Origin of the sequence: Sphingorhabdus sp., from assembly GCF_023910635.1 — a bacterium.
In the GTDB taxonomy this organism is placed as follows: domain Bacteria; phylum Pseudomonadota; class Alphaproteobacteria; order Sphingomonadales; family Sphingomonadaceae; genus Sphingorhabdus_B.
The window spans coordinates 55,029-170,371 of record NZ_JAAVVZ010000006.1 but is presented as its reverse complement, the minus strand read 5'-3'; the positions used below and the strand labels follow the sequence as shown (position 1 = coordinate 170,371).

The window sequence follows — 115,343 nt, the reverse complement described above, 5'->3', positions numbered from 1 at the left end:
CCCGATGGACCATGAAACAAGTTCAGGGTGACGGCGTGGAGGTTTGAATTCATGCGGAACAATTTACCAGAATTTACGTCACCCTGAACTTGTTTCAGGGTCCATTTTGCGGCACTATCCAGCGTGTGAGAGACGAAAAAACTCCATGCGTATATATACTTGCAAGCAAGCATTATGGTTCGCTTTATATCGGTGTCACGTCTGACCTGCTCAAGCGGCTTTCGCAACATCGGGGCGGTGTGACACCCGGACATGCTTCCAAATATGCGATTTACCGGCTGGTGCATTTTGAGGTTTTTGGCACGATGGAGGCCGCGATTGCGCGCGAGAAGCAGTTGAAAAATTGGCATCGGGCGTGGAAAATCAATCTGATTAACGACGCGAATCCGCACTGGATGGATTTGGCTGTCGGGCTGGGTTTGCCTCCGGTGGGGAAGGGTTAACCTCCCGATGGACCCTGAAACAAGTTCAGGGTGACGAATGTTGCGATGGCAGGTGATTTTGTGATGACAGGTGATATTGCGATGGCATGTGACAGTCATTCTCCCTCCACCGTCACCCTGAACTTGTTTCAGGGTCCATTTAGAGGCGCCAGACTTACAGGGGCGCGTAGCTGGAGCAGAGAGTAAACTCACCGCGCATCCCCCTTCAACGCCTGCTTTGCGTCTACTGCATGGTGCAAAATGCGCACAATCAGGACCATCTCATCACATTCGTCAATGGCACACAAGTCAGCAACGGCAGCATTCGAAAATGAAACTTTAGCCACGCCTTGCACGCCGTCTGGCGATAATGTTTTCGATAATCTTTTCCGGCTCTTCGTCTGAAGTTCCGGAAGCCATGCCTTCCGCAAGCATGGCTTTAACCCATTCGATATCATCGGGCTCAGATTCCTGATCGCGACGAACGAGATCACGCATATAGTCGCTCGCGCTTGAATATCGACCTTCCGTAACGCGGTGATCAATCCAGCTTTTAAGCGCAGGTGGAATAGATATGTTTAATTGGGCCATAGCATCCTTATACATTTCTGTAGGAATTTGTCTATTACTCACCGCGAAGCCCGTTTCAACGCCAGCCGGACCAATGCATCCAAGGTCGCATCGGGGCCAAGTTCCTCGACGGCTTGCGCCACGGCGCTTCCTGCCTCGCCGGGCTTGAAGCCCAGATTGCCGAGTGCGGACATCGCGTCTTGCGCGTGGTTCCCAGCCGCTGCGCCGGTGGACATCAGCTTCGCGCCGCCACCGAGACCGGCCAAAGCGCCGACCTTGTCCTTCAATTCATTGACGATGCGGCTGGCAAGCTTTGGCCCGACGCCATTGGCGCGCGCGACCATCGCGGCGTCGCCGCTGCCGATGGCGAGGGCCAAGTCCTGCGGTTCAATTGCGGACAATATGGCGAGGCCAACCTTGCCGCCGACGCCCTGCACGCCCGTCAACAGGCGGAACCAGTCGCGTTCTTCGCGGGTGGCAAAGCCGATGAGGCGCATGTCGTTTTCCGACACTTGCATTTCGGTGAAGACGGTCGCGAAATCGTCGGTCTTGCCCAAGGCCGATAGCGTCCGCGCACTGGCCTGCACCAGATAGCCGACGCCGTTGACGTCAATCACCAGATGGTCAACGCCGGTTTCATCAATGCGGCCATACAGCTTTGCAATCATATTCGCGGGTTAGCCGTTCGATTTCAAATCGGCAAGCAAAAGAGAACATCGCGGGAACAGGGCAGGATTTTTTCACGCAGAGGCGCGAAGGTGGATTTAATAGGTCCTGACCCTAAAATAGGTAACTTGGTGAGCCAGATACTCTGTGCCCTTTGCGCCTCTGCGTGCACCCATCAACCGCGCATATGGTGCGCATGGGTGATCGCCACCGCCAACGCATCGGCCGCGTCTGGTCCGGCGAGCTTCAACCCCGGCAATAGGATGCGCAGCATGGCCTGAACCTGCTCCTTTTCCGCTTTGCCAGTGCCGACGACGGATTTCTTTACGAGCCGCGTGGCATATTCGGTCACGGGTGTGTTGTTGCGCGCCGCCCCCAAAAGCACCACGCCGCGCGCTTGCCCAAGCTTTAGCGTCGATTGCGGGTTTTTGTTGACAAACACCTCTTCGACCGCGGCATAATCCGGGCGAAATTGGTCAAGCACTGCGCTCAATTTTTCATCCAAAAGCACAAGGCGGTTGGCCAATGGCAATTTGGCGTCGGTTACAATCTCGCCATTGTTGATATGGGAAAGGCGATTGCCTTCCTTGCGGATAACGCCCCAGCCTGTTGTCCCAAGGCCGGGGTCTAATCCCAATATAATCACAGCTTGTTCCCCTCCCGCAGGCGGGAGGGGTTAGGGGAGGGGCGAGCCGAAGGCGAGCTTGTAACTTTGCGGTCACAGGCCCACCCCCTCCACGCGCCTGCGGGAAGGAAGAAATACCTCATCCCAATTTCGCCATGACCTCGTCGGACACATCGTAATTGCCCCATACGGTCTGAACGTCGTCATCGTCTTCCAAAGCATCGATCATCTTAAGCAAGGTTGCGGCATTGGCTTCGTCAACTTCGACCAAAAGCTGGGGTTTCCACGCGAGTTTTGCGCTTTCTGCCGCGCCAAGCATGGTTTCAAGTGCTTTGGCCACTTCGTGCAGCGCGTCCATGCTGGTCCAGATGCTGTGTTCGTCTTCGTTCGACTCCACATCTTCGGCGCCGGCTTCCAATGCGGCCTCAAAAACGCTGTCGGCATCACCCGCGCTGGCGGGATAGGTGATCAGGCCCATACGGTCGAACCCATGGCTCACCGCGCCCGACGCGCCGAGATTGCCGCCATTTTTGCTGAAGGCGGTGCGCACATTGGTCGCGGTGCGGTTGCGATTGTCGGTCAGTGCCTCAACGATGATGGACACACCACCGGGGCCATAGCCTTCATACCGCATTTCATCATAGCTTTCGGCGTCCCCGCCGATTGCCTTGTCGATGGCGCGCTGGATGTTATCCTTGGGCACCGACTGCGCCTTGGCGGCATTGACCGCAAGGCGCAGGCGCGGGTTCATGTCCGGATCGGGCATCCCCATCTTCGCCGCCACGGTAATTTCGCGCGAAAGTTTGGAAAATTGCGCCGAACGCTTCTTGTCCTGCGCGCCCTTACGATGTTGTATGTTCTTGAATTTGCTATGGCCTGCCATGGCTCTGCTCTTCTCTGGCTAAAGGATAGGATGCCGCGCCCTTACATCAGGCACGCGCCATTGGGCAAGTCATGTAGACCAACATCGTTCAACAGGTTTATCCCGCCGTCGTCGCAGCTAGGGTCAGGACCTATTAAATCCACCTTCGCGGTTTGAGGCCATTTTGTTCAGTGCAAGGCGGCAAGCGCAGGGCTTAGTGGTTCTAAGTCCAAGCTTGCCAACGCGGCAATGGACAGTATGGGTCAAATCCGAAGGACGCCAAAATGGCTTCGATCTCAAAGCAAAATGCCCTTGCAGGCAGAATGACTGCCTGCGGCGGACATTTTACTTCGATATCTTTGCCATTTTGACGCCGCGATGGTGGATTTAAGTGGTCCTGACCCTAGATCGCGTTCAGGAATACCAAGGAGATTTAAATCGCCTCATGTTGCTGTTGCGAAACTTTAGACCAAGCAACTGTCGTGAGCGCCGTCAAAAGGATAAAGGCAATAAAATGGAGTAATGCAGACCCAATTGTGAGCAGGATTGATTGCGCGTTGATGATACCGGGTTCAACAAAGGACACAAGAACGTCCGCTGCTCCCCACAGCCCCGCCAAAACCAAGGCATATGGCAATACGAGTTGAAGGTAAAATGGGCGACAGCCGTCAAGAGTTTTTCCAAATGAAATTCCGTTTGCACCTATTACTTGGCCGGTAGTGTGTACCAACATAGGCGAAACCAGCGAGGCCATTATCGCAAATGTAATCAACAGCAGTGGGGTGGCAGATAGCTGGTCCAGGGCATCAACACCCCAAATCCCAACCACGATGGCGATCGGAATTCCGAAATAAATCAGACAGCTCAAGATTGACCAGCTTATCCAGCCGCCTAAGCTACCGCGTTGTGAGTCAGGGGCGCCACTCATTGATCGGGTCACCCTCCATTGCGCGATCATAATAGCAACGAACAGCGCAAGCGATAAAATCAACAATGCTAATCGTGACCCATCTTCGGTCTCACTGAACAGCAAAGCGATGTCTGATGCTATATAAGCGGCAAGCGCTGCAAGCCAAAGCTTGGGCGCAACGCGCGCTGAAAGCAAACGATCAACAGCTTCAGAATACAAGGTCATACGTCCTCCAATTCCATCCGGACGAGGTGTTGTGGCAGAATTGGGGCGTCGTGTTAAGTCTCTATGAGTAAATGTAAAAAAATTTACAAACTGCAGCTATGCTGATTCAATTTCACCGCAGTCCCCAAAGCGGTGATCATAAGCACCGAGCCTTCTCTGCCCAGCACTTTATAATCAAGGTGAATGCCCGTGACGGCGTCTGCGCCCCTGTTGCGGGCGTCGGCGGCAAGTTCAGGATGACGGGTCTTTTTTAACCTTCACGCGCGGCCAAAAATCCTTTTTGTCATTACGCCAGACCAAGCGCCGATTTATAGGTATCGAGGATCGCTTCCATTTCCTGACGGTCGTCTTGGCTCATTTTGCGCAAGCGGACGATCTGGCGCATGATTTTTGCGTCATAGCCTTGGCTCTTGGCTTCCGAATATACGTCACGAATGTCGTCAGCGATGCCTTTTTTCTCTTCTTCCAAACGCTCAATACGCTCAATGAACAGACGCAGTTGATCGGCGGCGATATTGCCCTCGGCCATGATATTTCCCCTATGTGTCGAATGGGGCATCACGCCCCGAATCAGAATGGCACCCGCTTAGAACATGAACCCCGCGGCGTCACCCTGAACTCGTTTGCGGCTTTTGCTTTTCGGTTCGCTATTCATGCCCCGCATTCTTCTTTACGCTTTCTTTCATGCGCTCTAACTGTTCGGGGGTTGCCTCGCTTTGATATTTTTCCTTCCACGCTGCGGCGGGCATGCCGTGGATCAACTCGCGGGCTTGATCCTTCGTCAACTGCCCGTCTGCCTCCATCACCCAATCGGCTAGGCAATTACGGCAAAAGCCCGCAAGGCCCATGAGGTCGATATTCTGCGCATCATGTCGGTGCTGCAAATGCGCGATGAGGCGGCGAAATGCGGCGGCAGCGGCGGAGTCTGAAATGTGCGTTTCCTGTTGCATAAATATGCGCCCTTTTCGTTACTGACTTGCCTCGTTATGGGGAGGGCGACATTCAAAATCCATATCGCGGAGCCATTTTCATGCAATATCATAAACCACGCATGCGCAAGGTCCGCATATTGGCAACCTTGGGCCCCGCGAGCGATACGCCCGAGATGATCGAAAAACTGTTCCGCGCTGGCGCCGATGCTTTCCGCATCAACATGAGCCATGGCGATCAGGCCGACAAGGCGCAGTTGATTGCCAATATCCGCGCGCTTGAAAAAGCATATAACCGGCCAACGACGATATTGGTTGACCTGCAAGGTCCCAAATTACGGGTCGGAACCTTTGCCGATGATAAGGTCGAATTGCACACGGGCCACAATTTCCGGCTCGACACCGACAAGACACCGGGCGACGCCCATCGCGTCTATTTGCCGCATCCGGAAATTTTTGCCGCACTTGACGTCGGCGCACGGCTGTTGCTCGACGACGGCAAGCTTGTCTTGCGCGTGACCGAGATTGGCCCTGAACATATCAACACCAAAATTGAGGTTGGCGGGACGCTATCGAACCGCAAGGGGTTGAATGTCCCTGACGTTGTGGTGCCAATCGCTGCGTTAACCGAGAAGGATCGTTCGGACCTTGCCTTTGCGTTGGAGCAAGGCGTTGACTGGATCGCGATGTCGTTCGTGCAGCGGCCTGAGGATGTGGCCGAAGGTAAGAAACTGATCGGGAACAAGGCGGCTTTGCTTGCCAAAATCGAAAAGCCTGCGGCGATTCGACGGTTGGAAGAAATCCTTGAGCTGGCCGACGGTGTTATGGTTGCACGCGGCGACCTGGGCGTGGAATTGCCGCCGGAACAAGTGCCGCCGCTGCAAAAGAAGATTGTGTCCACCGCACGGCGCATGGGCAAGCCCGTCGTGGTGGCAACGCAAATGTTGGAATCGATGATCGTTTCACCGTCACCAACGCGGGCGGAGGTGTCAGACGTGGCCACCGCGATTTACGATGGCGCGGACGCCGTGATGCTGTCTGCCGAAACCGCAGCGGGGGCGTGGCCGATTGAGGCGGTGTCGATCATGGACCGCATCGCGCAACAGGTCGAGGGCGACCCGGATTTTTTCAAACGCATCCATTTCACCGAAACCCCCGCAGACGGCACGACCGCCGACGCCCTGGCCGAGGCCAGCGGGCGTATTGTTGACACCGTCGAAACAAGCGCCATCGTGTGCTTCACATCATCAGGGTCAACCGCACGCCGCATTTCACGCGAGCGCCCTGCTGTGCCGTTGTTGGTCCTAACCGCAAGCCAGACGACCGCGCGTCGCTTAGGGCTATTATGGGGCGCTTTTGCCGTGCGCACGCGGGACATTGGCTCGTTCGAAGAAATGGTTGCCAAGGGCAAGCGTATGGCATTGCGGTACCATTTGGGCGTTGCAGGCGGCCGGATCATCATCATGGCGGGTGTGCCGTTTGGGACGCCGGGGTCAACCAATGTGCTGCATATCGTCCGCCTGACGGGTGACGAATTGAAGGGGCATTAGGGGCAGGGCAGGAGCAAGCTGCTGTCGCCATAGCTGTAGAAACGATATTCATTGGCGATGGCATGCGCATAAGCCGCCTGCATGGTCTCGCGCCCCATTAATGCGCTGACGAGCATGAACAAAGTCGATTTGGGCAGATGGAAATTGGTCATCAGGCCGCCAATCGCCTTGAAACGATAACCGGGCGTGATGAAAATATCGGTGTCGCCTTCAAACGGGTGCACGATGCCAACTTCGTCCGCCGCGCTTTCAACAAGGCGTAGTGACGTTGTGCCAACCGCAATCAACCGCCCGCCATTTGCGCGGATGCTATTGAGCCGATGCGCTGTGTCTGCGTTGATGCTGCCCCATTCGCTGTGCATGCGATGTTCGGTGGTGTCATCGGCCTTCACCGGCAGGAATGTGCCCGCACCGACATGCAACGTCAGTGTTGCCGTTTCGATGCCTGCCGCGTGCACCGCGGCCATCAATTCGGGCGTGAAGTGCAGGGAGGCTGTTGGCGCCGCCACCGCGCCATCCTTTTGCGCGAACATCGTTTGATAATCTTGCGCATCACGCGCGTCGGTTGCCCGCTTACCCGCGATATAGGGCGGTAGAGGCATGGTCCCGGCGCGTTGCAGCAGGATTTCGACCGGCTCATCGCCTTCGAAAAACAAAGTGAAGCTGCCGTCGTCATGGCGTTCTTCGGATATGGCCATAACGCCTTCGCTAAAATCGATGCTATCGCCGGGATGCAGGCGTTTGGCGTTGCGGATAAACGCCTGCCAACGGCGCAGGTCGATCCGTTTGTGCAAGGTCGCGCCGATGGAGGCATTGCCGCGCTTGCCCTGAAGCTGCGCCGGAATGACTCGTGTATCGTTGAAGATCAGGCAATCACCCTTGCGCAACATCGCCGGCAGGTCGCGCACCGAGCGGTCCGCCAGTGCAGCATCGCCGCCCACGCACAACATACGCGCAGAATCGCGCGGCGAGACGGGACGCAGCGCAATCCGCTCGGGCGGAAGCTCGAAATCAAATAGATCGACGCGCATGGCGGAGTGTTTCGCGCTTATTCAGCGTTTAACTGGTCAACAGTGATGGGGGCTTGCGCTGGCGGCGGCGTAAACGCAGGCGGCGGAACATTGTCGGCCGCGATAGAGGCCTGAAGCACCTTGCTCGGGTTCAAAGGCGGCTCGCCACGTTCAATGGCGTCGACAAATTGCATGCCCGATGTCACGCGGCCAAAGACAGTATATTTGTTATCCAGGCTAAAGCGCGGTTGAAAGCAGATGAAGAATTGGCTGTTCGCCGTGTCAGGCTCGTTCGTCCGCGCCATCGACACCGTCCCGCGCAAATGCGGAATTCTGTTAAATTCGGCCTTCAGGTCGGGAAGTTCCGACCCGCCTTGGCCCGTGCCCTTTGGATCCCCCGTCTGCGCCATGAATCCATCGATCACGCGGTGAAAGATCACGCCGTTATAAAAGCCCTGCCGCGTTAGCGTCTTGATACGCTCAACATGGGCAGGGGCGTCGGTTGGGAACATTTGAATCGTAACCCGCCCACCGGTGGAAAGATCCAAGACCAGCATGTTTTCAAGGTCCGGCGCGGCGGGCGCAGGTGCAGGCGTCTGCGCAAAGGCGGGCGACAAGGCAAAGGCAAAAATGCCGACCAAGAGCAAACTGAGCTTCGAAAAGAAAGAGCGTACGGACATTAATGATGTGCCTCTGAAAACCGGATGAGGCCTCTTTAACGAAGCGCGCTGTCGCTGTCATGAACGATTTTTCTAACTGCGACGCAGCCCCGGCCAATGCAAATGACTGCGCGCCAAGGCACTGTTGCGCAAATGTTACATATGTAAACTAATAGTTACATCTTGATACAATTTGTTGCGCAGACTTGGCATCTCCGCCAAAGTGAAGCCAATCGGCAGCACTTTTTTCGGTTTATTTTCTCCGGCGAGTGCAGCGATGTTTGAAAAGTCAGGGATTTTAACAGCCTTTGAATGGTGGAAGTCCACCGGACTTCGGCTTCATTAAAGAGGGTGTATCGTGAAAAACACACGTATCAGCAATTTGAAATATGCCGCTGCATTGCAGGCGCTATCAATCATGGGTGCAGGCGTCGCCGTAACGGCGATCGTCGCAACACCAGCAATGGCTCAGGATTATACCAACGTTAGTGCATCGGGACGTGTTGTAAGCACCGACGGACAGGCGATCTCAGGGGCGACTGTTGCCATTAAATCGAATGATCAAGGGTTCGAGCGGTCGGTGACAACCGATTCAAATGGTAGCTATCGAATTCCCCAGTTGCCGACCGGTAGCTACACCTTCACGATTAGCGCTGACGGTTATGATACTTTCAGCGATGACTCTGTGAACCTTGGATCAGACAGCTCAGCGAACCAATTTTCGCTCGTTGCACAGGGCGGTAGCGGTGATATTGTTGTTAGCGGAGGTCGGTCGGTTATTGTAGATTTCACACGGAACACAACTGGCTCTGTTATCGAAATCGGAGAGCTGGCCACACGCGTGCCTGTCGCGCGCGACATTACGTCCGTGGTATTGCTAGCTCCTGGCACGACACAGGGTGATTCGGCTTTCGGCAACTTGCCGAATATTGCTGGCGCGTCGGTGGCTGAAAATGCTTATTACGTGAACGGTCTGAACATTACGGAATTCCGTGAGGGATTGGGCGCAGTTGCCATACCATTTGAATTTTATGAGACGGTTGAAGTCAAGAATGGCGGTTATAGCGCAGAATTCGGTCGCGCTACCGGTGGTATTATAAACGCGGTCACCAAGTCCGGATCAAATGATTTTCATGCTGGCGTGTTGGTAAATTATGAACCAAACTGGTTGCGTTCAAACGCAACGGACACAGTGTTCAGCGAAAATAGTCGTGAGTCCGCCCACCGCATAAACTCAACATTCTATGCTTCGGGTCCGATCATTAAGGACAGGCTTTTCGTTTACGGCCTATATGAAACGCGCAATGTGACATCAACTGACACCGTTACCAGTCTCTCGCGGGTCGGAACCACCGATGTGCTGAATCAGGTTGGTTCACGTTTTGACAGAAATAGGTCAAGCAGTCCTTTTTACGCGGTCAAGGTCGATGCCATTCCGCTGGATGGGCATCGTTTCGAGGCTACTTACTTCAATACGACAGGCAGGACGGTTTCGGACAGCTATGGCTATGTAGCCTTCAATGACGTAGTGACAACTCTGACGCGCGGTCAAGGTGCCGGCACTGGCCAAACGGTATTCGGTTTTGGCGGAGAAAACTATGTTGGCCGTTACACGGGTCAATTCACCGATTGGCTGACAATTTCTGCCGCTTACGGAAAAAATAAAAACCGGGACACGACTGGTTCGTCAGACGATACCTATCCAAATGTGTTTGACTCACGTACTGGGCAATCTCTTGCAAACTCGGTTGCAGGCATATCGTTGAGCAATGACACTCGGGAATTTTATCGAGCCGATGCGGGGTTGAGCTTTGATCTTCTCGGTTCGCATAGCATTAAGTTCGGTTATGACCGTGAAAAGTTGACGACAAATACCGTTAACACGCGCACGGGCGGTGCCAACTTCACTATTTTCAATTCAGGTCTTTCGGGCGACTCTGACGTTACTGCGCCTAATGTGAACTATGTGACGGCCCGAACATTTGTAAACGGCGGTTCGTTTGATTCGCAAAATGAAGCCTTCTACATTCAGGATAGCTGGAGTCTCTTCTCCGACCGGTTGGTGTTGAACCTTGGTTTGCGGAATGACCGTTTCCAGAACAGTAATGTTGTCGGTGACGTTTATTACAAGTCAGGCGATAACTGGGCCCCGCGTACGGGTTTCTCATTTGACGTTTTCAATGACTCAACGACGAAACTGTACGGATCTTTTGGTCGTTATTATCTTCCAGTTGCAGCAAACACAAACATACGTCTTGCGGGCGCTGAGCTTGATTTTACCCGTTTCAACGTTTTGAATGGTATTAATGCAGACGGAACGCCGATTATCGGAGCAGCCATCAATACTGTACCTGGCGCCACAGCTTGTCCAAGTGGCGGCGGCACCAATTGCACTATACTTTCTGATGGTATCGCAACACCGACGGAATCGACTGTTTCAAAGTCACTGCAGTCACAATCGGTTGATGAATATATCATTGGTGCTGAGCGTAAATTCGGCGGTGGCTGGAGTGCCGGACTTTACTATACGCGCTCTCGTTTGAACGCGGCCTTGGAAGACGCTGCAATCGATGCTGCAATCAATAATTATTGCGCCGCCGAAGGTATTTCAGGATGTAGCAGTATTTGGTCAGGATTTCACCAATATGTGTTGTTAAATCCGGGTCAGGGCGCAACGGTAACCTTGTCCGATCCCATCAATGGTGAGACAGGCCTGCGCACAGTTGACTTTACCGCAGAAGAGTTGGGCCTGCCTTCCGCCAAGCGTAATTATGATGCGGTTACCTTGAAAGTAGACCGTGCATTCGACGGCTTGTGGAGCCTATCCGGTTCGTACACTTGGTCGAAGCTATTTGGAAACTACGAAGGATCAGTGAAGTCTGACAATGGCCAGACTGATGCTGGTTTGACGACTGACTTTGATCAGCCAGGTCTGACGAATGGTACATTGGGACTTTCACCGAACCATCGTCGCCATAACTTGAAACTATACGGCAGCTACAAACTCACCGACTGGCTAACAGTGGGTGCAAATTTCAGTGCTACGTCACCGCGTAAATTCGGTTGTATCGGAAGAATTCCGGCATCAATTGACCCCTTTGGTCAATTTTATGGGGCGGCGGGTTACTATTGTAATGTGGATGCAAGCGGCAGTGTCATAACCGACGAGCGTGTCCCGGTGAATGTGAATAGTCCGGTAGCTGCGCTTACACCGCGTGGCAGTGTTTTTGAGAGCGATTGGCAAACGCAAACCAATCTGAGCTTTGTGTTCAGATTGCCAACTGATAGCTTTCAAGGTGATTTCCGGCTCGACGTGTTTAACGTCTTCAACGAAAATGCCGCGCTTGATTTTGAAGAGCGGGGCACGCTCAACAACGGACGTCCACGCAATACATTCGGGGAAGCAACCCGATATCAGGGGCCACGTTCAATCCGTCTGCAATTCGGATTGCGCTTTTAACTGCTGACATGACCGATAAAAGAGGGGAAAAGGGGCTGGAGACAGCCCCTTTTCTCTTTTTCGAGGGCAAGGAACTACGGTGGTGTATGATACCGAAGTATTGATACACAAGCTTGGCGATGCACTGCGTCGGAATAGCCGCGCAGAATCGGCCCAGCTGGTAAAAGATATCATCAGGGCAAAGCCGCCTCTTGCCGGAAGGTGGCGGTCAATGGCCGCTATTGCAAAAAAAAATGGTGAAGTTGAGGATGCCCTGGCCGCAATGGACTATTATTGCGCCTCTGCTGGAGACACTCCACCGGTTCAGTTTGAAAGGGCTGCGTTGCTGGCTCAGCTCGGCCAACTTGAAGAAGCGGACCGCATTCTTGCAAAGCTTCCTCCCGGAACGCCGACGATGGCGGAATATTATTATAGCTCAGGCACTCTTTCGCTCAACCTTGGCAGAGTTAGTGAGGCGCGTGAGAAGCTGCAGCGTGCTTGTAAGGCAGCGCCGTATTCGGGCCAAAGCTGGCTTGCACTCTCGATCGCCGGACCGATGCAAGCAGCTGATATAGACGCTTTAATGGCAGTAGATCCGGGATTATTCCAATCCAATATGACTGAATTAAGCGCCTATCATTACGCGCTCGGAAACATGTTCCACGAAGCGGGTGATTATCGAAAGGCTTTTGCAAGCTTTTCCGTTGGTGCCCAAAAGAAGCAGGGCGTCACGCCATATAAATTTTCGGCAGACAAAGCTGATGCGGTTAGGGTAGCTTCGGGTTGGCAAATGGACAAGGCGTCGCGTCCGGATGATATTCGGACACCAACTAAAGCATTGCATCCAATATTTGTGTCTGGATTACCCCGCTCAGGTACGACGTTGGTTGAGCAGATTCTAAATAGCCATAGCAAAGTCGTTGGCGGAGAAGAATTAGGGTTGATGCAGCTCGTCACCCAAGACTCAGGTAACGCAGCGGCTGATTTTGCAAGATTCAGGTTGCATGGCGGGTCATCCTCGGAGCTTGCAAATTTATATTGTTACCTGCTCAGACAGCGTCATGAGGGCAATGGATTCTTTGTAGATAAGTCGTTAGACACAAGCCGTTTCGCCGGTTTGATTGCGGCAATATTTCCTGCATCGCCTATAATATGGCTTCGCCGCGATCCGTTGGATTGTGCTTGGTCGGCCTATCGCACTTGGTTTCTTCGGGGCATGGAATGGTCGTGGTCGCTCTCGAATATTGCATATCATTTTGCCGTCGAAGATGCGCTATTTACCCACTGGAGTAGCTTGCTTGGCGAAAAATTATTGGTGGTAGATTACGCAGATCTTGTTCAAAATCCTGAAATTGAGATCGATCGGATAACGCGCTTTTGTGGATTACAGATTGAACCGGCCCAATTGAGCCCGCATGAAAACAGGCGGCCAGTCAAAACGGCTAGCGTTATTCAAGTAAGGCGGCCCATATACACAACATCTGTGGGAAACTCAGCGCACTATCACGCGTATATGGACCAATTTGTGGAAGCTTATGAAACTGCGCGGTTGGAGTTTTGTACATTTGTTTGAAATTTAAGCAGTCCTGTTCGTCTTGAACCGACACCCTCGCAACATAAGGGATGCCATAGCGCAGAGCATGTTTGCCAGACTGTCCCGAACATGACGTCGAATAAGCTGAATGAGGCGCTTGAACCGGCATCCGCATTGTTCGGGGAAGACCCTGCACACAGGACGCCGAGCAGAGGCGCGTTGAGCTAAGAAAATATTGAGCAAAGATACATTAAGTGCGTGCAAGCGGAAATCGGTTGCTACCCCTTTGACCGACAATGTTGTCACTGAAATAAGTGGTTTTTCAGTAGTATATCCATACACCTGCAAATCCTATCAGCTTCGCTTTAACCTACTGTTGCAAAAATGCGACATTGGTCAAATATATTTGTAATTTCGTTCCAACTTATTGCGCAGGTCACGCGTATCCGCCAAAGCGCGGACAATCCGGAAGGTTTCCATCTCGGCGCGCAAACCATTTGCGCGCATTGCGGTCGTGGAAAAGCTAGGGAGTTGAACAGCCAATGGGGCGGCGAGTATACCGCTAAACCATGGCATTAAAGAAGGGGCTACACCGTGAAAAACACACGTATCAGCAAATTGAAATATGCAGCAGCGCCGTTGGCATTGGGCTTGGCGTTGATCTCAACGCCTTCGTTTGCCCAGGATGCCGATGTTGAAGAAGAAGCGGCAGGCGAAATCATTGTAACTGGTTCGCTAATCCAGAACCCTAATGTCGTATCGACGTCGCCTGTAACGGTCGTCGGCGCCGAAGAAATCAGCCTTCGGCAGAGCAACACAGCGGAACAAATATTGCGCGAATTGCCTGGCGTGACTCCAAACCTTGGTGGCAACGTCAATAATGGCCAAGTCGGCAGTGCTCGCGTCGATCTCCGCAACCTTGGTGCAGACCGTAACATCGTCCTTCTTGACGGCCAGCGTCTGGTTCCTTCCAGCTGGTTTGGTGCTGTTGACCTCAACAACATTCCGCTTGCACTTGTTGACCGCGTTGACGTGCTTACGGGCGGTGCTTCTACTACATATGGCGCAGACGCCGTTTCTGGTGTTGTTAACTTCATCACCCGCAAGGACTTTGCTGGCGTTGACTTTGCGGTCAGCCAGCAGCTCAGCGAGAAAGGTGACGGTAACGTATTTCGTGCAGACCTGACGGTCGGTGCGAATTTCGATGACGGCCGCGGTAATGCGGTGTTGAGCATTGGCTATCAGGAAGCTGACCCGATTTATTTTGGTGCGCGCGATACTGGTACATTCGTTATTGGGTCAACCACCGGCTTTGCAGGCGGCGACAGCCCGACATCTGCTCCGACAACATTTTCGTCCGCTGGTTTAGGTACGCTTCAAATCAACCCAACCGGCACGGGGCTTGTTGCTCCTTACGCGCCGTTTAACTTCAACCCATTCAACATCTATCAGACCCCGTTCGAACGGTTTAACTTTTTTGGACAGACAAGGTATGAAGTTTCGGACACTGTAGAGGTCTATTCGCGCGCATTGTTCTCCAAGAACACCGTCAGTTCAATCATCGCTGCTTCGGGTATCTTCGGAAACACGCTTACTATTCCCGGCAACAACCCATATCTGCCTGCGGCGCTTCGCGACCAATTTTGTGTCGCTGCTGGCCTGGCACCGGGCACCGGACCAACTTGCGGTGGAAATGCAGCCATCCCGTTGGGCGCTGTATATCGTCGCTCGGTTGAATTGGGCCCACGCATCAGCACGTATGTAACTCAAGTTTTCGACGTGATGGCCGGCGTACGGCTTAATGTCACCGATAACTTGAAGTTTGATGCTTATGGCTCATACGGTGAGAGTGAAAACGAAGAAACCCGTTCGGGTTATGTCGCTAACTCTCGCGTTCAGCAGGCACTTAATGCAAATAACACAACAACCTGCACGAACACTGCCAATTCCTGCGTACCGCTCAACATTTTTGGACCATCGGGTTCGATCACTAGCGCGCAAGGTGCTTTTGTTGGCGGCGTCACTAGCTCAGTCACAAACGCGGCGTCTTTGGCTCAAGTTCATGCTGTGTTGTCAGGTGATTTCGGGTTCACGATCCCGTCAGCTGCCGAAGCGGTATCGTTCGCAGTGGGTGGCGAGCATCGGGATTATGGTGCGCAGCGCCGTCCTGACAACCTTGCACAGGTTCCAGGTGAATTAGGCGGTGCCGGTGGCGCTGTATTGCCACTTAATGGCGGATTTAGCGTTTATGAAGCCTTTGGCGAGATTAACGTTCCGATCGTATCGGATAAGCCATTCTTCAACGATTTGAGCGTTGAAGCGGGTGTGCGTTATTCCGATTACAGCGTTCGCGCATCCGGAAATCCGTCGTTCACAGCAACTACCTACAAGTTCGGTGGTAACTGGGAGCCTGTCGAAGGCGTTAAGTTTCGTTCAAACTATCAGCGCGCTGTTCGTGCCCCTAACATCGGCGAGTTGTTTAGGCCGGTTGTAACGGGTCTTGATAATTTGTTGATTGACCCATGTGCAGGCGCAGCACCAACGACCAATGCAAATTTGGCCGCAGTTTGCCGGGCACAGGGTGCACCAGCATCATCCGTCACAGGAGGCACAATACTTAACCCAGCAGCGGCTCAAGCTAACGTAACTGGTGGTGGTAACCCGAATATCCGTCCGGAAAAGGCCGCTACCTATTCCTTCGGTCTTGTGTTGCAACCAACCGGCTTCCTGAATGGTCTGACCGCGTCGATTGATTATTATAACATCAAGGTGACCAATGCGATCAAAGAGGCGACGCCCGGCGACATTATCCAGGCTTGCTTCGGCAATATTACGGCGGCTTCGGCAACTGACCCTGCTTGTACCGGAATTCGTCGTAACGCGGTGAACGGTCGTTTGAGCGGAACATCGACCGCGGCAAACCCCATCCCGGGCTTGCCACAACCGCTTACAAACTTGGGTGAATTGGCGACCGACGGCATCGACCTGGTGCTGAACTACAAGGCTGACCTCGGCTTTGCCGATCTGAGTCTTGGTTTCAGCGGCAACTATGCCTTAAGCTCGAAGTTCCAAGCTGCGCCTACTTCAGTCGATCGTGACTGCGTCGGGTATTACAGTGTTAACTGTCTTTCGATCCAGCCCGAGTATAGCTGGAACCAGCGTACGACCTTGTCGTTCGAAAATGTTGATGTGTCGCTGTTGTGGCGTCACCTCTCCAGCGTCGAATATGAAGGTCAAGCCAGTGATGCAGTTACGCGCGGCTTTGCCACAGCGGCGCAGCAAAACTTGTTCGTCGGTGCAATCACCGGTGGCGGAGCGCTGGTCGGTCGTCAGGTGAACTTCAATCGAATCAAAGCGTATAACTATTTCGATCTAGCGGTACGTTTCGACGTCACCGAAAATTTCGAATTAGCTTTCAATGCGTTTAACATTTTCGACAAGCAGCCACCATTGGTTGGTTCGAGCGCAGGTTCGACAGCATATAATGGCGGCAACACTTATCCGTCGACATATGACACCATCGGTCGTCGTTATGGCGCATCGCTTCGCATGAAGTTCTAATAGAACCGATTGATTTAAAAAATGTAGAGGCGGTCCGCGAGGGCCGCCTCTTTTTTGTGACAACACACTTTCTTGCCACTCGGCTCCGTCAGGGTTAACATTCAACATGACATCCACAGAGCTTATCATTAATCGGCTTTTGAACGAGGCACATGAAGCGCGTCAGTCCGGCATGCATGACGTCGCTGCGCAGCGGTTGGCTGCTGCACGTGCGCATGCACCGCACAATGCCATGGTCCTTAATGCCAGCGGCATGCATGTGCTAGCGGCGCAGGATTTTGCCGCTGCAAAGACATATTTCGCTGCGGCCGCTGCTGCCGACCCTATGGCTCCGGCGTTGCTGGTCAACCTTGCTACAGCCTGTCGTGGATTGGGTGATGATCAGGGTGAACGGTTAAGTTTGAAGGCGGCACTGGCCCTTGATCGGCGCGATTTTATTGCCTTGCTACGCCTTGCTGAGCTTGATGAGCGCCAGGGTTTCAATGTGGAAGCTGCCCTGAACTGGAGCGGAATCGTCCAAATGGCGGCGTCAATGTCACAACCACCGCCACTGGTTGTAGACGCGTTGCAACGGGGAACAACCTATCTTTTAAAGCATAATGCGGAGCTCTCCCATCGCGTCGACGAGCAGCTCGGTGAGAAATTGATTGCGATGGGCACCGCTGCACGCCGGGTAAATGCGTGCATTGATCACAGCCTTGGACGCCGACAGATCTACGCCAACAATTGTGAAGGCGTGCATTTTCCCTTCTTGCCCGCAGACGAATTTTTTGACCGACACCATTTTCCGTGGCTAACCGAACTGGAAAAACACACGTCGGCCATCCGGCGGGAAGCGCAAGCACTTTGGGAAAACCGCAATGCTGCCATCAGACCTTATGTACAACTGGAGCCAGGCACGCCTGACAACAAATGGTCAGCGCTCGACAAGAGCGAAGATTGGAGCGCCTGTTTCTTGTGGGAATATGGTGAACGCAATGATGAGATTTGTAATCAATGTCCTGAAACTGCCGCAGCAATGTCTGCCATCCCGCACAACAGGATACCGGGTAAGGCACCAACGGTGTTCTTCTCAATACTCAAGCCTAAATCCCATATTCCAGCGCATACGGGCGTCACGAACACACGTGCTATCATTCATTTGCCATTAGTTATCCCCGACGGGTGCCGATTTCGCGTGGGTGGCGAAACTCGAGAGTGGATTGAAGGGGAGGCATTTGCTTTCGACGATACGATTGAGCACGAAGCGTGGAACGATAGCGATGCACACCGGATCGTCCTGATTTTTGACGTCTGGAACCCTCATATGACCATGGGCGAACGCGAATTGGTCGCTGACTTCTTAACGCTGACAGGCGAACGCGCCCCTAGTTAAGATCTCAGAACGATAACCAGTTACCATCCTCGTCAATTCCCGCCGCATGCATCACTGGCAACAGGTCGTGCTCGTAATTCCGCCAACGGCCTGACGATCGTTGATGCAAAGGTTGCCGAACCTGCCAGGCACTCGCTGTCTTTACAACATTGTTCGTAGACGGGGAACCTTCGCGCCATGTGAGACCGCAATGCTCGACCATGGCGCGCACTTCAGCTTCAGGGCTATGCACGGTCGCATCGTAGCTAAAATCGTGAATGTCGGTGCCATATAATGATTTCCAGTGGGTCATGATTTTGCGGTATTGCGCCAACCAGTGGCCAAGGTGGCCAAGATCCATACTGTAATTGATATCTTCGGAAAAATGCTGGAAAAAAAGCGATACGGCATTGTCTAGCGGCGCGCGATAGCTGTGGACAATTTTGGCATGAGGAAACAGAGTTTTTATGAAGCCGATGTGCAGAAAGTTATCGCATCTTTTGTCCGTGACTTGGCCGGAAACATGGCCATTTGCAGCAAGGCGCGACACGTAATCAAGGCGAATGCTCTCGAGTTCGGCGCGAGTGGCTGTCGCAAGCTTTTCTGGATAGGGCTGCAGATTGCCGCGCACAGTTTCTGGAATAAAGTCATGCTCACCGCCGGCGACTATATCACTGTGACGAGCGAGTAATTGCTCGGCGAGTGTCGAACCAGACCGAAACAATCCGCAGATAAAAACATTTGGTTCCAAACCCTTATCTGCCTTTAGGAGAGGAGGCGGAAGGGTCATGTTGCAAATTGAATCAATTAACTTTTCATGCGCCACTGGATCATATCGCGAAGCTTCCGGCAAAAATCGATGTTGTGCTTGATTGGCGGACGCCGCCAGCGCAAAAGCTTGTTCATGCCGCCCCATAGCATCATATAGGTTGGCCAATCCGAAGGCGATATCAACGGCATCATTGGGCGCTAGCGATGGCAAACGAAGGGCGGCTTCAAGTCGGCCCACTTCAGTCGATACTTTATTTTCAAATGTTGCAATCGCTGCCAGTCGGGACAATGCTCGGCCGCTTTGGGGGTCAATTTGCAGAGCACGTCCATATGCGTAACGAGCTTCCGCGATATTGCCGGTATCTTCGTAAAGTAAACCAAGATTGAGCCAACCTGCGACAAAGACAGGATTCCTCTCTAATGCCGCGTCCAGTTCAGTGCGTGCCTTGTCGTAAGCATTGAGCTGTTCAGTGAAGATTGCAGCGCGGTTCAGATGGGCCTCCTCAGGCCGCTGCACTTTGTGATCGAGTGCGTGCGAATAGCAATCGAGCGCCTCGGGAAATTTCCGCTGGATGCGTAGGGCGTAACCAAGGTTAAACCAAACATCTGCGAGCGAATTATCAATGCCCAGAACGCGGCGATATCCGCTGACAGCGGTTGTGATGTCCCCAGCGTTTAGTGCAGCATCTGCCTGGCGAATTATTGAATGTTTGTCGTCAGCCATTGCAAAATTTCATGCGCATTCTCAGTCTTAATTGCAATCGTTGAGAGGCCACCCTTAGCATATTTGTGGTCTAAGGCCACATTTCGAAGTGCCGCCTATACCGCCAAATTCAACCCCCCATCACCCTCTTCCACCGTCACCGTCGCGCCATCGGGGATGCCGCCGCGTAGCAGCATGTCGGCCAGCGGGTCCTGCAAATAACGTTGGATTGCGCGTTTTAGCGGGCGTGCGCCGTATACAGGGTCATAGCCGACGCGGCCAAGCCATGCTTTGGCTTCGTCTGACAAGGACAAAGTGATCTTGCGATCCTTGAGCAAATTTTGCACCCGCTGCACCTGAATATCGACAATCGGGGCCATATGTTGCGCGCCCAAGCGGTGGAACAATATGACCTCGTCCAGCCGGTTCAGGAATTCGGGCCGGAAATGGCCGCGCACGATTTCCATAACTTGCGGCTCGACCTCTTTCACATCCTGCCCGTCTTCCAACGCGGCCATATGCTGGCTGCCCAGATTGGATGTCAGGATGATGAGCGTGTTGGAGAAGTCCACTGTGCGCCCCTGACCATCGGTCAGGCGGCCATCATCCAAAACCTGCAGCAGGATATTGAATACGTCCGAATGGGCCTTTTCAACTTCGTCAAACAAGACGACTTGATAGGGGCGGCGGCGCACCGCCTCGGTCAGCACACCGCCTTCTTCATAGCCGACATAGCCCGGAGGCGCGCCGACGAGGCGGGCGACGCTGTGCTTTTCCATATATTCGGACATGTCGATGCGGACCATCGCATTGTCGTCGTCGAACAGGAATGATGCGAGCGCTTTTGTGAGCTCGGTCTTGCCGACACCCGTTGGCCCAAGGAACAGGAACGAACCAAGCGGGCGGTTCGGGTCCTGAAGGCCCGCGCGCGAACGGCGCACCGCCTTGGAGACGGCTTCCACCGCGTCCTTTTGGCCAATGACGCGCGCGCCAATAAGCTGTTCCATGTTGAGCAACTTGTCGCGTTCGCCCTCAAGCATCTTGTCCACGGGGATGCCGGTCCAGCGGCTGACGACGCTGGCAATATCTTGCGCGGTCACTTCTTCGCGCAACATCGCATTGCCGGCTGCGGCCACCGCGTCCTCTAGTTGCTTTTCCAGCCCGGGTATTGTGCCATATTGCAGTTCGCCCGCCTTGGCTAGGTCGCCAGACCGCTGCGCCTGCTCCAACTCGATGCGTGCACCATCGAGTAGTTCTTTGATTTTGGCTTCGGCAGAAATCTTGTCTTTTTCGGCCTGCCAACGCTGCGTCAGTTCAAGCGATTGCTGCTCCAGATTGGCCAGCTCACCCTCCAGATTGGTCAGACGGTCCTTGGACGCGGCATCGCTTTCCTTGCCCAACGCTTCGCGTTCAATCTTTAACTGGATGATCCGGCGGTCGAGCGTTTCAATCTCTTCCGGCTTGGATTCCACCTCCATCCGCAGGCGCGACGCCGCCTCGTCCATCAGGTCGATGGCTTTATCCGGCAGGAAACGGTCGGAAATATAACGGTGCGACAAGGTGGCGGCGCTCACCAGCGCACTATCGGTAATACGCACGCCATGGTGCAGTTCATATTTCTCCTTCAACCCACGCAGGATGGAAATCGTGTCCTCGACGGTAGGCTCACCGACAAAAATCGGCTGAAACCGGCGTTGTAGCGCCGGGTCTTTTTCGACATGTTTTTGATATTCATCCAGCGTGGTTGCACCAATGCAGTGCAGTTCACCGCGCGACAAAGCAGGCTTGATGAGGTTGGCGGCATCCATCGCGCCTTCGCCTTTGCCCGCGCCGACAAGCGTATGCATTTCGTCGATGAATAAGATGATGTCACCCTCGGCCTGCTTAACCTCGTCAAGCACACCTTTGAGCCGCTCTTCAAATTCGCCGCGATATTTTGCACCCGCGATCAACGCGCCCATATCGAGTGACAGCAATTTGCGATGCTTCAGGCTATCGGGCACGTCGCCATTGGCGATGCGCAAGGCCAGCCCTTCGGCAATGGCCGTTTTGCCGACGCCGGGTTCGCCGATCAACACGGGGTTATTCTTTGTACGGCGCGCAAGGATTTGGATGGTGCGGCGAATCTCTTCATCGCGACCGATGACGGGGTCCAACTTTCCAGCGCGCGCGACTTCGGTCAGGTCACGCGCAAATTTCTTCAGCGCGTCATAACGGTCCTCTGCGCCCGCAGTATCGGCTGAGCGGCCACCACGCAGTTCGTTGATCGCGGCGTTCAGCCCTTCGGCTGTGACGGCTGCTGCTGCCAACGCCTTGCCTGCTGTGCTGGTCTGCGCAAGCGCTAGCGCGAGCAACAGGCGTTCAACAGTGACATAGCTGTCGCCCGCCTTTTGCGCGACCTGTTCAGCAGCATCGAGCACGCGCACGGCGTCATTGTCGAGGCCGGGGGTCTGCTGCGCGCCGCCGCCGGACACCGCAGGCACCTTCGCAAGCGCCGCATCGGTTTCGCGCAACGCGGTCGCCGCGTCGCCGCCAGCGGCCTTGATCAGGCCAGACGCCATGCCCTGCTCATCCTCCAGCAAAGCTTTTAAGAGATGTTCAGGCCCGATCCGCTGATGACTCATGCGAATGGCAACGGTCTGTGCGCTTTGCAGAAAACCCTTGGCGCGGTCGGTGAATTTTTCGAGGTTCATGCGCTATTTCCTATATTGCCGATGGGGCCTTTGTTCACAAAGACTCCATCTCTACACAGAATGTAATGCGGCATTTTCGCAACACAAGTGCGACGGCCATTCAACGGAAATGCGCGGCTTCCGACATTATCTCCAATTGCGGGCAAGCGCATCCAACAACTGCACGCCCCAGCCCGATGCCCCCTTTGGCGTCACTGGCCCGGACGAGTCCGCCCAGTTGACGCCCGCAATATCAAGATGCGCCCAAGGCACATTTTTGTCGACGAAGAAGCCAACAAAGGTCGCGCCCAGACCTGCGCCCGGTCCGCCGCCCTCAACGATGTTTTTGATGTCCGCAATGTCGGATTTCATATCATCGAGATAGTTTTTGTGGAGCGGCATACGCCAAACTTCTTCACCCGTTGCTGTGCCCGCTGCGGCAATGGCTGCTGCCAACCGGTCGTCACGGCTGAACAGGCCAGCATATTCGTCGTTCAGTGCGCCAACGATGGAACCTGTCAGCGTCGCCATGTTGACCAAAGCGCCGGGTTTTTTGTTGGCGACGATATATTCATTGGCGTCCGCCAATACTAAGCGGCCTTCGGCGTCGGTGTTCAGTATCTCTATGGTTTTGCCGCTCATCGTGCGCACGACGTCGCCGGGACGCTGCGCATTGCTGCCGGGCATATTTTCGGACAGCGCGGCTACGCCGATGACGTTCACCGGTGCCTTCGACTTTGCGAGCGATAACAGTGCGCCCATGATATTGGCTGCGCCGGACATGTCCGCCTTCATTTCCCACATGCCCGCACCAGGTTTCAGCGATATGCCGCCGGTATCAAAAGTAATGCCCTTGCCGACCATCGCCAATGGCGGACCATCGCCAGCGCCGCGATATTCGACGATCATCAGGCGTGATGGGCGGCGCGAACCCTGGCCAACGCCGACCAGCGACCCCATGCCCAATTTGCGCATCATGGGTTCGTCCAACACTTCAATTTTAACATTGGCGGTATTACCAAATGCGGCACGTACACGCTCCACAAAGGTTTCCGGATAGATGACATTAGCAGGTTCAGTCGCCAGGTCGCGGGATAAGGCGACGCCTTCAGCCAAGGCCGCATGGCGCGACTGCCATAAAGCCTCTGCGCTGCCCGCATCGCTGCTGATGATGGTCACTGGGTTCGTGGGCGGCGCTTTACGGTCCACGGTTTTATACCGGTCGAACCGATATTGACCCATGGCATAGCCCAAAGCGGCTGCAGCGGCTTCGTCTTGGTTCAGGCCGCCGGTAATCGTGACCTGCTGGGCTTCATCGCGCAAATCCTGAGCCGCTTTGCCCGATGCGTTGCGGATATGGGTGATGCGGTCGCCCTCCGCGCCAACCCCGCTTAGGACGATGCGCGCATAACCGCCAATGCCGCGTAGCGACAAGGAACTACCCTCTTTGCCTTCAAACTTTGCCGAAGCGATAGCCGCGTTCAAGGCTTGCGTCGTTGCCGCATCAACCATGTTGGCTGGCAACGTCGCATTACGCATCAATATGACCAAAGCGCCGGACGTTGGCGCGGTCGTCGCGAAATTGATTGGCCGTGTTTGCGAATGCGCCGCCGCCGATGGCGATATGCCCGATCCAATCATGTCGGCTTGCGCAAAAGCGGGGGTGATTGTGGCGCTAGCCAGTGCAAGGGTTAAGAAACTGCGATGCATCGGGGGACTATCCTTTCTGAAAATCTTGGTTATGCCGGTTATGTAAGCAAATGAACCGATGTGACAAGGTCTCATTGCAGGGGGAGAGTATAATGCGGAAATTTTTGTGGGCGTCATTGGCGCTTGCGGGTGTCGTTGCGGGTGCAGGCGCTCTGTGGGAGCCGTTGGCGGCCACCGGATATGAAATGCCAGCCCGCACCTACGATGTGGAGATTGTCCGCGATAGCTATGGCGTGCCGCACATCAACGGCAAGACCGATGCCGACACCGCTTACGGCCTCGCCTTTGCCCATGCCGAAGATGATTTTTCGACGATACAGGATGTCGTTGCCATGACGCGTGGGCGCTATGGCGCGCTTGCAGGCTCCGATGGGGCCAAGGTCGATTATGTGCTGCATCTGTTGGGCGCGCGCGAGACGGCTGTGGCGCGCTATATGGAATTGTCGCCGCAGGTCCGCGCGGTGGCAGAGGCATATGCCGCTGGTTTGAACCATTATGTGTCAAAACATCCCGAAGAAGTCCGGCTGTCGAAGCTGTTTCCCGTTACTGGACAGGACATTGTCACAGGCTTCGTGCTGCGCGCGCCATTCTTTTATGGTCTGGATGGTGCCATCGGGGCATTGACCGAAGGCAAACCCCTGCCAAAGGAAAGTGCGCCACCTATGACGCCCATCGGGCGCGATCCAGAAATGAACGGTTCCAACGCCTTTGCAATTGCGCCCAAGCGTATGGCCGATGGCAAGACGTGGCTGATTTCCAATTCGCACCAGCCTTATGAAGGTCAGGTTGCGTGGTACGAAGCCGTTACGCATTCGGGTGAGGGGCTGGACATGGCTGGCGCCTTGTTCCCCGGTTCGCCCTTTGTCCTGCTTGGCCACAACCGTCATTTGGGTTGGACCAATACCGTCAACCGCCCCGACCTGATCGACGTCTATAAACTGGTGATGAACAAGGCTGGCGACCAATATCGTTATGACGGCAAATGGATGCCTTTGTCATCGAAGCGGGTTTGGCTGCCGGTGAAAATCGGTCCGTTCAATTTGCCAGTACCGCAAACGGTATATCGCTCCATCCACGGACCCGTCATCAAAAATGACAAGGGCTATTTCGCTATCCGCTATGCGGGCATCGACAATGTAAAAGTCGTTGAGCAATATTATCGCAATACCAAAGCGACGAATTGGGACGAATGGACCCAATCGATGTCGATTGGCGGCATTCCTGCGACGAATTTCATTTATGCCGACAAGACCGGCCGCGTTGCCTATATTTACAACGCCCTCTTCCCCGACCGTAAGCCGGGATATGATTATACCAAGCTGCTTCCGGGCGATACATCGGCGGCCATGTGGGAGGGGCCAGTTGGCTTTGACCGTTATCCCAAGATTGTGGATCCTGCATCGGGCTTTGTCCAGAACGCCAATAACACGCCGTTTCTGGCCGCAGGGCCGGGGTCGGAAATGGACCCGTCAGCTTATTCGCCGTATCTGGGTATTGAGCGTGGCATGACCAACCGTGGCTTGCGCGCAACCGAGTTGCTGGCCGCCGACACGTCAATCACGCCGTCGGAGCTGCTCGCGATCAAGATGGACATGATGTACAGCAAAAAAAGCTGGGTCGGGGCGTGGATGGCATCCTTTGCCGCGCTTGACCTAAAAGACGCGCCCGAGCTTGCCGAAGCGCAAAAGCTGCTCGCGAGCTGGGATTGGTCAAGCGATGGCAAGGGCCGTGCGGACGCCTTTGCCGAACGCATCATCCGCTTTGGCGCGCGGCCAAACTGGCGCGGGGACAAGATGCCCGATGCCCGTAATACGCTTCAGGAGGCTGTCACAGAGTTCAAAAAACGCTTTGGCCGCATCGACCCGCCGTTGGCCGATATTCAGCGCCTACGGCGCGGCGATGTCGATTTACCGATGCTCGGCGGCAGCGATGCCTTGCGTGCCACAACGATATGGGATGCAGAGCAAGCCGATGGCAAAGCGCGCGTCCGACATGGCGATAGTTACATCATGCTGATGCGATGGGACAAGGACGGCAAGGTGCAATCAGAATCGATCCAGCCTTATGGTTCGGCGACGACCCGCCCCGAATCGCCGCATTATACAGACCAGATGAAATTGTTCGTTGCAGGTGGTTACAAGCCAGTACATTTTGAATGGGCCGACGCCGTCAAAAATGCAAAGCGCCGTTATCGACCCTGAACGCCGTTTGTCGAAAATTCTTCGCTATTACATTGTGTTTGCCTGCGTCGTCGTTATTTCTAGCTGCATTGATTCTTAGCTATAGGAGCAGAATATGATACGTAAACTAACGCTCGCCCTTATGATGTCGGGCTCGGTGATCGCGGCGCAGGCACCCGCCTTTGCGCAATCAGCAGCGCCCGTTTCGAAATTGGTTGAGGCGGTAAATATTCCGCATGAAAAATTCACCCTCGACAATGGTCTGACTGTTTTGGTGCATGAAGACCGCAAGGCCCCCATAATTGCCGTGTCCATCTGGTATGGCGTCGGGTCCAAGAACGAGCCAAAGGGCAAAACGGGCTATGCCCATTTGTTCGAACATATCATGTTCAACGGCAGCGAAAATGCGCCGGGCGACTATTTTGAATATACCAAGAAAATCGGCGCGACCGACCTGAATGGCACCACATGGTTGGACCGCACCAATTATTTTCAAACCGTGCCAACCACGGCGCTGGAATCCGCATTGTTCCTCGAAAGCGACCGTATGGGCTTTTTGCTCAATGCTGTGACGAAGGAAAAACTGGATAACCAGATCGGCGTTGTTTCCAACGAAAAGCGTCAGGGCGACAATGAGCCATTCGGCTTGGTCGAGTACAAGCAGTCAGGGACATTGTTCCCCGTTGGTCATCCTTATCATCATAGCACGATCGGCAGCCTTGAAGACCTGTCGGCGGCTTCGCTGGATGATATGAAGACATGGTTTACCGACCATTATGGCCCGAACAATGCCGTCTTGGTTCTGGCAGGCGACATCAATGCGGCGCAGGCAAAGCCAATGGTGGAAAAATGGTTCGGCAGCATCAAGCGCGGCAAGGAAGTGGCACCCGTTAATGCGCCAATACCAACGCTCGAAAAAGACATCAAAATCGTCATGAAGGACAAGGTGCCGACCACGCGTATTTATCGCAACTGGGTGGTGCCGGGCCTTGCCGACCCCGATGCCAATGCATTGTTCATCGCGATGAGCGCGCTTGGCGGCCTGTCGAGCTCGCGTCTGGATAATATATTGGTGCGTCAGGAACAGAGCGCGGTAGCTGTATCTGCTTACCTCATCCCGTTCGTCCATAGCAGCCTTGTCAACATTCAAGCGGACGTAAAGCCCGGCGGTGATGCCGATGCGGTGGCGAAGCGTCTGGATGAAATCTTGGCCGATTATATCAAAACTGGCCCGACCGCCGAAGAAGTGCAGCGCGTTGCCGCGAGTAACATTGCCGCGCAAATCGACGGCCTTGAACAAGTTGGCGGCTTTGGCGGCAAGGCCGTCGCTTTGGCCGAAGGCGAATTATTTGTGGGGGACTCGTCCTTCTACAAAAAGGAACTCGAACGGCTTGCATCGGCAAAGCCAGAAACGGTGAAGGCCGCGATGCAGAAATGGCTGACGCGCCCGGTGCTTGAAATTCGCGTCGAACCCGGTGAGCGCGAGGCGTATCAAGAAGTCGCCGCAGGATCAGGTAGCCGGACAGGTACGCTGACGGCGCCCGCATTTTATACGCCTCCAGGGGCCGATTATGTATCGATGTCGGCACCCGTCGCCTTTCAGGATCGCAGCAAATTCCCTGAACCGACAGGCACGCCTGCGCTCGATTTCCCGACGGTTGAGGAAGCAACCTTAAGCAATGGCATCAAGATATTCTTCGCACGGCGCGCCGCGGTGCCAACGGTCCGCGTCGCGGTTAGCTTCAATGCCGGGTACGCAGCGGACCCAGCCGACAAGCGCGGCATAGCGTCGATGATGTCGACGATGCTGATGGAAGGCACAACGTCGCTGACCTCAACACAAATTGCCGAAACCGAAGAGAAATTGGGCGCTGACGTCAATGTTGGGTCTTCACTCGACCGGACGGTAGCCAGCCTGCGCGCGGTAAAGCCAAATCTTGGCCTTTCGCTTGATCTGCTTGCGGATGTTATCAAAAATCCGGCCTTTGCGCCCAATGAACTGGAGCGCGTTCGCGTGCAGCAATTGACCCAGATCAGTGCCGAAGACAACCAGCCACAGGGCATTGCCGTTCGCCGCCTGCCGCCATTGCTATACGGCAAGGGCCATCCTTATGGTGGGCCACAAACGGGCAGCGGATATGCAGAAACCGTGGCGAAAATCAGCCGTTTTGATGTTGCCAATTTCCATCAGTCATGGATGCATCCATCGAAGGCGGAAATTTTTGTTGTGGGTGACACCAGCCTGAAAGAAATCAAGCCCATGCTTGAACAGCGTTTTGGCAATTGGAAGCCCGCAGCCGCACCTGCGCCAGCGAAGAATTTCGCTGTGGCAGTGCCAGCGCCTGTATCAAAAATTCTGCTGATTGATCGTCCAAATTCACCGCAATCCTTGGTGCTCGCTGGCCTTGTTCTGGATGCAAAGGGATCGGACGATTTGCTAACCTTGCGCGCGGCGAACGAGATTTTCGGCGGTGACTTCCTGTCGCGTATCAACATGGACCTGCGGGAAACCAAGGGCTGGTCTTATGGTGTGGGCAGCCGAATCTCTGGTGCCGAAGATCGCGTACCTTTCTCCATAGTCGCGCCAGTGCAGACCAACCAGACCGGACCATCGGTCAAAGTGTTGATCGACCAGTTGAAGGACTTTAACGGTGCAAAGCCGGTTACGCCGGACGAACTTGAAAAAACGATCAAGGGCAACGTCCTTGAACTGCCCGGCAGTTATGAACAATCGTCGGCGGTGCTTGGACAAATGCAGGCGGATCGTTTGAACAAACGGCCATTTGATTATGCCGAAACGGTTGCAGCCAAATATACTGCGATGACGGCCAAGGCATTGAATGACGCAATGCGGGTCAAGGTGGATCCATCCAAGATTACTTGGCTTGTTGTCGGCGATGCGGCGAAGGTAAAACCCCAGTTGGAAGCGCTTGGATTACCAATTGAAATGGTGAAGGAAGCTGCTAACACCAGTGCAAGCAACAATGCTAAATAAGGAGCAAGGATATGGCAGCAGTTGATGGTGACTGGGACGTAACAATCAAAAGCCCGATGGGTGACCAAAAAGCAGTATTGACCGTCAACAGCGACGGCGGCAGCTTTTCGGGCCAGATGTCAGGTGGACTTGGTTCCATGGACATCGCCAATGGCACCGTTGATGGCGATACGTTGAGCTGGGGCATGGACATCACTGTGCCTATGCCAATGCATTTGAACGCCACAGCAACCGTGTCGGGCGATGCCATGACCGGCGAGGTGAAGGCTGGTGCCTTTGGTTCGATGGGCTTGACCGGCACACGCAAGTAAAAGGCCGCAGCGCGCGTCTTGCGCTGACACGCACATTCCAGGCCGTCTATCCGACTGGGTAGGCGGCCTTGTTCTATTTGGCGTCAATGCTTATGTTGAGGTTGAACGCGTTTCCTCCGAATCGCGATGATCAAGATCGGAGCCTCGTCATGAACCAGTTTGCACCTTCGTCGCAGTCGCGCACGTCCTTGGCGCGTTTGGCATTGTTCGTGATCCCGACGATCATGTTTCTCGGTTTTCTCTCAGGCACTATGTCGGGATCAACGGCCGACAACGCATGGTACCAAACATTGCTTAAGCCCGATATTCAGCCGCCGGGCTGGGTATTCGGCGTCGTTTGGCCCACTTTATATCTCATGATGGGCCTTGCATTTGCGATGGTGTTGAACGCGCCCGGCGCGCGGGACCGAAATGTGGCAATCGCACTTTTCCTTTCGCAATTCGTGATCAACCTCACGTGGTCGCCGATATTTTTTGGTGCGCATCAGGTGACAGCCGCATTTTTCATCATCCTCTTTATGCTCGGGCTAGCGATTGCCACTACCTTTGTATTTGCGCGGGTGCGCAAGGCTGCGGCGTGGCTGATGGTGCCGTATTTGGTGTGGATCAGTTTCGCTGCCATTCTGAATTTTCAGATCGACCAGCTTAATCCCGACGCGGAAAGCCTTTACGTTCCGGCCGCGACTTCCCAAATAGGGTGAACTGGTCCATCCCCTGACCGTAATGGAGTGAATGACATGCAAAGCGAAAAGCGCATTTTTGACGATTTGGCTAAGGTTTTGAACGGCGTTGCCGGAACCGTTGCGGGCATGGGCCGTGAGGCCGAGGCGAGCATGCGCGAACGTGCGCGCGAATGGGCGGGCGGCCTTGACCTTGTGTCACGCGAAGAATTTGACGCCGTCAAAACCCTCGCGGCCAATGCCCGCGCCGAAGCCGATGCCCTTGGTAGGCGCGTTGCCGCCTTGGAAGCGGCCTTGCAGACAAAAGGCGGCGCAGCAGCCGCCAAGACGAAGCCAGCGACCAAGCCGGCAAAAGGTCCATATTGAACTTTTCCACAGTTGGCCCACAGCCTAATGTTGCACGTTGACGCAAGCCCCTTGCGTGCGAGTCCGTCAGGGGGCAGACTCGAACCAACACGACAGGCGCAATCAATATGCACGATGCAGACGAACAATATGAGCAATTCGAGCGCGATGAATCCGCGCCCGTAGACATGCTCGCGGCTTTGTTTGAGGCGCGCGGCTGGTCATTTGAACTGGATGGTGAAGACGAAATCACCGCTGAATATAAGGGCAGTTGGGCCAGCTATCAGCTTCGCGCGATCTGGCGTGAGGAAGATAATGCGCTTCAACTGATCATATTGCCGGATATCACTGTGCCCACGGACAAGCGGGCGAGTGTTTACACAGCGCTTGGTCTTATCAATGAACAATTATGGCTTGGCCATTTTGACATGTGGTCGGCCAATGGCATATTGCTGTTCCGCCATGGCAGCCTGATGGCATCAAACGGCTTGTTGGGTGTTGACCAGGCGCAAACCATCATTGACGTCGCGATTGACGAATGTGAGCGTTTCTATCCGGTGTTCCAGTTCATCATCTGGGGCGACAAAACGCCTGAAGAGGCCATTGCCAGCGCGCTTATCGAAACGCATGGAGAGGCTTAACCCGCGAGCGTGAATTTACGCGGTCCTAGCCTTAATCAGATAATGCATATAGCCCATGGCGATGGGCTTATCCCGGTCTTCCTGCCATGCCCGCGCCTCAACATTGGCCATCGTCCGGCCAAGGCGTGTGACTTCGCCGACCGCATAGGTCATTTGGTTTAGGCCCCCACGCATGAAATCGACAGTGACATTGACCTGTTTGATATTGGAATCGCTGCCTTTGGCCCTAAGCGCCTGATGAATGGCGGCGATGGCGGCAATTTCGAGCAAGCCCGAAATCGCCCCGCCATGCAGGAAGCCTGGACGGCCCTGAACGCGGTCGGCAAAGGGCATGCCGATTACCGGCGCGCCGTGGATTTCGTCGACAATGTCCATATCGAGCGCGCGGGCATAGGGCGGAAGGGCTGGCTTATCGATCATGATATGCGGTCCCCAATGCGGATGAACGTGCCGGTCACATGCGCCAAGGGTTCGTCCGGGTTTCCATTATGCGCAAAGCCACGCACAAAGCCGATGCTGTTGGTCAAATGGTAGCAAATCCCCCGACCATAAACGCGTTCACCCGAGGGCGAGGGGCGCAGATAGTCGATCCGCAGGTCCATCGTCACTTGCGGACGGAATTCACCAAGCTTGGTCCAGATCGACATGCTGGTCGCGTTATCCATAAGGCTGATGATCACGGCAGAAGCCAATATGCCAGTGTCGGGGTCCGCAACAAGGTCTTCGCGCCAATCAATCGCAAGTTCAACCCAGTCGTCGCCATGGCCAACATATTCCATGTTGAGAAATCCGCCATGGCCGAATTTACCCATCATCTTGTTAACCAAGGCAGGGTCGAAGGCAGCGCCCTTTGGCGTGATGCTGCCCAGATCAGGTTTGCCAAATGCCATCTTATTTACGCGCGATCATTGCAGGGAATATAGGCGCGACCCGCGCCTTTGAAAGCTGCGCATACGCAAAGCCCGCTTTCAGAACATCATGGTCATGCCATTTTGGGCCAATGAAGCTGAGGCCAATCGGCAGCCCGCCAGACAGGCCCATGGGCACCGTCAGATGCGGGAAGCCTGCAACGGCGGGCAACTGGCTGGCGCTTGGCCCGGAAAAGGCATCGCCCTTACCCAAATTTGAAACCCATGCAGCGCCGTTGGTTTGCGCGATGATGACATCGACCTTATTGCTGGCAAACATATGGTTCAGCGCTTCAGTCGCCAGCCCGCGTGACGTGGCCAAGGCTTCCAGATAAGCTGGGTCATCCAGCCCTTTTTCCTTATCCGCCGTTTCAAATATGTCTTGACCGAAATACTGCAACTCCCTGTCGGCGTTCGCATTATTGAACGCGATAATATCAGCGAGCGTTTTGTGCGGGACCAGACCGTCGGGCAAGCCCTGCAAATAAGACGCAAGGTCGGCTTTAAGCTCTGTGAGCAATACCTTAAATTCGCCCTGTCCGATTTTTTGTTGGTCAATCTTGCTGGTGTCGAGAAGAATGACTTCCGCCCCGCCATCCTTGAACTTGGCAATGGCAGCGTCAAACAAGGTGGCATCGGCATCGGGTGCGCGGATGACGCCAATGCGCATAGCTTTTAGGCCGTTCACCGAAAGGTCGGTTGCATAATTGCCGCGCCAACGGTCGGCATCTGCTGTCGCTGTATCTTGCGGGTCGCTGCCGGCCATAAAGGTCAGCATGATGGCGGCGTCACGCACCGAACGCGTCATGGGCCCTGCGGTATCCTGACTGTGGCTGATCGGTACGACAAAACGGCGCGAGACCAAGCCGACGGTCGGTTTGAACCCGACCACGCCATTGACGCCAGCCGGGCAAGCGATCGATCCGTCGGTTTCCGTGCCAATCGTGCCTGCCGCCAAAGCTGCTGCCATCGCCGCGCCACTTCCGCTGGAGGAGCCGCAACTGTTGCGGTCAAGTGCATGCGGGTTCTTGGTTAGGCCACCAACCGCGCTCCAGCCGCTGGTGGAATTGTCAGACCGGATATTGGCCCATTCGCTTAAGTTGGTTTTGCCCAAAATCACGGCGCCTGCCGCGCGCAAGCGGGCAATTAGCGGCGCGTCGCGGTTGGTGATATTGCCCGCAAGCGCCAGTGATCCGGCGGTTGTCGGAAGCGGGCCTGCAACCTCGACATTGTCCTTCACCAAAATTGGGATGCCATGCATTGGTCCGCGATATGTGCCAGCGCGCAATTCGGCGTCCATCGCGCGGGCCTGGTCGAGCGCGTCGGGGAATGTGGCAATGACCGCGTTCAGCATAGGTCCGCTGTCATCAATGGCAGCAATACGCGCGAGGTAAGCGGCGGTTATCGCTTCGCTGTTGAACGCGCCATCATTAATGCCGTCCGCCAGTTGCGCCAGGTCCAGATTTTCAATTGACCCTGCTTTGGCCAGATTAACCTGCGCTTGCACGGTCGATGGCGGCATTGCGACCGATGCAACGGCTGGTTGCGCAAAAGCGCAAGATAGGGCCAATATCAATTTCAATTTCATTTGGCGTCTCCCTTTGCCAGTTCTGCCCCACGGTCGCACGCGGCGCGCAGCGTCTGCGTCATCAATCTGTCTAAAGCATTATCGGCATCCAGCACCGCAAGGCCAGCGGCAGTTGTGCCGCCCGGACTGGTGACGCGCGCGGCGAGTGCCTTTGGCGTTTCGGGGGACGTCGCGGCCAAAATCGCCGCCCCTTCGGTCATCTTTATGGCCAACTGCGCGGCCACCGCGTGCGGCAATCCTGATGCTTCCCCGCCTTTGGTCAGTGCATCAATGACGCGGTAGATAAAGGCTGGGCCTGACCCCGCCAGCGCCGTTACCGCATCCATATGGGCTTCGTCGTCGATCCAAATGACGGCCCCCAAAGGCGTTAGCCAAGCTGCGATGTCCGCCTTGACCAATTCCGTTTCATTTGGCGCAAACACGCCAAGGGGTGATTTGCCGATAGCGGCTGCCAAATTGGGCATCAGCCGGATAATCCGCGCGGAAGGAAATGCCTCCGACAGGGTTTGCGTTGTGGTGCCAGCGAGTATCGAAATAACCCATGCTCCGGGCGCAAGCAATGACGCAATGTCGGGTGCGAGCGATGACAAAAGCTGCGGCTTGATACCCAACACGAGCACATCAAATGGCCGCGCAACCTCTTGTGACGCGCGCGATACCGCAACGCCCGCAGGCAGGTTTTCGGCGACAGGGTCAACAACGTGGAAAGTGTCAGGCGACACGCCAGCGGCCACCCATCCGCGCAGCATTGCGCTGCCCATATTGCCGCAGCCGTAGAAACAGATTTGAGATGGAAAAGCGGACATGGCGACCTTGATAATGTTCAAGCCCACCTCATGCCCTATCCATGCGTGGACGGCAACCGTAGGAACAGTGACAAGCCCTCTGGCGCGGGTAAGGGCGGCGGGCCTGCATGGCGTACCGCATCGGCGCGCGCACGGTTTAGGATAGCCGCTGGCACATGGGCGTCATGAAAAACATGGTCCGCCTCACCCAATAACCGCGCGGTCAGCAAGGTCAGGTCATCGGGATTATCCGACAGCAACGCGATTTCGATTATGCGGTCGCCCTTTGGCTCTTCGGGGGCTTTCAACCAAACTTCGACGGTGTCGGGCGCGTGATTGCCAAACGGGTCCAGCAGGCCACCTGCGGCAAAGCCTTGATCCAGCGCGCGTCGGCGCTGTGGTCCCTCGGGCCAGCGTTCGCGGATGGCTGCGCGCGCAGCCGAAATCGCATTGGCCAGCGGGCCTAAGGTTTCGGGCAATAAGGTTTCAATGCGCTGGCGAATGGCCTTTGCCATGCCCGCCGACGCCCCACCGGTGCCCACCGCCACCAAAACGGGCGACCTGTCCACAATCGCTGGCGTCGTGAAATCGCAGTTTTCAGGCCTATCCACGACATTGACGAGCAAACCGCGCGCTTTTAAATCATCGGCGGCGGCGCAAGCGTCGTCTTCGTCCGCGATGGCCACAAAAGCAATCCGGGCGTCCTTATGACTCGCATCCACACACATGCCGCCCGCGCGTTCTATCAGGCGTCTTTTGGCATCCGCCATTTCGCCTTCACCGACCAAAATGACATTCCTGCCTTTCAGATTCACAAATATCGGCAACTGATCCAACGCGATTTCCTATTTCAGCCAGTCGGGCACATGCTCCGCCGCCAAGATCGTCTCCGGCGAAATCCGTTCCGCCACGACCGCGAACTTGTCGCCATCGACGAGGACTTCGGGCACAAGTCCACGGCTGTTATATGTGCTCGCCATCGTCGCACCATAAGCGCCAGCGGTGCGGAAAATGGCAAGGTCATTGGCCATAACAGGGTCAATCTCACGACCCATGGCGAAGGTGTCGCCGGTTTCGCATACCGGGCCGACGATATTGGCCAGCATCTTGTGCCCATTGGGTACAACCGCTTCAAAATCATGCCAGGCATCATAGAGCGCGGGGCGCGCCAGATCGTTCATTGCGGCATCGACGATAACGAACGGCGCATTGCCCGCACCGGGCTTCACGCGGATGACGCGCGTCAGCAAGACGCCTGCATTGCCAGCGATAACGCGGCCGGGTTCGAACATCAACCGCACGCCCCAATCCTTGGTCACGCGCGCGACCATCGCGCCATATTCGGCGGGGTCTGGCGGATTGTCGCCGTCGCGGTAGCGCACGCCAAGGCCGCCGCCCAAGTCCACATGCGTGACCACATGGCCCGCCGCACGCAATTCCTGCAGCAGCACGCCTACCTTTTGAAAGGCTGTTTCAAGCGGCTCAAGGCTCGTTAACTGACTGCCAATGTGCAGCGCGACACCGCGCATGTGCAGGTGCGGCAAGATGCTTAGCCGTGCGTAAATGCCCTGCGCGCGGTGGATGCCGACGCCAAATTTATTGTCCGCTTTGCCCGTTGAAATCTTGCCATGGGTGCCCGCGTCCACATCGGGATTAATACGCAGCACGGCCTGCGCGGTCAGGCCAAGCGCAGCGGCCAGCGCCGCCAGCTCCTGACCTTCTTCTTCCGATTCAATGTTGAACTGGCCAATGCCTATCTTCAATGCGCGGGTCATTTCTTCGGCGGTTTTACCAACGCCGGAAAAGACAATATCTTCGGCTGCCATGCCGGCGGCCAGCGCGCGGTCCATTTCGCCGCCCGAAACGACATCGGCGCCATAGCCCTGCCGCGCGAGAACTTTCAACACAGCAAGATTCGGGTTCGACTTTACCGCAAAGGCCAAATGCGGATTATCAAGCCCTGACAAAGCCGCACGAAACACCACTGCATGCCGTTCGAATGTGGCCCGTGAATAGACATAAACGGGCGTGCCAACGGCATCCGCAATATCGGCTAGCGATACGTTTTCGGCGTGCAAGACGCCATCGATAAGATCAAAATGGTTCATGATGGATACTTATTCGGGATCGGTTTTGGCAGGTGGCGTTTGTTCTTCGGGGTTTAAGGGCTTGGGCTCCTCCCCCGGTGCGACATCAAAGGGGTCATCCTCCCGCCTTTCCGAACGTTTCAGCAATTCATCGGTACGCCCGGGACGCGCCTGCACCGATGGCGTCGTTAATATCCGCGCGCTTTGCTCGGTCGTCTGGCCATAAGCCTGCGGCGGAAGGGCATTGCCCGAACGCGGTTCAAGGTCGCCAACCTTACCGCATGCGGTGGCGGCCAATGCGACGCCGATTACTAACAGGACGCGTTGCAATTTCATGCCTCAAGTTCCTTTTTTGCCGCAGCGATGGCTTCTTGTACACGCACGGGCGCGGTGCCGCCAGCGCTGGTGCGACTGGCGACGGAGCCATCAATCGACAGGTCTGGCAAAGTGCAGCCTGCGAGCATCGGGTTGATCGCTGCCAAATCCTCTGAGCTAATCTCCGACAGGCCAATGCCGCGTGCCTCGCAGTTTTTGACGATGCTGCCCGTGACATGGTGCGCCTCACGAAAGGGCATCGCAAATGCGCGCACCAGCCAGTCGGCCAAATCGGTTGCGGTGGAAAATCCGGTGTCTGCGACCTCCCGCATGCGACCTGCGTTGAACGTCACATTGGCAACCATGCCCGTCATCGCGGCAATCGACAAAGCGAGCAGGTCATAGGCCTCAAACACCGGGGGTTTGTCGTCCTGCATATCTTTGGAATAGGCCAAGGGCAGGCCCTTCATGGTGATCATCAGGCTGTTCATGCACCCGATGATCCGCCCCGAATGGCCCCGCACCAGCTCAGCCGCGTCGGGGTTGCGCTTTTGCGGCATGATCGAGCTGCCCGTTGACCAGGCATCGGGCAAGGCGATGAAGCCAAAGGGTTGCGATGCCCAAAGAATCATTTCTTCGGCCAGACGCGACAGATGCAAGGCGGTTTGTGCCGCCGCCGTCAGAAACTCCAACGCGAAATCGCGGTCGGATACGGCGTCCAGACTGTTACCCATTGGACCGTCAAAACCAAGCGCAGCGGCGGTGGCGGCGCGATCAATCGGGAAGGATGTGCCCGCCAAGGCCGCGGCCCCCAAGGGCGAGAGGTTCAGGCGGCGGCGGCAATCGGTAAAGCGGCTGCGGTCGCGTTTTGCCATTTCATAATAAGCCATCAAATGATGCCCAAGCGTCACCGGCTGCGCCACTTGCAAATGGGTGAAGCCGGGCATGATGCTGCCCACATGTTCGTCGGCGCGGGCGACGAGCGCCAATTGGAACGCGCGCAGGCCAGCATCGATTTCCTGTGTGGCGTTGCGTACCCACAGACGGAAATCGGTCGCGACCTGATCATTGCGGGACCGGGCGGTGTGCAGGCGCGCGGCAGGTTCGCCGATAAGCTCCCGCAGGCGCGTTTCGGTGACCATGTGAATATCTTCAAGCGTCAGATCAACGGGCACGCCATTGGCTTGATATTCGGCGTGGACCGCGTCGAGCCCCTTTTGGATCGCAGCATTGTCCGCCTCCGAAATGATGCCGCTTGCGGCTAACATATCGGCATGCGCTTTGCTGCCCGCGATATCCTCTTGCCAAAGACGCTTGTCGAATGGGATGGAGGCATTTATCTCGCGCATGATTGCGCCGGGGCCTTCGCCGAACCGGCCGCCCCACATGCTATTGGAATCCGACATGCGCTTTGTAATTGCCCTAATCCTTCTGGTGTTAACCGGGTGCGATAAAGAAACCCCAGGCCAGGGGCAAGCGCAACCCGCATTAGCTGCAAACTTGGATGCCGCAGGCAAGACCGAGATCATGTTGGAAAGCGCAAATGGCACCCGCGCGACGCTCAGTTACAAATTCGCGGGCCAAAAGGCACCAACCGCGCCCTTTGCGGACGCCGACGGACAGGATGTGACTTTGGCAGATTTTGAAGGCAAGCCGTTGTTGCTCAACATTTGGGCGACGTGGTGTGCACCGTGTAAGGCCGAAATGCCGACGCTGGACGCGCTGGCAAAGCTGGAAAAGAACCGGATGGCGGTCATTGCGGTATCCCAAGACCTTGAAGGCCGCACGCCCGTCTTGGCCTTTTTCAAGGAGACTAAGGTCCAGAATCTGGTGCCCTATACCGACGCCGACAACGCAATATTGGCCGCGTTCAACAACGCCATCGCCCTACCCACGACCATATTATATGACAGCGCAGGCAAGGAGGTCTGGCGGATTGCGGGCGGCGTCGAATGGGATGACGCCGAAATGGCAAAGCTGCTGCGCACAGCAGACTGAAGCGATGTTGCGTCAAGACGCGGCGGTGTCGGAACGTCTCGGATGTGCGAATGCGTATGGATTCGGTGGGCCGACGCACGAGGCGGTGATATGGGGTTGACAATATAATGATATTATATGACATTTTGGGAATTACGAATAATTTAGTGGTCCGTCACCGTAATTGTAGGTGGTGGATCAAGCGACATGTGTTGTCGCCGTCTAAAAAATTGGCGCGAAGTTCTTGACGAACTCGGAAAGTCAGTTGAAGGGGAGTGGAACTAAAAAAGAACATTGCCTATTTCGGAGGCTCGCTCACATGAAGTCGATTGAACTTTTCGCAGGAGCCGGTGGGCTAGGGATGGGACTAAGTCAGTCTGGTTTTCACCCAGAAAAGATAGTTGAGTGGGACAATTGGTGCTGCGATACCATCCGGGAGAACAAACGCTCCAGTGTCCATCCTGTCGCATCGTGGCCTGAGCCAGAACAAGGCGATATTCGTCACTTTGATTTTCAATCGCTAGAAGGAAAGGTTGCGTTGGTTAGCGGCGGACCCCCTTGTCAGCCATTTTCGCTTGGTGGCAAGCACAAAGCCCAAGCTGATCACCGCGATATGTGGAACGAAGCCGTGCGCGTCGTTCGAGAAACGAAGCCACCTGCTTTTGTGTTTGAAAATGTCAAAGGCCTGACCCGCGCGTCGTTCGCATCATATCTTGCATACATTGTTCACCAACTGACTTATCCCGAACTTAAACGAAAGGCCGATGAAGATTGGCTCTCGCACTTAGCGCGGCTGGAAGCGCATCATACATCGGGTCGAGAAAGTGGCCTCAAATACAACGTGGTGTATCGTGTGTTGAACGCAGCCGATTATGGAGTGCCGCAACGCCGCGAGCGCGTGGTGTTCGTTGGGTTTCGGTCGGACCTTGGCATTGAGTGGTCGTTTCCCGAACAGACTCACTCATTTGACGCATTATTGTGGGATCAATTTCGTGGCTGCGAATATTTAAATCGCCATAAAGTTGACGTCGCTGCGTTGGGCGATCCAAGGTTACGCGCGAGAGCATTGCGCCTACCGTTTCGTCCAGCAACAAGTGCATGGCGAACGGTGAGGGATGCCATGATTGGCCTGCCTGATCCTGAACACAAAAAAGCGGAAGCACTTCATTTCCATAACCATCGCTATCAGCCGGGCGCTCGCAGTTATCCGGGGCATACCGGTAGCCCGCTAGACCTACCCGCCAAGACATTAAAGGCAGGTGTGCATGGGGTGCCAGGTGGTGAGAATATGCTGTTACGCCCCGATGGGTCGGTGCGGTATTTCACCGTGCGTGAAAGTGCTCGGTTGCAAACATTCCCAGACGATTATCAACTGCATGGTTCATGGACTGAGTCCATGCGGCAGCTCGGCAATGCGGTTCCTGTTGAATTAGCTCGCGTGATCGGTGACGGTGTTGCGTCACGACTTGTGGAGGGCGCATGAATAGCCGAATAGCTAATGTTGATAACATCACTGCGCTTCAAGAGAGTATAAGCCGCCTCTCGGCAGAGGCGACGGGTACGTTGGTTTCGAGCCATAAGCGCAAGAAAATAGAATCGCAAATCAAGGTGGCAATTGATGAATTGACAGCGCTGCTTGCAACGCTTGATCCAATCGCCCAGCCCACCGCTGTATTTGATCCGAGCAATCCTGAAGTCGTAGGACGGTTTGTGGCGCTGGCTATGGTTGCCCAAGAGCGCCATCCGTTATCCGATATTCCAAAGTTCTATGGTTCTGGCGTTTATGCCATATACTATAAAGGCCCGTTTCCGGCATACCAACCAATCTCTGGAACCGAGACTCCGATTTACGTCGGTCAAGCGTCGCCCGCGCTCAACAATGCCCGGACGCCAAGCGAGCAGGGCGCAAAGCTCTGTGGTCGCCTCACTGATCATCGCAAGAACATCGGCAAGGCCGCTAGTACGCTCAGCCTTACGGATTTCGAGTTTCGGTCGTTGGTGGTGCAAAGCGGTTGGGAAACGGCGGCTGAGGATTATCTGATTCATCTTTTCTCGCCGATCTGGAACAGCGAAACAAGTATTTTATACGGCCTCGGCAAGCATGGAGATTCAGCTATTACTCGGGCGAACCGACGGTCGCCGTGGGATACGTTGCATCCCGGACGTGCTTGGGCGGCAGCATCAACAACGGACGCAAAATCAATTTCACAAATCAATAACGAGCTGGCTCAGCATTTTGCCAAACGACCTGTTTATGCTGATTTGGATGCCGTTTTGACGAGCTTTATCGAGGAATTGCGGCAAGCCTAGGTAACCGTCGCCTGAAAAAATGTTATTCATAGCTACTCATAGAATTACGGTGATGTTGTGGACAGGAATTCCGGTGACAGTGCACTAAATTATTCTGAAGGTTCGGAAAACCCGAATCAACTCAACAGTGCGCCGTCCACAACATCACCGTAATTTCAAGCTTACGTCAAGACGCGGTGGTGAGGGGTTGACAATGTAATGATATTATATCACCTGATTCCTATGTATCGAATATTCAGGGAGAAAATGTCTTGCGCTCTATTTCCATTTTGCTTGCTGGTGCCTCATGTCTTGTAACCGTTCCGGCCTTTGCGGAAGAGAGTGCGGATGCCGAAATTACGGTCACAGGCATCCGCCAAGCCTATCAGGGCGACTTTGAAGCGAAAGAAGTCCCACAAGCGGTTAGCGTGATCGCTTCCGAGACTTTGGAAGACAATAACATCTTACGCCTGACAGATGCGCTTGACCTGAACGCCTCCGTTTCTAGGCAGAATAATTTTGGCGGCCTGTGGGATAGTTATGCAGTGCGCGGTTTTGCGGGCGATGAAAATCTTCCTAGCGGCTATCTGGTCAATGGCTTCAATGGCGGTCGCGGCTTTGGCGGGTCGCGTGATGTGGCTGGTGTCGAACGGATTGAAGTGCTGAAGGGGCCCGCAGCGGCGCTCTATGGGCGCGGAGAGCCGGGTGGTACGGTCAATATCATTACCAAACAGGCTGAATTTGATGCCCTGAAGGTCAACGCGTCAGGCCTTTACGGCAGTTTCGACCGGGTCCGTTTTGATGCGGATGCAAACTTGCCCGTTGGTGAGAGCATTGCCGTGCGCCTGATCGGATTCTCCGAAAAATCAGACAGTTTCCGAACAACGGTTGGCAGCAAGCGTTATGGCTTGCTGCCCTCCGTCGCCTTGAAGCTCGCAGAAGGCACGGTACTCAGCTATGAGCTTGAGTGGACGCGCAGCGAGGCTGACTTTGATCGCGGCATCGTTGCGCCTGGTGGCAATCTGAACGCCATGCCGCGCCGCAATTTTCTTGGAGAGCCAGGCGACGGACCGCTTGAGGCGAAAGTAACCGGTCATCAGTTGCAATTGCAGCACGCGTTTTCGGATGATTGGAGTGTGTTGATCGGCACTAGCTATCGTGAAACCGCTTTGGAAGGTTTTTCCAGCGAAGCCGAGCTTGCCAGTGGCAGGCAGTTTCTTGGCCGCCCCGCGACACCCAATGTGCTGTCGCGACAGCGCCGCTTCCGCGACTATGAAGGCGAACATTTCGTTGTGCGCGGCGAGCTGTCGGGTGATTTCGAGCTTGGCGGATTGCGCAACCGCTTGCTGGTTGGTGTCGATTATGACGAATTCGACAATGGCCAGCTTTTCCAGCGTTTCCGTCCCGCGTCAGTAACCGCCACGTCAACCGAAGCCGCGCAATATGCGGTCAACATATTAAACCCCGTCTATGGACGCTTCCCCCTTCCCGTGACGGGGCCGTTGACCAACCGGCTCGATCAGCAAAAGGCCTATGGCTTTTATCTGCAGGATCAGATCAGCCTGTCTGACGCGCTCCAGGTTCGGATCGGCCTGCGCTATGACGACTATGATGTTCGTTCGCTTAACCGGGCGACAAGCAGCAGTCAGAACCGTTCGTTTAGCCGGGTCAGTCCGCAATTCGGGCTGGTTGTTAAGGCGAGCGAAGCCGTGTCATTTTATGCGGCTTATGGCGAAGGCTTCCGCTCCAACCTTGGCGCGCGCGCCAATGGCGAGGTGTTCGATCCGGAGTTTAGCAAATCTTTTGAAGCCGGGGCCAAATTCGGGCTGTTCGACAACAGCTTGAGCGGCACAGTTTCATTGTTCAATCTGAAAAAGCGCAATGTCCTCGCAGCCGATGTTGCCAACCCCGGATTCTCGATTCCGGTCGGCAAGGCGGGCAGCACAGGCCTTGAATTTGATCTTGCAGGCAAGCTGCCCGGCGATGTCGATCTGCTCTTCTCCTACGCTTATGTCGATGCCAAGGCGAAGGCCGACGTACTCGATCCCAATTTCAGCCTACAAATCCGCTCGGGCGATCCGTTGATCAATATTCCCAAGCACAGCCTCAATGCGCAGCTCTCAAAGCGCTTTACCATCGGCGATGATCGCGGCCTGACCTTTGGAGCAGGCATACAGCATGTCAGCGAACGGCTGGGGGAGACAGCCACCAACTTCTTCCTGCCCAGCTACACGCTGGTTCGCGCCTTTGCTAAGGCCGAGCTGATGGAGGGGTTGGAAGTGTTTGGCGATGTCAAGAACCTGTTCAACGAAACCTATTTTACGAATAGCTTTGCCCGTCTGTGGGTTGCACCAGGCAGCCCGCGCGCGTTCACGGTAGGTGCAAGGGTCAGTTTCTGATGGCCGCGATTGAAATATCTGATTTGCGCGTTGAGCGCGGTGGGAAGCTCGTACTCAACGATCTTTCGCTGACGGTCGCAGCAGGCGAAATCTATGCGTTACTGGGTGGCAATGGCGCGGGAAAATCGACGACGCTGTCGACCCTGCTGGGGTTTTTGAAACCAAGCGCAGGGAGGGTTGTTGTCGCCGGAACCGATCCGACAAATGATCCAGAGGCCACGCGCCACAAAATCGCCTATCTGCCCGAAAATGTCGCGCTCTATGAACATCTGACCGCGCGGGAGAATGTCGATTATTTCTTGGGCTTGGCGGGTGAAGCCCACAGCAACGCGGACATTGAGGCTGCATTTGATGCCGCAGGCCTGCAAAGTGAAGCGCGCAGCCGGAACCTATCGGGTTTTTCAAAGGGGATGCGGCAAAAGGTGGCCATTGCGCTGGCGGTAGTGCGGCAGGTGCCTGTGCTGTTGCTCGACGAGCCGACGTCCGGCCTCGATCCCAAGGCGACAGCGGATTTCAATGCGCTGCTTTCGACATTAAAGGCGCGCGGCACCGCGATCCTGATGGTGACGCACGATTTGCTGGGGGCGGCGGATTGCGCCGATCGGATAGGTTTCCTTGATGCCGGGCATATTGTGGAAGACGTAAACCGCGCGCAAGGCTTTGATGTCATGGCGCTCCACCGCCGTTATGGAGAGGCCGTCGCCGCATGAATGCGATACGGCTGATTGCACGCGATGAATGGCGGCTGCTGCGACGCAACCGCGTCGCTATGCTTGGGCTTTTGATGTTGATTGCGTTGTCGATTCTGGCTGCGCTGACGTCGATCAGTAGCCGCGATAACAGCGATGCCATCCGCGCCCGTTTTCAGCAACAGGCCGATGCGGCGTTTGATGGTGCCCCTGCGCGCCACCCGCACCGTATGGTGCATTATGGCCATTTCGTCTTCCGACCGCTGCCGGTGCTGGCCGCGTTCGATCCGGGCGTTGACGCGTTTACGGGCAATACGATCTACCTTGAGGGCCATAGGCAAAACAGCGCCAATTTTGGCGATGTACGACAAAGCTCGCTACTCGTCCGTTTCGGCCAACTCACCCCGGCATTCGTCTTACAAGTGCTAGCGCCATTGATGCTTATCTTTATCGGCTTTGGCGCAGTCGCGCGCGAACGGGAACGCGGGACGATCCGGCAGATGTTTGCGCACGGCGTATCTGCACGCAGCCTTTTGTTGGGAAAGGCATGGGGGCTGGCGACGATAGCCGCGCTGATGCTCGCGCCGGCTGCGCTCGCATTGGGCTGGCTGATTACGGTCGAGGGTGCGCCGCGCCTTCCCGGCCTCTTAATGCTCGGCGGCTATGCGCTCTACCTTGCGATCTGGGTGTTATTGATAACATTAGCGTCAGCGCTTGCCGCGCAGGCGCGCACCGCTCTGATGGCGCTGATCGGGATATGGGCCTTTGCGGTGATCCTGCTGCCGCGCATTGCGCCGGACTTGGCGCTCGCCGCCAACCCAGCGCTAACGCGATTGGAAACCGATATTGCAATCCAGAGGGATTTACGGGCGATGGGCGATAGCCATAATCCGGACGATCCCTTTTTCAACGCCTTCAAGGCACGCACGCTTCAACAATATGGCGTGGGCAAGGTTGAAGACCTGCCCGTCAACTATCGTGGACTGCTGGCTTTAGAAGGCGAAAAACTGACATCAAAACTGTTCGATGATTATGCAACGCGTCAGTTCAAAGCGCAAAAAGCGCAAAGCCAGCAAACCGATTTGGTAGGTCTATTCAGCCCAGCCATCGCGCTGCGCCGTGCCTCGATGGCGATTGCTGGGACCGATCTTGAGGGACATCGACGCTTCCTCTCGCAATCGGAGGCCTATCGCTTCGATATTGTGCAGCAGCTTAATGAATTGCAGGCAAAATCCATTGCTTATACCGACGACAGCAATCGCAACAAGGATCCGGAGGCTGCGCGCCGTGTGCGGATCGATCCGAAGAATTGGCAAGACGTGCCCGATTTCAATTATCGCGGTGCCTCGACACCGGAAAAAGTGAAGGCCGCCTTGCCAGGTCTTGCAATGCTCCTGACGTGGCTTGTCGCCTTACTCCTGGGCGTGCACTTTACGGTTAGGCGGCTGGAGGCAACGGCATGAGCCCTTTATGGACACTCGAAGCTCGGCTTTTCCTGCGGCAACGTCTGGCGCTGCCCGCACTTTTGTTAATGGCAATTCTATCCATCTTTAGTGTCTGGGCGGGCATGACCGAGATGTCACGTCAGCGGGACATTATCGCGCGTATCCAGCCGCAACAGGCAGCCGATGTCGCGGCCATTGCCAAATGGGTGTCCAAGGAAGGGGATGCCGGAAATGCCGCTTATTACACTTTCCATGCAACATGGGACGCGCCATCTCCGCTCGCCTTTGCCGCCATCGGCCAACGCGATGTTGCCCCTTATATCCTGCGCGTCCGGGCGCTGGGACTAGAGGCGCAACTCTATGAAAGCGAAAATTACAATGCGGAGCTGGCGCTGCCGGGCCGCTTCGACTGGGCGTTTGTGCTGACATATATTGCGCCTTTGCTCGTGATCATATTGCTCCATGATCTCAAGTCTGGTGAGCGCGAGGCTGGCCGTTTCAATCTGCTCGCTGCCATGGCGCGAAGCGAGCGCGGTTTATGGCGACGGCGCATTGTCCTGCGGCTGGGTGCGTTGTGGCTGATGCTGGTGCTACCCTTTGCCGTTGGCGCCATAATTTCGGGTGCGCATTTTGGCGGCATGGCCATGTTCTTTTTGGTCTCCGCAGCGTATCTTGTCTTCTGGACCCTGCTCTGCCTGTGGATCGGTAGTCGGGGCTGGAGCTCGGTTACCAATGCCGCGACATTGGCGGCAAGCTGGCTGGTCCTCACGTTAATCCTTCCTGCTATGGCGCATCTCGCTATCAACATGGTAGTGCCGGTGCGTCAGGGTGTAGAGCTCACGCTTGCGCAGCGTGAGAAAATCCATGGTGGTTGGGACCGGCCCAAGGCGGAAACAATGCAGGCCTTTTTCAAGGTCCATCCCGAATGGAAAGACACCAAACCGGTCGAAGGCGGCTTCCACTGGAAATGGTATTATGCATTCCAGCATCTGGGCGACCTTGCCGCTGGCGGCCAAGCAAAGGCCTATCGTGCCGGCTTGGAAAGGCGCGATAGCTTGACCGTTCGTACCGGCGTCCTCCTGCCTGCCGTGGGCGTCCAGACGCTTCTCCATCGCGTGGCAAAAACGGATATGCGCGCAGGCCTTGCCTACCAGGATCGCATTCGCTTCTATCACGAACGGCTGCGGCGCTTTTATTACCCCTATCTGTTCAACGAAACGCCCTTTCGCGAAGCTGAATTTGCCAAGACGCCGAAATGGGATTGAGTTATGGGGCGGTCACGACCCCCAATAGCCCCGCCCGGGTTCCATGTTTTGCCTTACGTCGTTCGGATTGGTTCGGCGGCCAAATCAGCCGCCAGATCGGCATTGGCAATTATGCCATGTGCGCAAATGACCATGACCCGCCAGAATATAGGGCGCGCTTTGCGGCCTAGGGCGGGTGCCGACGTGTAAAATGTATCGTAACTACATCACGTTACTTGCCAATCTGGCGGATTGGTCCATTATGCTACGCAAAGTGGATGTATATTGAGTCGGGGAGGGGGCGATGCGGATGAAGATCAATGCCAACTTGCCTTGCCTCTCGGCGCTTATGGCAGCGGCGCTGTTGACGAGCGCATGTGCGAGTCAGCAATATATGGGTGTGTCGTTGCAGCCGGGAGGGTCTTTTCAGGCGATGGCGGTAAAGGCGCAAAGTGGGGATAAGCAGGCGCAATATGAGCTTGCTATCCGGCTTGAAGATTCAACTGAACCAAATGGGTTGAAGAACGCCATCAAGCTGTATCAGATCGCTGCCACCCCTCGCGGTGGGTCGCAACTTATGTTTACACCTGGACCTTCGGGTGTAACCACCAGCGTCGTGAGTTCGGGGCCAAAGATTGAAGCCCATGTCCTAGCCAAAGAACGTCTGGCGGTATTGCAAAACTTTCATTACGAACGGGCCAGAGATATCCGGTTAACAAACGCAAGACTTGGTCAAATTGTTACCGACCGATTTTCCGAGATATCTTCTGCAAGATATTCTGCAAAATCTTCTGGAAACCGGCGGTTTTATCCCGGAGGAGATGACGAATGCCCCTATTCATCTTGGGACCCTCTAGAATATATGATGGGAGAATATGTAGGCGGTGCCATTCTCGCTCTGCCTTTTGCGTGCATAAGTCCAGCACGGGTAAATGAACTCGTCAAACTTGCAGATAAGGGCAATCCATCCGCGCAGTTGGCTCTCGCGACTTTAGTGCTCGAAATCAAAGACCCTAATTTTGACTACGCAATTCAAGTTGTTCGGCACTTGAGCAATAAAGGGTTTGGACCGGCGTCGATTGTTTATGGCAACTATCTTTTAAGTCTTGGGAAGCGCTCCGCTGCAATTAGTCGGTACTCATTAGCTGGTAGGCAGGGCATCGTTAACTTCGATATTTATCGTGACCCAGTCATTCAGGAAGACGTTAGACGCGCTATTCGAGCTCATATCGCGAACTCGGAGAAGGAGAAGTAGATATGCCAAGAACATATTCGGTCACTGGTTCCGGAAAGGATCTGAGGCTCACTCCTTCGCCCGGAAGTGGGCTTCCGGTCATCAAGATTGGTGGAGGTTTGTCCGGTGTCAACCTTCAGAGCTTGGCCGATGCTATGAACCGCCTGATTGCTACCTCGCCAACTTACGCCGACCAACTTTCTTGGGCGGCAACGGAAGGTATAACTTTACATGGCGTTACATATAATAAGAAAGTAAGTTATTCTAGTTCCCACCCAAATCCCGTTTTACGGGTAAATCCGAGACTTGCGGGCGGCTTTGCAATTTACAATGGTTATAACGTTGGCGCGGGTGTATTCGTTGATAGACCGGAAGTGCCATTTGAGCTGAACGCGTACGTGTCATTAACAAGGAATATCGATAAAGTAACTGGCATCATCAATTATGACAACTTAGCGACAACAGGAATTACGGTGACAGTGCACTAAATTATTGCACGCTGGGAGTTACGGTGCGAATTCCGGTGAAAGGTGCGTCATCCCCCGAAATAATCTTGCTGCGTTGCATATTGCGAAATTGAGCCCCTCCCCTTTAGGCGTGGGAATTACGGTGACAGTGCACTAAATTATTGCACGCTGGGAGTTACGGTGCGAATTCCGGTGAAAGGTGCGTCATCCCCCGAAATAATCTTGCTGCGTTGCATATGCGAAATTGAGCCCCTCCCCTTTAGGCGTGGAGGGACCAGTCCCCCGGACTGGTCCGAGAGGCTCCACGGGGTTGGGGTGGGGCATATAGGTTTGCGCAACGCCGACAGGCCCCACCCCTTCCCCTCCCCTAAAGGGGAGGGGTGATGTAGGGAATTCCGGTAACAACTGCGATAACCCCGAAATAGGTTTCGCTTGCAATGTAGGATTTGTTTTGAGATTCTGTGCGTTATACCAACCTGCAATGATCATAACCCACTGGCCCATTTGCGGTGCCCGATGGTCATAATGCGCCAAGGCTGATCTATGAGTTTGTTCCACGCCTCGCAGCAGAGGTCGACGATATTGTCGTGGGAAGTGAACACCCGGTTGGAGAGCCAGTTGTCGCGCATGAACTGCCAGATATTCTCAACCGGGTTGAGTTCAGGACATTTGGCCGGAAGCGCGATGATGCTGATATTGCCGGGAACATCCAGCTTGTCAGTCATATGCCAACCGGCTTGATCCATCAGTATAACAGCGTGAGCGCCAGGAGCGACGGCGAGCGCTATTTCTGTCAGATGGAGTGTCATGGTTTCGGTATTGCAGAACGGCAGCACCAGCCCCGCGCCCTTGCCGTGCTCCGGGCAGATTGCGCCGAAGATATAGGCCGATTTGGTCCGCTGGTCTTTGGGTGCCGATGGCCGCGTCCCGCGTCTGGCCCAACGCCGCGTGATCTTGTTCTTCTGGCCAATCCGCGCTTCGTCCTGGAACCAAATCTCTATCGGCGTGCCCTTCGGGAGAGTTGCTCTGACCTTTGCAAGCTCGGCGGCAAAGCCCCCTTTTTAAAGGCCTCCATCGCAAGCTCGTTCTGGGCGTAGTGGCGAGGCCGCGCCGTCAGCTTGACATAGCCCAGTCTCTTTAGCTCACGCCCCACGGTCGTTGCATCAAGCGAGACAGCAAATTCGTAATGAAGCCACTGGACCAAGTCGACCAGCCGCCAGCGAACGACGCCATGGATCGCCGGGATCGGGCCGCACTCGACCATTTCGACAAGCGCGCGGCGCTGGGCATCATTGAGCAGCGACTGTCTTCCCGGGGCCTTGCCATCGAGCAGCCCATCGGGACCTCGGGCGTTGAACCTCACCACCCAGTCACGCACGATCTGTAAGCCCACCCCGCCGATCCGCGCCGCCCTTGTCCGGCTGCCACCGTCGTAGATCTCGGCCAATGCCAAAAGCCGGCGGGCCTGGTTCGCACTTTTCGACTTCCGCGCCAGTCGCCTCAAGGCAGTGCCGTCAAAATCATCCCGCAAGCTAATCGCTGATCCCATGTCACGTCCTCCAAATGAAGAACAACATAGAATCAGACTTTCCACCGTTTGGGAATCCCAAATCTGAGTCAGCCTCACCGCAGCTTGGTATTAGTCCCGCATGTGTTGCGCGACCGGCTCTTTGAATGTGTTGAACCCCAGCCCGGCTTTCGGACCCGGTAAGCCAACGCCGAAAAGTTGAGGTAAGTTTACAGAAATGCCGCGTTTTTGGTATATGTTTGTAAACTTAGGCATTCCAGTAACAAATGCATCATTCCCCTAAACCAACCCATCCAGCAAAAACCACCGTCGCACCAGCGCAGGCTGGTGCCCATCACGTGTGTATGGGCAGGCCGACAGGCGTGATAGGCCCCAGCCTGCGCTGGGGCGACGGGTGCTGCAGAATTGAGGTAAAATGTGCGCCATCCCCGAAATTACCTTCGCCGAAGCCTTCACCTATGCCGCATTACGCAAGGCAGAAACCATCGGTCGTCCGGTTGGCTTTGCTGAATGGTTGGCACATATGGAAGCGAGGGCCGCAATTACTTCCCTACTTCAACGAGCGCTTCGGTTGGTCCTTGCGCAACCTGCCACGCCCGTCGGACATGAATTCCGCCAGCCACTTGCCTTGCATTTAACCTGGCAAGCCGCCGGACATTAGGGTCAGGACCTATTAAATCCACCTTCGCGGCGTCAAAATGGCCAAGATATCGAAGGAAAATGGCCGCCGCAGGCAGTAATTCTGCCTGCAAGGGCATTTTGTTTCGAGATCAAAGCCATTTTGGCGTCCTTCGGATTTGACCCATTTTGTCCATTGCCGCGTTGGCAAAGCTAGACTTAGAACCACTAAGCCTGCGCTTTGCCGCCTTGCACTGAACAGTATGGCCTCAAACCGCGAAGGTGGATTTAATAGGTCCTGACCCTAGGTGTTTAGTCCCGGCATTTGATGGGTTGGGTTTAGGCTAAATCTTTCTGGTTCGCTTGTCCATATTTTGCAGATGTATTCGAAGGGTGTTAGGCCCTTGAGTGTTTTCAGTCGCCGCCCGTAATTGTAGGCATCAATGAAGTCTTGGAGGTGGGTAGTCAGCTGGGCATGGCTGTCATAGTGATAGCGTTTGACGGTGGCCTCCTTGATTGTCCGGTTCATCCGTTCGACCTGGCCATTGGTCCAGGGATGCTTGATTTTGGTAAGCCGGTGCTCGATCCCGTTCTCATCGCAGCGCAGATCGAACATGTGCGACATACAGGTCGCAGTCGGGCCCTTGGCGTATCGCGGCGGGAAGGTGAACTGGATGCCATTGTCGGTCAGCACGGTGTGGATTTTGTAGGGCACGGCTTTGATCAGGGCGACCAGGAAGGCTGAGGCTGTCATCCTATTTGCCTTGGCGACGAGTTGGACGAAGACGAACTTGCTGGTGCGGTCGATTCCCACATACAAGTACAGCTTGCCTTCGGCAGTCCGCACTTCGGCGATGTCGATGTGGAAGTAGCCAATGGGGTATGTCTTGAACTTCTTCTTCGGTTCCTTGTCTCCCGTCACTTCGGGCAATCGGCTGATCCCGTGGCGCTGCAAACAGCGGTGCAGAGATGAGCGCGTCAGGTTCGGGATCGTTGCCTGCAAGGCGTAGAGGCAATCATCCAGCGGCAGCAGCGTGTGCCGACGAAAGGCGACGACGATGGCTTCTTCCTCGATAGTCAGGACGGTGGACTTGGCATCCTTGGGGCCAGTAGGATGATCGGTGACAGACGTGCGCCGCTTCCATTTGGCTACCGTCTTGGGGTTAATGCTGTAACGCTTCGAAAGCACAATCAGGCTCTCTTGACTATGTTGTATTGCTCGACGGACCGCCGCTGTCGTGCGGGCGCTCCCGTGTAGAATTTGTCCCATAGCGAGTCCTTCCATTGATGGCTGAATAATACACCATCAAATGCCGGGACTAAACACCTAGGGCTTTTTCAAGCGTGGTAGAATAACCGCGCGGATCGGAAAAAGCACCAAAAAGCGATGTCAAAGCGATGGCCGATCCTCAGGTGCGCTGCTAGTCGGGCCGGATGAGCAAAGCGCAGCAACACGGTCCGTATGAGAGCGGGTTGCAGACCTAAGCTGGTCCGGTCAGGGGCGTGGATGAGTAATGAAAGCGCATTATGTCTTCGTCGGTGACTGCTTCGATTGTTGCCCCAGGCAAACTTCGAACTGACTGTTTACGCCAGAGCAAACCGCCGAAGCAAGGCTCCGGGATCAGGATCGCGTCCGCGGAAGTTGCGGAACGCCTGTGCGCCGCCCACTGAAGTGCCAACACAAAGGATTGCATCGCGCCATTTGGCTGCGACTTGGGCATCGTAAAGCTTTTCGGGTGCGTTCTCAAATGCCTCAATCACATCGGCGACCATGACATCGGCCCACAGATAGGAATACAGCGCGCCGGCATAAGCTTCGGTAAAGCTGTGATATTGTTGTGGTAGGAAGAAGATCGGGTCAATTGCATCCGGCGCTGCCAGTTCTTCATAGACCTGGCGTTCGATAGCAAGCGGGTCCACGGGATCGCCGCGCGCGGCAAGATGCATGTTCAGATCAACCAGCGTTGGCATAAGATATTCCAACCTGACGCTGAAAACGCCGTCAAAGCGGAATCCAGCCTCGATGGCATCGACCATTGCATCCGGAATCGCTTCGCCCGTCTGCCAGTGGCGCGCATACTGGCGAAGGAGATCGCGGTCATAGAGCCAACGTTCATTGAGCTGTGACGGCAGCTCGACAAGATCCCATTCGACCCCCATCGACCCGAGCGAAGGGTAGCGCGCACGGCTCATGAGCATATGCATGGCATGACCAAATTCATGGAACAGCACATTGGCATATTCCCAACCCATCAGAATCGGGCCATCCGCAGGCTTGTCGATGTTGGAGCAGACATTGGAAAAACACAGCCGCCGCCCGGTGAAATCTTCCGCTGCCTGTATTTCCGCTTGCCACGACCCACGCATTTTGCCTTCTCGCGTTAGCAGGTCCATCCATAGGACGCCAATCACGTCATCACCGCGCGCCACTTCATAGACCTGCACATCAGGATGGACGCGCGGCGCTTCGGGTAGTGCGGTGAAGGTCACACCATGCAGACGCTGGGCGGTCGAGAAGATCATTGCCAGCACATTATCGATGGAGAGATAGGCCTTCATCGCTTCGCTATCGAGCCCGAACTGGGCCTTGCGATGCTTGTCGAGATAATAGAGCCAGTCCCAGGCGCGCACCTTGTCATCCAGACCGTCGGTGTCGGCCAAGGCCTGCAGCATATTGATACGTGCGACACTATCGCGCCGCACAGGTCGAAAGACCTCCATCAACTGTGCCCGCACGATATCTGGCGAGCCCGCCATTTTCCCGTCGATGGCGTAATGGGCATAGCTTTCATAGCCCAGCAGACGAGCCTTTTCGCCGCGCAAAGTCACCAGCTCTGCCAACAGTCGCCGATTGTCGTTCGGGCCATCGGTCGCGCTGCGTGTCATCCACATGTCGCGAACTTGCCTGCGAACATCCCGATTGTGACACAGCTGAAGCACCGCCCAGACGGCGGGTCGGGCATTGGCGATTGCGAACTTGCCCGGATGCCCTTTTTCGATTGCCAGCTTGCGCGCCGCCGCAAGCGCTGCTTCCGGCAAACCGACGAGTTCGGCTTCGCTTTCTATCAACACAAAGCGGGCGGCGGCATCGGCGCCCAAATTGGCATGGGCTTGCGACTGGATCTCGGAGATGCGTCCGTTCAGCGTTGCGATTGCCGATCGCGTGTCTGGTGATAGCAGAGCACCGCGCCGCACAAATCGGGCACGAATAACCTCAGCAAGGCGTGCCTGCTCAGCGGTGAGTGTGGTATCCCGGCAAACCGCATCAATGCGGGCAAACAATTGGGGGTGGTGGGCGATTTCGTCTTCAAGCTTCTCGTGCAGTGGCGCGAGACGCCGGTCAACTTCGGCCATGCCGTCCAAATTGCGGGTCGAGAACAAGGCTGCTGTCAGCGCGGCAACCCGGCGCAGAGCACGGCCCGCATCTTCAAGTGCGGCGACGCAATTATTGAATGTCGCTGGTGCGGGATTGTCTACAATTGCGGCCACTTCAGCGCGCTTCTCCGCAAGGGCGGCCAGCGTCGCATCTTCAATTGCAGCAGGTGTCGCAGCGTCAAATGGCGGCAGTCCGCCATAGGGGCCTGTCCAGTCTGTCAATGAATTGCCCGATTCTGTCATCACCAAAGGTCCAAATTCGTTTCAACAAAGGTCTTTAATTTTGGCAGAACAAGCGCGCTCTGGCCGATGACATCATGCCCGTAACCTGGAATCTCGTTCACCTGCCAGCCTTGGTGTTCAAGCGTTGCACGGTGGGTGCGGCAGGCTGTGGCAATGGGCACTGGAAATCCAGCTTCCACGAGATCGCCGTCGCTGCCGAAGAAGAGCATGCGGGGGCACAAGAGCGCGCCTACCGCATCTGTCTCCGGCCAATCAAGCACGCTTTCATAAAAGGCCGACCATTGCTGATACTGATCGGCGCTGCGCAGCATGATCATCGCATAATCAGGCACATCACCGATCTTCGCCTGGCTCGCCGCCAATATATTGGCATAGGGCGCGCCAAGCGGTGGCCAACCGCCAATGGCCAACGCAGCAACACGATCGCTTCGTGTTGCCAATTGCAAGCCCACCGCTCCGCTCCAAGAATAACCGATCCAACCGAACCGTTCTATCCCCGCTGCGGTCGCCACGTTCAGCAAATCGTCGCAGACGCGGGTCGCCGTCATCGTCAGCGGGTCATGATCCTTGCTCTTGCCGATGCCAGGATAATCCGCGAGCAAAACGGTACAGTGCGGAGTCAATGCATCGAGCCAAGCATCAAGCATAGTTTGCGCGGCCGCCCCGAATATCTCGCTGTGCGAGGCCATGAGCGGCAGGCCAATGAACACCGCAGGGCCAGACCCATGTTTTTCAAACCATATCCCCGTGTCTGCAGCGAATGGCATGTCTCAGGCCGCTTCCGCAATCCAGGCATCGATCACATGATCGAGTACAGGCAATGTGGCTGGGCCCGCGCTCATGAAGACCTCATGGAAATGGCGCAGATCGAACGCATCACCCAGCGCTGCCTCCGCCCGCCCGCGCATCGCCCGGACCCTGATCCCGCCGATATGATAGGCCAGCGCCTGACCGGGCAGCGCGATGTAGCGGTCCACTTCTGCTGCAATCGTTTCGGGCGACAGCGAAAGACGATCGGATAAAAATGCAATCGCCTGCTCGCGCGACCAGTTGAAGGCGTGAATCCCGGTATCGACAACCAGCCGACAGGCGCGCCACATTTCCATCTCCAGCCGCCCGAAATGTTCATGCGGCGTCGTATAAACGCCAAGTTCGATCCCAAGCTGTTCGCAATAGAGCGCCCAGCCTTCGATACAGGCAGTGTATTTGATGGCGCCGTTGCGGCGAAAAGCGGGCAGATGCTCCAACTCCGCCATCATGCCAATGTGCATCAGATGGCCGGGCCATGCTTCATGCACGGCCATCGCCGGTAGAATATATGTCGGGCATTTTTCCGGCAGGCCATTGACCCAGAAAATGCCGGGGCTGTTCCCGCCTGATGGCGCGGGCTGCGCATAAGCGGGCGGTAGATTGGCAGACATGGCGGCAGGCGCAACGTCCACGCCATAGGTGATGCGGGGAATGCGCCTGAAATAGGCAGGAATTTTGGCATCGATCCGCTTGCACAATATCTCGACGCGCTCGCGCAATTTGTTGGCGTCTGCGGCAATGAACTGCCCGTCTGTGGCCAGAAAGCGACGGTATCCAGACACATCTGCACCAAATCCCGCATCCTTTGCCAGCACGGCCATATCGGCTTCGATCCGGGTGGTTTCAGCCATGCCAAGATCATGAATCGCCTGTGCCGACATGTCGGTGGAGGTAAACTGCCGGATCATCAGCGCATAATGCATATCGCCGCACGACAGGGTATCGCGTGCGCCCTCCATCAGGGGGCCAGCTATAGTGTCGGCGTAAGCGCTCAGTGCCGGGAGCAGCGCATCGGCAATCAACGCCTTTGCTCTCTCGGCTTGAGTTTCCATTTTTGCTGTTCCGGCCAGCGGGCTCTTTGCAAAAGGGGCGTACCAAGGTGATGTTTCGGCTTTGATGCTGGCAATACCGACAGAATTACGAGCCGCCGCCTCCAGCACCAGACGGGGATAGCGCACGCCCTGTGCGTGGCCCATCAAGAGGCAATAGCGCACATCGGCCAGAAACGCAGGGAATTGGGCTAGGCGTTCGACATAGAGTTCGGCTGCCGCCACATCGCTGAGCGTTACGGCATTGGCAAAAAATACGGTACTGAAATCGGGGCCAACCGGCAGCAGCGATGGGCGCAGATGGGTGCCGAGCGCGTAGTTATCGCGAATCAACCGCAGCTCGCGCTCCAACAAAATGTGGGTAGCGGCTTCGGTTGCCTCAAGCTCCGCAAGGGGAATGGCCGCAAGCTGGTCCAGAAAGTCGGCCGCCGCCTGATCGCGGCGGGCATAATCGTTTGCGCTCTCACGCAACAGGATCGGTTCGCCCGTATCATCCCCTGCGAGAAATGCACTCAGGCCGTTTTCAATGCGCTCAAATGCCCAATAGCGATCCGTCAGCGCGGCAAGAGAGGCAGATGCATTCATATCCAGCTGGCGATTTGGTCAAAGGGTTTCTTGATGGTTGCATGGACAGGGATGGAGGCATCCGCTTCTGCATGGCCGACCACGATCAGCATCACCGGCTTCTCGTTGGCCGGTCTACCGCAGATTTCGTTGAGGAAATTCATCGGATTGGGCGTATGTGTGAGGGTGGCAAACTTGGCAGCATGAAGCGCCGCCAAAAGGAAACCGCAGGCAATGCCGACGCTTTCGTGCATATAATAATTCTGGCGCATCTCGCCTGGGTAAAGACCGCCTTTGCGTTGCCCAAAGACCGCAATGATGAGCGGCGCTGCGTCCAGATAAGCCTTGTCATCATCGGTACCGAGAGGGGCCAATGCTTCAAGCCATTCTTTCCCGGCCTTGCCTGAATAGAAAATGCGCTCTTCTTCCTCTGCCGCAATCCGGATACGGTGTCGGGCCTCGGGCGAAGTCACCAGTGCAAAATGCCAAGGCTGGTGATTGGCGCCCGAAGGTGCCGTCCCCGCCGCCATGATTGCCGTTTCGATAGCTTCGCGGGCCAGGGGCCCACCACCGATGAAGCGACAGGTGCGCCGCGTTTTGATTGAGTCGTAAAAGTCTTTGGTTGCAGCGATGCGCTCTTCGACGGACATGTCTGGATAGGCGATCCAGGGGATTGTATCATGCGGCTTCATCGGCGGGGCATTCTTTCGATAACGGCATTGTTGCTGGACAACACCATACATAAATGTATGGTTCAGGCAAGGTGGGAGTTAGGTATGAGCATAGATGCGACCGCAGCAGACCAGCAGCAGCCTGAACAGCCGCTTGGTTGGGCTTGGTATGGCCTTGCGGTTGTTGTGCTGGCATCGGTCATTGGCTCGCTCATCGGAAAGGGTCTGATCTCGCTGGTTGCGGAGTCGATGAAGCAATCGCTCAAGCTGACTGACGGGGAATTGGGTATCATTACCGGGCTTGCGCTTACTTTTGTGGTCGCGATCGCCAGCTATCCCATAGGCTGGCTTGCTGACCGGGTAGACCGGCGCTGGTTACTGGCGGGCTGCGTGATGATCTGGTCTGCGGCAACGGTGGGTTTTGGCCTCTCCGACACCTTCACTGGTCTTGTGTTCTTCGCCATGGGCATCGCCTTTGGGGAGGCGGTACTTGGGCCGGTCACCAATTCAATGATTCCGGATCTCTTTCCCAAAGACCGCTGGGTCACGGCCAATCTGATTTTCGTCTCGGCGACGCTGCTGGGCACCTATCTTGGGATGGCGCTGGGAGGAACCTTGTTTGGCGTGGCGGCTGCCAACGCGCAAAGCCTGCCGGTTTGGTTGGCAGGACTGGAGCCGTGGCGCATTACCCTGATCCTTGCTGCCCTGACGGGGCCAATCCTGGCGATGCTAATCCTGCTCATGCGCTTAAAGCGTATAACGCCGCCATCCAAGGCGGGCGAAGCGGTCGAAGGCGTGGTCGACTATTTTCGTACCAATGCCCGAACGACAGCGGGTATCTTCTTTGGTTTCGGCTTGAGCTATGCGGCGATGGGTGCACAGGGGCAATGGAACGCTGTGATATTGCAGCGTGTCTTTGGTCAAACGCCGATGCAGATTGGGCAAACGCTGGGAGTGGCCGGCGGTGTTGCCGCGTTGGCCGGTGTTGGCATGGCGTGGATTGTCGTAAAGCTGCTGCGTCCGCGTTATGGTGACAACACCCCGATGCGGGTAGCCGTGGCGGCGCTGACCGCTTCTCTTATCGTGTCGCTGCCTATCCCCCTTGTGGTGACAGCGGAACAATTCTACGCCACCATTCTTGCCAAAATCTGTTTCACCTTCATGGCCAATTCGCTTGCGCCAACGGTATTGCAGTTGATGGCACCGGCCCATTTGCGCGGTCGGGTCGTCGCCGTCGGCGGCATGGTGACAATCATTTTTGCATCGTTCATGCCATGGGTTGTCGGCTTGTTATCAGACCAGTTTTTCCCGGGCCACAGGGGTATTTTGCTGGCGGTGGCGATAATCGTGATACCCGGTTTGCTTGGCGGTATCTTGTTCCTGGCCTGGGGTCTTAAGGGCCTACCTCAAACTATCATGCGGGCGAATGGCGGCCAACAGGCATGAACATGGTTCCAGACAAAATTGGTCTTGCAGTGCGGATTATCGACGATGTCCGCGATGAAATCGAGCAAGAAAAATTATGGCCTGAGAAGGCGGCGCTGCGGTTGCCGACCTTCGAGGCCGCGCAGCGGTCCGCGACTTGGGGCGCTTCGTTGCTGCGGCGTATGGATGCACTTGATCCTTGCGGGTTGCCATCGGAGCTTGCCTTAACGCTGAAGCTGGCGCGCGAACATGCGCATATCTGCTCGGTTCGAGCGGACTGGTATTGGACCGTGTTTGACCCGCTCTCAGGCCTGTTCAACATGTTCGGGCCAACGGCTTATTGCATGGGATATGCGATTTCGGCGATGGCAGGGCGACTTGCACGGGCACCGCTCGATACGGAAGGGGATCGCTTTCGCTACCTGGCAGGCATAGCTGATATTGCGAGCTTTGTCGAAGCCATGGGAGACCGCACGCGCGGTCAGGCAGATCGCGGCATATATCTTCCGCGTGCACAAGCTGAGGCGGCACTCAGTTTGCTTGATCGCCTGATTGCAACGCAGCCGGACACCTTGCACGTCGATGAAGCGCGACTGGTGGGGCATGAAGCTTTTCGCAGTGAGGTTGCACAGACTATCTCCAACACCTTGGTCGCGGCACTGGAGCGCTGTCGTGGTGTGTTCGACACCGCTTACTTCGGTAAGGCAGGCGATACTGTCGGCATGATGCACTTTCCCAATGGGGCAGACATCTACGCCGAACTTGCGAGGCTGCACACCTCAACCCGGCTCTCGCCGCAGGAACTGCATGATATCGGACTGGACGCCGTCGCTCGAATTCGCGGCGAAATGGCGGGGGCACGCAAGGATGCAGGTTTTGCCGGAAGCGACGCCGAATATCGTGCACATCTTGATGCAGATTCTGTCTGGCGCGACGACAGTGACGCGGCCATTCAGGCGCGTTTTGAACGCTATGTAGAACGGTTTGAACCGCATGTTGAAACGTTGTTTCCGGTGCGGCCGGATGCCACCTATGGCGTGCGGCCACTCCCCGAAGCTCTCACAGCGTCGATGACGTTTGGCTTTTATGATGGCCCAAGGCCTGACAAGCGCCACGGGGACTATGTGTTCAACGGCCGAAATCTGTCAAAGGCAGGCCTGTTCCATCTCGCAGCGCTCAACTATCACGAGCTGGTACCAGGCCATCATTTGCATCTCGCCCTGCAAGGCGACAATCTCGCGCTGCCCGCGCTTCGCGGCGCGTCCTTCCCTACCGCCTTTACCGAAGGCTGGGCTGAATATGCGGCGACCCTGGCGGGCGAAATGGGCATGTATGCAGATCCCGCCGAGCGGTTTGGGCGACTGGTTAGCCAGGCTTTCCTGGCTTGTCGAATGGTGGTTGACACGGGCATGAACGCGCTGGGCTGGAGTCTTGAAAAGGCGCGGGCCTATATGCGCGACAACAGTTTTTTCCCGGAAACCGAGATTGGAAGCGAAACGCTGCGTTATGCCTGCGATGTGCCTGGGCAAGCACTGGCTTATATGTCGGGGCATGAGGAAATGATGCGCCTGCGTGCGCGCATGGCGTCCGCACTTGGCGAAAAGTTTCACGTCAGCGCATTCCATGATTTGGTGCTGAGTGGTGGGGCCATGCCCTTCGCGCTGCTGGCCGAACGGATCGACTTGGCAATTGAGGGTGCGCACAATGCCTAACTGGCTTTTGTCTTGCCTGGCACGCGAATGGTCAGGCCTTGCGATCGCGGCTATCTTAGCGCCGGGCGGCTGGCTCGTCGGTGGCTGGCTGGGTGTGGTCATGATCGGCATTGCGCTGGTGCTGGGGTTCGGCAATGTCTGGCATCTGATTTTTCGTGCGCATATTGGCCGTCTCCATCCAGCACCTGGACGGCGGATCGATCTGGGGGGCTATTGCGTTCACATTCTCGCTGAAGGGGAACGTAAGGATCGAGTCCCGCTTGTCATGTTCGGGGGAGGCCATGCCCCAGGGTTGGCGATGTCCCATCTCCATGAAAGGCTTAAGCATAAGTGTCGTTCGATCCTGATCGATCGCCCCGGCACGGGTTGGAGCGACACCGGTCCATTCCCGCGAACCACAGCTCGCGAAGCCGATGAAATGATGCGAGTGCTTGAACTCGCAGGAGAGTTGGGTCCCTTTGTTCTTGTTGGATATTCCTTTGGTGGATTGCTGGCAGCCAATATTGCGCGCCGTTATCCTGAAAAGGTGGCACGACTTGTCCTGCTTGATCCGACTCCGCTCGAGACCATCGTGTTTGGTCCAAGGCTAGGCACCATTCGCGGCATGCTGCGCAATGCCCTGTGGGCAGGTCTGTCGCGCTTGTTTGGCATCCATATCAATCTTGAGGCGCGCCAAGCGCGTCGCAACCCGGCCTTTGCCGCAATGGCGCAGCGCTTTGAACAGCAGCTGGGTGCGGAAGCCTATAAAAAGCTGAATGCGATCGATGTCTCCGCGGGTTCGCAATTTTCCCATTACTCAATCTATCATGAGCTTCTTGGCCCCCATGTCGGCACATGTGGTTGGGAAACTGTTGTCTATGATGGCGATCTGGGGGATATGGAGGTCTGGCTTGTGGCTCCGCCCAATGCGGCAGAAGTGGCAGACAATGAAGAGGTCGGCGCCGCATCCTGCCGAGAGCAAGCGCGCATGATCAATTTCTTCGCCCGCAGCCGGGAACGCTATTTAGCGATATCGTCGCGATCAAAACGCATCTACGCTCCAGAAGGATCAACGCACCAGTTCGTATACGAAGAAGCGGATTTTGTGGGTGATGTTCTGGAACGGGCAAGCCAGCCGAGCGGCTGACCATACAGTGCATTGATGTATGGTCGCAAATGCGGCAATGGCGACAGTGTCTCTTTAGGAAACGCATTAATGCAAAATAAAACGCCAAGGCAGCTTTCGCGTGTCGACTGGATCGAAGCTGCACGCAGGCAACTGATTATCTCAGGCGTTGACGAGCTCAAAGTTGATCGCCTTGCCCGCAAGATGAAGGTCACGCGCGGCAGTTTTTACTGGCACTTCAAGAATAGGAAAGACTTGCTCGATGCGGTGCTCCAGCTTTGGCAGGAGCATAAGGAGAGCGAGCTGCAGCAAGCCGACACCCGTTGGGCATCAATGGGCGCGTTTGAGATTGCTCGGATCTGGTTGAGCGAAGATGCAACCTATCCCGCATTTGATATGGCAATTCGTTTCTGGGCCTGGAAATCGCCTGCCGTAGCCAAGATCGTGCGTGCAATCGATCATCGCTGGATTAATTTCCTAGCCGAACGATTTCGCATGGAAGGCCAAAGAGAACGCGAAAGCGTTGCCCGCGCTCGCATAATATATCTCCAACAAGTAGGTTATTATGCGACTGCATTTGATGAGCCAATGCAAGAACGTTTGGCCTTCCTGCCATATTATAACGCGATCATGTTAGGCAACGAAGGCGGTAGCGCGCTTGAGGCCGTGGTGGCGGATTTGGAGCAGCGCCAGTCGACAAAAAAACAGCGCGCCCCGAAGGACGCGCTGTCTCAATAAAGAATAGCCGTTTCGTCAGAAATTGAAGGACAAGCCCGCGCCAAATGTTCTTGGTCGCGGCCTTGCGCCTTGGCTCGCCTGAATCACGCCACCTGCATAGACCGAGTCAAAATTGTTGGTCAGATTCTGACCATATACATAGGCCGTAATTGCGCCAAAATCCGCACCAATCCTAGCATTGACGATCTCACGCGACAATGCCCTGACAACGGTCGGGAAGCGGGTTCCATCGCGCTGAACGATGCTGAGGCCCGGTACAAACACTCCATTTAATGTCTGATCACCGAAGAGACGCAGGGTACTGGTGAACCCGGAAGTTGATGCAAGACTGGCATTTGCAAACAGTGTCACCTTGTCGTTTACGGGCTTGCGATAATCGACTGCCGCTGACCACGTCCAAGTGGGCACGTTGTCAAGCCTGTCTCCGGGCCGGACTGCAAGACTGGTCGACCGATAGGACAGGTCATTGTGACCGACGGCGAAGGTGGCCGTAAACGCGCGGTCTGGGCGCGCGACGATTGACAGTTCCTGGCCCCAGCCCCGAGCAACGCCGCTGTTTATGGTTCGCCCGATGCGGGGTGAGTTGTCGATTGGCAGCAGGATTGACTGGATATCATTGTAGTCGTGATAGAAAACTGCGCCTTCAAGGCTTAGAGCGCGATCCAGGAATTGCTGCTTGAAGCCGGCCTCATAGGTCCACAACTTCTCGGGAGCGTATGTTCCTTCGCCGGGCGCAAATAGCCCAGGTGTATTGAAGCCACCACTTCGAAAGCCTTTCGAGGCGTTTAGATAGATAAGGCCATTGTCTCCTGTCTCCACTGACAGGTTGACGCGCGGATTAAATGTATTGAACGTGTTCGTAGTGGTTCGCGCCGCATCGCTCCGCTTGTCGCTATAGTAACGACCGCCCAAAGTAAGTGTGGCGACGCCCAAGGTGTATGAACCTTCGCCATAGACGGCCCAAGCTTTCGATGTCTGGCCGGGTGCCAGCACGATCGGGGTAGTCACAGGCAGAACTGAAAAACCGGATTTACTCTTGTCGTCCGTGTATGTTGCCCCCAGCAGCCACTTGAACGGGCCTGTACCGGAAGACGTCAGACGGAACTCTTGGGTCCACCGTTCGAACTCGCCGGCGGAACGTGAGCTGCTGCCTAAGGGCAAAAGGACGCCGCCGGGCAGTGGAAAGGCGAATGGAAAGGAAACATCGAGCCGACTCTTGGAGCTCAGGTAGCCGGTCGAACTTGTGAAGTCGGCAAAGCCAAGATCGATCGTTCCCACCAGATTCGCCACATCATATTGACCTTTCGCCGGCTGCGCGAAGATGCCGGCAACATTATAGGTTCCATCGGCGAACCCATAGCTCGCGTCCTTCTGGTCCCATTCATGGTGCATGAACATCGCTGAAAGGTTAAATGTCTCTGATGGCTTGAAAAGCGCCTTGATACGCGCCGTTTTGTAACGCGTGCCGTTCTGGTCATCACCACGGGGTGTGTCGATATAGCCGCCGGAATATTCATAAGCACCAGCCACACGCACCGCGAATGTTCCCGGCGCAATCGGCACACTAGCCGCGCCTTCAGCGCGATAGGCGGTGTTGCCGTTCTTGATAGTGCCGATTTCAGCGGAGCCGCGCACTGCCAGATCGTCGAGATCGGGATTGGCGGTAATATAGCGGATTGTCCCGCCCATTGATCCTTCGCCGTAAAGCGTCGGCTGCGGACCTTTCAGCACTTCCACCCGCTCAAGGTCGACCGAACGGATATCGACGCCGCCGGTCACCGCGTTCGGGTTCATGTTCATTTCGTCGATATAGGTCGCGACGGTCGGCAGGCCAGCCTGCTGGGAGATTCCACGGATCTGAAGCCGCTCCGAACCGGGGCTGGTTTCAACGATGTTGAGTCCCGGAATGCTGAACTGCAAATCCTGAAGCCGCCGCGCGCCGCGCTGCTCAAAGTCCTCGGCTGTTACAGCGCTGATCGCGATCGGTACATCCTGCAAACGCTCTTCACGGCGCTGCGCCGTGACGACGATCTCGGTCCGGTCCTTGAGCTCTTCATCTGCTTCTTGCGCGGAAGCAGGCATTGCTGCCGTCATCGCACTGCAGACTGCAATGATTGACACTCCAAACGCTGAACGAAATTTCTCCCCACCCATAACTGCCTCCAATCAGATGATTTTGTTCAATACACTCCTGTACGTTTATTCCATACATATGTGCATGGCCGAGGGCAAGGCAATAATCCAAAGGGAAAACTTGGCCCGTTTATCGCCAGACCGCAGCGGCCACACGCAACCAGTTGCCGCCAAGGATCAGACGAACATCTGAGTCGGAATAGCCACGCTCAAGCAGATGCGCCGCGATTTCGGCCATTTGGGACGGATGTGCAAAATCCATGGGTTCCTGCAAAGATGCATCATTGGGGAAGGTCTCTTTCATTGTCGCCAGATATTCTTCCAGTTCCTTGCGATCAAAGACATAATCGAGGCCAATGCCTACATGCGCTGGACCAACGAGTTGCACCATATGGTCTATATGTTCGGCAACCCGGCCCGGTGAGGCATCGCGATTGCCGAGGAAACTACTCAGCCCGTTAACGCCGACAACCCCTCCTGTTGCTGCGCAGGCCTTAATTAGTTCGTCAGGAATATTGCGATAATGGTCCCAAATGGCCTTTGCATTGGAGTGCGAGAAAATGACAGGATCGCAGGATGCCTCCATCACTTCCATCGCCGTCCGGTGCCCGGTGTGGGAACAACAGACAATCATGCCCACCCGGTTCATCTCCGCAATGACTTTGCGTCCATAGACGGTCAGCCCAACATCCTCTTCCTCAGCGCAGCCGCCGCCGGCGTCATTATTGCGGTTGTATGCAACGAGCATCCAGCCCACACCTCTGGTACGGAAAGCTTCGACCAGATCGATCCGACCATTGTCCAGCGGCACCATACCCTCGACATCAAATATCACGCCTAACCGTTTGGACTTCTGCGCGGTCTCAACATCCGCAATCGACTGGATCAACAGATAGTCGTCCGAGTGCGATGATACCCAATTGGAGAAACTGTCGAGCATCGCTAGATGTTCGTCGGGTCCTTGTGGGCCGAAGCCCACATTCAAGCTGATGACATTAACGCCCGACGCACGGACGTCCTCCAGTTGTGGCAGAAAGCTGTGATCTTCTGGGCGCAGTGGCATGCAGGCATGATTGTCCCAGACCAATGAGGTCCTGACAATTTCTCGTGCGATATCTAGCATTTCTGGTTTCAAAGCCGGTTCCTCCATCAATGGCTTGCTACCATACATATATGTATGGTAGCAAGCCTGCATGAGTCACTATTCTGCCTTGTCCATAGCACGCAATGCGCTGTCAGGTCATAGCAACTGGGACCCAGCCTGGCGATCACCCGAACCTGCAGCGGCCTATGACGCGATTGTGATCGGAGGCGGAGGGCATGGTCTTGCTACAGCCTATTATCTCGTTCGCGTGCATGGCCTTGTAAAAGTGGCAGTGCTTGAAAAAGGCTGGATCGGCGGCGGTAATACCGGGCGCAACACGACCATTATCCGATCCAACTATTTTTATCCTGAAAGCGCGGCCTTTTACGAATTTTCGCTTAAGCAGTATGAAAGACTGTCCAGCGAGCTGAATTTCAACATCATGTTCAGCCAGCGCGGCGTGCTCGTCCTTGGGCATTCGCGGCACGACATGGAAATGCATCGGCGCTCCGCAAATGCCATGCGATTAAATGGCATTGATGCCGATATCTTGAGCCGCGACGAGGTGGCAAAACTTGTGCCGGCACTCGACTGTTCGCCACAGGCCCGCTTCCCAATCTGGGGCGGCATGATCCAGCGGCGTGGTGGGACGGCGCGGCATGATGCTGTCGCCTGGGGCTATGCCCGCGCGGCGGATGCGCGCGGCGTTGATATCATCCAGAATTGCGAAGTAACCGGTTTCACCATCCATCAGGGCCAGGTGACTGGAGTCGAGACCACGCGCGGCGCGATCAAATCGAACCGGATCGGGATTGCCGTTGCGGGGCATAGTTCGATTCTGGCTGCAAAAGCGGGCTTTCGGCTGCCGGTCAAAAGCTATGCGCTTCAGGCTATGGTGTCTGAGCCGCTAAAGCCGGTATTGGATACCGTTGTACTTTCACCGGCAACGGGCACTTATCTCAGTCAGTCTGACAAGGGTGAGCTGGTGATCGGCGGCGGGCTTGATCTTTATGCAAGCTATGCCCAGCGTGGCAATCTGCCCGTTAACGAAAATACCATTACTGGCATGCTCGCCATGTTTCCGACATTCTCGCGGGTGCGGATGCTGCGCCACTGGGGCGGCGTCTGCGATGTTGTGCACGATTCAAGTCCGATTATTGGCAAAACGCCGGTACAGGGCCTCTATCTTAGCTGTGGCTGGGGTACGGGTGGTTTCAAGGCCATCCCCGCCGGCGGCTATTGCCTTGCCCACACTATGGCGACCGGCGAGCCGCACGAGCTTAATGCGGCCTTTGGGCTTGATCGTTTCGACACAGGGGCGCTGATCGACGAGGCTGCGGCGGCGAGTATTCCCCATTGAGCAAGTCATGCTGAACATTGAGTGCCCCCATTGTGGAGCTCGTCCGGAGCATGAGTTTCGCTGCGGTGGCGACGCTCATGTCGTGCGTCCGCCGTTAAGCGCCAGCGGTGAGACCTGGGCGGAGTATCTTTTCGGTCATGACAATCCCAAGGGTGACCAGACCGAGCGATGGTGCCACAGCTTTGGTTGCGGTCTTTGGTTCAATGTGATCCGCGATACGGTGTCTCATGAGATCCGCGCGGTTTATCCAATCACGGCGCAAAGACCGGAGCAAGCGGCATGAGTGGCGCCCGGCGTCCCGGCGGCGGTCGGATTGATCGAAACCGTCCGCTCTGCTTCAGCTTTGATGGCCGCACCCTTTCGGGCTTTGCTGGCGACACGCTCGCCTCGGCCCTGCTTGCCAATGGTGTCGATGTGGTGGGCCGCAGCTTCAAATATCATCGGCCGCGTGGCGTTTTTGCAGCCGGTGCCGAAGAACCAAATGCCGTCGTTCAGCTTGAAATCGGTGCGTACCTTTCACCCAACCGGGTGGCGACCGAGATTGAGCTTTATGAGGGGCTGGTGGCGCACAGTGTTAATGCCTGGCCATCACTCGGCTTTGATCTCTATGCCATCAATGACAGGCTGTCGCGGCTGTTGCCGGCAGGATTTTATTACAAGACCTTCATGTGGCCCCACTGGCATCTGTTTGAAGGCACGATCCGCAAGGCAGCAGGGCTCGGCGCGGCACCCACGCAGCCCGATCCAGACCGATACGAGCACCGCCATGCCCATTGCGATGTGTTGGTGATTGGCGGCGGCCAGGCTGGCATCAGTGCAGCCCGTGACGCCGCGCAGAGCGGTGCGCGCGTCATGCTTGTTGAGGCGTCGTCGGAGCTGGGCGGGCGGGCATTGTGGGCCGGTGATGCGATCAACGTCGATCAGACTGAAAATCTAACGATCCTCACAAGAACAACGGCATTTGGCTATTACGATCATAATTTGGTCGCTGCGGTTGAAGACTGTTCATCCGGGGTTGCCAAGGAACGACTCTGGAAGATCAGGGCCAAGCAAGTCGTGATCGCAACAGGCGCTATTGAGCGACCATTGGTATTTCCAGGTAATGACGTTCCTGGGGTCATGCTGGCCTCTGCTGTGCAACGTTATGCTCATGGCTTTGGGGTTGCTGCAGGCAAGAGGGTGGCTTTATTCGGCAATAATGACGGGCTTTTCGATTATGCCACTGCATTCGAAGCTGCCGGAATCGAAATAGCGGCTATTCTCGACACCCGCCGCGGCGAGGAAGTGATCGGCGTCAAAGGGCGCAAGCGGGTCCGTGCCGTGCAGACCAGCCGGGGCGAAATTGCGTGTGACCTGCTCGCTGTGTCGGGCGGCTGGAGCCCGGTGGTGCATCTGTTCTCACAATCGGGTGGATCAATCAGCTTTTGTGACAAGCGCCAGATGTTCGTGCCTGACAAAGCGGTGCAGCAAGTGCGCTGCGTTGGGGCCGCCAATGGCGATTTCGATCTCAACACTCAGCCATGGCAGAGCCGGGCCAAGGGCAAGGCGTTCGTAGATCTCGCCAATGATGTGACGGCGGCGGATGTCATGCTGGCGGCGCGCGAAAATTATGCGTCCGTCGAGCATCTGAAACGCTATACCACGCTGGGCATGGGTCCTGACCAGGGCAAGACTTCCAACGTCAATGGGCTGATGCTGATGGGTGATGCCACCGGGCGCACACCTGATGCGGTCGGCACGACGCGCTTTCGTCCACCTTATACGCCGATCAGTTTCGGTGTGATTTCGGGTGCACGGGTCGGTAATTTGATGCGCCCCCGCAAATTCTTGCCTGCCCATGGCTGGCACCAGACGCTCGGCGCTGTCTTTGAAGATTATGGTTGGCAGCGACCCGATGCCTATCCGCAGGCGGGTGAGAGTTTGGGCGAGGCCGCCATCCGTGAAGCACGAGCAGTACGCACCAGCGCAGGTCTATTCGACGCTTCACCACTGGGCAAGATCGAGGTCTGGGGCTCGGACGCGGCCCGCTTTCTCGACTTTATCTATGTAGGCACGATGTCGACCTTAAATCCTGGCCGTATCCGCTATGGCCTGATGCTCGACGAGAATGGGGTCATAATCGATGATGGCGTGGCGATCCGTCTGGCCGAAGATCGCTTCCTGTTACATACGACAAGCGGCGGCGCAGAGCGGATCGCAGCCATGCTTGATGAGTGGCTGCAATGCGAATTTTCTGGCTGGGATGTGCGCGTTCTCGATTGCACACTGCAATGGGGAACCGTTACGCTCAGTGGACCGAATGCGATCGAGGTCGCCACTGCGCTAGGTCTGCCGGTTGAAGCCTTGCCACATATGCATTTTCGTGCCGACCAATTGGGTAACGTGCCCGTTCGCGTGGCGCGGGTCAGCTATACAGGCGAGGCAACACTCGAAATCAGTGTGCCAGCGCGATACGTCAAGTCCCTGCTGGAAACGGCGGCGGCCATTGCTGGTGTCACACCCTTTGGCGTTTTGGCCTTGGACTTGCTGCGCACCGAGAAGGGCTATGTCCATGTTGGCGCCGATACTGATGGCATGACAACGCCTGGCGACATTGGCCTGGGCCGGGCTATTGCCAAAAAGACGTCAGATTTTGTCGGGCGGCGGTCATTGTTAAGACCAGCGTGCGCCAGGGAGGATCGCCTCCAGCTTGTGGGATTGGAAAGTGCAAACGCGCTGCCGATCGGTGCCCACATCATGGAGGGCAGCAATGCCCCCTGTCCTTCGGGTGGTTTTGTAACCAGCACGTGCATCAGCCCGACACTCGGACGACCCATTGCATTAGCGCGAATTCGCGAGGGCCGCGCGCGCCTTGGCGAAACAGTGAAATTGTTCGATCTCGGTCAAATATTCGAAGCCAAGATCGTTGCGCCCTGTTTCCTTGATCCGGACGGCAGGCGGCTCCATGATTGATTGGCAACCCACCTCCCCATGGACGGGCATAGATATTCCCATGTGCGACGGGATAGTCATCGTGGCGGAAGCATTGAGCTTTGCCCGATTGCGATTGCTCCCTGGTGCGGACTTCACCGGCTTGCCTGGTCCCCGACAAGCACAGAACAGGTGGCTAAATATGGGCCCTTGCGAGTGGCTCTTTTGCGGTAACCATTGCCCGAGGCCCGATGCAATCGACATGTCGGATGCACTGGTTGCTCTATCCATATCCGGCGAAAACGTATTTGATCTGCTGAGCGCAGGCATCGCAATCGACTGGCAGCGCTTTTCTGTCGGCACTTGCGCGCGTATGCGACTGGGCGAAACTGCGGTCGTGTTGCATCGGCGGGAAGAGCAGCAATTTCGGCTCATCTTCGGAGCGCCTTTTGCACGTTACTTGGCAGAATGGCTGGCGCACCATGTCTGACAGCCATGCCCTTGTCGCCCGCATGGCGCAAACATTTGGCATTCCTGGCCTGTGCGTGGCACTTTACGCCAACGGCAGACAAGAGCAGATTCTGTTTGGAGAAGATGCTCAAGGTTCTGAACTGCCCGTGACCTCTAAGACCTGGTTTCAGGCCGCGTCCACCGGAAAACATGTGACGGCTGCCGTTATACTTGATCTTGAACGCGCAGGCTTGCTGAGCCTTGATTATCCACTCGGTCGTTACCTGCCCGATGCTCCGCAGCCCTGGCACAGCCGCACTATTTCGGCGTTGCTCAATCACACTAGCGGTTTGCCCGAATATCTTGCCTATGCCGATGATGAAGTGGTTCCCGCAAGCCGCGCTGATTTCATGGCGCACTATGCTCGGCTCGCGCCAATAGCAGAAGCGGGGGCAACCTGGGGCTATTCCAATACCAATTATATCCTTCTTGGTTTCATCATCGCCGCCGTAGCGGGTGACAGCTATAGCGCTGCTGTGCATCGGCTATTCCAAAAAACTGGTGTGATCGGCTCCGCTGTCGCCAGCCCGGACTGGGTCCGTCAAGCAAACGCCGATCCAGCATTGGCAATAAAGGGGGACCTGGACAGTGCAGACCGAGAGGTCATCGGTGACGGTGATATCGCGTTCACTGTTGATGGCGCACAAGCCTGGCTGCGTCATCTGATCGAAGGTGCGGATACACGCCTGTTTGACACCCCTCTGCTCGCGAGTGGGCGCTTGTCGCCCTATGGCTGCGGCTGGTTCGTCGAGACAATGGGCGAGGATCATATCGCCCATCATGCCGGCCATTATGATGGCTGGACCGCCATGGCGTTTCTCAATCGCTCACAAAAGACAGGCGCAATCGCCCTGTGTAATCTGGCGCCACGCACCACAAGGGCCATTCGTGCTGTGGCGCTGACTGCCCTTGAGGCGTTTGCACCTGGCTCAACGCCGCTTGGGTTGCATCCGGTGGCAGATAGCAACGCACAGTTGACTGCAACGATCCGCGGGCAGTTGATCCGGCGCGGTGCCGCTGCCGATCGGGCCTTTTTCGCACCCGAATTGCAGACGGCCATCGATAAGGGCGGACCGGTGCGCGGGGTCATTGATCTTTGGTCTGGTGAAGAACCGTCAGCTTTTGAGCTGGTGGAGGAGCAGCCCAGCGGATCCATGCGAATGCTTCGGTATCGGCTCGTTTATGCTGATCGTGTTGAACATGTCCTCGTCGGCCTGACCGACGAGAACAAGATTTATTGGTGCTGGCCATTATGACTGAAAAGATCACCTCCGTAGTCCTGCAAAAGCCTTATCTGCTCTTCTTGGCCGATGTGGATGATATGGTGACGGCGAAGACCGCGTGCGGCATTCGTGACTGGGCGCGCGATAGTGTTGTTGGGCAGTGGCGAACATCGCCCCAGGCCGTGGATTTGGGTCTTCCAGAATTCGACCCTGAAGCTGCTGTTGTTCAAGGGGCGCGCTCGGTCGTCGTGGGCGCCGCTCCGCCGGGCGGTGCACTGCCGAGCCATTGGGTGGCGTCTTTGGTCGAGGCGGCGAATGCGGGTCTGGATATTGTGTGCGGTCTGCATAGCAAGTTATCCAGCAACGCCGAGCTGGTGGCCGCGGCGCGCAAGAGCGGCGTTGCCCTGATTGACGTCCGCACACCGCCGCAAGACCTGCCCGTCGGAACGGGAATTCGGCGCAGCGGCAAAAGGGTGCTGGCAGTAGGCGCAGATAGCGCCATCGGCAAGAAATACGCGACTTTGTCGATTGCCCGGGAAATGGCGCGACGCGGATGGGATCACCATTTTCGGGCCACAGGTCAAACGGGCATCATGATATCGGGCGGCGGTATTCCAATGGATTCCGTGGTCTCCGATTTTCTTGCTGGCGCCGCAGAGGTTTTGTCACCTGATGCTGATCCAGATCATTGGGACGTCATCGAAGGGCAAGGTTCATTGTTCCACCCGGCCTACGCCGGGGTAACACTCGGGCTGATCCACGGGTCACAGCCCGATGCGCTGATATACTGCCATTCGCTGACTCGCGAGGAGATTGATGGCGTTCCTGGCTATCGACTGCCAGATCTGGCCAAAGGTATCGCCCGAAATATTGAAGCAGCACAGCTGACCAATCCGGACGTGCGCCTTGCCGGCATTGCTATCAACACGGCGCATCTATCTGAAGACGAGGCCCGCGAAGTCCTGACAGTGTTGGCCAAATCCCATGATGCGCGTTGCTTTGATCCGCTGCGTTTTGGTGTTGAGGCTGTGGTCGATCGTCTGGCTGAATTGGTGCCATGAAGATCGACATTGCCTCGCACCGTTGGCCGCTCAACGAACCGTTTGAAATTGCGCGCGGTGTTGAGTTTGATGTGGAGTTGGTCGAGGTGACCCTGACTGACAGTCAGGGCCGCGTTGGTCGCGGCGAGGCCGCCGGCGTTGATTATGACGGGGAAACTGGTGAAAGCATGATGGTGCAGCTGGAGGCTGCACGTCCGGCGCTCAGCGATAGCTTGACCTTTGATGATGTGCAGTCGCTTTTACCCAAAGGTGGTGCGCGCAATGCACTCGATTGTGCCTTATGGGATTTGGCGAGCAAGCGAGCGGGCCGGGCCGTTGCTGACCTTGCCGGGCTGCCACCCCTCAAGCCGCTGGTGACGGCCTTTACCATCGGGTTGGGTTCGCTTGCGCAAACTGCGGAGCGGGCGCGCCGCGTGCAGGATTTTCCGCTGATCAAGATCAAGCTTGATGCGACACGACATATTGATCGGGTAAAATGCGTGCGCGATGCCGCACCGCAGGCCGAATTGATCGTTGATGCCAATCAGGCATGGGACCGCGCACTGCTCGAAAAGTTGTTGCCGCGTCTGGAAGCCGAAGGCGTGACCTTGATCGAGCAGCCGCTTGAGACAGGGCGCGATGCCGATCTTGCCGGGCTTGAGTCGCCAATCCCGGTAGGGGCGGATGAAAGCCTGACAGATATGGCCTCATTTGCAGCAATTGCGCCCTTCTATCAGGTCATCAACATCAAGCTCGATAAATGCGGCGGGCTTACAGAAGCATTGCGCCTTGCAAGCGCGGCGCGCGCCGCAGGGATGGAAATCATGGTCGGCAACATGCTGGGTACTTCGCTCGGCATGGCACCGGCTTTTCTGGTCGCACAGCAAGCGCGCTGGGCAGACCTTGACGGTCCGCTTTTGTTGGCTGGGGACCGACTCCACGCGATGCAATTCCACCTAGGAATTGTTCAATCACCACCGCCAGCACTTTGGGGAGAAGCAGAATGACATCAACTGAAATGGCAGTGAATGCGGCACGCCTTGAGTTTACTTCAAGCATCAGCAATAGGGACTATTGGCTGTTCGTGTCGGTGCCGCCCGGGGATGCGCCTGTCGCAGGTTGGCCTGTTGTCTATCTGATGGACGGCAACCTGCATTTTGGCATTACCGTTGATACGCTGCGCATCCAGGCCTGCTGGCCAGAAACACAAAATGCGGTTGTTGTTGGTATCGGTTACCCAACCGATAGCTTGCAAACGGCGCTGGCGCTGCGCAATTTCGACCTGACACCGCCTCATGATTCATCGCTGGCGGAAGATCATTGGATGCGCGCCATGGGGTCGCTCGACGATTTCGGCGGCCAGTCGGCCTATCTGCGCATGATTGAGGAAGAGGTGAAGCCGTTGGTGGCAAAGCACTGGCCGATCAATGCTGCAGATCAGACATTGATAGGGCACTCGCTCGGCGGGCTCACCTGCCTTACGTCAATGTTCACGGCTCCCGCCAATTTTCAGCATTATGCTGCGATCAGCCCGTCGATCTGGTTCAACAACCGCTCGGTGCTTTCCTATGTGGAAGGGTTTGAAGCGACGATGAAAACGGGGGATGCAAAGGTTCGGCTTTTTCTCTCAACCGGTGAATATGAAGAGATATCGCCAATGCGGCCGCGTTATCCCGCCAAAGGCGTGCCGGTGCCTGAAAGCACGTTTCAAGCAATGTGGAACGAGTGCGCAATGGTCACGCTGCCCTCGCAATTGACCGAAAGGCTGAAGCCCCTGTGTGGGCCGAATTTCGACATGAAATTTGTGATCCATCGGGAGGAGGATCATCGTTCGGTCGTACCCGCCGGAATTGCTGGCGGCATCTATTTTTCCCAATATCGACCGGATTGATCCAATGACCGCTTATGCTGATCTGAAAGCTCACTACGACACAATTTACAGGCTAGAACATCTCCAGTCGATTGCGACTTGGGACCGGATGGTCAACATGCCCTCGGGCAGCGCCAAGGCACGAGCCGAAGCTCAGGGCGAATTTGAAGCCCTTATTCAAAAGATGCAAATGGACCCGGCGCTTGAAACTCTACTGCGCGCTGCCCATGACGCGGAACTCGCACCGGAGGAGGCCGCCAATCTGGCGCTGATGAGCCGCCAGCGGCTGGTTGCATCGGCAGTGCCCGAGGCGCTGCTGCGGCGCAGGGCAGAAGCGATCAGCGCGGCTTATCAGGCTTGGGTCAAGGCGAAGGGGCAGAATGATTGGGCCGCCTTTGCCAAAACTCTGAAACCGCTGCTGGTCTGTGTACGCGAGCGCGCCGAGCGACTGGGCGATGCACTGGGCCTGTCACCTTACGATGCCTTGCTCGATGAATATGATCGTGGCCTGACGCTCAAGGATGTGCAGGCGCTGTTTGCTCCGGTCGTCGAATGGCTGCCGGAAATGATTGATGCCGTTATTGCGAAACAAGCTGAAGAGACCTTCATTCGGCCCGTCGGTCCGTTTTCCATCGATGCTCAGAAAAAGGTCGGCATTGCCGCGATGACAATCTTCGGCTTTGATTTTGACCGTGGGCGGCTAGATGTCAGCCAGCATCCGTTTTCCGGCGGCACCAGCGAGGATTTACGCATAACAACGCGCTATCGGGAGGATCAGTTTCTTCCCTCTCTGCTTGGTATTATCCATGAGACGGGTCATGCCCGCTATCAAGGAGGGTTGCCGATGCCCTGGCGAGGGCAACCCATTGGCGTTGCCTGTTCGACGTCAATGCATGAAGGCCAGTCGCTCTCGTTCGAGAAGCAGCTTGCGCTCACGCCTGCTTTTGCGAGGCTGCTGTCTCCGCTGCTGGTTGAAGCGTTTGGATCGCAGGCCGCCTTCGAGCCCGATAATCTGTTGATGCTTATGACGCGCGTGAATCGCGGCAAAATCAGGGTAGATGCTGACGAAGTCACCTATCCCGCCCATGTATTGTTGCGCTCGGAAATCGAGCCAGCCCTGATTGCTGGCGATGTTGGTGTCGATGATATTCCTGCCTGGTGGGACGAGCGCATGGCGCGGCTGCTCGATGTCGATACACGCGGCGATCACGGGGGCGGTGCCTTGCAGGACGTTCACTGGTGCCAGGGGATGTTTGGGTATTTCCCCTCCTATTTGATGGGAGCCATGATCGCGGCACAGTTGAAAGCTGCCTATAAAGTCGCAACGCCGGATCATGAATCCCGCGCGATGGCCGGAGATTTGAGCGGCTATCCCAACTGGCTGCAGGACAATGTCTGGCTTGCGGGCGCGCAATTTTCCACCGGCGATCTTGTCGCACGCATCACAGGAAAGCCTTTGTCGTCGAGCGCGCTGAAGGCGCATTTTGAGGAGCGATATCTGTGAAGGTGGATGCGCCTCGTTCGCCCTCCGCATGGGCCTCGTTGGCAGCATGGGTAACCTTGCTGCTCTTGCTGCTCATGGGGCTTTATACCTATATGGATCGGCCATTGATGACGCTGCTGACCGAGGACATGCGGCGCAGCCTCGACATGTCGGACTTTCAGATCGGATTGGTGCAGGGTTTCAGCTTCGCACTGCTGGCAGCGATCGCCACCTATCCCATTGCGTGGGCCGCCGACCGTCTTGATCGTCGATTGGTGATTGCGGCTTCGCTATTGGTCTGGGCCTTGGCGATTTTTCTCTGTGCGCTTGCCGACTCCTTCACGCAGCTTTTCCTGGCGAGCGCATTGGTAGGAATTGGCGAAGCCGGGCTGTTGCCGATTACCTATGCCGTGATCTCTGAGCTCTTCAAAGGGCAGGCGCGCGTGCTGGCCAATTCGCTGGTTATTCTGTTCGGCCGCGTTGGTTCAGGTGCTGTTTTTGCGGTCGTCGGTTTGATTGCAACGCATGCAGGGGCGGCTGGTGCCTGGTTGCCGACAGACCTGGCCTCTCTCGAAGACTGGCGCATTGCGCTTGTACTGCTAGCAGTGCCTGGTCCCCTGCTTGCCATTACGGCACTGGCGTTGCCGATCCGCAGGCGTGTTCAAGACGTGAGCCCGACAACGGAAAAGGCGATAATTCTGCCCTATCTCCGTGTCCATTGGCATAGCTTTGGCAGCTATGCTGTTGGTGTCGGGTTGCTGGTGCTTGCCATTACTGCACTGATGGCTTTCCTGCCCGTAGTGGCGATGCGTCAAATGGGTGCCAGCCAAGCCTATGTGGCCAATGCGATGGCGCTGACGACGATCAGCGGCATGGGCTTGGCATTTCTCATGGTGATGAGCCTTGCCGCAGTGCTCAAGCGACGCGTGCCAGGTCGCGAGCCGATTGTGCTGCTCCTTATATCGGCTGGAGGCTGCTTGCTGTTTGTATTGGTGGTCCCGCTGGTATCCGCGCCATTACAACTTTTTAGCGTGCTCGGCGGGATTTTTTTCAGTTTCAGCATTGGCGCGATGAGCTTCCCCACAGGATTGCAGGAATTGACACCGGTTGAGGGACGAGCGCGCCTGATAGCGCTCGTCATCATGGGCAATTTTGGCATGACGGCGGTGGCGCAGCCGATAACAGGATTGCTGTCCGACACGCTCGACAAAAGCGGTGGTCAACTGATGACTGCGGCGGTGACTGTTGCAGCCGTTGCGCTTTTTCTTGCGTCCCTCAGTTTTGTTTATTGCTCGCGTCATTATGCCGCGTTGAAGGAGTGAAAATGGTTTTACCCAACCTCTCAACCGATGAGATTCTTGACGGGATCCGTCAGTGGATCGAAATTGAAAGCCCGTCCGATGATGTAGCCGCCTTGGCGCGCATGGCCGACAAGGTGACTGCGGATTATGAAGCAATCGGGGCGCTGGTCGAACGCATCCCGGGCCGTGACGGCTTTGGCGAACATCTGCTGGTCACCGACAACCGGCACTGCCCGCCGGAAGCCGTGCAGGGTCCCGGTATCCTGCTGCTCAGCCACATGGATACCGTCCACCCGATGGGAACGCTGGCGGGTCCCCTGCCGTTTCGCATCGAAGGCGACCGGGCCTATGGGCCGGGCGCCGAAGACATGAAGGGCGGCACCTATCTGGCGCTTGCCGCGCTGCGCCAACTGGCGCGTGAGGGCCGCAAGACCAACTTGCCGGTCCGCCATCTTCTGGTAAGCGACGAGGAAGTCGGCAGCGGGACTTCGCGCGAACATATCGAACGCGAAGCACAGCGGGCCAAATATGTCCTGGTTACCGAACCGGCGCGATCAGGCGGCAAGATCGTGACGGCACGCAAGGGCATGGCCGATTTCACAATCACCGCGCATGGCGAGGCGGCCCATGCCGGGGTGGAACATCATCTCGGGCAGAATGCGATCCGCGAAATCGCGCATCAGATTTTGGCGCTGGAGGCGATGACGGACTATGCCCGCGACCTGACCGTGAATGTCGGCCTGGTGACCGGTGGCACCCGCATCAATGTCGTTCCCGATATGGCGCAAGTGCATTTCGATGTGCGCTTTCCCAGCCCCGCCATCGGTGAGGAGATACTGGCGCGGATTCGCGGTCTCCAGCCGCACAATCCCAAGGTGCGCCTGACGATCGAAGGCGGCATCAATCGGCCGGGCTATGAAAAGACGCCCGGTATCGCAGCGCTGTTCGAGCATGCAAGGAAACTGGCCGCCGACATCGGCTTTGACTTGCAAGACCTGAAGACGGGCGGCGGCAGCGACGGAAATTTCACCGCCGCCTTCGCGCCGACGCTGGATGGTCTGGGGGTCGATGGCGATGGCGGGCACACCCTGGAAGAGCGGCTGTACATATCCAGCATTGTTCCGCGCACGCTTCTTCTGATGCGACTGATGGAGACACTCAAGTGAACGATGTTTTTGACGCCATGGCCGCGCAGGGCGCGCATCGCATCTTGATGCTCAATGATACGCGCAGCGGTTTGAAAGCGATCATAGCCCTTGATGATGTGACGCTGGGACCGGCCTGTGGCGGTATTCGCTCTCAGCCCTATGAGAGCTTCGAACTGGCGCTCACGGACGTTGCCAAACTGTCGCAAGCCATGACCTTGAAATGCGCCATTGCGGGGCTCGATGCAGGCGGTGGCAAAACCGTTGTGATTGATCATCCCGGGATGAATCGCGCCGATGCATTCCGGGCGTTGGGCGCATATGTTCAGGAACTTGGTGGGCTTTACCACTGCGCTGGGGATTTGGGCACCAGCTTTGAAGACCTTACTCATGTCGCAGAGAAGACCTCGTTTTGCGATCTCTCTGGTGAAGACCTTGGCGCGGCAACCGGCGTGTCCGTTGTCAATGGCATCCGCGCCTGCGCCGCGCTGCGCGGTATCACGGATTTGGCAAGCCTCAAGATTGCTGTGCAGGGCGCAGGACTTATTGGGGAGAGTGTGGCGCGGGCCATGGCGGCGCATGGTGCTCACATAAGGGTCGCCGATGTCGATGCGGTGCGCGCAGCCAAGCTTGCTGCAGACATCGGCGGCGAGGCAGTGCCCGCAGACTCTGTGTTGATGCAGGACGTGGATATTGTCTCACCCTGCGCCATTGGCGGCGTGCTGACTCCAGAGGTTGTTGCAGGATTGAAGGCCTGGGCGGTCTGTGGCGGCGCCAATAATCAGTTGGGTGATGCCTCTGTTGCCGATCAACTGGCAGCCCGCGACATAGGCTATGTGCCCGATTTTTTGGCTTCAAGTGGCGCTGTGATTTTAGGTGCCTGTCGCAATATCATGAAGGTTGATCCGCAGCCTTTTCTGGCAGCGGTAGAAGTGACTGCCCGCCAAGTGCTCGAGCAGTCGCAAGATAAAGGCCTTTCGACAGTAGAGATCGCAAAACTCATCGCCCGTAGCCGTATCGACGACGCGCGGACGCAACGCACCAAAGGAGGGTGATATGCAAAAGGACTATCGTTGGGAACGGCAGCCCGAAGCTGCAGCGGCACTTTCTGGATGGCTTGCTGATGCTTGTACGCGCTCGCCGGCGCTGACCGCATTGCATAGCCGCTTGCTGGAAGCGGCAGGAGTGCGCCTTCACGATATCGTTGATCATATCGACATAAGCAACACAACGGAGCTTGAACAGTTCAGCGCCGCTGGATGGTCAGTAGTGGCGGACAATGTCTGGAAGAACATGAGCGGTCTATTTCCCGCGATTGTTGCACGCGGGCCCGAGACCGTCTGGCTGCGCGTAGAGGCAGTGGAAGACTTTCTGGCGGCGAACAATATCAGCGCGATCATTGAAGGCGACCTCCATGGCCCATTGCGCAGGGCAATCATTGCAAATGATGCAGTCCGTGTCGGCGTGCTCGAACGCAATGGTCACGCCGGTTATGATGTTCCCGCTGTCGCCGCCGCCACCATTCGTTCAGCGCGCCTGCACCTGCAGGCATTCAAGGCGCGGCGGCGTCAGTTCGATACGGTTGCGCAGGGCCTCATGCATACCGAGGCACTGGTTGATGCAGCGGTCGCGGACATCGGCCCGAACTGGGCCTGCGATTTATGGCTGAGGGCAGAACGCGACTTTTGGATGACACGCTGCCCCACCGGGCGGGTGCAAAAGGCGCGGCAAGATGCCATCGGAATTGGCTGGTGCAACATTGATCATCACACCTACGACGGGTCGCGCGCGCATTACCGGCACTCCATTCGAATCTTCGAAAAGCTGGGCTATGAACGGCGCGAAATGCTCTATGCGGGCGAACTGGCGGGATGGGGCAGCCAGGTGCTTGAGCAGCCTGTGATTGGTTCCACCATCTTTGCCGATGTCGATTTGGCACCGCATGAATTGACGGTCGACTTTGCGCACGAAATTTTACCAGAGCTGCCCAAGCATCGGCGCGCCGGACTGCTGACCGAGCTGCTGGGCGAGTCCATATTGGAAGCTGGCCTCAACCATGTGGCGGCCCTTTACGATCACGTCCTTTTGCACGGTCAGTTGGTGCAGCAGAACATCAGCATGATGGCCCCGTTTACCGACTGGCCGCATCTCTACCAGGCGCTGACCGAAGGAGACTGGTGCGCAGTCGATCCCGCACGGGTCGATCGGCTGGAGGCGGGTGGGCATATCGGGGCGGATGAAGCAGAACGGTTGCGGCTTGAAGGATCCATAGTCACGCATCTGGAAAACATTGAGCGCAATGATGGCTATAAGGGCTTCAACCGTGAGGGCATTGACAGCGTCTTACGCAAGCTTGATCCGCGCGCATATTTGGCCAACGCAAGTGATGCCGGATCATGAATATGGGCTTGGCACATTTGCGAACGCTGTTCGGCGACCGCTATGTGGAAACGGCGGCGATCCGGCAGCAGCATGGCGGTGGCGAAGGCTTTCGTGGCAACCATGCGCCCGATGCCGTACTTTATGCCGAGAGCACTGAGGATGTGGCGCTGGCGGTCCATCATTGTGCCAACCATCGCTTACCCGTCATTCCATTCGGTGTCGGCACATCTCTAGAAGGCCAGGTTGAAGCGATCCACGGCGGCCTATGCATTGACCTTTCACGTATGGACAAGGTGCTGACTGTCAGCGCGGATGATCTTGATTGCCGCGTGGAAGCAGGCGTAACCCGTGAACAGCTCAACGCAGAAATCAAGGGACAGGGGCTCTTCTTCCCTCTGGACCCTGGCGCCAATGCTACGCTGGGCGGCATGGCGGCCACCCGCGCATCAGGCACGAATGCCGTCCGCTATGGCACCATGCGCGACGTTGCGCTTGGTTTGACCGTGGTGACGGCGCAAGCCACAGTGATCAAAACGGGGGGGCGGGCCCGAAAATCGTCGGCAGGTTATGACCTCACCCGCCTTTATGTGGGGAGCGAAGGCACGCTTGGGATCATCACCGAGGTGCAACTGCGGTTGTTCGGCATTCCCGAAACCATTGCAGCTGCCAGCGTGCAGTTTCAGGAACTGTCGCATGCCACCGCCGCGGTGCAGATTATCCTGCAATTGGGCATTCCGCTGGCTCGTATCGAGCTGCTCGACGCACTCCAGATGAAGGCGTGTATCGCCTATTCCAAATTGTCCGATTATAGCGAGCGTGCAAGTCTGTTCCTGGAGTTCCATGGCAGCCCGGCAAGCGTTGCCGATCAGGTTGCGCAGGTCGAGGCGATTGTGCGCGAGTTTGATGCTTTGCCGTTTCGCTGGGCAACGGCAACCGAGGATCGGACGGCGCTATGGACAGCGCGGCACAATGGCTATTGGGCAGCGCGCGCGCTGGCACCAGGCAAGGAGAGTTTTGCCACCGATGCCTGCGTCCCGATTTCACGTCTTGCCGACTGTATCGACGCCTGTCAGGCGCTGGCGCAAGACAGCGGGCTGCTTACACCGATCGTCGGCCATGTCGGCGATGGCAATTTTCATATGCTGGTACTGCATGACGCGAACGATCCGGCAGAGCTCGCGCGGGCAGAGGCGCTTTCGCTCGCTGTCGCCCGTGAAGCCATCGCTCGCGGCGGAACCTGCACAGGAGAACACGGTATTGGCTTGCACAAAAAACAACTGCTGCGCGAGGAACATGGCGATGCAGTGGACGTGATGGCCACCATCAAGCGCGCGCTTGATCCAATTGGCATCATGAATCCCGGGAAGATGTTTGATGCCTGATATCGCGACTCAGCTTGCATCCGAGCTTAGCTTTCTTGTGCTCATACTTTAACCAAAGGCGTCGTTCGACAATGGACTATCTTTCTCAAGCAGTCGCGCAGTCTGGTGATGCACCGCCGGGCTGTTGGAGGCGTCAGGACGACTCGATTTGCGACTTCACTCGCCGAAGCTCGTTTCAGAGGGCGCTAAGGATGACTCACGCGCTTCTTGGTTCCGTAGTTGAAAAATATTATCAGCAAATCGATGCGAATGACCTAGATTCAGTTCTCATGCTTTTCGCGGCCGACGCTTGCTATGAGCGAGCCGACGCAGTCTTTGCGGATAAGGCGGCCATTGAAATTTTTTCGTGAACAGCGCTTGATTAGGGGCATCCACAAAATCGAGCAGATACTGCCGCTGGGACGCCGCCTACTCGCAATGGGTCGCTTTGAAGGCGTTGGCGAGAAAGGCTATCAACGTTCGGTTGGGTTTGTCGATATTTTGGATTTTGACGACACGGATCTTGTGAAAAAAAGACGAACCTTTTTGGCAACCGGCCACTTAGTTGTTCAACGATAGGGCACTGTCCCGCGAATATAGGACCATTTACTGGGCGCCAATCACCGAGAGAATGCTTTATGACACCATTGAAAAATCTTCAAATTTGGTTGCGTACAGAGGGTTGTGACGGGATTGTCGTCCCGTCCACAGATATCTTTCTAAGCGAGTTCGCGCCGCCGTCCGAGCGACGACTTGAATGGCTCAGCGGCTTTACAGGTTCGACCGGAATTGCAATTGTTACGCCGAGTAAGGCGGCCCTTTTCCTTGACGGTCGCTATTTTAATCAAGGGCTCGACGAAACAAATGGCTCCGCGTTTGAAGTCCATCCGGTCGGATGGGATCAGCGTCGCAATTGGTTGCAGAACCATCTCCAAGCAGGCGAACAGCTTCATATCGACCGACGGCTCCATTCAATCCTCGACTCGCGCCAGTGGTTTGACCAATGCGCCCGCGCGGGCGTTCGAGCGAAATTCGTCGATAAACATCCGATTGACGATCTGTGGTGTGCGGCGCGCCCGCCCCGTTTTGATCCCGATATTCAGGACTATCCTACCCGCTTTGCAGGCACTTCGCGTGAAGCCAAGCTCGACAGGGTCGCACATGATCTCAAGATCGAGGCCTGGGCAGGTCTGCTCGTCGCCGACCCAGAGGACGTGTCATGGCTGCTCAATGTACGCGGCTCCCGGGAGTCAGTCGTTGTAGATGCGGGCGAGTGGCACATAGTCCCTGCCGCAAGGAGCCGGCTCCTCGTTTATGCTGATGGAACTGCGGAATGGTTTGTCGACGAAGAACGCGTAGATTCCGAGTTGAGAACCGCTCTTCCTGATCATGTCTCGATCTGCCGTCCATCGCGGCTGCCGGAACGATTGGCCAGTTGCGAAGCAGACGGCCCGGTTGCCGCTAACCTCAGGACAACTCCGGCGATTCTTGGCGATGCCGTTCCACATCAATCGCGCCTGCGCGATAGCGAATTGGTCGCTCGGTTGCGCTGGGTGAAGAACAGCGTTGAAATTGAAGGCGCACGTAGAGCGCATATCGAGGACGCCGTGGCGGTTATTCGCCTCATGGCTGAGCTTGCGACCGGTAAATTCGCGTCAGCCAACGAATTCGACGTGGCGATGTGCATCGAGAGTTATCGCCGGGAGAATCCACTCTATGTCGGACCGTCCATGCCCGCAATGTCGGCGGCCGGCCTTAGCGGAGCGCAGGCCCACTATGTGCCGAAACGCGCCGGCTCTCGAAAGCTGTCGGATCATCCAATTTATTGGCTCGACTCCGGCGGCCAATATTTCGGTGGAACGACCGACAATACCGTCACACTTGCGCTTGGAGCGCCGTCCCGAGTGCATGTCGAGACCCATACGCTTGTGATGCGCGGCTTTATCGCGTTGACGACGAGTTGCTTTCCAATGGGGATGACGGGATGTCATCTCTACGCGACGGCTCGGCATCCCCTGTGGAATCAGGGACTGGATTTTGGCCATGGAACAGGACATGGCGTTGGAAACTTCCTGAATATTCACGAAGGACCAACCATTAGCCGCGATCCGTCGCCGCTCAGCGCGGTTCCAATCGAAGCAGGTGTTATAATGTCGAATGAACCGGGCTTCTATGCAGCGGGGGATTTCGGAATGAGGATCGAAAGCCACATGCTCGTGGTTCCGGCGGATCATGGCGGTTTTCTAGCATTCGCAACTATCTCTCGCTTGCCGATTGATCCGAAGCTGGTCGATTTTTCCATGTTGTTGCCTGCCGAGAGGCAATGGCTCGCCGATTATCATACAGTGGTGTTGGCGGACGTAGGACCACGTCTCGACGCGTTCTCGCGTCACTGGCTTGAGAAGCTAGTCCAGTGTTTTGTCGCGAACTCGCCCGGGACCTCCATTCAGGCGCGTTTCTAGAGAGAGGCGTGGGGAGCGATGAAGGAAAGTCTCCATAAGGTCGCCGTATCAACGTTGACGGAATTTCGGAATCGTAAGACTGAGCGGTCAAATAAGGGAAATTGCACGAAGGGCCGCTTACCGCCTTTTTGGGCTCATGGCCGCCATTCCGGAACCCACAACATTGCAGCCACCGGCACCCGGTAAACTAGTCCGCAGAAGCAGTCGTCGGCAGCCACAAATTGTAAGTTGAAAGAATGGCAGCTTTTGCAAAATGCAAAGCGCTTAACGCACGCCTGAAACGTTAGCGGAAGCCGACACCGACAATGCTCCGTCAACCGTTGGTCGCTGTTTCGGCACGGCGTACAGTAAACCCTCTGCACCAAACTGTTTGTAGGATACTGAGAAACATAAAAAATGGTGCGGCCAAGAAGACTCGAACTTCCACGGGCTTTCGCCCACAACGACCTCAACGTTGCGCGTCTACCAATTCCGCCATGGCCGCACGCGCCTAGACAGGTAGGAGGCGGCCCCTAGCAAAGCGTGTAGGCAGGCGCAACAGGCATTATCGTTTCGGCAATGCCTGACCCTACTGAAGCACGACGCGGTCGACGCCGTATTTGCGCATTTTCTCAATCAGGGTGGTGCGCTTTAGCGTTAACAAGCGCGCGGCCTCGGATATGACGCCATCGGCGCGGCCAAGGGCGATTTGAATCCGCTCCAGCTCAATCCCCTCAATTTGCGCCTTGAGGTCGATGGGCGCGTCCCATGTTTGCGGCTTGGTCGGGATAGGGTCGGGCAATGTTGCGGCGCGTGGTGCTACGTTCATCCGGGGTGCCATGCGACCAAGCAATTGGTCAACACCAAAGGCGTCAATCGTCTCGCCATGGAACAACACATTCGCGCGCTCAACAATATTGCGCAGTTCGCGGACATTGCCGGGCCAATCATGCGCCTGCAGTTGCGCAATTGCGGAATGGTCAAAATGGCAATTGTCAGCGCTATTTTTGCCGCGCTGAAAATGGGCAATCAATTGGGGTATGTCCTCGACACGTTCGGCGAGCGTCGGCACATGCAGCAGGACGACGCCCAAGCGGAAATATAAATCCTGCCGGAAACGTCCGTTTGTAATGGCCTGTTCAAGATTTTGATGCGTCGCAGAAATGATGCGGACATCAACAGGCAACGCACTGTTGCCGCCCACGCGCGACACCAAACCATCTTCAAGAACGCGCAGAAGTTTAACCTGCATGTCGAAACGCATGTCGCCAATCTCGTCCAAAAACAGCGTGCCCTTATGGGCATTTTCGAAATGGCCGGTGCGGCGCGCTTGTGCGCCCGTAAACGCGCCGCGTTCATGTCCAAATAATTCGGATTCAATCAATTCCGCCGGAATAGCGCCACAGTTCAACGCGACATAAGGTTTGGACGCGCGCAGGCCGGCTACATGAATGGCACGCGCGACGACCTCTTTGCCCGAACCGGACGCGCCGCAGATCATGACGGAGGCCGAGGAGTTTGCCACGCGTCGAACCATGTTACGCAACAGAAGCATTGGCGCGCTATCACCAATCAAATATTCTTCGATCGCGATCGGCTTTGCGGCTGCCGTCTCGGCGGCACAGATATTTGAGCTCATTAATTTTCCCAGCAAAATAAGGCGTTGGGATCTAAATTAGATAAGAAAGTAAACAGAAGGTTAACAAACTGCGCAGAAATTCGATTCCGTTCCGATATGGAATGCAGTTGTTATCCGATTGATTTATGTTACAAAATGTTACATCCAATTTGGGATGCTATCTGCCATCTGAGACCGTCCGCCAGCCAAGCGTGAGGGACATGCGCCGGTTTCGCGAATCGTCGGGATTGTCTCTAAAATAGGGTTCCCGGTCTGCTACGCCTTCAATGCGCAAGAATTGCGAATCGGGAATACCTGACCGGACCAAATGGGCTCTGGTTGCTTCTGCGCGGGCGGAAGATATTTGCCAGTTGTTGGTGCCTAAGCGTGCGGACACAGGTTTCGCATCGGTATGCCCCCGGATGATCAGGCCGTTCGGCAGACCGCGCAGGGTATCGGCGACTTGAGTCAAAAGATTAACGGCATCGGGGGTCAAGATGTCGGTTCCGGATATGAACATGGCAAAATTGGCGTCGTCGATCAGGTCGATCCGCATGCCTTCGCGCGTTTCGGTAATGCGAACGCTTCGGGCAAATCGCTTCATCGATTTGTCTGAATTCACCTTCTTCGCCAGTTTTTCGCGGACCTGTTGGAAATTGGCTTTATCCTGTCCAAGTCCCGCTGCTTCTTTTGGACCACCCGTCGCTTCTCTAGGGATTGTGATGCTGCGCGTACCTGTCTGGCCGGCGCGATTTGGAAAATTGTCAACCGAAGTAATCGACTCGCCGCCAAAAAAGCTCGTAGAACCGGCCGCATCCTGTTTGCTCGCAACCAATGTCGGCGCGAAATAGTCTGCCAACGCCTTGCGTTGTTTTTCCGTCGTTGCGCCTAAAAGCCACATTAAAAGGAAGAATGCCATCATCGCCGTGACAAAGTCGGCATAAGCAACCTTCCATGCGCCGCCATGATGCGCAGAATGCGGCGCTTCATAGATTTTCTTGACAATGACCGGACGGACCGGCGCAATTGGCTTAGGCATTACCGGCCTCGCATCCCGTCAAAGACCTCAGCAAAGCTGGGTTGGTTGGAATGCTCGATACCCGAACGTGCCGCCTCGATGACCAATGGCTGCGGATGGCCGTGCAGAGAGGCAATGATCATTTGTTTGACGACATGGTAAATGGCGGCATCGCCCTCAATGACTTGGCGCGCGCGGTTGGCAAAGGGGCCGACCAGACCATATGCCAGCAGCACGCCCAAGAATGTGCCAACCAAAGCTGATCCGATCATAGCGCCAAGGATCGCAGGCGGCTTGTCGATCGAGCCCATGGTTTTCACCACGCCCAACACCGCCGCCACAATACCCAGCGCAGGAAGCGCATCGGCAAGGCCCTGCAAGCCGTCTGCGGGCTTGATACAATGGTGATGATGGTTCTTGATGGCGTTATCCATCACTTCTTCGACGGCATGCGGGTCAAGCGTGCCGGAGGACACCACGACAAGCCGCAAGGTGTCGCAGATTAAGTGAATGAGCGTCTTATCCTTTAGCAATTTTGGATATTCGCTGAAGATTGCAGAATTGTCGGGATCTTCGATATGCGATTCAATTGCAACCGGGCCGTCGATTTTCATCATTTTCATCAACTTGGCGATCAGGAAGATGCAGTCCAGATAATCCTGCTTTCCATATTGCGGGCCTTTAAACACCTTCTGCAGGCTGCCCCAAAGCGACTTTAGGTCGTTGACCGAGTTGCCGATGATTAATGCGCCAGCACAGGCGCCGCCGATGATGAGCATTTCGGCTGGCAAGGCTTTCATCACGGGTACCAGATTGCCGCCGGTAATCGCAAAGCCGCCAAACACCATGACAAGCAAAACAACGATACCGATAATGGCTAACATGGAAAATCTGGCCTCTGCGTGGAACTGTCCGCTGGTTAAACGGCTGGGTCCGGCGATTATTGCGCCTGTTTTTAGGGTCAGGACCACTTAAATTCACTTTCGCGGCGTCAAAATGGCCTCAAACCGCGAAGGTGGATTTAAGTGGTTCTGACCCTAAGCAAGAAAATCCATTAAAGTGCGGCGGTTAATGCGCGCAAAAGCACCCTGTGCAGCCTCAAGCGTTAATGTCATTGCTTTAAGTTCCGAAATAGCTGCGCTCAAATCCGTATCGGCAAGCTTAGAAAGCTCCTCGCTGAGCGTGATTGCGCGCTGTGTGGAAAATTCCTGCAACCTGTCGAGCCGCGCTGCATTAACACCGATTTCCGCCTGCGCATCGGCGGCATGATTTACTGCCCCGTTCAGCGCCGTTAACGCCGCGCCTATTAACGGCAGGTCGCCTGCCGCGATAGCAGAGGCAGCATCCCGCATGATTTGCGTAATCGCAATGCCGCCCGTTTCAAAAATGTCCTGACGTGCGGGCACTGGCGCGAAGGCGATGGTGTCGTCAAAACGGATTGGGTTCGCATTGTTATTTGCGAACAGCGCCTCGCCTGTGGGGGAATTTACGGATGCCATGGCATCAATTTCGTCCGCCATGGCGCGTACTTCGAGTGATATGGTTGCGCGGTCAGACGGGGTAAGGCCGACGCTTGCGCCCGAAATGGTCAACTCCCGCGTACGCGCCAGAAGGTGGGACATATTGCGCAACTGCCCGTCGGCTTGCGCCGTCATGCTGATCCCCAAGCTAATATTTCGCGCGCGCGCGCTGTCATTGGTTTGCATGCGGCTCAGGTCCGCAATACGCGCTGTCGCCGTTGGATCATCCGATGCGCGCTGAAGACGCTTACCGGTGGATATTTGCGTTTGCTTTGCCGCAATTTGCGTCGCCAGACGCGCTTGGCGTGTGGCTTCCTGCGTCATGCGGCTTCCGGTTCCGTTAATCATCGCATGGGCTTTCAGAAGATGTTGAGCATGGTCTGCATGGTTTCCCGCGCGACCTGAATCGTGCGGGCGGCAGCTTCATAGGCCTGCTGAAACCGCAACAGATCCGCAGCTTCGCGGTCGAGGTCGACTGCGCCAACGGCGTCGCGTGCGGCAAATGCGCCGTCGCGCCGCCCACTGGCCGCGGCCTCTTGCGCGCGGACTGCGGATGTTATCTGCGCCTGCTGCGTGATGAAGGCGCTGATATCCTGTTCAATGCCGCTGCTCGTGCGGACGGCGTTGAAGGCCAGAATATTGCCGTTGTTGCCCGCTGCGTTTGCAGTCGCAACTTCTGCTATGGCAAGCGCAGTTGCGGTCAACTCGGCGGCAGAGCCATTGAAATTCAACAATGGCTTTCCAGCAGAAGCATTGGCATCGACGCCTGCCTGATGTGCGCTATTGAGCGTAGTGCTTAATTGTGCCGCAAGCGCATCCAGTGCCGCACGTTGGGTGGATATATGTGCTGCGCCATCGGCAAGGCCGGCCAGTCGACCCGACGCGGGCGCAAGTGAAGTTGTAGGCGCAACGCCGAACGACAAAAGGCCGCCTGCGGACACGCCAAGCGTCACGGTGGCGACGCTATCACCTTCGACCAATGAATCGCCAGCCGGGGTGCGGATAATGGCAGCGTTGTTCGCGTCATAACTGACATCAATGTCTATCGCGGTTGCGATGTTGCCGACAAGGCGATCCCGTTCGTCAAGCAAGGTCGCTTCATTGGTTGACCCGGCGCGTGCGCGGCGCAAGCCGTCATTGACGCGGGAAATCGCTGATAAGTCGGTGTTCAATTGCTCCACTGCGCTGCGCGCTTCCATAGCAACACCATTTGCGGCGGAACCCAATGCATTGGATGTCCGCCGGAATGCGCTGGCGCTTTCATCGACATTGTTGAGAAACTGACGCCGCAAAGTTGCATCATTCGGATTGGCGCTCAGTTGATCAGCGGTCGCAAAAATCTCGGTTACGGTGGCGCCGATATCATTGCCGCCATTGCCAAGCGCGTTTTCGGTCGCAGATATCCAGTTCAGACGCGCCGACTGTCGTGCGGCTTCGCCGGAGGCCGTGCGCGCGTCATCCACCAACCATTGGTCCAGCTCGCGTGTGACGCCAGCGGCGCTGACCCCACCCGGGCGGATACTGTTGCGCGACAGAACGACGTCGCCTGCGGCAGGAGCTTCCTCCAGCCGAACCGTGCGCCGGACATAGCCATCGGTTTGGGCATTGGCGATGTTATCGCCCACAACCGACAGCGCGCGGCCATATGCCTTCACGCCCGATGCACCGATGGCGAGCAAGTCGCTCATCTTGAACCTTTAAGTTGTTTTTCTACCAGGTCGGCAATGCCGAACTGCCGCAATGCGGATATGCTGTCGGCCACGCGCGCGTCGGCCATTTCACGGAAATTGTCGGTGGCGCTTGAACCCATGATGTCGTCGCCAAGCTTTGCCTTGCGCATGCTCGCCATCATCTGCCGCAGCATGACGGCCTCGAAAGCTTCGGCAGCCTTGCGCAATTCTGGGTCAGGCTTTGGCGCGGCGGTAGCCGGTGCGCTTATCGGTTTAAGCGTCATCATATGACCACCAGCTCCGCGCTCAACGCGCCTGCCTGTGACAAGGCCTCCAATATAGCGACCAGATCGCCGGGTGAAATATTTAGCCGGTTGATGGCTTTAACTATTTCGGAAAGCGAGGCACCCTTTTCCCATAGGAATGCGGGATTTCGGGTTTCTTCGACGGTAATGGTGCTGGATTGTTCAATGGTGGTCTGGCCAGCGCTGAACGGCGCAGGTTGCACCACCATCGGGTTTTCGTCGACACGGACAGTCAATTTGCCATGGGTGACGGCGGCAGGGCCAACACGAACCGCACCGTTGATGACGACGGTGCCAGTTCGCGCATTGACGATAACGCGCGCAGGCGGCGCTGCACGTTTGATCTCGATATTTTCGATTAAGCCCATCAAACGAATGCGCGCTTCGCCGCCCACTGGTGTGCTGATACGGATTGATGCGCCATCGACGGCTGCTGCCATATCTGCACCCAATTTTTTGTTGATCGCGTCCGCGACCAAACCCGCATTGCTGATGTCATATTGCGTTAGATTGAAGGTTAGGCTTTCGGACTGCGCAAAGCCTGTGTCGACGGCGCGTTCCACCGACGCACCGCCGCTGATCCGACCAGCCGACGGGATGTTGACCGACAACTGTGAACCGTCCGCCGCATCGACGCCGAGCCCGCCGACGACCAGATTGCCCTGCGCCATGGCGTAAATCTCGCCATCCGCGCCATAGAGCGGTGCCATGATAAGCGTCCCGCCACGCAAGGATTTGGCCTTACCCAAGGCGGACACGGTGATGTCCAACCGCTGCCCGGGTTTAGCGAAGGGAGGAAGCTCTGCCGTAATCATCACGGCGGCTGCGTTTTTAAGCGCGGGGTTAATGCCAGCCGGAAGGCTGATGCCGAAGCGCGATACGGCGCCTTTGACCCCTTGGGTGGCGTAATCAAGGCTGTCATCGCCGGTACCTGCAAGGCCAACGACAACACCATAGCCCGTCAACTGGTTGGCGCGCAGTCCCTGGAACTGGCCAATATCCTTTATGCGCTCCGCATAAGCAGGGGGCGCGAACAGCAAGGCAAGGCAAAGCAAGATCGCGCGCATCAGAAGGGGCTTACCCTGGTGAAGAAACGTTGCAGCCATCCTTGCTGGCTCGCACGGGCAATCTCCCCCTTACCGGTGTAAACTATGCGTGCAGCGGCAACGCGTGTGGAGAGCACGCGGTTGTCGACGCTGATATCGGCGGCGCGCACGATTCCGGTGAACTGGACTTTTTCATCGCCCCGGTTGAGCGTCAAAGCCTTTTCGCCTTGCACGAGCATATTGCCATTGGGATAGACGGCCGCGACGGTCACGCTCAATTCTCCGGACAGGGCATTGGACTGGGCAGTTTCGCCCTTTCCGGTAAACGACTGATCGCCGCTCATGTTTACATCGCCTGCACTGATGAGGTTCAATGGGCCGCTTAACGGGGGACTAAGGCCGAAACTGCCATTGCGGCCAGTGGTCGCGCTGGTGCTTTTTGAGGCGCTGGTGCGCTCGACCAAATTGATTGTGATGATGTCGCCTACCCGGCTGGCCCGTGCGCCGGATGTGAGCGGGCTATAATGCCCGATCTGGAATATCGCACCATTGGCGGACGCAGGCGGTGGCGCGATGGGCAAACTCGGGCCGTAATCCGGATTGGCGGACTTATCCTTTTTGGCCTGCGCGCCGACGGGGAACGCAAGCAAGGACAGCAGAATAAGTTTATAGAGTCTGCGTGGCATTGCGCATCATCTCATCTGTCGCTTGGATCATCTTGGAATTGACCTCATAGGCGCGCTGGGTTTCGATCATGTCGACCAATTCTTCGACGACATTGACGTTGCTGGATTCCAGCGCGCCAGAACGCAGGCCGCCGCGACCTTCTTCGCCGGCTGCGCCAATTTGTGGTGCACCTGACGCAGGGGTTTCGAGCAACAGATTGTTGCCAACAGATTGCAGCCCTGCCGCATTTGCGAACCGCGCAAGTTCAAGCCGTCCGACCTGGGTCTGTTCTGACTGACCCGCCACTTGCACGGAAATGGTGCCATCGGCGCCAACCGATACGGCGGTTGCGTCTTGCGGGATTTGGATTTGCGGCTGCACAGGCATACCGTCACTGGTGACCAATGTGCCTTCGGCGGACAGGTTAAAGTCCCCGGCCCGGGTAAACGCGTTTCGGCCATCGGGCATTTGCACCTGAAAATAGCCAGCGCCTTCGATCGCGAGATCAAGGCTGTTGCCCGTATTGGTCAGCGTCCCTTGCGTATCGATACGTGCGGTGCCGTTAATTTGAACGCCGGTGCCAAGATTGGTGCCAATGGCATATTTGTTTTCCGCCGAAGACGCGGCACCCGCCACCGTCATGGCCTGATAGGCCAGGGTTTCAAAACTCGCGCGGTCGCGCTTGAAACCAACGGTGTTCACGTTGGCCAGATTGTTGGCGATGACCTGCATCCGCATATTCTGCGCATCAAGGCCAGTGCGGGCGACGTGGAGTGCTCCATTAGACATCAGACTTCATCCTTTTTGGCAGGCTTATTGTGTAAGCGACATGAGGTCGGCGGTCGCCGCATCCATGTCGCGTGCGTCGTTCAGCATTTTCAATTGCGTGTCCCACGACCGGCTGGCCTCAATCATTTCGACCAAAGCTTCGGTCGCACTGACGTTTGAACTTTCAAGGCTTCGCGTGACGACACGCGCATCGGGGTCGGCAGGCAAAGTGCCGCCGCCACGCACACGAAATAGCCCGTCGACGCCCTTGACCACGTCGGAACCAGCCGGGCTAACCAGCAATAATTGATCCAATTGCTGCGGCTGTGTTGCATCGCCACCTACGGGCACGATCCAGACGCGGCCTTGATCGTCAATGTTGATGGCGTCCGACGGCGGCAAGGTGAGTGGACCTTGCGCGCCCTGCACCGGACGACCATCGCCCGTGGTCAGCAATCCCGTGGAGGACAACATCAGGTCACCCCGCCGCGTATACCCAATCTCGCCATTTTCAGCTTGCACCGCCAGCATGCTGTCACCCGACAGCGCGATGTCCAAATCGCGGCCCGTGGCGACGACGGTGCCCGCTTTCATGTCGGCTGCCTGCACCTCTTCGGATGAAAAGGCGCGGGTATTGAGTTGCTGGCTTTCGAGCCACACGGTTTGCGCCTCTGCCAGATCGGCGCGGAACCCCGGAGTGTTGGCATTGGCCAGATTGTTGGCAATGGCCGTCTGACGGGCCATCGAACCGCGCATGGCGGTAAGGCTGGTATATATCAGACGGTCCATGGGTCAGCCCTTAACGAATAGACACAATGGCTTGAGTCATGTTCGACGCGGTTTCGATGGCCTTTGCATTGGCCTGAAAATTGCGTTGCGCGGAAATCAGCGCGACCAATTCCTCTGTCACGTCGACATTGGCGCGTTCCAGCGCGCCGGAACGGACGGAGCCCAAGGTCCCATTGGTGGCGGACTCAATCGCGGGCTGGCCGCTTTCACCCGTAGATTGCCAGTGCGCGTCGCCAATAGGGCGAAGCGCCTCTTGCGCGGTGAAGCTTGCCATAGCAATCTTGCCAAGCATCTCGTCGGAGCCATCGGAATAGGTTGCGGTTACAAGCCCATCAATGCCGATAGATACGTTGACCAAGGAAACACTGGCGTCTGTTGTCGAAACGGAAGGCAGAACGAAATCGGTCGCACTGGCAAGTGTCGCCGAGGTTACATTTCCACTGGCATCCACAGGCAGCAATTGAAGCGTCGACCCAATCGTGTCGACGACCTGGCGATTGGCATTGACCTGAAACGCGCCATTGCGTGTGTAGGTGATAGCTTCGCGCGGCGGATCACCGCGTGTTACAAAAAATCCTTCGCCGGCAATGGCAAGATCAAGCGTCTTGTCGGTTGCCTCCAGCGTGCCTTGCGTGAATTGCTGCACCACCGCGTTCAGGCGGGTGCCTTGCCCTGCGTGCATTTTGGTGCTTTGCGTGGGCGATCTTGCAAAAAGGTCGCTGAATTGGGCGCGGCTTTTTTTGAAGCCCGTTGAACCGACATTGGCCAGGTTGTTGGAGATGACCGACAAATCGGTTTGTGCGCCCTTAAGGCCCGACAAAGAGGTGTAAAATGACATGCTTATGCTCCCGCAGTTTTAAGTGTCGACGCAGCTTTGATGTCCGCAAGTAATGCGGTCTGCGCGCCCATTTGCTCAGCGATGGATTTCAGCGCGACGTTCATTTCCGAAATGCCTGCAACGCTTGAAAATTGCGCCATTTGCGCAACCATCGCTTGGTTATCGACGGGGCTGAAAGGATCTTGCTCCTTAAGCTGCGTCGTCATCAGCCGCAGGAAATCGGTTTGGCCCAATTTCTTTTCGGCCATGTCCTTTGACAGGACGGGTAGGTTTTTGGAGTTAACAGGGGTTATGCTTGTCATCATTCATGCCTTTCATTGGCCGAGGCGTAAGGTTTCGCTGATCAGGCCTTTTGCCGTGGCAAGGACCTGCACATTATTTTGATATTGGCGGGATATCTCAAGCATCTCGACCATTTCGGCGGTGCTATCGACGGCGGCTTCCCAGACGTTGCCATCTTGGTCGGCCAACGGATGATTGGGGTCGTTGCGCTTGACGGGCGTCGCCTTACTGGTGTCGATGCGGTCAACCTGAACGGTCGCCTGACCTGCTTCGCCCATGACAGTGCGGAACACAGGCTTCATCGCACGAAAGGCCTTGTCCTCGCTGCCCGATACCGTGCCTGCATTGGCAAGATTGGTGGCCGACGTGTTCAGGCGGATAAGCTGCGCCGCCATGGCGCGGCCACTAATGTCAAAAATAGAAAGACCGTCGGCCATGTTCATTCGCCTTTCAGCGCGCGGGTAAGGGTGCCGATACGGCCCTGCAGAAATGACAGGCTTGAACGATAGGCCAGCGCGTTTTCGGCAAAGGCGGTTTGCTCTGTCGCCATTTCAACGGTGTTGCCATCCAGCGATGCCTGAAGCGGCACGCGATAGCGCATCGCGCTTTCGGTCGACTGGCCATTTTCGGCGAGCTTGAGCGCCGAGGAAAATTCGATGTCGCGCGCTTTATATCCCGGCGTCGATGCGTTGGCGATGTTCGAGCCGAGAATAGACATGCGTTGCTCGCGCAGCTTCAGCGCGGTGGCATGAATTCCGAATATGTTATCCAAAGCCGGCATGGCCGTTCCTTTCGTCGTTGCATCACGCCTGGGGGCGCGAACGAAAGGGGTTTTGCAATTGCTGTGCCAGTTTTTGAAGAATTACATAAAATCAGTATATTATCACCAACCGACAGTTGCCTGACAGGCGCATGTCAAAATTCCGACGCCGCCTAATCGCGTCGCAGCAGGAATACTGCATGTTCCGCCAACAGATTGGCAAGTCGTTCATCGCGCGGTTTATCGCCCGACAAAAACCATTGACCTTCTATCCTGATATTCCGTTCGTCGAGGAAACTGCGAAAGTCGTCGATGGTCACATGGTGGATGTTGGGCGTGTCATACCAGCGGTGGGGAAGCTGCTCCGTCACGGGCATGCGCCCGCCAAACATATGGGCAAAACGAATGCGCCATTGCGCAAAATTGGGGAAGGAGACAAAGGCCTGACGTCCGATCCGCACCAGATGGTCCAACACCAGATCAGGCCTTTTGGTGGTCTGCAACGTCTGGCTTAAAATCGCATAGTCAAAGCTACCATCGGGATAATCTGCCAAGTCGGTATCTGCGTCGCCCTGAACCACCGAGAGCCCGCGCGCGACCGCCGTGGCAACATCGCGGGCATCAAGCTCCATTCCGCGTGCGTCGGCATCTTTGGTATCGCGCAATGCCGCCATCAACAGGCCATCGCCGCAGCCAACATCCAAGATGCGCGCGTGGGCGCTTACTTCGCGGGCGATAATCGCAAGGTCGGGGCGCAGCGCTGTCACCGGCTTTCGCCTGCGCGCAAAAAGCCATCGACGATGCGGTTCATTTCGGGTGCCTCCAACAAGAAAGCGTCATGGCCAAAGGGGCTCGATAGTTCAACAAAACTGGCCGCCGCGCCCGCTGCGTTCAGGGCATGCACGATACGCCGCGATTCCGCCGTTGGATATAACCAGTCGCTGTCAAAACTGATCAGGCAGAAACGCGTTTTGGTGCCCGCAAAAGTTTTCGCTAGCACGCCGTCATGCGGCTCGGCCAAGTCGAAATAGTCCATCGCACGGGTGATGTAGAGATAGCTGTTGGCATCAAACCGGTCGACAAAGCTCAGGCCCTGATGGCGCAAATAGCTCTCGACTTGAAAATCGGCGTCAAAGCCAAAGCTTTTGGCATCGCGATTTTGCAAACGGCGACCGAATTTTTCGGTAAGGCCCGCTTCGGACAGATAGGTGATGTGCGCCGCCATGCGGGCGACGGCAAGGCCAGCCGTCGGCGCCTCATGCCCATAATAAGCGCCATTATTCCAGCTTGGGTCAGCCATAATCGCCTGACGCCCAACCTCGTGAAAGGCGATATTCTGCGCCGAATGCCGCGCGGTCGATGCAATGATAACCGCAGAGCGCACGCGGTCGGGGTATAAGGCGGCCCAGCTTAATGCCTGCATCCCGCCCATCGACCCGCCAACTACGGCTTCCAATATGTCTATGCCCAGATGGTTCAGCAATAGGGCCTGCGCACGTACCATGTCGGCGATGGTGATGACCGGAAAAGCCATGGCATAAGGCGCGCCCGTCGTCGGATCGATGCTGGCGGGGCCAGATGATCCCATGCAACTGCCCATCACGTTGATGCTGATGATGCAATGGCGCGTGGGGTCAATTGGCTTGCCGGGGCCAACCATCCGCGTCCACCAGCCTGCCTTGCCCGTCACGGGGTGGTTCGACGCCACATATTGGTCGCCGGTTAGCGCGTGGCAAATCAGGATGGCGTTGGATTTGTCGGCGTTCAATTCACCATAGGTTTCATAGGCAAATTCAACAGGCGCAAACTCCACGCCGCTGTCGAGCTGCACTGGCCCAAGCAACTGTGTCTTTTTATCCAGACCGAAACGCGTATCCTCATGCATATCTACCGCCATATCAGCGGTTTCGTACGAAACAACCCAAACTCGCAAAAGAAGGGCGGATGCGATGGCGACACGTTGCGCTTCGCCGCTGCCGACGCTATGGCCGCGGGCATGAACACACCTATAGCCAAACCATGGATTGAAGCTATCAGCGCCTACACACCCGGCAAGGCAAAGTCGGACGATGGCCGCGTGCTGATCAAACTATCCGCGAACGAAAATCCTTTGGGGTGCAGTCCGGACGCTTCGGCGGCGCTGGTGGACAAAAGCGCTTCTTTGGCCCGCTATCCTGATCCGGCCTGCACCGCTTTGCGCGAAGCATTGGGCGCGGCGTATGACGTTGACAGCGACCAGATCGTCTGCGGCACGGGTTCGGATGAGCTACTGAACCTTATCGCCATGGGCTATGCTGGCGCAGGCGATGACATCATTTACGTACGTTATGGTTTCTCGGTCTATGACATTGCGGCCCGCAAAGCGGCGGCCAATGTGATTGTCGCGCCGGACAAGGATTATGGCACTGATGTCGATGCTTTGCTGGCGCTCGTGACCGACAAGACTAGGGTAGTTTTTGTGGCGAACCCCAATAATCCGACGGGCACATATACCGACGACGGCGAAATTGCGCGGCTGCATGCGGGCTTGCCCGGAAATTGTGTGCTTGTGCTGGACCAAGCTTATGGCGAATATCTTGAGGATGACGGTCCCGCCGCATTGGAACTGGCGCGCCGCCATGACAATGTCCTGATCACGCGGACTTTCTCTAAAATTTACGGCCTTGCGGCAGAACGCATTGGTTGGGGCTATGGCCATGCCGGCCTTATCGCGACGCTCAACCGTGTGCGCGCGCCGTTCAATGTTACGGCTGCAGGACAGGCGGCGGCCATCGCTGCGCTTGCGGATACGGATTTTGTGACGCGTAGCCGTCGGCATAATGCCGAATGGCGCGACTGGATGGCGGGCGAGTTTGCGTCATTGTCCAACCACGGATTGAAGGTCATCCCATCCTGGGGCAACTTCCTGATGGTTTTGTTTGAAGGCACTTGCAGCGCAGAAACCGCTTATCATGCGTTGATGGCCGAAGGCTATATCGTCCGCTGGTTGCCGGGGCAGGGGCTTGGCACTGGCCTGCGGATTACCATCGGCACCGAAGATGAAAATCGGGGCATTATGTTGGCCTTACGCAAGATTCTGGACGCGAACGCTTAATGTTGCCCTTCGCGCGCCTGACGATCATTGGCCTGGGTCTCATCGGTTCATCGGTCGCGCGCGCGGTAAGGGCACAGATGCCCTTAGTGCGCATAACCGGGCATGACGCCGACCGGGCTGTGCGTGAACGCACGGTTGCGCTTGGCATCTGCGATGATGTGACCGACACGGTTGGCGCGGCGGTAATGGATGCCGACCTTGTCATCTTGTGTGTGCCCGTTGGCGCGATGGGCGCGGTGGCGGCGGAATTCGCTGCTGATTTGCCTTGCGATGCGATTGTCAGCGATGTGGGTTCGTGCAAGCAAAGCGTCGCAGAGGCGCTTTCGGCGGTGCTTCCTGACGCGATCATTATTCCTGCCCATCCGGTGGCTGGTACCGAAAAAAGCGGGCCCGACGCTGGTTTTGCGACCTTGTTCAAGGGCCGCTGGTGCATATTAACGCCGCCGGACAATGCACCTGAGGCCGCCGTTGAACGCCTGCGCATTTTTTGGCAGCGGCTTGGCGCGGATGTCGAGATTATGGATGCGCGGCATCATGACATGGTCCTTGCCGTCACCAGCCATTTGCCGCACTTGATTGCCTATACCATCGTTGGCACGGCTGATGATTTGGAAGGCGTAACGCAAAGCGAGGTTATCAAATATTCGGCCGGCGGTTTTCGCGATTTCACCCGTATCGCCGCATCTGACCCTGTCATGTGGCGCGATGTGTTTTTGTCCAACAAGGACGCCGTCCTTGAAATGCTTCAACGTTTTTCCGAAGACTTAAGCGTGCTGCAACGCGCGATCCGGTACGACAAAGGCGACGAGTTGGAGGCATTGTTTGCCCGCACCCGCAATATCCGACGGTCGATTGTTGAACAGGGCCAGGACGATGACGCACCCGATTTCGGGCGCAAGCATTAGGGCCCGACCGTTAAACGTTCAGCGCATTAATGGCGGCATGCACGCGCGCCTCAATTTCCGCGCGTGGCAGGCCAGTGGGAAGCTCTTCCCCGACCTTGTACGTAATCGTCCCTGATTTCCAGATACCCGCTTTGCGCGGGCTCAAAGTGCCGCTGTCTACCGCAATCGGTACGACGGGGAGGTTGATGAGCTTATACAGGCCCGCAAAGCCCGACTGCAATGGCGGCTGACTGCCGGGTGCAACGCGCGTACCTTCGGGGAAGATCACGATTGGCCGTCCGTCGGCGATCATTTTTTTGGCCAAAACCAGCATGGCCCGAAGCGCCGCCGCGCCGCCATTGCGGTCAACAGGGATCATGCCATATGCCCGCGCGGCCGGTCCCCATAAGGGGATATCGAACAGCTCTTTCTTCGTCACCACCGCAGGTTTGGGAAACATGCGGGGCATGTCGATGGTTTCAAACATGCTTTCATGTTTGATGGCGTAAAGCACCGGTTTTTGGGGCAATTCGCCCTCAATCTTGATGTTGATGCCCAATATCCGGCGGTAGCAGGCATATTGCCAGCGCGACCAGCCGCGCACGGCCCATTGCATGAGCGGGATGGAGAACCATTGCGCCAAAAATGCGGTGACGACGAAAAACACCGACCCAGTGTAAAATATCACGATGTAGATAGCAGACCGGATCACTGCGATCATGGTTTAAAGTCCAAGAAGCGACGCGACCGCGCGCAACCAATATTTGTTATATTCCTTAAACAGCGCGCCGAGCGACGGTTGGGTCGACACCGCGTCATCGGTGACGGTGATACCGTTGGGCAAGGCCCGATCAAGTTCAAAGCGCGCGCGTCGCATGTGCCAATCATGCGTAACAAGTCGAATACTGCGCATATTGTTCCGTTTCGCCCATGCTGCCGTTTCCAACGCATTGGAACGCGTATCTACCGATTGGAAACCCAGCGCGATGCAGCATTGGAAATATTGGGCAGATTTTGGATATTGCGCTTGAAGCTCGGGCGGCTTCACATCGCGGTCCACACCGGAAATCAGCAATTTTTTGGACTTGCCCGATTCCAATATTTCGAGCCCGCGATCAATTCTGTTTGCCCCACCGGTCAGCACAACAACGCCATCGGTTGGCGCAATGGGCGCCGGCTGCGGCAACAGCAACGCAAACCAAGCAAAGCCCAGCATCCAGAGCAACAATATGAAAGCGAGGAAGCGACTGATCATAACATCTTCTTTAACGCAGAAATCACCGTGAAGCGCGCCATAAGCATAGCAAGCGCCGTCACGGCAAGCGGAATGAGCGCGAGGATGACCCAGCCCGAAACGGATAAAGCATCGCCGGAGAGCAAACCGGGCTGAGCGGCCACAAATCCTTTATCGAGCGTAACGATTGTTATGGCTGCTGCGCCAAAGCCGACACAGCCGCCCAGCAAAGCATCCAGCGCAACCCTGCGCTGAAATAGACGCGCTGCTTGCACATCCGTCCCGCCCATGAGGTGCATGATTTCAATCGTGGCGCGGTGCGTATTCAAAGTGCTGCGCACCGCCAAGACAACAACCGCGCAGGTTGCCACCAATAGCAACAGGAACATCGCCCCGGCAAGCAACAGCAGCATGTTCATCAATTGATAAAAGGGCGCCATCCAATTGCTGTGTGGATCCAACCGGATGTCGGGTGCAACGGGGCCAAGAACATTGCGAAGACGACCCAGCGTGGCGGGTGTAGGCGGGGTGTCGAAGCGGACATCAATGAGCGCGGGAATCGGAATATCACCGTTCAATATGTCTGCGCCTAGGACTGGCTCGAGCAATTGACGCACGTCGGAGTCCGTAACCGGATCAACCGATATCACCCCCTTGAATTTGCGCAGATTGCGGACCACCGCCGCACGGCTGGCGGCGCGTTGGGTAGGATCTGCCTCGATGATCTGGACAGTGATCTGGCGGGACAAATCTTGCCCGCCCTGTTGCGCGGCTTGTGCGAGCGTAAGCCCCGCCGCCGCTACGAGCGAGGTGAGGAACAGCATTATTGCAATAATCCAAGGCATGGGGCCGGACAACCGACCCTCCGGAATAATCTTGCGGTCATGCGCCGGCAGGGCAAAGTCCAACAGCATCAGTTGTTCAAAATCAGCGGCTTTGGCGGGTGCCGTAGCGATCCGGTTGGGTCCGACAACCGCCCTTTGTCGAGCTGCATTATCTGCGCGCCTTCGACTTCCTTCAGCAAATGAAGATCGTGCGTGGCCACCACGACAGTCGTGCCAAGCTTGTTCAGTGCAGCAAAAAGCTGAAGCAGTCGGCGTGCCATATCGGGATCAACATTTCCTGTCGGTTCATCCGCAATAAGGATTTCAGGACGACCAATGACAGCACGTGCAATGGCGACGCGCTGTTGCTCGCCACCCGACAGCATCGCGGGCCGGGCGTCCGACCGTTCATTCAGGCCAATCGATACCAGCATGTCGGTAACGGGGCCGCGCAATTCGCGTTCCGACATACCTGCAATGCGCATGGGCAAGGCGATATTGTCGAAGGCGGACAAATGCGGAACCAAGCGGAAATCTTGAAACACCACGCCGATGCGACGGCGAAAACCCGGAAGGAGATTGCGCGGCAAAGTTACCGCGTCATGTCCAAACATGCGGATTGTGCCACGGCTTGGCCGATGCGCCAGATATAATAATTTCAGCAGCGACGTTTTGCCCGCACCTGATGCGCCCGTCATAAAATAAAAGCTACCAGCGTACAGGGTGAAGGTGAGATCAGTCAGCGTTTCCGCGCCTGTCCCATATCGAAGCCCCACATTGTCGAATTCCACCACGCTCTGCATTACAGAGATAAATGGCACAAACGGCATGACGGGGCAAAGGCTATTCCTAGGGTCAGGAACTAGGGTCAGGACCACTTAAATCCACCTTCGCGGTTTGAGGCCATACTGTTCAGTGCAAGGCGGCAAAGCGTAGGACTTAGTGGTTCTAAGTCCAAGCTTGCCAACGCGGCAATGGACAGTATGGGTCAAATCCAAAGGACGTCTTGACGCCGCGAAGGTGGATTTAAGTGGTCCTGACCCTAGTCAAGTCGCGGCCCGAAAAGGCGTCGTCCACAGCATTTTATAACAGTAGGGTTGCAAGTCACAAGATGCTGCTGTTTAACCTTTGCCATGCTGCTTGTTTGCCCCTCCTGCCGCACACGCTATATCGTTCCTGACAATGCCGTTGGTGTTGATGGCCGCCAAGTGCGGTGCGCCAATTGCAAGCATGGATGGTTTCAAGAGGGGGCAGTTGCCCCGGCAGCGCCAGCACACTCAGTCGCAGCCCCCTCAATTGCAGCGCCCGCCGAACAGAGCGGCCCCGCGCCCGGTATAACCCCGCCAGTGGATGATGCGCCTTCAGGAGGCACCCCAACGCCTGTGACCAATCCCTTGGTTTCCCCTGACCCCGTCCCCCGGTTCATGGTCGCAGAACCGGATGCGGATGACGCGCAGCCGGCCTTCCCACGATTTGCTACTGAGCATGCGGTCGCGCCCGATTCGGCTCCGGTGTATGCCGATCCGTCGTTAGGCGCTGGCAACTGGGCGGATAAGGAACCAACGCAAAGCCGCTTTGCGCATGAGCCACCGTTCAACCAACGCCGCAGCCCTGCAAAAATTTGGACTTTGGTGGCCATTATCTTTGCACTGACGGTCACCCTTATTGGAACTGCTATTTCCTATTTCGGTATGCCAGATATTGGCCTTTCCAGCGTGGCGGAAGAACCCGACCTGATTATCGTGCTCAACGAAAATCAGGAACTGAACCAGCGCGAAGACGGCACGCCCTATTTTATCGCCAGCGGCAGCATTGTGAACCCGACCGGGGTGAAGCAAAATGTGCCCGACATGCTGGTAACGCTAGTGGATGCGAGCGGCAGACCGGTCTACAGTTGGAAAATGAAAGCAAAGGCAAGCACGCTGGCACCGGGCGCAAAGGTCGATTTTAGCGAGGCACGGCTTGACGTGCCATTGTCGGCCACGGATGCCGTAGTCGGCTGGGTGCGTTCGGGTGACTAGTGGTTCTGACCCTACGTCCTGACTTTAAACTCCGCCTAATTGGCGAGCGCGGCCCAAGCATAAGCGATTTCGCTAATGGCGTCCCTTAATTCTGTTATACCCGCAACATCATTGGTCCGCGCGGCCTCGTTCAACCTGTGCACGGCAGATCGGTATATCCGCTGCAGCACGCCTGCAAGGTCACCACCATTGGCAAGGTCGATGCTCGAATCCAGCGCAATGATAATCGACAGCGCTTTGACCTGATGGGGATTTCCGGAAATGGCCGAGCCCCGTTTTGCGGTAGCCGTTAATAGGTCCAGCGCGCGCAGCAATTCTTCATATAACAGGCTGACAAGGCCGTGCGGGCTTGCGCTGGCAACACGGCTTTGTAGTTCCATGTCCCGGTAATGCTGGTTGGCAAAAGCTGGATGTGTGCGAACAAGCATAGGGTTTAATCGTTTCCATTGTTCCAAAGCTTAATCTGCTGTTCCAGATAGCTCTGCGTTGCTTTTAGCGCGCCGATGCGTGCGTCCATGCCGGCGAATTGTTTTTCAAGGCGGCTGCGATAGGCAAGCTCGCGTGCTTCCATTCTGCTGCGGTTTTGCGCAATCGTGTCGGCATCCCGTTTTAAGGCGGTTTGCACCAGTTCCAACGGACCATCGCTCGCAACGGCGGCATCACGCAGGCTATCGAGCGCGAAGGCGATGCCGGGGTCAGTGGTATCTGACTGTCCTGCATCGCGCGGCGGGTTGAACATCGCTTCAACAGCATCGGGATTATCCCGCAAAACAGCATCGAGGCGTGCCATATTCAGCGTAAGCGTTCCGTCACGCGTTGTGGAAATGCCAATGTCGGACAAACGGCTGATGCTGGCATGCGATGTCAGCGGCTTTGCGGCAAATCCGGTCAATTGCCGTTCAAACGCCCGCAGCGCAGGGCTGCCATTATTGGCTTTACGCGCCGCCTCCATGTCTTTTTTCAAGCCATTGAACACAGTGACGAAATCAGCCAGCGTTTGTTTGATTGTTTCGGATGGGCGCGCCGTGCTGATCGCAATGGCGGTGAGCGGGTCTGCTTTTTTCAGAATCAGGCTCATGCCTGAAACCACGTCGTCAATAGAGTTCGACGTGCGGCGATAGGCAACGCCATCAATGGTGAATGCGGCATCGCTGGCCGATTGGCCCGTGGTCATGGCTTCGGTCGTAAACTGTTGCAGGCTTGTCGGCGCTCCAGCGTCAGCGGTTAACGTAAACGCGTTGGCAGCGCCACTCTGGCCCTTGAGCACTAGGCGATATGCACCTGCATCGTTGATGACGCTTGCGGTGACGCCGCTCGCGGCCGCGTTGATGGCGGTGGCCAGTCCGTCGAGGCTGTCATTTGCGCTATCAATGGCAATGGCATAGCTATTGGTCCCAACGGTAAGTGTCATATCGCCTTGGCCAACCGATGCCGTGCGCGAGGCGACATTTTCCGAAAAGCTGCTTTGCGCCTTGGCAAGCGTTTGAATGACCAACTGTGCGCTAAAGCTGCCCAGCCGGTTCCCGGATTGGGCGGTGATGGATAATGCTGTCGGGTCCGACGTGACGGCTTGGCTGCGCAAGGTCCCGCCCGAAGCGAGCGATTCCAGTGAATTGGCAAAGCTGTCCAGATCGCTGCGTGCTTGTGCAAGCGTGCTGACTTTTGCTTGATTGGCCCGCGATAATGCATCCAAACGTGCCGCCTTCGGCGCGCGCGATGCAGCCGCAAGATCCGCGACCAACGCTGCGGTATCAATGCCGGAGCCAAAACCCAGGCTGTTTGCAATTGACGTGACCATATGAATTTCCTTGCTGGCTTATACGGCCATATTGCCGCAGGATTTAGGCGGCCCGGCGTCCGTCCTGATCGAAATGCATCGTGACCGGCACTGCAACAGACGGCTTGGGAATCTGCTGACCGAAACTGGATTCCAACCGGAAGACGAAGGCCAATATGGCGGCGACCGCGGCATATAAATCTTCGGATATGGCCTTGCCCGTGCGCGTGGTGAAATAGATTGCGCGGGCCAATTGGGGATATTCGAGCGTTGGCACATTCTTTTCCGCTGCCATGGCTCTGATCGCCAGCGCCACATCCCCGCGTCCGCGCGCGACCAATATGGGCGCGGCATCTGAACCTGGCCGGTAACGCAGGGCAACCGCAAAATGTGTCGGGTTGGTCAGGACGACATTGGCGTCAGCCATGCCCTTACGCGCCGATGACATCATCACCTCTTGCTGGCGCAAGCGTATCGCTTGCTTCAGTTCAGGCGCGCCGTCGCTTTGGCGCATTTCTTCCTTCAACTGCTGCTTTGTCATGCGCAGCTTGCGGTTGCGCTGGAACCATTGGATCGGGACATCGACTAAGGCAATCAGCGTCAGGCCAGCGGCCAGAATCGCTATGGTGAATAACATCTTCTGCCCGATGATGCCGACCGCGACAGCCGGATCGGCGGCGGCAAGGCCGGGCAGGGATGCGATCTCGCCCGAAATGATCCAATAACCGGCATATCCAAGGACGCATACTTTGGCGGTTGCCTTGAACAATTCAATAAGCCCCTGCGTTCCGAACATACGCTTAAGCCCAGCCAGCGGGTTAATGCGGCTGGCCTTTGGTGCCATCGCCTTACCCCGCATGCCAAGCGACCCCAGCATCGCAGGCGCGGCAAAGGCAGCGACCAGTGTCAGTGTCAGCAACGCGGCAAATGGGACGGCAATTTGCGCCACGGCCACATTCAATGCATCAAGTGGCTCGAAATGGTCGGGGTCAGAAAGGTCAAGCGACAAGCCGCCTTTCAACAAAGTCTTGCTCGCGCTGAAAAACCACGTGCCAAGGCCCATCACCCATGCGGCGCCCGCGATCATCATCAATGCAGTGGCCAGTTCCCGTGACGCCAGCACATCGCCTTCTTTGACTGCATCGTCCTTGCGCTTTTGGGTTGGCGCTTCGGTTTGCTGGTCTTTATCGGGTGCGTCAGCCACGGCCACCGCCAAGGCTCTGTGCCTGATCGAGCCCAAGGCGAAGTGCATTGCTGAGCATGTCGGCCATCACCGGCAGAGAAACGCCCAATAATAATATACCCGCAAGCAATGCGGCAGGCATGCCGACGGCAAACAGGTTTAATGTCGGCGCAGATCGCGCAATCATGGCCATGATCAATTGCACCAGCACCAAGGCAAATCCGACAGGCAGGGCAATGGACAGGCCAGCGGAAAAGGCCAGGCGGCCAAATTCAACAACGCTGCCTATGGCCGAAAAAGATAGCCATGCTTGCCCCGGAGGCAGCGTGCGGTAACTTTCGGCGATAATCGCAATCAACGCCAAATGGCCGTCTGCGGCAAGGAACAGAAACATGGTGAGCATGGACAGAAACTGCCCGACGGCAGGGCTTGATTGGCCACTTGCCGGGTCCGCCATTGAGGCAAAGCCAAGGCCCATGGCGTTGCTAATCGCCTCACCAGCCACTAAGGATGCGGCAAAGGCGATCTGGATAACAAATCCCATCGCCAGACCCGCCAGCACCTCTGCGGCGATCATGAAAAAGCCGGGGACCGAGATGATGCCGGCCGCCGGTAATGTCATATTGGCCATCGACGCCGATGGAATACCGATAGCCAGTGCCAGCACGAGGCGAAGCTGCACGGGCACGGCTTGCGCCCCAAACATGGGGGCCGCAACAAAAGCTGCGCCCGGACGGATCATGGCCACCATCCAGACCAGCAATTGTCCTTCCACATTTTGCAGGCCAGCGGGTATCATCGCACCAACATGGGGATTTGCGCGAATATGTCGCGTGTAAAATCGGCCAGCAGGATCATGATGCTTGACCCGCAAACCGCCAGCGCAATTGCGACGATGATAAGCTTTGGTACGAAACTTAAAGTCTGCTCATTAATCGATGTCGCGGCCTGGACCATACCCAAAACCACGCCAGCGATCAGCGCGGGAATAAGAATGGGGGCCGCCCCAAGCGCCAATATCCAAAGCGCGCGTTGCGCCACGTCGATGAAAAAATCCTGGTCCACAGGCTACATCACAAATGAGCTGGCCAATGACCCCATGGTCAATGCCCAACCGTCCACCAGGACAAATAATAACAGCTTGAACGGCATCGAAATAATCGTCGGCGACAGCATCACCATGCCCAGCGACATCAATGCAGACGCCACGATCAAGTCAATGATCAGGAATGGCAGGAAGATCATGAACCCGATTTGGAACGCCGTTTTCAACTCGCTGGTGACAAAGGCCGGTAGCAGAATCGAAAAGGGCACGTCGGCGGGCTTTGCAAATTTGCCAGCTCTGGCAATCTCGCTGAACAAGGCAATATCGGTTTTGCGCGTCTGTTTAATCATAAAGCCATGCATCGCTGTGGCCGACGTCGACAATGCCTGTTCAAAACTGACTTCATCGCGGCCATAAGGTTCAAGCGCTTGCGTGTTGATGGTACTCAACACCGGCTGCATTACAAAAATGCTGAGGAACAACGCCAGCCCAACCAGCACCTGGTTTGGGGGGGTTTGTTGCAGCCCGAGGGCCTGACGCAAAATCGACAGGACAATGATGATCCGGGTGAAACTGGTCATCATCAGGATCAAAGACGGCAATACCGTGAGCAACCCCATCAGCAGGAGAATTTGTAGCGACAGCGACAAAGGCCGCCCGTCTCCGGCTACCGCGCCAAGCGCCTTTTCCATGCCCATCGCGCTTGGCGCGGCAAAGGCGGATTGGCTGGCGAGCAGCACAAAAAGGCAGATGCAGATGCTTAAAAACCTAAGCATCATGGGTGCCCTGATCGGTCGATGCCAATATGCTTATGCCGCTGCGTGATGCGCCAAGCAAAAGGATGTCCTGACCAAATTCCACGACCAGTAGCCGGCCATTGCCGCCCAACGACACGGCATCGACCACGCGCACGGCGCGTGCAGATTGCGCGGTCAATGGCAGTCCGATCTGCAGCTTTTTCCAAAGCCATAAGGAACCCCACGCCATGCCGCCAATCAACGGCAGGATAAGCAAAAGGCGTCCGAAATATTCAAGGATCACGGTCGCGACTCCATGCCGCCAAGCCCTTCACCGTCCGGGGCAACGTCCAGCACGCGAATGCCAAAGCGGCCATTGGTCTCGACGATTTCGCCTCGGGCGACCAAAGTGCCGTTGACGAACAGGTCGAGCGGGTCATTCACTTGCCGGTCAAGCTCAAGCACGCTGCCTTCGCTCAATTCGAGCAAGGACGCGAGCGTCAGTGATGCAGAGCCAACCTCGACCGTAACGCGTACGGTTATATCGGCCAACATGTCCAATTTGACCGCCCGGTCGGCTGGCCTTGTGTTTGGGGCCTCAGTCATATCACTCATGGTCAGAACCTTCCATATTTTCGATTTTCACCGCAGTGCGGCCATTGGCCTCGCCAATTGTTCCGCGTGCAAAAAGGCGGCCTGCGACCAACAGCGGAACATCGGCGGGCAGCATGACGGGCAAGATGTCTCCCGGCCGAAGCGACAAGAGCCGTGACACCGGCACTTCGGTTTGGGTCAAAATGGCGCGCGCAGGCAGCGGAACGCGCAAGGTCGCGTTCTGCATTTTGTCTTTCCATTCTGGATCAGCGGGAAGCCCATTGGGGTTAGCGTCGGCAAAGCGCATGGCAATTTTCTTGGCCTGGGCGTAACCAATGAACCCGTGGATTGCATTGGAACCAAGGGCAGGACATTCCACGTCAATTTTGGCCAACACTATACTGTCGCGATACTGCGGCAAATTAAATGCCTGCAAATCCGTCTGGACGGGCTGCGCACTTACAGCTTCGGAGATAGCGCCCAGCAGCGCGTGATTCACATAAGGGAGCAAATGTGCGTTCAGCCGCATCGCAAGCCGCATCTCGGACGTGCTGAAGCCCTGCCGCTCAGGGACTTTGCCTAACCCGCCATATTGCACATCAAGGATCTGGCTGATGAGCTGACCAGGGACCGCCACCACCAGCTCGCCTGTATCCTTGCCAAGCTCGAATGGCATCAGCAGGCTGAACGCAGGCTGTGACGGATACCATTCGGAATAGCGTGCCTCGGCCACCGATTGAACCTTGGCTTCAACCTTCTGGTGACTCGCCAAAAAGTCACACATCGCTTCGCCCAGATTTTCGCAAAGCTTTTGCAGCCAGCCAAAATCGTCAGCTACCGCAGTCCGTGGCCGTAAGAGAAGCGACGCGCTCATTGGATAACCAGATTCGAAAAATAGACATTATCAACGCCGCCAAAGCCCTCTTTTTCCCGCAATATGTCATTGATGGCTGCGGTCAGGTCACGTTGCAGCATCTTCTTACCCTGCGGTGTCGAAAGGGCTTGCGCATCCTGTTGCGATAAGACCATCAAAATGGTCGAACGGATCGGAACGCTTTGGCGTTGGATATTCCGGACGACTTTGCCGTCATAATATGTCGATAGGCTCAGGCCTAACTGCACAAAGCCTGCGCCATCGGCAAGATTGGCGGTGAAACTTTGGTCGAGGTTCACATAGGTCACCTCATATTTGCGCGGGTCCACAGACACGCGGTCATTCTTCACGTCGACTGTGCCCTCTTTCAGGACGGGCGCGTCACCTGCGCCTTCTGCCGCTGGCTCTTCGGCTTCTGTGCTCCGCTCGACAAGCTTGGGACGGCGCGGGTCAACCTTTTCGGCCTGTCCGGTAATGCCACCGGCCAAATAGATCCCGGTTGCAGCACCCGCCCCAATCAGCACGAGCGCGACAACCAATGCAATGATGAACTTCTTCTTTCCCTTTTTGGGCTTTGTTTCGGGATCGGCGGATTTTTGCTTGCTCATGTCTTGTCTTTCAATCAGGCGAAGCGGCCGTGGGCTTTGGAAGAAGCAGACGCCTGCGCTGGGGTGGAGTTATTGTCTGTGTGTTGGCTATCGGGCCGTGGGGACTGTTGTTGACCGTTTCCGTTTTGCCGGTTGGACATATCAAACTGGCCAAGTTTCAGACCCGCATGGCGCAGATCTTCGATCAGCCGGGCCTGCTCCGCTGATATGGCTTGCGCAGCCGCGTGTGTACTGGTCTCAAGCCGGATATCGACCTTGCCATTGTCTGTGGTCACAGCGACATCCAGTTGACCCAAATGTTCAGGGATCAGCGTGAACGCCAGTTGGTTGTCGCTTGCCGCATGGCCGACAATGTCCCGTGCGAGCGCGCCGATCCATTCGCCATCTGCTGTTATAACAAGCTGCCTAAGCTCCGCGATCGGTGTGTCTGTGGGCGGAGCCGTAGGTGCGACCGTGGGTGCGACCGAAGCCTGTGCTGCGCGGATGCCAGATTGCGGTTCAAAGCTGAAAAGCTGATCATCGACCAAGCCCAGATTGTGCGCAGGCAAGGGGCTGGGCAGTTGCGGCTTATTCTCTTGGGTTAGCAACGGTACGAGAAGTGTATCCGGCCGCAGTGTCGGCATCGCGTCCGCCCGCTTTACTGGCCCTTGAGGCGTGCTTGGCAGCCATTGGGCCAGCGTTTGGGCCGACGTTGCGTCCAATGGCTTTGGCGTTTCGGCCGTATTAGGTAACTTGCGGACTTGGGACGCAAGTGGCGTAACAGGCATATGGGCGGGTGCGCTGACGGGCGGACGCATGTGGACCGTAGGTGTCGGCACAAGCGCGGGATCTATCGGGGACGACGATGCTTCTGCCTTTTCCGCAGCAACAGTGCCTGCGTTTTCGATACTATTTTCGGGCGCAGTGGGTGGCGGCAAGACAATCGTCATGGCCCGGTTCAACGCATCGGGGGCTGTTGGTTGCGGCAAGACAATGGTCGCCGTCCGGTGATGTGCTTCCGGCACAGTTGGTTGCGGCAACACCTCTGTCGCGGCCCAGTTCTGCACTTCGGCCAAGGGGGGCAAGACAAGCGTGATGGCAGGCGCGCAGATCGGCGTTGTGGCGGGTGTCACGACATCGACGGACACATTGGGCGTCGCGTCGGCCAGAGTGGCTGAAATGTTCAACATATCCTCGAACACCCCTGTTGTCGGCGTTGGACCGAACATCACGGTCATGGCGGCAGGCGGCATGGGCGCGCTCAGCGGGTTCATGACATTCCCTCGCTCTTGGCGGCTTTCCGAAAAATCGCAGCGCGGTTTTGGCGATCCAAGGCATGTTTGGCATCTTGCGCGGCGACGTTGGCCGCCAGCTTCTCGATCGCTGTTTCGCGCTGCCGTGCGGCGACAACGGCGTGCTGCTGACGATTGCGTGCTTCCTGCGCATTACGACTTGGTGTGGCAAGTGCGCGCTGCGCGGTGTCGAGACGCGATGATAGTTCGCATACCGACCGCAGCATCATGCCATTTTGTGCGCCGACCAACGGTTGGGCGGCCGCGCGAATGGCGGAAATGCGGTGCCCGAGATCGACGAGATTGCGCACCTCTTTTTCGCATCGGTGCAATTGCAACTCAGCCATATGCCTTTGAACAGCACGCACTTTCAATATGCGTTTCCAGCGTTGCGTATTGGCCGTCATGCGCCCATCCCATCGACAAGTTCGGTGCGGGCATCATCAAATGTGACGACAGACTGCATGGGTTGCGTGATGAAATTCAGCATCGCTGGCCGCTGGGCAATCGCCTGGTCCAGCACGGCATCGCTACCTTGCGCATAAGCGCCCAGCATGACCAGATCGCTATTTTGTTCATAGCTTGACCATAATTGCCGGAACCGCGCCGCCGCCGCCAAATGCGCCGGATCAACAATGTCGGGCATCAACCGGGACAACGACCGGCCGACATCAATCGCTGGAAAGATGCTGCTTTCGGCAAGCGTGCGCGACAAGATGATGTGGCCGTCGACAATGGCACGTGCGGCGTCGACAACCGGGTCTTCCAAGTCCCCACCGTCCGCCAATACTGTATATATGGCCGTGATTGAACCACCCGACCGGCGATCAACGCCGGCGCGCTCGACAAGTTGTGGGATTAGCGCGAGCGAGGAGGGGGTGTAGCCTTTCATCGTTGGCGGCTCCCCAATGGCGAGACCGATTTCGCGCTGCGCATGCGCAATGCGCGTGAGGCTGTCGATCATTAACAAGACCCGCTTGCCCTGATGCGCAAAATGTTCGGCAATGGCCGTTGCACGCATGGCCGCACGCAAGCGCAACAGCGGCACCTGATCCGCTGTCACTGCCACAACAACCGATTTGTGGCGGATATCGCGGTTGAGCTTGCCCTCAACGAAATCCGATACTTCGCGCGCACGTTCGCCGATCAGGCCAATGACGATGATGTCGGCATCAATGCCCTGCAATATTTGTCCCATCAGCACCGATTTGCCGACGCCAGAGCCCGCGACAATCGCCACACGCTGCCCTTCGCCAATGGTGAGCAAAGCGTTTATGGCGCGGACGCCGGTATCCATCGCCCGCACGACGCGACCCCGGTCGAGCGGGTTGCTGTCTTCACCGGCAATTTTTTGTCGGCCACTGCATGACGGCATAAGACCCCCATCCAGTGGACGGCCTTTTGCATCAATCACACGGCCAAGCAGCTCTTCGCCAACCTCAATCATGTCATGCCGACCATTGGGATAGACGGCCGCGCCGCTGGCGATGTTACCGACATCACCAAGCGGTTGAATGATAGCGCGCTGTCCTTGAAAGCCTACAACTTCGCCCTCGGCAAAGTCCCCATTTTCTGCCTGCATCCTTGTGCCTGTGCCAAGCGGATAAGGAAATCCGCTGACTTCACAATATTGCCCGGTCAACGCAGCCAGACGGCCAACGCGGCGCGGGTCCGCATCGCACAGAGCGGCAACGCCATGCCGCGCCGCCATAATCGCTTCCAACCGCGTGGTCATGCGACGCGTCCGCCATCGCCGAGCGTTTGCGCCAGTCGTTCAAGCACAAAGGCGGGGCCATGTTCAACCCATCCATCGGAGCATTCAATACGCAACGCACCGCGTGGCAATTGTGGGTCCGCCGTAAATGGCAGGGGCAATTCGGCGTCGGACAATAACGCAAGGTCATCCGGGTGCATGTGCAAATTGCGGTTCTGGTCTGCTTCCGTTAAAACGGCCGTGGCGGCGGCGATCTGTTGCGTTAGAAAAGCGCCGTCAATCGGCAGGTCACCAATGATTTTCGTGACGACACTGCGGATGATATTGTCGAGCATGAAGCCGATTTCGGCATTATCTTCCGGCCGCAGCGCATTTGCGGCAAGCAGCAAGTCGTGAAGCTGTTTGCGTTCAATCGTAAACACCGCCTGCGCCATTTCCTGCCCATCCGCCAGACCACGCACATAGTGGTCCTCGGCTTCATCTGCGGGTGCCGGAAATGGGAACTGCAACTTGTGAGGACGAAAATCCCGGCGTTCGCCAAAATATTTTGTGAGGGACAGTTTGACGGTCTCAGACATAGTCGTTGCTCTGCTTTCCCAGCATGATCTCGCCAGACGCAGCCATGCCCCTGGCAATGGCGACCACAGCCTTTTGTGCTTCTTCGACATCGGCGCGGCTGACCGGGCCCATTTCGGCGATTTCGTCGCTGATGGTTTGCGCCGCGCGTGAAGACAATGTGCTCAGGATCTTCTCGCCCAAGGCGGCGTCCGCGCCCTTAATGGCCAGCGCCAGGCGGTCCGCCTCGACATTGCGCATGACTGCGCCAAGCGATTTGGTGTCGAGCTGGGCAAGGTCGGCAAAAATGAACATGCCTTCTTCAATGGCATCGGCCAAAATTTTGTCCTTTTTGCGGATAGTCTTCAAAAGCTTTTCGGCTTGCGGGCGGGACAGATTGTTGAAGATTTTTGCGACGTCTCCATGCCCGCCCATGTTGATGAGCGGGTTGCTGGCACTGGTTTCGGCATAATTTGCAAGAATGGCCTCAATATCTGATATTGCCGCAGCAGGGACGGGGCCCAAGGTGGCGGTGCGAAATAACAGATCGGCTTGGACAGCTTCATCAAGCCCTGCGACGGCGTCTGCGGCAACCTCGGCTGGCAGAGCCGACAGGATGATGGCGGCAAGTTGTGGATGTTCATTGGCGACCAGGGTCGAAACCGTGGCGGTGTCCAGCCATTGCAACGCCTCTAATGATGGCGGTGCGGCTTGTGCTGGCGCGATTTGCGTCCAGATGCGGTTCGCAGTGCTATCCCCCAACGCCATATTCATCATGCCGCGGATGCGGACGGGCGCGCCAACGGCGAGTTGTGA

Annotated in this window: 108 protein-coding genes, 1 tRNA gene and 1 pseudogene (1 of these 110 only partly in view); 44 read left to right on the top strand and 66 right to left on the bottom strand. The window is 56.4% G+C overall.

Annotated features, from left to right (window positions below; translation table 11 throughout):
* Positions 1-125: 125 nt before the first annotated feature.
* Complete coding sequence (locus HEQ34_RS05565; protein ID WP_296198546.1) at positions 126-443, top strand: GIY-YIG nuclease family protein; 318 nt, start codon at positions 126-128, stop codon at positions 441-443.
* 318 nt (positions 444-761) lie between these two features.
* Here HEQ34_RS05565 and HEQ34_RS05560 read toward each other — a convergent pair whose 3' ends face one another.
* From HEQ34_RS05560 to HEQ34_RS05525, 8 genes and pseudogenes are all read right to left on the bottom strand, one after another.
* Positions 762-1,055: a type II toxin-antitoxin system ParD family antitoxin gene (locus HEQ34_RS05560; RefSeq protein ID WP_296198543.1), complete on the bottom strand. Its 294-nt coding sequence runs from the start codon at positions 1,053-1,055 to the stop codon at positions 762-764.
* Complete coding sequence (gene ruvA / locus HEQ34_RS05555) at positions 1,052-1,660, bottom strand: Holliday junction branch migration protein RuvA (RefSeq protein ID WP_296198541.1); 609 nt, start codon at positions 1,658-1,660, stop codon at positions 1,052-1,054. The genes HEQ34_RS05560 and ruvA overlap by 4 nt, the downstream gene beginning before the upstream one ends.
* A gap of 173 nt (positions 1,661-1,833) precedes the next feature.
* Positions 1,834-2,304: a crossover junction endodeoxyribonuclease RuvC gene (ruvC, locus tag HEQ34_RS05550; protein WP_296198539.1), complete on the bottom strand. Its 471-nt coding sequence runs from the start codon at positions 2,302-2,304 to the stop codon at positions 1,834-1,836.
* A gap of 118 nt (positions 2,305-2,422) precedes the next feature.
* Positions 2,423-3,166: a YebC/PmpR family DNA-binding transcriptional regulator gene (locus HEQ34_RS05545; RefSeq protein WP_296198537.1), complete on the bottom strand. Its 744-nt coding sequence runs from the start codon at positions 3,164-3,166 to the stop codon at positions 2,423-2,425.
* 412 nt (positions 3,167-3,578) lie between these two features.
* A complete protein-coding gene (locus HEQ34_RS05540) occupies positions 3,579-4,280 on the bottom strand; it encodes a hypothetical protein (RefSeq protein ID WP_296198535.1) in 702 nt (233 codons plus the stop codon).
* Positions 4,281-4,363: 83 nt separating this feature from the next.
* Positions 4,364-4,507, bottom strand: a pseudogene (locus HEQ34_RS05535) (heavy metal-binding domain-containing protein); the annotation flags it as partial.
* A 59-nt stretch (positions 4,508-4,566) separates the two neighbouring features.
* Positions 4,567-4,809 carry a DUF2312 domain-containing protein gene (locus HEQ34_RS05530; protein WP_125229489.1) on the bottom strand — a complete coding sequence of 81 codons (243 nt, stop codon included), beginning with the start codon at positions 4,807-4,809 and terminating at the stop codon, positions 4,567-4,569.
* Positions 4,810-4,927: 118 nt separating this feature from the next.
* Positions 4,928-5,230: a DUF1244 domain-containing protein gene (locus HEQ34_RS05525; RefSeq protein WP_296198531.1), complete on the bottom strand. Its 303-nt coding sequence runs from the start codon at positions 5,228-5,230 to the stop codon at positions 4,928-4,930.
* 80 nt (positions 5,231-5,310) lie between these two features.
* On the opposite strand from HEQ34_RS05525, the gene pyk reads away from it, so the two are divergent.
* Positions 5,311-6,759, top strand: coding sequence for a pyruvate kinase (gene pyk, locus HEQ34_RS05520; protein WP_296198530.1), 1,449 nt, complete (start codon positions 5,311-5,313; stop codon positions 6,757-6,759).
* Here pyk and queA read toward each other — a convergent pair.
* Both queA and HEQ34_RS05510 read right to left on the bottom strand, forming a co-directional pair.
* On the bottom strand, positions 6,756-7,790 hold the full coding sequence (gene queA, locus HEQ34_RS05515) for a tRNA preQ1(34) S-adenosylmethionine ribosyltransferase-isomerase QueA (RefSeq protein ID WP_296198528.1): 1,035 nt from the start codon (positions 7,788-7,790) through the stop codon (positions 6,756-6,758). The genes pyk and queA overlap by 4 nt on opposite strands.
* Positions 7,791-7,807: 17 nt before the next feature.
* Complete coding sequence (locus HEQ34_RS05510) at positions 7,808-8,449, bottom strand: peptidylprolyl isomerase (RefSeq protein WP_296198526.1); 642 nt, start codon at positions 8,447-8,449, stop codon at positions 7,808-7,810.
* Between the two features lie 361 nt (positions 8,450-8,810).
* On the opposite strand from HEQ34_RS05510, the gene HEQ34_RS05505 reads away from it, so the two are divergent.
* Positions 8,811-11,888 (top strand): TonB-dependent receptor, encoded by a 3,078-nt coding sequence (locus tag HEQ34_RS05505; RefSeq protein WP_296198524.1) that lies wholly within the window; start codon positions 8,811-8,813, stop codon positions 11,886-11,888.
* Between the two features lie 82 nt (positions 11,889-11,970).
* Positions 11,971-13,440 (top strand): tetratricopeptide repeat-containing sulfotransferase family protein, encoded by a 1,470-nt coding sequence (locus HEQ34_RS05500; RefSeq protein WP_296198522.1) that lies wholly within the window; start codon positions 11,971-11,973, stop codon positions 13,438-13,440.
* Between the two features lie 357 nt (positions 13,441-13,797).
* Here HEQ34_RS05500 and HEQ34_RS05495 read toward each other — a convergent pair whose 3' ends face one another.
* Positions 13,798-13,977 carry a hypothetical protein gene (locus tag HEQ34_RS05495; protein ID WP_296198520.1) on the bottom strand — a complete coding sequence of 60 codons (180 nt, stop codon included), beginning with the start codon at positions 13,975-13,977 and terminating at the stop codon, positions 13,798-13,800.
* A gap of 18 nt (positions 13,978-13,995) precedes the next feature.
* Between HEQ34_RS05495 and HEQ34_RS05490 the strand changes: the two genes are divergently transcribed.
* A complete protein-coding gene (locus HEQ34_RS05490) occupies positions 13,996-16,962 on the top strand; it encodes a TonB-dependent receptor (RefSeq protein ID WP_296198518.1) in 2,967 nt (988 codons plus the stop codon).
* Between the two features lie 106 nt (positions 16,963-17,068).
* Positions 17,069-18,337, top strand: a complete 1,269-nt coding sequence (locus HEQ34_RS05485) for an aspartyl/asparaginyl beta-hydroxylase domain-containing protein (protein ID WP_296198516.1) — start codon at positions 17,069-17,071, stop codon at positions 18,335-18,337.
* 4 nt (positions 18,338-18,341) lie between these two features.
* On the opposite strand, the gene HEQ34_RS05480 is transcribed toward HEQ34_RS05485, so the two are convergent.
* The 3 genes from HEQ34_RS05480 to HEQ34_RS05470 all read right to left on the bottom strand — a co-directional run bounded on the left by HEQ34_RS05480 (position 18,342) and on the right by HEQ34_RS05470 (position 24,172).
* The gene (locus HEQ34_RS05480) at positions 18,342-19,811 is read right to left on the bottom strand and encodes a sulfotransferase (protein ID WP_296198513.1); all 1,470 of its coding nucleotides are present in this window, start codon (positions 19,809-19,811) and stop codon (positions 18,342-18,344) included.
* 95 nt (positions 19,812-19,906) lie between these two features.
* On the bottom strand, positions 19,907-22,483 hold the full coding sequence (gene clpB, locus HEQ34_RS05475) for an ATP-dependent chaperone ClpB (protein ID WP_296198511.1): 2,577 nt from the start codon (positions 22,481-22,483) through the stop codon (positions 19,907-19,909).
* Positions 22,484-22,609: 126 nt separating this feature from the next.
* Positions 22,610-24,172: a leucyl aminopeptidase gene (locus HEQ34_RS05470; protein WP_296198507.1), complete on the bottom strand. Its 1,563-nt coding sequence runs from the start codon at positions 24,170-24,172 to the stop codon at positions 22,610-22,612.
* Between the two features lie 92 nt (positions 24,173-24,264).
* On the opposite strand from HEQ34_RS05470, the gene HEQ34_RS05465 reads away from it, so the two are divergent.
* The 6 genes from HEQ34_RS05465 (at position 24,265) to HEQ34_RS05440 (ending at position 31,324) form a co-directional block, all read left to right on the top strand.
* The gene (locus HEQ34_RS05465) at positions 24,265-26,373 is read left to right on the top strand and encodes a penicillin acylase family protein (protein ID WP_296198505.1); all 2,109 of its coding nucleotides are present in this window, start codon (positions 24,265-24,267) and stop codon (positions 26,371-26,373) included.
* Between the two features lie 94 nt (positions 26,374-26,467).
* Positions 26,468-29,347 carry a pitrilysin family protein gene (locus HEQ34_RS05460; RefSeq protein WP_296198501.1) on the top strand — a complete coding sequence of 960 codons (2,880 nt, stop codon included), beginning with the start codon at positions 26,468-26,470 and terminating at the stop codon, positions 29,345-29,347.
* A gap of 11 nt (positions 29,348-29,358) precedes the next feature.
* Complete coding sequence (locus HEQ34_RS05455) at positions 29,359-29,658, top strand: hypothetical protein (protein WP_296198498.1); 300 nt, start codon at positions 29,359-29,361, stop codon at positions 29,656-29,658.
* A gap of 149 nt (positions 29,659-29,807) precedes the next feature.
* Positions 29,808-30,359: a TspO/MBR family protein gene (locus tag HEQ34_RS05450; protein WP_296198496.1), complete on the top strand. Its 552-nt coding sequence runs from the start codon at positions 29,808-29,810 to the stop codon at positions 30,357-30,359.
* A gap of 36 nt (positions 30,360-30,395) precedes the next feature.
* Positions 30,396-30,704 (top strand): accessory factor UbiK family protein, encoded by a 309-nt coding sequence (locus tag HEQ34_RS05445; protein ID WP_296198494.1) that lies wholly within the window; start codon positions 30,396-30,398, stop codon positions 30,702-30,704.
* A gap of 107 nt (positions 30,705-30,811) precedes the next feature.
* On the top strand, positions 30,812-31,324 hold the full coding sequence (locus tag HEQ34_RS05440) for a YbjN domain-containing protein (protein WP_295497623.1): 513 nt from the start codon (positions 30,812-30,814) through the stop codon (positions 31,322-31,324).
* Positions 31,325-31,339: 15 nt separating this feature from the next.
* Here the strand turns inward: HEQ34_RS05440 and HEQ34_RS05435 are convergent, their stop codons facing one another.
* The 8 genes from HEQ34_RS05435 to argH are packed head-to-tail and all read right to left on the bottom strand — an operon-like array spanning position 31,340 to position 38,395.
* Positions 31,340-31,744: a PaaI family thioesterase gene (locus tag HEQ34_RS05435; RefSeq protein ID WP_296198490.1), complete on the bottom strand. Its 405-nt coding sequence runs from the start codon at positions 31,742-31,744 to the stop codon at positions 31,340-31,342.
* Positions 31,741-32,214, bottom strand: a complete 474-nt coding sequence (locus HEQ34_RS05430) for a PaaI family thioesterase (RefSeq protein WP_296198488.1) — start codon at positions 32,212-32,214, stop codon at positions 31,741-31,743. The genes HEQ34_RS05435 and HEQ34_RS05430 overlap by 4 nt, the downstream gene beginning before the upstream one ends.
* 1 nt (position 32,215) lies before the next feature.
* On the bottom strand, positions 32,216-33,820 hold the full coding sequence (locus HEQ34_RS05425; protein ID WP_296198485.1) for an amidase: 1,605 nt from the start codon (positions 33,818-33,820) through the stop codon (positions 32,216-32,218).
* Positions 33,817-34,647 (bottom strand): pyrroline-5-carboxylate reductase, encoded by an 831-nt coding sequence (gene proC, locus HEQ34_RS05420; protein ID WP_296198483.1) that lies wholly within the window; start codon positions 34,645-34,647, stop codon positions 33,817-33,819. Before proC ends, HEQ34_RS05425 begins: the two co-directional genes overlap by 4 nt.
* A gap of 14 nt (positions 34,648-34,661) precedes the next feature.
* Positions 34,662-35,441: an NAD(P)-dependent oxidoreductase gene (locus tag HEQ34_RS05415; RefSeq protein WP_296198481.1), complete on the bottom strand. Its 780-nt coding sequence runs from the start codon at positions 35,439-35,441 to the stop codon at positions 34,662-34,664.
* A 9-nt stretch (positions 35,442-35,450) separates the two neighbouring features.
* Complete coding sequence (gene lysA, locus HEQ34_RS05410) at positions 35,451-36,713, bottom strand: diaminopimelate decarboxylase (RefSeq protein WP_296198478.1); 1,263 nt, start codon at positions 36,711-36,713, stop codon at positions 35,451-35,453.
* A gap of 9 nt (positions 36,714-36,722) precedes the next feature.
* A complete protein-coding gene (locus tag HEQ34_RS05405; RefSeq protein WP_296198475.1) occupies positions 36,723-37,028 on the bottom strand; it encodes a hypothetical protein in 306 nt (101 codons plus the stop codon).
* The gene (gene argH / locus HEQ34_RS05400; protein WP_296198599.1) at positions 37,025-38,395 is read right to left on the bottom strand and encodes an argininosuccinate lyase; all 1,371 of its coding nucleotides are present in this window, start codon (positions 38,393-38,395) and stop codon (positions 37,025-37,027) included. The genes HEQ34_RS05405 and argH overlap by 4 nt, the downstream gene beginning before the upstream one ends.
* A 16-nt stretch (positions 38,396-38,411) precedes the next feature.
* On the opposite strand from argH, the gene HEQ34_RS05395 reads away from it, so the two are divergent.
* From HEQ34_RS05395 to HEQ34_RS05355, 9 genes are all read left to right on the top strand, one after another.
* Positions 38,412-39,005 carry a TlpA disulfide reductase family protein gene (locus HEQ34_RS05395; protein WP_296198472.1) on the top strand — a complete coding sequence of 198 codons (594 nt, stop codon included), beginning with the start codon at positions 38,412-38,414 and terminating at the stop codon, positions 39,003-39,005.
* A 223-nt stretch (positions 39,006-39,228) separates the two neighbouring features.
* Positions 39,229-40,467, top strand: coding sequence for a DNA cytosine methyltransferase (locus tag HEQ34_RS05390; RefSeq protein WP_296198468.1), 1,239 nt, complete (start codon positions 39,229-39,231; stop codon positions 40,465-40,467).
* Positions 40,464-41,294 carry an Eco29kI family restriction endonuclease gene (locus tag HEQ34_RS05385; RefSeq protein WP_296198465.1) on the top strand — a complete coding sequence of 277 codons (831 nt, stop codon included), beginning with the start codon at positions 40,464-40,466 and terminating at the stop codon, positions 41,292-41,294. Before HEQ34_RS05390 ends, HEQ34_RS05385 begins: the two co-directional genes overlap by 4 nt.
* A 251-nt stretch (positions 41,295-41,545) precedes the next feature.
* A complete protein-coding gene (locus tag HEQ34_RS05380) occupies positions 41,546-43,672 on the top strand; it encodes a TonB-dependent siderophore receptor (protein ID WP_296198417.1) in 2,127 nt (708 codons plus the stop codon).
* Complete coding sequence (locus tag HEQ34_RS05375) at positions 43,672-44,382, top strand: ATP-binding cassette domain-containing protein (RefSeq protein WP_296198414.1); 711 nt, start codon at positions 43,672-43,674, stop codon at positions 44,380-44,382. Before HEQ34_RS05380 ends, HEQ34_RS05375 begins: the two co-directional genes overlap by 1 nt.
* Positions 44,379-45,824 carry a DUF3526 domain-containing protein gene (locus HEQ34_RS05370; protein ID WP_296198411.1) on the top strand — a complete coding sequence of 482 codons (1,446 nt, stop codon included), beginning with the start codon at positions 44,379-44,381 and terminating at the stop codon, positions 45,822-45,824. Before HEQ34_RS05375 ends, HEQ34_RS05370 begins: the two co-directional genes overlap by 4 nt.
* Positions 45,821-47,071, top strand: a complete 1,251-nt coding sequence (locus HEQ34_RS05365) for a DUF3526 domain-containing protein (RefSeq protein ID WP_296198408.1) — start codon at positions 45,821-45,823, stop codon at positions 47,069-47,071. The genes HEQ34_RS05370 and HEQ34_RS05365 overlap by 4 nt, the downstream gene beginning before the upstream one ends.
* Positions 47,072-47,354: 283 nt before the next feature.
* The gene (locus HEQ34_RS05360; protein ID WP_296198406.1) at positions 47,355-48,305 is read left to right on the top strand and encodes a hypothetical protein; all 951 of its coding nucleotides are present in this window, start codon (positions 47,355-47,357) and stop codon (positions 48,303-48,305) included.
* Between the two features lie 2 nt (positions 48,306-48,307).
* Positions 48,308-48,772, top strand: a complete 465-nt coding sequence (locus HEQ34_RS05355; protein WP_296198403.1) for a hypothetical protein — start codon at positions 48,308-48,310, stop codon at positions 48,770-48,772.
* 464 nt (positions 48,773-49,236) lie between these two features.
* Here the strand turns inward: HEQ34_RS05355 and HEQ34_RS05350 are convergent.
* From HEQ34_RS05350 to HEQ34_RS05325, 6 genes are all read right to left on the bottom strand, one after another.
* A protein-coding gene (locus HEQ34_RS05350; protein ID WP_296196779.1) for an IS630 family transposase occupies positions 49,237-50,300 on the bottom strand; the annotation gives its coding sequence in 2 pieces (ribosomal slippage) (positions 49,237-49,806 and positions 49,809-50,300; 1,062 coding nt in all).
* Positions 50,301-51,201: 901 nt separating this feature from the next.
* A complete protein-coding gene (locus HEQ34_RS05345; protein WP_296196574.1) occupies positions 51,202-52,167 on the bottom strand; it encodes an IS481 family transposase in 966 nt (321 codons plus the stop codon).
* Between the two features lie 314 nt (positions 52,168-52,481).
* A complete protein-coding gene (locus HEQ34_RS05340; protein ID WP_296198401.1) occupies positions 52,482-54,515 on the bottom strand; it encodes a M3 family metallopeptidase in 2,034 nt (677 codons plus the stop codon).
* Positions 54,515-55,282 (bottom strand): alpha/beta hydrolase, encoded by a 768-nt coding sequence (locus tag HEQ34_RS05335; protein WP_296198397.1) that lies wholly within the window; start codon positions 55,280-55,282, stop codon positions 54,515-54,517. Before HEQ34_RS05335 ends, HEQ34_RS05340 begins: the two co-directional genes overlap by 1 nt.
* Positions 55,283-55,285: 3 nt before the next feature.
* Positions 55,286-56,959, bottom strand: coding sequence for a DUF885 family protein (locus HEQ34_RS05330; RefSeq protein ID WP_296198394.1), 1,674 nt, complete (start codon positions 56,957-56,959; stop codon positions 55,286-55,288).
* Entirely contained in the window at positions 56,956-57,630 is a 675-nt protein-coding gene (locus HEQ34_RS05325; protein WP_296198391.1) for a nitroreductase family protein, read from the bottom strand. The genes HEQ34_RS05330 and HEQ34_RS05325 overlap by 4 nt, the downstream gene beginning before the upstream one ends.
* Before the next feature lie 84 nt (positions 57,631-57,714).
* Here HEQ34_RS05325 and HEQ34_RS05320 point away from each other — a divergent pair, with 84 nt between their 5' ends.
* From HEQ34_RS05320 to HEQ34_RS05305, 4 genes are all read left to right on the top strand, one after another.
* Positions 57,715-59,055, top strand: coding sequence for an MFS transporter (locus tag HEQ34_RS05320; RefSeq protein WP_296198389.1), 1,341 nt, complete (start codon positions 57,715-57,717; stop codon positions 59,053-59,055).
* Positions 59,052-60,746, top strand: a complete 1,695-nt coding sequence (locus HEQ34_RS05315) for a DUF885 family protein (protein WP_296198386.1) — start codon at positions 59,052-59,054, stop codon at positions 60,744-60,746. The genes HEQ34_RS05320 and HEQ34_RS05315 overlap by 4 nt, the downstream gene beginning before the upstream one ends.
* Positions 60,739-61,872, top strand: coding sequence for an alpha/beta hydrolase (locus HEQ34_RS05310; RefSeq protein WP_296198382.1), 1,134 nt, complete (start codon positions 60,739-60,741; stop codon positions 61,870-61,872). Before HEQ34_RS05315 ends, HEQ34_RS05310 begins: the two co-directional genes overlap by 8 nt.
* Before the next feature lie 69 nt (positions 61,873-61,941).
* The gene (locus tag HEQ34_RS05305; RefSeq protein WP_296198380.1) at positions 61,942-62,589 is read left to right on the top strand and encodes a TetR/AcrR family transcriptional regulator; all 648 of its coding nucleotides are present in this window, start codon (positions 61,942-61,944) and stop codon (positions 62,587-62,589) included.
* 15 nt (positions 62,590-62,604) lie between these two features.
* Here HEQ34_RS05305 and HEQ34_RS05300 read toward each other — a convergent pair whose 3' ends face one another.
* Both HEQ34_RS05300 and HEQ34_RS05295 read right to left on the bottom strand, forming a co-directional pair.
* Positions 62,605-64,683 (bottom strand): TonB-dependent receptor, encoded by a 2,079-nt coding sequence (locus tag HEQ34_RS05300; RefSeq protein ID WP_296198377.1) that lies wholly within the window; start codon positions 64,681-64,683, stop codon positions 62,605-62,607.
* 169 nt (positions 64,684-64,852) lie between these two features.
* Positions 64,853-65,872, bottom strand: coding sequence for a membrane dipeptidase (locus HEQ34_RS05295; RefSeq protein WP_296198374.1), 1,020 nt, complete (start codon positions 65,870-65,872; stop codon positions 64,853-64,855).
* A 43-nt stretch (positions 65,873-65,915) separates the two neighbouring features.
* On the opposite strand from HEQ34_RS05295, the gene HEQ34_RS05290 reads away from it, so the two are divergent.
* The 16 genes from HEQ34_RS05290 (at position 65,916) to HEQ34_RS05215 (ending at position 84,853) form a co-directional block, all read left to right on the top strand.
* On the top strand, positions 65,916-67,166 hold the full coding sequence (locus HEQ34_RS05290; RefSeq protein WP_296198373.1) for a sarcosine oxidase subunit beta family protein: 1,251 nt from the start codon (positions 65,916-65,918) through the stop codon (positions 67,164-67,166).
* A gap of 7 nt (positions 67,167-67,173) precedes the next feature.
* Positions 67,174-67,449 (top strand): sarcosine oxidase subunit delta, encoded by a 276-nt coding sequence (locus HEQ34_RS05285; RefSeq protein WP_296198371.1) that lies wholly within the window; start codon positions 67,174-67,176, stop codon positions 67,447-67,449.
* A complete protein-coding gene (locus HEQ34_RS05280; RefSeq protein WP_296198368.1) occupies positions 67,446-70,118 on the top strand; it encodes a 2Fe-2S iron-sulfur cluster-binding protein in 2,673 nt (890 codons plus the stop codon). The genes HEQ34_RS05285 and HEQ34_RS05280 overlap by 4 nt, the downstream gene beginning before the upstream one ends.
* 220 nt (positions 70,119-70,338) lie before the next feature.
* Positions 70,339-70,566 carry a hypothetical protein gene (locus HEQ34_RS05275; RefSeq protein ID WP_296198366.1) on the top strand — a complete coding sequence of 76 codons (228 nt, stop codon included), beginning with the start codon at positions 70,339-70,341 and terminating at the stop codon, positions 70,564-70,566.
* Positions 70,559-71,842, top strand: a complete 1,284-nt coding sequence (locus HEQ34_RS05270; protein ID WP_296198361.1) for a serine hydrolase — start codon at positions 70,559-70,561, stop codon at positions 71,840-71,842. The genes HEQ34_RS05275 and HEQ34_RS05270 overlap by 8 nt, the downstream gene beginning before the upstream one ends.
* Entirely contained in the window at positions 71,839-72,870 is a 1,032-nt protein-coding gene (locus HEQ34_RS05265) for a DUF1611 domain-containing protein (protein ID WP_296198359.1), read from the top strand. Before HEQ34_RS05270 ends, HEQ34_RS05265 begins: the two co-directional genes overlap by 4 nt.
* A complete protein-coding gene (dgcA, locus tag HEQ34_RS05260) occupies positions 72,867-73,856 on the top strand; it encodes an N-acetyl-D-Glu racemase DgcA (protein WP_296198354.1) in 990 nt (329 codons plus the stop codon). Before HEQ34_RS05265 ends, dgcA begins: the two co-directional genes overlap by 4 nt.
* Positions 73,853-74,740 carry an alpha/beta hydrolase-fold protein gene (locus HEQ34_RS05255; RefSeq protein ID WP_296198351.1) on the top strand — a complete coding sequence of 296 codons (888 nt, stop codon included), beginning with the start codon at positions 73,853-73,855 and terminating at the stop codon, positions 74,738-74,740. The genes dgcA and HEQ34_RS05255 overlap by 4 nt, the downstream gene beginning before the upstream one ends.
* 4 nt (positions 74,741-74,744) lie before the next feature.
* The gene (locus HEQ34_RS05250; protein WP_296198348.1) at positions 74,745-76,223 is read left to right on the top strand and encodes a carboxypeptidase M32; all 1,479 of its coding nucleotides are present in this window, start codon (positions 74,745-74,747) and stop codon (positions 76,221-76,223) included.
* Entirely contained in the window at positions 76,220-77,524 is a 1,305-nt protein-coding gene (locus tag HEQ34_RS05245; RefSeq protein ID WP_296198345.1) for an MFS transporter, read from the top strand. The genes HEQ34_RS05250 and HEQ34_RS05245 overlap by 4 nt, the downstream gene beginning before the upstream one ends.
* Positions 77,525-77,526: 2 nt before the next feature.
* Entirely contained in the window at positions 77,527-78,669 is a 1,143-nt protein-coding gene (locus HEQ34_RS05240; protein ID WP_296198342.1) for a M20 family metallopeptidase, read from the top strand.
* Entirely contained in the window at positions 78,666-79,703 is a 1,038-nt protein-coding gene (locus HEQ34_RS05235) for a Glu/Leu/Phe/Val dehydrogenase dimerization domain-containing protein (RefSeq protein ID WP_296198340.1), read from the top strand. The genes HEQ34_RS05240 and HEQ34_RS05235 overlap by 4 nt, the downstream gene beginning before the upstream one ends.
* A gap of 1 nt (position 79,704) precedes the next feature.
* Complete coding sequence (locus HEQ34_RS05230; protein WP_296198338.1) at positions 79,705-81,048, top strand: hypothetical protein; 1,344 nt, start codon at positions 79,705-79,707, stop codon at positions 81,046-81,048.
* Positions 81,045-82,412 (top strand): FAD-linked oxidase C-terminal domain-containing protein, encoded by a 1,368-nt coding sequence (locus HEQ34_RS05225; RefSeq protein WP_296198336.1) that lies wholly within the window; start codon positions 81,045-81,047, stop codon positions 82,410-82,412. Before HEQ34_RS05230 ends, HEQ34_RS05225 begins: the two co-directional genes overlap by 4 nt.
* A 333-nt stretch (positions 82,413-82,745) precedes the next feature.
* Positions 82,746-82,970, top strand: coding sequence for a hypothetical protein (locus HEQ34_RS05220; protein ID WP_296198333.1), 225 nt, complete (start codon positions 82,746-82,748; stop codon positions 82,968-82,970).
* A gap of 59 nt (positions 82,971-83,029) precedes the next feature.
* Positions 83,030-84,853, top strand: coding sequence for an aminopeptidase P family protein (locus HEQ34_RS05215; RefSeq protein ID WP_296198331.1), 1,824 nt, complete (start codon positions 83,030-83,032; stop codon positions 84,851-84,853).
* 397 nt (positions 84,854-85,250) lie between these two features.
* Here the strand turns inward: HEQ34_RS05215 and HEQ34_RS05210 are convergent.
* The 17 genes from HEQ34_RS05210 to HEQ34_RS05130 all read right to left on the bottom strand — a co-directional run bounded on the left by HEQ34_RS05210 (position 85,251) and on the right by HEQ34_RS05130 (position 97,997).
* Positions 85,251-85,337 (bottom strand) — tRNA-Leu (locus HEQ34_RS05210).
* Between the two features lie 84 nt (positions 85,338-85,421).
* Positions 85,422-86,471 (bottom strand): sigma-54 dependent transcriptional regulator, encoded by a 1,050-nt coding sequence (locus tag HEQ34_RS05205; protein ID WP_296198328.1) that lies wholly within the window; start codon positions 86,469-86,471, stop codon positions 85,422-85,424.
* Positions 86,472-86,628: 157 nt separating this feature from the next.
* Positions 86,629-87,489: a flagellar motor protein MotB gene (locus HEQ34_RS05200; RefSeq protein ID WP_296198326.1), complete on the bottom strand. Its 861-nt coding sequence runs from the start codon at positions 87,487-87,489 to the stop codon at positions 86,629-86,631.
* Entirely contained in the window at positions 87,489-88,352 is an 864-nt protein-coding gene (gene motA / locus HEQ34_RS05195) for a flagellar motor stator protein MotA (protein ID WP_296198323.1), read from the bottom strand. Before motA ends, HEQ34_RS05200 begins: the two co-directional genes overlap by 1 nt.
* A 153-nt stretch (positions 88,353-88,505) precedes the next feature.
* Positions 88,506-89,336, bottom strand: a complete 831-nt coding sequence (locus HEQ34_RS05190) for a flagellin (RefSeq protein ID WP_296198320.1) — start codon at positions 89,334-89,336, stop codon at positions 88,506-88,508.
* 11 nt (positions 89,337-89,347) lie between these two features.
* On the bottom strand, positions 89,348-90,676 hold the full coding sequence (gene flgK / locus HEQ34_RS05185) for a flagellar hook-associated protein FlgK (RefSeq protein WP_296198317.1): 1,329 nt from the start codon (positions 90,674-90,676) through the stop codon (positions 89,348-89,350).
* On the bottom strand, positions 90,673-90,945 hold the full coding sequence (locus tag HEQ34_RS05180) for a rod-binding protein (protein ID WP_296198316.1): 273 nt from the start codon (positions 90,943-90,945) through the stop codon (positions 90,673-90,675). Before HEQ34_RS05180 ends, flgK begins: the two co-directional genes overlap by 4 nt.
* Positions 90,942-92,030, bottom strand: coding sequence for a flagellar basal body P-ring protein FlgI (locus tag HEQ34_RS05175; RefSeq protein ID WP_296198313.1), 1,089 nt, complete (start codon positions 92,028-92,030; stop codon positions 90,942-90,944). The genes HEQ34_RS05180 and HEQ34_RS05175 overlap by 4 nt, the downstream gene beginning before the upstream one ends.
* Entirely contained in the window at positions 92,030-92,695 is a 666-nt protein-coding gene (locus tag HEQ34_RS05170; protein ID WP_296198310.1) for a flagellar basal body L-ring protein FlgH, read from the bottom strand. The genes HEQ34_RS05175 and HEQ34_RS05170 overlap by 1 nt, the downstream gene beginning before the upstream one ends.
* A complete protein-coding gene (gene flgG, locus HEQ34_RS05165; RefSeq protein WP_296198309.1) occupies positions 92,676-93,464 on the bottom strand; it encodes a flagellar basal-body rod protein FlgG in 789 nt (262 codons plus the stop codon). Before flgG ends, HEQ34_RS05170 begins: the two co-directional genes overlap by 20 nt.
* Before the next feature lie 24 nt (positions 93,465-93,488).
* Positions 93,489-94,232, bottom strand: a complete 744-nt coding sequence (gene flgF / locus HEQ34_RS05160) for a flagellar basal body rod protein FlgF (protein ID WP_296198307.1) — start codon at positions 94,230-94,232, stop codon at positions 93,489-93,491.
* Between the two features lie 10 nt (positions 94,233-94,242).
* Positions 94,243-95,070 carry a flagellar hook-basal body complex protein gene (locus HEQ34_RS05155; protein WP_296198303.1) on the bottom strand — a complete coding sequence of 276 codons (828 nt, stop codon included), beginning with the start codon at positions 95,068-95,070 and terminating at the stop codon, positions 94,243-94,245.
* Between the two features lie 2 nt (positions 95,071-95,072).
* Positions 95,073-95,375, bottom strand: coding sequence for a flagellar hook capping FlgD N-terminal domain-containing protein (locus HEQ34_RS05150; RefSeq protein ID WP_296198298.1), 303 nt, complete (start codon positions 95,373-95,375; stop codon positions 95,073-95,075).
* 9 nt (positions 95,376-95,384) lie between these two features.
* On the bottom strand, positions 95,385-95,795 hold the full coding sequence (gene flgC / locus HEQ34_RS05145) for a flagellar basal body rod protein FlgC (protein WP_296198296.1): 411 nt from the start codon (positions 95,793-95,795) through the stop codon (positions 95,385-95,387).
* On the bottom strand, positions 95,792-96,133 hold the full coding sequence (locus HEQ34_RS05140) for a flagellar basal body protein (RefSeq protein ID WP_296198293.1): 342 nt from the start codon (positions 96,131-96,133) through the stop codon (positions 95,792-95,794). Before HEQ34_RS05140 ends, flgC begins: the two co-directional genes overlap by 4 nt.
* Before the next feature lie 152 nt (positions 96,134-96,285).
* Complete coding sequence (metW, locus tag HEQ34_RS05135; RefSeq protein WP_296198290.1) at positions 96,286-96,879, bottom strand: methionine biosynthesis protein MetW; 594 nt, start codon at positions 96,877-96,879, stop codon at positions 96,286-96,288.
* Positions 96,876-97,997, bottom strand: coding sequence for a homoserine O-acetyltransferase (locus tag HEQ34_RS05130; protein ID WP_296198287.1), 1,122 nt, complete (start codon positions 97,995-97,997; stop codon positions 96,876-96,878). Before HEQ34_RS05130 ends, metW begins: the two co-directional genes overlap by 4 nt.
* A gap of 111 nt (positions 97,998-98,108) precedes the next feature.
* Here HEQ34_RS05130 and hisC point away from each other — a divergent pair, with 111 nt between their 5' ends.
* Positions 98,109-99,206 carry a histidinol-phosphate transaminase gene (gene hisC / locus HEQ34_RS05125; protein ID WP_296198594.1) on the top strand — a complete coding sequence of 366 codons (1,098 nt, stop codon included), beginning with the start codon at positions 98,109-98,111 and terminating at the stop codon, positions 99,204-99,206.
* Positions 99,206-100,111, top strand: coding sequence for a prephenate/arogenate dehydrogenase family protein (locus HEQ34_RS05120; RefSeq protein ID WP_296198284.1), 906 nt, complete (start codon positions 99,206-99,208; stop codon positions 100,109-100,111). The genes hisC and HEQ34_RS05120 overlap by 1 nt, the downstream gene beginning before the upstream one ends.
* A gap of 10 nt (positions 100,112-100,121) precedes the next feature.
* Here the strand turns inward: HEQ34_RS05120 and HEQ34_RS05115 are convergent, their stop codons facing one another.
* Genes HEQ34_RS05115 through ftsE form a run of 4 tightly spaced genes read right to left on the bottom strand, consistent with a single transcriptional unit; the run spans position 100,122 to position 102,951 of the window.
* A complete protein-coding gene (locus HEQ34_RS05115; RefSeq protein WP_296198282.1) occupies positions 100,122-100,811 on the bottom strand; it encodes a 1-acyl-sn-glycerol-3-phosphate acyltransferase in 690 nt (229 codons plus the stop codon).
* A 3-nt stretch (positions 100,812-100,814) separates the two neighbouring features.
* Positions 100,815-101,345 (bottom strand): YdcF family protein, encoded by a 531-nt coding sequence (locus HEQ34_RS05110; protein WP_296198280.1) that lies wholly within the window; start codon positions 101,343-101,345, stop codon positions 100,815-100,817.
* Positions 101,342-102,238, bottom strand: a complete 897-nt coding sequence (locus HEQ34_RS05105; protein WP_296198277.1) for a cell division protein — start codon at positions 102,236-102,238, stop codon at positions 101,342-101,344. Before HEQ34_RS05105 ends, HEQ34_RS05110 begins: the two co-directional genes overlap by 4 nt.
* Positions 102,238-102,951, bottom strand: a complete 714-nt coding sequence (gene ftsE / locus HEQ34_RS05100) for a cell division ATP-binding protein FtsE (RefSeq protein ID WP_296198591.1) — start codon at positions 102,949-102,951, stop codon at positions 102,238-102,240. Before ftsE ends, HEQ34_RS05105 begins: the two co-directional genes overlap by 1 nt.
* Before the next feature lie 330 nt (positions 102,952-103,281).
* On the opposite strand from ftsE, the gene HEQ34_RS05095 reads away from it, so the two are divergent.
* Positions 103,282-104,169 carry an MJ0042-type zinc finger domain-containing protein gene (locus HEQ34_RS05095; protein ID WP_296198276.1) on the top strand — a complete coding sequence of 296 codons (888 nt, stop codon included), beginning with the start codon at positions 103,282-103,284 and terminating at the stop codon, positions 104,167-104,169.
* A gap of 35 nt (positions 104,170-104,204) precedes the next feature.
* Here the strand turns inward: HEQ34_RS05095 and HEQ34_RS05090 are convergent, their stop codons facing one another.
* The 15 genes in view from HEQ34_RS05090 to HEQ34_RS05020 are tightly spaced (at most 43 nt apart) and all read right to left on the bottom strand, a layout consistent with a single transcriptional unit that may run on beyond the window.
* Positions 104,205-104,597 carry a flagellar export chaperone FliS gene (locus HEQ34_RS05090; RefSeq protein WP_296198273.1) on the bottom strand — a complete coding sequence of 131 codons (393 nt, stop codon included), beginning with the start codon at positions 104,595-104,597 and terminating at the stop codon, positions 104,205-104,207.
* A 5-nt stretch (positions 104,598-104,602) separates the two neighbouring features.
* Entirely contained in the window at positions 104,603-105,967 is a 1,365-nt protein-coding gene (fliD, locus tag HEQ34_RS05085) for a flagellar filament capping protein FliD (RefSeq protein ID WP_296198271.1), read from the bottom strand.
* Between the two features lie 43 nt (positions 105,968-106,010).
* Positions 106,011-107,150 carry a flagellar biosynthesis protein FlhB gene (locus HEQ34_RS05080; RefSeq protein ID WP_296198269.1) on the bottom strand — a complete coding sequence of 380 codons (1,140 nt, stop codon included), beginning with the start codon at positions 107,148-107,150 and terminating at the stop codon, positions 106,011-106,013.
* Positions 107,143-107,928, bottom strand: coding sequence for a flagellar biosynthetic protein FliR (fliR, locus tag HEQ34_RS05075; protein ID WP_296198266.1), 786 nt, complete (start codon positions 107,926-107,928; stop codon positions 107,143-107,145). Before fliR ends, HEQ34_RS05080 begins: the two co-directional genes overlap by 8 nt.
* Complete coding sequence (gene fliQ, locus HEQ34_RS05070; RefSeq protein ID WP_296198263.1) at positions 107,925-108,194, bottom strand: flagellar biosynthesis protein FliQ; 270 nt, start codon at positions 108,192-108,194, stop codon at positions 107,925-107,927. Before fliQ ends, fliR begins: the two co-directional genes overlap by 4 nt.
* 3 nt (positions 108,195-108,197) lie before the next feature.
* Complete coding sequence (gene fliP, locus HEQ34_RS05065) at positions 108,198-108,950, bottom strand: flagellar type III secretion system pore protein FliP (RefSeq protein ID WP_296198588.1); 753 nt, start codon at positions 108,948-108,950, stop codon at positions 108,198-108,200.
* Positions 108,943-109,215: a flagellar biosynthetic protein FliO gene (locus HEQ34_RS05060; RefSeq protein WP_296198260.1), complete on the bottom strand. Its 273-nt coding sequence runs from the start codon at positions 109,213-109,215 to the stop codon at positions 108,943-108,945. The genes fliP and HEQ34_RS05060 overlap by 8 nt, the downstream gene beginning before the upstream one ends.
* Entirely contained in the window at positions 109,212-109,526 is a 315-nt protein-coding gene (fliN, locus tag HEQ34_RS05055) for a flagellar motor switch protein FliN (protein ID WP_296198258.1), read from the bottom strand. Before fliN ends, HEQ34_RS05060 begins: the two co-directional genes overlap by 4 nt.
* Positions 109,519-110,379, bottom strand: a complete 861-nt coding sequence (locus HEQ34_RS05050) for a FliM/FliN family flagellar motor switch protein (protein WP_296198256.1) — start codon at positions 110,377-110,379, stop codon at positions 109,519-109,521. The genes fliN and HEQ34_RS05050 overlap by 8 nt, the downstream gene beginning before the upstream one ends.
* Positions 110,376-110,987 (bottom strand): flagellar basal body-associated protein FliL, encoded by a 612-nt coding sequence (locus HEQ34_RS05045; protein WP_296198252.1) that lies wholly within the window; start codon positions 110,985-110,987, stop codon positions 110,376-110,378. The genes HEQ34_RS05050 and HEQ34_RS05045 overlap by 4 nt, the downstream gene beginning before the upstream one ends.
* Before the next feature lie 14 nt (positions 110,988-111,001).
* Entirely contained in the window at positions 111,002-112,240 is a 1,239-nt protein-coding gene (locus HEQ34_RS05040) for a flagellar hook-length control protein FliK (protein ID WP_296198250.1), read from the bottom strand.
* The gene (locus tag HEQ34_RS05035; protein ID WP_296198247.1) at positions 112,237-112,665 is read right to left on the bottom strand and encodes a hypothetical protein; all 429 of its coding nucleotides are present in this window, start codon (positions 112,663-112,665) and stop codon (positions 112,237-112,239) included. Before HEQ34_RS05035 ends, HEQ34_RS05040 begins: the two co-directional genes overlap by 4 nt.
* Positions 112,662-113,993: a FliI/YscN family ATPase gene (locus HEQ34_RS05030; protein WP_296198244.1), complete on the bottom strand. Its 1,332-nt coding sequence runs from the start codon at positions 113,991-113,993 to the stop codon at positions 112,662-112,664. Before HEQ34_RS05030 ends, HEQ34_RS05035 begins: the two co-directional genes overlap by 4 nt.
* Positions 113,990-114,550, bottom strand: coding sequence for a hypothetical protein (locus HEQ34_RS05025; protein WP_296198242.1), 561 nt, complete (start codon positions 114,548-114,550; stop codon positions 113,990-113,992). The genes HEQ34_RS05030 and HEQ34_RS05025 overlap by 4 nt, the downstream gene beginning before the upstream one ends.
* Positions 114,543-115,343: the 3' portion of a FliG C-terminal domain-containing protein gene (locus HEQ34_RS05020; protein WP_296198239.1), read on the bottom strand. Its footprint extends 237 nt past the window's final position; only the last 801 of its 1,038 coding nucleotides appear in the window; the start codon falls outside the window, past its right edge; the stop codon is at positions 114,543-114,545. The genes HEQ34_RS05025 and HEQ34_RS05020 overlap by 8 nt, the downstream gene beginning before the upstream one ends.

Coding starts and splice junctions, on each gene's coding strand:
- ruvA (WP_296198541.1), bottom strand. CDS start 1,660: ATGATTGCAAAGCTGTATGGCCGCATTGATGAAACCGGCGTTGACCAT.
- HEQ34_RS05545 (WP_296198537.1), bottom strand. CDS start 3,166: ATGGCAGGCCATAGCAAATTCAAGAACATACAACATCGTAAGGGCGCG.
- HEQ34_RS05540 (WP_296198535.1), bottom strand. CDS start 4,280: ATGACCTTGTATTCTGAAGCTGTTGATCGTTTGCTTTCAGCGCGCGTT.
- HEQ34_RS05530 (WP_125229489.1), bottom strand. CDS start 4,809: ATGGCCGAGGGCAATATCGCCGCCGATCAACTGCGTCTGTTCATTGAG.
- HEQ34_RS05525 (WP_296198531.1), bottom strand. CDS start 5,230: ATGCAACAGGAAACGCACATTTCAGACTCCGCCGCTGCCGCCGCATTT.
- pyk (WP_296198530.1), top strand. CDS start 5,311: ATGCAATATCATAAACCACGCATGCGCAAGGTCCGCATATTGGCAACC.
- queA (WP_296198528.1), bottom strand. CDS start 7,790: ATGCGCGTCGATCTATTTGATTTCGAGCTTCCGCCCGAGCGGATTGCG.
- HEQ34_RS05510 (WP_296198526.1), bottom strand. CDS start 8,449: ATGTCCGTACGCTCTTTCTTTTCGAAGCTCAGTTTGCTCTTGGTCGGC.
- HEQ34_RS05495 (WP_296198520.1), bottom strand. CDS start 13,977: ATGCCATGGTTTAGCGGTATACTCGCCGCCCCATTGGCTGTTCAACTC.
- HEQ34_RS05485 (WP_296198516.1), top strand. CDS start 17,069: ATGACATCCACAGAGCTTATCATTAATCGGCTTTTGAACGAGGCACAT.
- HEQ34_RS05480 (WP_296198513.1), bottom strand. CDS start 19,811: ATGGCTGACGACAAACATTCAATAATTCGCCAGGCAGATGCTGCACTA.
- clpB (WP_296198511.1), bottom strand. CDS start 22,483: ATGAACCTCGAAAAATTCACCGACCGCGCCAAGGGTTTTCTGCAAAGC.
- HEQ34_RS05470 (WP_296198507.1), bottom strand. CDS start 24,172: ATGCATCGCAGTTTCTTAACCCTTGCACTGGCTAGCGCCACAATCACC.
- HEQ34_RS05465 (WP_296198505.1), top strand. CDS start 24,265: ATGCGGAAATTTTTGTGGGCGTCATTGGCGCTTGCGGGTGTCGTTGCG.
- HEQ34_RS05460 (WP_296198501.1), top strand. CDS start 26,468: ATGATACGTAAACTAACGCTCGCCCTTATGATGTCGGGCTCGGTGATC.
- HEQ34_RS05455 (WP_296198498.1), top strand. CDS start 29,359: ATGGCAGCAGTTGATGGTGACTGGGACGTAACAATCAAAAGCCCGATG.
- HEQ34_RS05450 (WP_296198496.1), top strand. CDS start 29,808: ATGAACCAGTTTGCACCTTCGTCGCAGTCGCGCACGTCCTTGGCGCGT.
- HEQ34_RS05445 (WP_296198494.1), top strand. CDS start 30,396: ATGCAAAGCGAAAAGCGCATTTTTGACGATTTGGCTAAGGTTTTGAAC.
- HEQ34_RS05440 (WP_295497623.1), top strand. CDS start 30,812: ATGCACGATGCAGACGAACAATATGAGCAATTCGAGCGCGATGAATCC.
- HEQ34_RS05435 (WP_296198490.1), bottom strand. CDS start 31,744: ATGATCGATAAGCCAGCCCTTCCGCCCTATGCCCGCGCGCTCGATATG.
- HEQ34_RS05430 (WP_296198488.1), bottom strand. CDS start 32,214: ATGGCATTTGGCAAACCTGATCTGGGCAGCATCACGCCAAAGGGCGCT.
- HEQ34_RS05425 (WP_296198485.1), bottom strand. CDS start 33,820: ATGAAATTGAAATTGATATTGGCCCTATCTTGCGCTTTTGCGCAACCA.
- lysA (WP_296198478.1), bottom strand. CDS start 36,713: ATGAACCATTTTGATCTTATCGATGGCGTCTTGCACGCCGAAAACGTA.
- HEQ34_RS05405 (WP_296198475.1), bottom strand. CDS start 37,028: ATGAAATTGCAACGCGTCCTGTTAGTAATCGGCGTCGCATTGGCCGCC.
- argH (WP_296198599.1), bottom strand. CDS start 38,395: ATGTGGGGCGGCCGGTTCGGCGAAGGCCCCGGCGCAATCATGCGCGAG.
- HEQ34_RS05395 (WP_296198472.1), top strand. CDS start 38,412: ATGCGCTTTGTAATTGCCCTAATCCTTCTGGTGTTAACCGGGTGCGAT.
- HEQ34_RS05385 (WP_296198465.1), top strand. CDS start 40,464: ATGAATAGCCGAATAGCTAATGTTGATAACATCACTGCGCTTCAAGAG.
- HEQ34_RS05375 (WP_296198414.1), top strand. CDS start 43,672: ATGGCCGCGATTGAAATATCTGATTTGCGCGTTGAGCGCGGTGGGAAG.
- HEQ34_RS05370 (WP_296198411.1), top strand. CDS start 44,379: ATGAATGCGATACGGCTGATTGCACGCGATGAATGGCGGCTGCTGCGA.
- HEQ34_RS05365 (WP_296198408.1), top strand. CDS start 45,821: ATGAGCCCTTTATGGACACTCGAAGCTCGGCTTTTCCTGCGGCAACGT.
- HEQ34_RS05360 (WP_296198406.1), top strand. CDS start 47,355: ATGCGGATGAAGATCAATGCCAACTTGCCTTGCCTCTCGGCGCTTATG.
- HEQ34_RS05355 (WP_296198403.1), top strand. CDS start 48,308: ATGCCAAGAACATATTCGGTCACTGGTTCCGGAAAGGATCTGAGGCTC.
- HEQ34_RS05345 (WP_296196574.1), bottom strand. CDS start 52,167: ATGGGACAAATTCTACACGGGAGCGCCCGCACGACAGCGGCGGTCCGT.
- HEQ34_RS05340 (WP_296198401.1), bottom strand. CDS start 54,515: ATGACAGAATCGGGCAATTCATTGACAGACTGGACAGGCCCCTATGGC.
- HEQ34_RS05335 (WP_296198397.1), bottom strand. CDS start 55,282: ATGCCATTCGCTGCAGACACGGGGATATGGTTTGAAAAACATGGGTCT.
- HEQ34_RS05330 (WP_296198394.1), bottom strand. CDS start 56,959: ATGAATGCATCTGCCTCTCTTGCCGCGCTGACGGATCGCTATTGGGCA.
- HEQ34_RS05325 (WP_296198391.1), bottom strand. CDS start 57,630: ATGAAGCCGCATGATACAATCCCCTGGATCGCCTATCCAGACATGTCC.
- HEQ34_RS05320 (WP_296198389.1), top strand. CDS start 57,715: ATGAGCATAGATGCGACCGCAGCAGACCAGCAGCAGCCTGAACAGCCG.
- HEQ34_RS05315 (WP_296198386.1), top strand. CDS start 59,052: ATGAACATGGTTCCAGACAAAATTGGTCTTGCAGTGCGGATTATCGAC.
- HEQ34_RS05310 (WP_296198382.1), top strand. CDS start 60,739: ATGCCTAACTGGCTTTTGTCTTGCCTGGCACGCGAATGGTCAGGCCTT.
- HEQ34_RS05305 (WP_296198380.1), top strand. CDS start 61,942: ATGCAAAATAAAACGCCAAGGCAGCTTTCGCGTGTCGACTGGATCGAA.
- HEQ34_RS05300 (WP_296198377.1), bottom strand. CDS start 64,683: ATGACGGCAGCAATGCCTGCTTCCGCGCAAGAAGCAGATGAAGAGCTC.
- HEQ34_RS05295 (WP_296198374.1), bottom strand. CDS start 65,872: ATGGAGGAACCGGCTTTGAAACCAGAAATGCTAGATATCGCACGAGAA.
- HEQ34_RS05290 (WP_296198373.1), top strand. CDS start 65,916: ATGAGTCACTATTCTGCCTTGTCCATAGCACGCAATGCGCTGTCAGGT.
- HEQ34_RS05285 (WP_296198371.1), top strand. CDS start 67,174: ATGCTGAACATTGAGTGCCCCCATTGTGGAGCTCGTCCGGAGCATGAG.
- HEQ34_RS05280 (WP_296198368.1), top strand. CDS start 67,446: ATGAGTGGCGCCCGGCGTCCCGGCGGCGGTCGGATTGATCGAAACCGT.
- HEQ34_RS05275 (WP_296198366.1), top strand. CDS start 70,339: ATGTCGGATGCACTGGTTGCTCTATCCATATCCGGCGAAAACGTATTT.
- HEQ34_RS05270 (WP_296198361.1), top strand. CDS start 70,559: ATGTCTGACAGCCATGCCCTTGTCGCCCGCATGGCGCAAACATTTGGC.
- HEQ34_RS05265 (WP_296198359.1), top strand. CDS start 71,839: ATGACTGAAAAGATCACCTCCGTAGTCCTGCAAAAGCCTTATCTGCTC.
- dgcA (WP_296198354.1), top strand. CDS start 72,867: ATGAAGATCGACATTGCCTCGCACCGTTGGCCGCTCAACGAACCGTTT.
- HEQ34_RS05255 (WP_296198351.1), top strand. CDS start 73,853: ATGACATCAACTGAAATGGCAGTGAATGCGGCACGCCTTGAGTTTACT.
- HEQ34_RS05250 (WP_296198348.1), top strand. CDS start 74,745: ATGACCGCTTATGCTGATCTGAAAGCTCACTACGACACAATTTACAGG.
- HEQ34_RS05240 (WP_296198342.1), top strand. CDS start 77,527: ATGGTTTTACCCAACCTCTCAACCGATGAGATTCTTGACGGGATCCGT.
- HEQ34_RS05230 (WP_296198338.1), top strand. CDS start 79,705: ATGCAAAAGGACTATCGTTGGGAACGGCAGCCCGAAGCTGCAGCGGCA.
- HEQ34_RS05225 (WP_296198336.1), top strand. CDS start 81,045: ATGAATATGGGCTTGGCACATTTGCGAACGCTGTTCGGCGACCGCTAT.
- HEQ34_RS05215 (WP_296198331.1), top strand. CDS start 83,030: ATGACACCATTGAAAAATCTTCAAATTTGGTTGCGTACAGAGGGTTGT.
- HEQ34_RS05205 (WP_296198328.1), bottom strand. CDS start 86,471: ATGAGCTCAAATATCTGTGCCGCCGAGACGGCAGCCGCAAAGCCGATC.
- HEQ34_RS05200 (WP_296198326.1), bottom strand. CDS start 87,489: ATGCCTAAGCCAATTGCGCCGGTCCGTCCGGTCATTGTCAAGAAAATC.
- motA (WP_296198323.1), bottom strand. CDS start 88,352: ATGTTAGCCATTATCGGTATCGTTGTTTTGCTTGTCATGGTGTTTGGC.
- HEQ34_RS05190 (WP_296198320.1), bottom strand. CDS start 89,336: ATGATTAACGGAACCGGAAGCCGCATGACGCAGGAAGCCACACGCCAA.
- flgK (WP_296198317.1), bottom strand. CDS start 90,676: ATGAGCGACTTGCTCGCCATCGGTGCATCGGGCGTGAAGGCATATGGC.
- HEQ34_RS05180 (WP_296198316.1), bottom strand. CDS start 90,945: ATGATGACGCTTAAACCGATAAGCGCACCGGCTACCGCCGCGCCAAAG.
- HEQ34_RS05175 (WP_296198313.1), bottom strand. CDS start 92,030: ATGCGCGCGATCTTGCTTTGCCTTGCCTTGCTGTTCGCGCCCCCTGCT.
- HEQ34_RS05170 (WP_296198310.1), bottom strand. CDS start 92,695: ATGCCACGCAGACTCTATAAACTTATTCTGCTGTCCTTGCTTGCGTTC.
- flgG (WP_296198309.1), bottom strand. CDS start 93,464: ATGTCTAATGGAGCACTCCACGTCGCCCGCACTGGCCTTGATGCGCAG.
- flgF (WP_296198307.1), bottom strand. CDS start 94,232: ATGGACCGTCTGATATATACCAGCCTTACCGCCATGCGCGGTTCGATG.
- HEQ34_RS05155 (WP_296198303.1), bottom strand. CDS start 95,070: ATGTCATTTTACACCTCTTTGTCGGGCCTTAAGGGCGCACAAACCGAT.
- HEQ34_RS05150 (WP_296198298.1), bottom strand. CDS start 95,375: ATGATGACAAGCATAACCCCTGTTAACTCCAAAAACCTACCCGTCCTG.
- flgC (WP_296198296.1), bottom strand. CDS start 95,795: ATGAACATGGCCGACGGTCTTTCTATTTTTGACATTAGTGGCCGCGCC.
- HEQ34_RS05140 (WP_296198293.1), bottom strand. CDS start 96,133: ATGCCGGCTTTGGATAACATATTCGGAATTCATGCCACCGCGCTGAAG.
- HEQ34_RS05130 (WP_296198287.1), bottom strand. CDS start 97,997: ATGCATGAGGATACGCGTTTCGGTCTGGATAAAAAGACACAGTTGCTT.
- hisC (WP_296198594.1), top strand. CDS start 98,109: ATGAACACACCTATAGCCAAACCATGGATTGAAGCTATCAGCGCCTAC.
- HEQ34_RS05120 (WP_296198284.1), top strand. CDS start 99,206: ATGTTGCCCTTCGCGCGCCTGACGATCATTGGCCTGGGTCTCATCGGT.
- HEQ34_RS05115 (WP_296198282.1), bottom strand. CDS start 100,811: ATGATCGCAGTGATCCGGTCTGCTATCTACATCGTGATATTTTACACT.
- HEQ34_RS05110 (WP_296198280.1), bottom strand. CDS start 101,345: ATGATCAGTCGCTTCCTCGCTTTCATATTGTTGCTCTGGATGCTGGGC.
- HEQ34_RS05105 (WP_296198277.1), bottom strand. CDS start 102,238: ATGCTGTTGGACTTTGCCCTGCCGGCGCATGACCGCAAGATTATTCCG.
- ftsE (WP_296198591.1), bottom strand. CDS start 102,951: ATGCAGAGCGTGGTGGAATTCGACAATGTGGGGCTTCGATATGGGACA.
- HEQ34_RS05095 (WP_296198276.1), top strand. CDS start 103,282: ATGCTGCTTGTTTGCCCCTCCTGCCGCACACGCTATATCGTTCCTGAC.
- HEQ34_RS05090 (WP_296198273.1), bottom strand. CDS start 104,597: ATGCTTGTTCGCACACATCCAGCTTTTGCCAACCAGCATTACCGGGAC.
- fliD (WP_296198271.1), bottom strand. CDS start 105,967: ATGGTCACGTCAATTGCAAACAGCCTGGGTTTTGGCTCCGGCATTGAT.
- fliR (WP_296198266.1), bottom strand. CDS start 107,928: ATGATACCCGCTGGCCTGCAAAATGTGGAAGGACAATTGCTGGTCTGG.
- fliP (WP_296198588.1), bottom strand. CDS start 108,950: ATGCTTAGGTTTTTAAGCATCTGCATCTGCCTTTTTGTGCTGCTCGCC.
- fliN (WP_296198258.1), bottom strand. CDS start 109,526: ATGAGTGATATGACTGAGGCCCCAAACACAAGGCCAGCCGACCGGGCG.
- HEQ34_RS05050 (WP_296198256.1), bottom strand. CDS start 110,379: ATGAGCGCGTCGCTTCTCTTACGGCCACGGACTGCGGTAGCTGACGAT.
- HEQ34_RS05045 (WP_296198252.1), bottom strand. CDS start 110,987: ATGAGCAAGCAAAAATCCGCCGATCCCGAAACAAAGCCCAAAAAGGGA.
- HEQ34_RS05040 (WP_296198250.1), bottom strand. CDS start 112,240: ATGAACCCGCTGAGCGCGCCCATGCCGCCTGCCGCCATGACCGTGATG.
- HEQ34_RS05035 (WP_296198247.1), bottom strand. CDS start 112,665: ATGACGGCCAATACGCAACGCTGGAAACGCATATTGAAAGTGCGTGCT.
- HEQ34_RS05030 (WP_296198244.1), bottom strand. CDS start 113,993: ATGACCACGCGGTTGGAAGCGATTATGGCGGCGCGGCATGGCGTTGCC.
- HEQ34_RS05025 (WP_296198242.1), bottom strand. CDS start 114,550: ATGTCTGAGACCGTCAAACTGTCCCTCACAAAATATTTTGGCGAACGC.